Origin of the sequence: Prevotella sp. E9-3, assembly GCF_022024015.1 — a bacterium.
GTDB lineage: Bacteria > Bacteroidota > Bacteroidia > Bacteroidales > Bacteroidaceae > Prevotella.
In genome coordinates, this window is the sequence record NZ_CP091786.1 from 1,960,827 (window position 1) to 2,076,169 (window position 115,343).

The window sequence follows — 115,343 nt, forward strand, 5'->3', positions numbered from 1 at the left end:
TATAACATATTTCGTTTCTGCATTAAACTTATCTATTCTTGCTTGATATGAGGGATCTATTGTGTTACTCTTTCCACGACGTTTTATACCTTTCATGACATCGTCATATATCATGCTTATATATTCAGATTTATCTTGCGTTAAAACAAATGGAAGAATATCCTTTATAAATACAGGGAACAAATCTATATACTGTGAATTTCTGAAACTGAAGACATTAAATAGAAATTTATGATTTATAAAAACACATTGTCCGTTTAAATCTCGCAAAGGAGAAATAGGCTGTGTTACCGACTCCTTGTACCCTTGGATCGAGACACCATAAGTGACATCACTACCTGCAAATTCTATTTCGACTTTTGCATTAAACTTTTTCTTGTTTTGATTTAAAATGCTTTCTGGATGATTAATATCAAAATAGATAGGATTTTTATCTTTACATTGACTTTGCAGTAAAGAATGCAATGCATAATAGATAGAAGATTTTCCACTTCCGTTCTCACCATACATCAAAAGATTTTTTCCTTCCAATTCAAGGGTAAAATTATCAGGAAAGGCTTTAAAACCATCTATCGTTATTTTAGAAATTGCAGCCATATTAACTTTGAATTATGTTTTTAAGATATTCAGGACTCCGCGATACAAACAGGTTCAGTCTTGTGCGGACTTCATTATCAGTTTTATACAATATATCAAATACGGATGCTATTGTTTCTGTTTCTTTTGTCGCATGTTCCAAAGGCTTTATAATTCTATATAAATAATCAATAATATTGATTTGTCTTTCAATCATATGTTCCTTAAAGAATAATTCATAGACACAACCATCAATAATATTTTCAAAACAGTCACCAATAAACTGGTTGCTTATCACATTATCGACAGCAGGTGAATGGGGATTTCTAAGATATACCATATAATCATAAAGAATTGATAATAATGTCTGTTCAGTTTCTGTGGCTTTTGGAATATATAATTTCCTCACATTGACAGGTTTTACTTCTGCGAAAGTACGTCCTTCCTCTTGAGTTAGTTTTCTATACAAATAGTTTGTCAACTTTGAATTTAATGCTGATGAAATATACTTATACTGATATTCATTAGTATTCTTCTTGAAAACAAGAATACTATTCAAAACAAAGAAGCCATTTTCATCAAAAACACATCGAATCCTATCAGAAGTTTGACGCATTATTATTTTGGATTCCGTGAAAAGTTGTTCATATCGAGGCCAGTGAAGACACCACCAAGGCAATATTCCTTTCTTTGTTTCTCTCTTTTTTGACAACTGCTCTTCAAAAGGTTTTAAATAATTAAAAATATTTGAATATGATGGAATGTTTGCTTGCTTTGTTGAATAAATAAGTACATGATTTGTATTTTCAATAGAGTATTTATCGATTTCTGCACCGACTAACACTTTATGAATCGGCTGAGTTTCCAGATTCATGCTGTCAGCGGTTTCCTTTTGTAATCTAAATATTTTATCTCCGCCTGTTGATATTCCACTAGCCATTTCTTCAGCTATAGAATCAATCGTAATTCCATTCTCTTTAATAGCATTAAGAATGTCAATCTCTGAATTAGACATTCCTATAACCAATGCTGGAACAGTCTGAAGTTTCTCAACTTTTATATTATCAATACTTTCATCCCATTCTATCTTCTTAACATTATAATCTCTATAATCTGAATAAGCGATGCTATAGTCCTTTGTTTTCTTTGCCTTTCCAACAAAAATACATGTAGGAACATCTGCATTCTCAAAAGTATTATCTCCCAAATTGATTGCTCGAATTAACATATTCTCTAAAGAAAGTAGCTCTCTCGTCTTTTCATTCTCATTTTGAAAAAATATATTGTTCGGAACTATGTAGGAAACAATAGCAGCACCTGACTTTGCACAAAGCCTGAATGCCAAAGATGTGAAATAGCAGAATGTTTCTGGGGAACGCATATGAACATCAGCAAACTTCTCCTTATAAATTTCTTTCTCCAGATCAGATAGTTTTGCTCCATAAGGAGGATTACCTATGATAATATCGAATCCACGGAATACACCTTCATCATTTAGTAAAGCAGGAAATTCAAACCGCCATTCAAATGCGTGTTCAAATTGCTTGTTGTTCTCAATTTCTTCTCGTTGCTTTTCTAAGGCTTTGAGTTCTTTTTGGAGAGCCTTGATTTTCTTCTCATTATCTTTCTTCTTACTCCCAAACAAGTCTTCCATTTGTAGGTTAGCAATGGTTCCACGAACTTTGGCAATCTTACCTTTCTCTTTGTCACTGAGTTCGGTCTTGAAGGCGTGTTTGATGTCCTCAATCTTTTGGCGGAAATCATCTTTCTGGGCATGGTCGGAAATGTCCGTGTAGTCATATACCCACTGGCGATAGTCATCCAAGGTGTAGTGAGTGCCGTTCTTTTGATTGTAGTCCTTCAGCACATTCTGGAATGGGGCATCGAGGGCAAAGCGATATAGCAACGAGTCACCACACATGATTTTATAATCAAGGTTCGGCAATGGCTGCGGCTCGTTCTCGTCAACAACCAGTGCCAGCCAAAAACGAAGACGGGCTATATCTACGGCTCCCTTCTCTATATCTACGCCATAAATGTTGTTCTGAATGATCTCACGTTTTACCTTAGCGTATGAGAAATCTTCATTCTTTCCAATGAAGCCATACAACAGATGGCGGCAATCGAACAGAACATTCAGCACTCCCATAGGGAAGGCGCCAGAACCAATTGCTGGGTCACAAACCTTTACTACATACAGGGCTTTGTTGACCAGTCTCGCATTCTCTTTGTTTTGCAGAATCGGCTCCACCGCTCTTTGCTTGATGAGGGAGTCGATAGCGGTATGCAACTCATCAGGCGTATTGCTTTTCAGATACTGGGCAACACTCTCTTTGCTCATGTATTGCACAATCTCCTTCGGGGTATAGAATGCACCTTTGTCTTTGTTATCCTCCAACAAGTTCTCGAAGATATGGCCAAGCATTTCTGGGTCGATGCCGATTTCGGAATCCTCTGGATCGTTCTCGTCGATGGTGAAGTTATACATGGCGAAGAAATCCATGAGTTCCTTGAAATAGTCATAGGGGAAATCAATGTCTTTCTTGTCTAATTCGTCCTTGTCAAAAAGTCCACCATTCAGATACGGAATCTTGATATTCTCACCAAGCCGCGAATCGGCAAGATCATTGTCACGACGTTCATTTAGCGTATTGAAAAACAACGGTTCAAGGACATCGCTCAACAAGCGGTCGTTGCCCTCATAACTCTCTATTAAGTGGTTCAGATAGAATTTATCTCCACCGTTCCAGCCTTGCTGATTGGCAGGTACGCCCATCCAGCCCTTCTTCTGCAAGAACTGAAGGAATACCAGACGGCCCATGAGTTTCTTCACATAGTCGCGGTTCTCTTTTGTGTCGTCATTGATATGCTTGAGGAACTTCACATAACGCTCCTTGTATCCATGGAAGAAGTCCTTGTTCAGACGCTCCACTGAGAAGGCATCCTTGATGTTCTCAAACGAAATACCATTACGCTGCAAGACATCGAAACGCCCAACAGGAGTATTGTAATAGTTGTCGCTTTCACCAAAGACGTAAGTAAAACGTTTTGCAGCAGTATTCTCGCCCTTAATGTCACAGACAAAAGACAAACGCCAGACAGAGCCACTATCAAAGACAACAAGAGCAGCGTCAAACTCGCCCCAATTTGGATTGATGAATGACTTAACAAGATTACGCAAACCAACACGTTTGCGGGCTACATTGCCGTGCTGTATCTGATAATAGAACAGACCGATGCGGTAGTTGTCTGTGGTGTCAATGGCACCAAGATAGTAACCCTCTTCATCGTCAGGTGTATCGTCTATATGTTCACGTTCTGCTTTCAGTTCTGTTGCATGGAAATAATGCCGTAGCATATTTTGCCATCCTTCTTGATTGAACGGCTGCTGAAATATCTGTCGTAGGTTGTCTTTGCTATATGTCATGATGGAATGCTGTTAAATAAATGTTTCGGAAATAATGATTTGTGGGTCACAGACTTTGGGTAAAGCCTTTTCTTGCATTTCATTACTCATCGTCTGGTACTCATCAATGAGTTCAGCCAAAGTACGTTTCAGTTTGGCTTCGTCTTCCTTGATTTGCGCTTTGTCGCCCTTGTAGGGTTTAGAGAAATCACGCAAACGGCGAGGCAACTGGGTATATATACCTTTATTAATATAGTCGGTGAGAATATGGCATTGTACCTTTGTCGTATTGTCAGAGATGACTTGCGTAATTCTGCGCAAGAAGTTAAGGGCTGTTTTCGAAATGTTATCGAGGTCTGTGCGATTGATGGAAGCATCGTCTGCCGCCTCTACATATTCCTTTGTGTATTTGCCCAAAGCGCGATTTACGTGTTCGTAATTCTTGCTGTCTGGCATGAATGGAGCGGCTTGCTCTTCTGGTTTTGCCTTCAGATACTTGATAGCCTCCAAGAAATCAATTGGCTTAACAGCTTTATCGGTAGCCAGATAAAACTCCGTCTTCACGTCGGACGATACGTAAATGATGGACTTATCAGTATGTTTACCTGTGTTACGAGCCACACGACTCTTCAAAGGCAACTGTTTAACCTTGTCGTATAGTTCTCGATTGTTGTGATAGACATCACGCAGTTCACGAATCAAAGCCAGCTTCTCGTCCATCGAATCCTTCACATTGCTGTCGAACATCTTGAACTGCTTTACGATTTCCTCCTTGGAATAGATCTGCACATCCTCGCCAAAAGCAGAATGGAAACCCTGCAACTTAATAAGGGCATTTTCGTAAAGTTGGATTTGCTCATTGCCTTGTGGGGATGGATAGAACATATAATTATAGATAAACTCAGCCACAGAGCCAATACGATTCACACGACCGATGCGCTGCATCAATCGGGAAGCATTCCATGGAGAATCATAGTTGACAATGATATGGGAACGATGCAAATTGACACCTTCCGCCAAAACATCAGAAGTAAGAATAATATTGTACTGGTCTTTCTGCACCTCGCTATTAGCATCGAAATTCTCTTTGATGATGTTTGCCTTCTTGTCGCGGTTGTCAGCAGTAATCGTCAATACGTCTGTTCTGCCTAACTCATTCTCTAATCTGTCCTTCAGATAGTTCAGGGTATCTACACTTTCTGAAAATACCACCAACTTTCCTGATACGTTTCGATTATCAAAGAATTCAGTTTCCAGTTTCTTTCTGAACAAGTCAAACTTTTGATCATCATGCTCTTTCTGCCAATCAGCATTGAGTGCTTCCAAGACCTCCTTGTCATGACGAAGCATCTCAATGAAATCCGGCTCAAAATCGTCAGACTTATACAGGATATCGCTTTCTTGATAGCCTTTCTTCATCGCCAGTTCAATAATCTGATCCAGTTCCATACCTTTTGCCTGCAACTCTTTCACATTCAACTCTGGTGCAATGATGACCTTGTTTTCGGCAAACATCTTTAACATGTCGTTGGTGATACGAAGCAAGGTGGCCAACGAAAGTTTGAAAGCATGGAAACTACTTTCCAGACGCTTCACCATGTGAACACGATAGATACCTGCCAGCGTCTGACCAACATGAACCGCATTGCGATACTTAGCCCGGAACTCTGGCTTCAGAAATTCAACTGCACGATAGCGTGCATAATGCAGATGAGGGTCAAACTTGTCGTCAGACAGAACATTCAGCGTGTAGAAGAAGCGCCTGCTGGTGTCAGCATCCATCATATATTCCAATGAGATAGGCGGCTGAGGCTTGGGGAAGATAATACCTTGTGCCTGCAAGTCTTTCTTGTATTCTGGGTCGTTCTCAATATTGTGGCGTGTACGACGAACCGTCACCTTGTCAATCACTTTCTCACGAATGGCCTCATAAATCTTGTCAACGTCGGCTGTAACGTCGCGAGTTTCGCGCTCCTTCATCAAGATTCTATAAGCCTTAATGTATTCTGCAAAGAATCCTTTTAGATTGGGTATGCCGTCAATTGTGCAATTCTGACTGTCTTGGAATAACAAAAGTAGATTAAGCAGGTCGTCAGGGCGGTTATTCAATGGCGTGGCGGAAAGCAGCATCACTTTCTTACGTTGGTTCTTTAATAAGCCGGCATTGACGCAATCTGCCTTACAAATCTTTTGCAATTCGTCGTATTTTCCTGCCCCATCATTACGGAAGCCATGTGCTTCATCGACGATAATCAAGTCGAACTCTTCCTTCGCCTTGTATTGCTCCTTTCCCTCTAACACACTAGATAGTTTACCATTGGTAATGAATTGCGCTTTACGGGATATACCAAATAACTTAAAGGTGTTTTCCCAGTTCTCACGCAAGGCAGGAGGAAATACCACCAGAATGCTGGTGTTCTTACCGTTCGCCTCTATGAATCGTTTAGCTATCATGGTAGCAATCATCGTCTTGCCAAGACCTACCACATCAGCAAGGAACAGACCGTTATGGCGCATGAGCATTTGGAAACCTTGAATCACGGCATCCGTCTGATATTTCAGTTCCATCACGCCATTGGGCAACTGAATGGAGAAATCATCCTCAATCTGATCACCAAAAGTATCAATGAGCACTTTCAAATAGATTTCGTATGGTGTAGGCTGATAACCTAAGTAGGTCTTTTGCTTGATACTTTCAACATCATCGATAGTCAGTGTGATGGCCTCCTCCCATAGCTTCTTAAACTCAGAATGGCAATAGTCAACATCATCAAAGTCCTTCATAGCCACATTCAGCTCATAACGCTCTGCCCTTGACGTGCCAAGTCCAGCGTCAGAAATATTAGAAGAGCCCATGATTACCCAGCCATCACTGTTCTCGTTATGATTTTGCGGAAGGTAAAGATAGAACTTTGCATGGAGATTCTTTGTCGCATGAATCTTCATTTGGAGCCTGCCATCAACTAAGTCCTGGCACATCTGCAAAATACCTTCTTCAACCTCTGGAGCATACCGGGCATTGATAATATCCTGGCGGAACTCTTCGTCATAGACCATTTTTGCCTTTTCCTCATTTTCTAACATCAGCATAGCCTTATTGTGGCGACGGAAGATATCATCGATATTGATGCCAACTAAAATCTTTATTTCCTCGACATCATTCAATTCTTTTCGCAATTTGAAATAGCCGGAAGAACGAAAGAACCCGACTACAGCTAGAAATCGGTCAAAATTGGCCATATTACATGCAATACCTTTGAGTTTTTCAAAGAGCGTATTGCCTGAATTGTTATTAAAGAATTTACTGCTCATATTATCTCTCTTTACTTATTAGTTCCTGAACAGAGACACCGAGGCATTCTGCTATTTGGAATAAGGTTTCAAGACTGGGCTGGCTTGTATTGGTACACCATTTGGAAACTGTTGCTTCATCTTTGCCCAGTTGCTCTGCCAGCCATCTGTTGGTTCGTTTCGTCTCTGCCAGCACCACTTTGAGTCGATTCATGTCTTTTGCCATATCATATATTATATTATGGCTACAAAGATAAAAAATAATTCTAAATATTGGAACTTTTTCTCAAAAAACATCATTAAGAATCAAAGAGTTTTGCGTTTTAGGCAAAATATAACAGTAGGACTTGCTGTCAGATGTTTATTACAATGGAATTCTTAAAAATATAAATTCGGCAATAAAACGAATCTATTGACGAATTTATATGAAGGGTATGAGAGGGTTACGCACTTTTACGACGATAGACAGGTTGACCAGCCAGTTCCAAGGCCAACTTCTTGTCCACAATAATTTTGCGACCAATCTGGGTGATGGCTTTCTTGATTCTTCCACTCTTCTTGATACGGTTGGCTGTTGGCAAGCTGCAATGGAATATCTCCGCTATGCCTGCAATTCCATACGCATACTTGTCTTCATCGTCCTCAACCTTTTCTTCTACTGTGGCTTGGTTGGCCACCTTCATGAGTTGGAGGAACTCCGTTCCACTCATTTCTCCAATTGTCTTTTCTAACAATTCGTTTGATATTTGCTCCATAATTATAATAATGTGTTTGATAAGTTGATTGTGCTACGAAATATTAAAGGAACAAATTAAAGTAACTCGTAACGACAGTGCAAAGTTACTGCAAAAATCTCAAATAACCTCAGAAGCTGTTGAATTTCTGCATCGCTTTGGCCTTGATGTCGTCGGCAATGTCGATATAAGGTTTCATTGCCTTGTAGTCGCTATGGCCAGTCCATTTCATGACTACTTGAGCAGGGATGCCCAATGCCAAAGCACTACAGATGAATGTTCTTCTGCCAGCATGAGTACCTATCAGTTCGTATTTGGGTTTGACAATATCGATTCGTTCATTTCCCTTATAGAAGGTCTGGCGTATAGGCTCGTCAATCTTTGCCAGTTTGCAGAGCTCATGCAGATAGGTGTTCATCTTCTGATTGCTGACTACAGGTAAGACTTTGAATTCTTCGAAGTCTGCATTTTTACATTTCTCCAGAATGGCCTTACTATACTTGTTAAGCTCGATGGTCAGACTATCTGTTGTCTTTATTGTTGTAATCTCAATGTGGTCATCCTTTACGTCGCTCTTACGAAGGTTATAGACATCAGAGTCTCTGAGGCCTGTATAGCAGCAGAATAGGAACACGTCACGGACACGATCCAAATGACTTTCGTCTGCAGGAATCTTACACTCCACCAACTTCGTTATTTCATCACGAGTGAGGAAGATCACTTTCTTTTGTGTACTCTTCAACTTGGGTTTAAATGTCTCAAAGTCACGGTTATCGTTATAGCCCCTTTGATAACTCCAGCGCAGGAACCACTTCAAAAACGACATCTGCTTGCCGATGGTGCTGTTTTTCATGTTCTTTTTTAGACGGAGGTATTCAACGTAAGCCAATAGACCATCGTCATCGAAGAAATCAAAGGTAAGCACTTTCCTGAACTCCTTCAAATGGTTCTCCATTGCATGGAATTTCTCATAGGTGGCTTCCGTCCAATCATTTTGTCTGCCGTTGACTTTAATAAATTCTCTGAAAGCATCCCAGAATACGTTTTTCTTGACTGTTGTCACCTGTTTGTCATAGTCAGCGTATGAACCATTTTCGTCATCTTTTTGACTGATCCGTTCATTGAAGTCTGTTTTGAGTTGTTCACGGATAGGCATTTCTTCCATGAATTCGTACTTGTGGAACACTTTGATGATTACTGCTTTCAGATAATCAAGGTAGTCGTTGATCTCGCTCGCTGTCTGCATAGCTTGGTTCATACCTGTAGCCCGCTGATTTGCCTTGTCCCACTTGTCTGCATCGACTCTGATGCCCGTCACGAACTCGATTCTTAGATTGTTATAATAAACGCGCATACGAGAAGTGGCAGATTTTCCCGAACGATTTCTTTTTCTCCATTTTTTGTTTACCTTTGCACCGATATTCGGGTGTGAAATGAATACTTTTTCTTATGAGCATAGCGTTTAATATTTAAAAAACACACCCAAAATTACACCCAATTTCTGAAACACGCAAATATACCGCAAGACATTTTAACACATTGAAAAATGTCTTGGAATCCTTTATTAATAGGCTATTTAAAGCAGTGCCTGTGGCTCCTGATTATCCATGATGAACCATGGAGGGTTCGATTTTTTCCTCACTCTCCGCACAGTCAATAGGAAGGTAAAAGCCTTCCTATTTTTTTTTGCGGCATCCCTATATAATATAAAATAGGTGTAACCATAAGGATGGCGCCTCTTACTTATTTCTATCTACACCTGTATAAACATGTGTACTATTAACCAAAACCCGAAAAACAGAAAAAAAATTTTAAAAACAGATTTTTCGGCAGATTTTAAGCGGAGCGCCCCAATATTCTCGTATCTTCGTTACATTTAACTTTAATTGTCACATTCCAAATATTTATGCATCTTTGAAATGCATATTTATGTCACGAACTCTCGTGAGAATCGCACGAAAATCACCAACTCCTACTTTGGACTTCTACACGCGAATTATGAGCAAGTTGCAAAAATTTTGCAACCTATTAAGAATCAATAGATTACATTATTTACAGCCAAAAAAGCGTCAATTTTTTATTCAATAATCCCAAATATAGGCTGCAATAGAAGTTCTATTATACCATAACTGCATTCATCCTATACTGCAACAGACATTCAGTTATGATGCAATTGAAGTTAGGTTTCGGCATAATAGACAGTACGTTTCGGTATAAGATGCATTCAGTTGCGGTATAATAGACTTTTTACTGCACTAAAGGCCGTCTTTGGGTAGCCTCGCCGTTCTAGTTTGCGATTTTTATTTGTCAAAATTTTCGAAAACAAAAATGAATGAATATGTAATTAATGGTGAAAAAAAGTTTCTTCTTTTCCACCAGCAGCATAGCAGCAAAATCGTTTCGCGTAGTGGTTTTTAGTTTTAACCTCTCTAATAATTCTTCTGAAATATGGTTCAGTTTCAGAAATTGTTTGTATCTTTGTAGCAAGTATTTTCCGATTGCTGTAAACAGCACGTGCTTCGGCACGAATCCCTGAGCGCAAGGTGGGGTACGATTTTTGAGGGTTAAACAATAGCATCAGCTATTTATTCAGAGTATCGTGAAACCTCGGAAATTTCAACGATGAAATGCTTTGGGTAAGTCAGCGGATGCCCGTGCATATAGCGCGAGCATGACTTATATCTTAGCATTTCAGGTACATCCGAGGACCTCACGATACAAGAGAAGAGCCATGTTTCGCGCTTCTTTTGTGTTTTGAGGTCTTTGGTGTTTACCTGTATGCAAGCCTGAAGATGTAGTTTTGGTGCACTAAAACTATATCAAGAACAATGGCAACGATGCAAGAACGTGCAGAACTGCACAAGACAATATGGAAGATAGCCAACGACCTGCGTGGCAGTGTGGATGGCTGGGAGTTTAAGGCTTATGTGCTAGGCTCTATCTTCTACCGTTTTATCTCAGAAAACATCTGTGACTATATCCATCAACTAATGACGGATGCAGGCCAGCCTGATTTCGATTATACCAAAATCGACGATGCGATGGCCGAGAATATCCGCCAGAAGATGGTGGAGGAGAAAGGCTATTTCATCAAGCCCTCGCAGCTGTTCCAAAATGTGGTGGCACGTTGCGAAAAGGATGAGAATCTGAACGAAACCCTTTCTGTAGTCTTTCGCAGTATTGAATCCTCTGCTGTTGGCACCCCATCTGAAGATGACCTTCGTGGACTGTTCAGTGACTTCACTGTAGATAGTCAAGCCCTCAGCATGAAGACCAATGATTGGCGCCATTTGATTCGTGACTATGTGCACAAGGTAACTGAGCGCCCAGAACTGCAGGAAAACGAAGTCTTCAGATATGTGATGGCAGGATAAGTATAAAAGAAATAATATCATTGCATGAGTAAGTTAAATAGTAATAATCATATCGGTGAATTATTCCTTATTTGAGGATTTAGATATAATTTTGCACCCTCAACCGCAACATATTCATGTTGGCAGGGGAATAAGATTCACAGATGGAACAACCAACAACTTCAATTTTTCAACGCCCGGTATGGGTGGTTATATTTGCCCTGACGGCAGCAATAGCCTGGGGATGGGCTTTTCCTCTAATCAAGGTGGGCTTTAACGCTTTTGGCATCACTGCTGATATGACGGGAAGCAAGATGCTCTTTGCAGGCATTCGCTTTGCGTGTGCAGGTTTGATTGTTCTCTCTGTAGCCCAGACTAATGGGCGTTCATTTCAGGTCAGCTCCAAGAGCAACTGGTGGTTTATCCTGGCTTTTGCACTGATGAACACTACCCTACACTATTTCTTTTTCTACATCGGTATGTCGCATAGCGAAGGCTCTCGGGCGGCCATTCTCAATTCGTTGAGTACCTTCCTCGTGGTATTGCTGGCCTGCGCCTTTTTCAAGAGTGACAAGCTGACCTCAAGGAAAATTCTTGGTTGCGCCATAGGGTTCGGCGGTATCATGGCCTTGAACTTGGGCGGTTCGGACAGTGGACAGTTTCATTGGATGGGCGACGGTATGATCATTCTCAATGCTATCTGTGGAGCCTGTTCGAACTTGATGACTCGTGGGCTGAGCAAGCGTGTAGATGTCTTTGTGGGAACTGGGTATAGTCTTACTTTAGGAGGGGTGCTACTTATTATCCCAGGTTTGGCTTTTGGAGGTTCACTACCTCAAATCAACCTGCTCGGCATTGTCTGTTTGGTACTGCTCATTGCCATCTCGGCCATAGGCTTTGCCCTTTACAACAAGTTGCTCAGTTGTAATCCTGTAGGAAAAGTGGCCATTTACAATTCGTTGATTCCTGTGGTTGGTGCCATCACTTCGTGTCTGTGTCTGGGTGAGACGTTCTACGCCAAATATGCGCTTGCCGGAGGACTTGCCGCCCTCGGCATCTATATTATTAATAAAGGTAAGAGCTGATGACGGCCCACTTCATGCTACATCGTCCGATGCAGTATGCATAATCCTGCGCGTTTCGCGGCGGGCCTCGCGCCAACGGGGGAAATATTTGTCCATCAGGGCATGAAATCGGGAATTGTGACTTGGTTCCAGAAGATGACACAATTCATGAACCACAACATGCTCGACACACCACTCTGGCAACAATAGGACGTAGGTAGAAATACAAATGCTGCGTTCTTTGATATTGCACTGTCCCCAGCGCGAAATGGTAGGTTTGTAATAGACGACACTCGGGTGAACGCCCATTTCCTTGGCATAACGTTCCATCATAGGCTCCACCAAAGCCTTCAAACGATTCAATGCCTCATTAGCCTGAAAAGGAGTGTTTAATGGCAGTTTGTTATAGAACGCAGCCCGCTGATTGAGCTTATCGAGCGTCTTTCTCCTTGCCTCCTCAATCCAGTCTTTATGCTCATTGATGAAGGCCAGCACTTTGTCACGGGATAGGCCAATGGGGGCTGAGACATGCACATCGCCATTCTTGACGATGCGCATTGACAATCGACTTGTACGTCTGTAAGTTACCTTGATTGCCATGTTTGATTAAGCTTCAAGACGGCTCCCAAAGCAACGCTGAAATTCCTGTTCAAAGTTTGGAGTGAGCACTCCCTGTCCAATGGATTGACGAATTTCCTCCATAGACCAGAATCGGCCACCATCCAATTCTTCTGCAGAAGGGCACACAGGACCATCATAAACGGTACTGTTGACATACACCAATTCACGCTCGCGCTGACTGTCGAACACATACTTGCCAACAAAAGTAGGAACAAAATCGGTGATGCCTAATTCCTCACGTACCTCACGCCTTAAAGCCTCAACGGGTGTCTCACCGTAGTCAATATGGCCACCGACGGCAGTATCCCATTTACCTGGCTGGATGTCTTTCCAATCAGGACGTTTCTGCAGATATATATCACCAGAAGAATTGAACACATGCAAATGAACAACCGGATGCAACAATCTTGATCCATTGTGGCATTCACCGCGTGTAGCCTTACCAATCACACTTCCTTCTTCGTCAACAACAGGGAATATCTCTTGTAGATTATCTTTCATATAAATAAAAATCACACTACTTACGGAAGTGCTTATCGAGAAGTTTAACGCCCTCTTCGGTACAGAACCCACGAAGTGAAACCAACACGATATTGTTGATCATCTCTTCCATGGTGAAACGCTGGTACAACTGATGGTTCATGATATATTCGCCAATGGAATTGAACATGATGGCGATGAGTTCCAGATTGGTATCACTTCTGAAATAGCCCTCATCGACACCACGCTTAAGGAAACCGATAAAGCGGTCGTGAGACTTGTCATGATTGGCATTGAGAAATTCGACCACCGAAGGGTATTTATCCAAATCGGCATAAAAGGCAGGAGAGGTAATACGAAATTCTTCGACCTTCATGCAGTAGATATGCATGATGATTTCCATCACATTACTGCTCTCAGTATAGAGTTTTATGAACTCTTCGTTCTTGACTTCATAATACCTCTTGATACCTTCGAAAAGTAATTTCTCCTTGTTATCATAGATTTCATAAAGGGTACGTTTGGAGATACTCAACGCCTTGGCAATATCGTCCATACGCACAGCTTTGATACCTTGCTGTGCAAATGCTGTCATCGCCGTGTTGAGAATCTTGTCGCGCAGCGATTCCATGTAGGGGGTCTTTGTCTTTTCCATATCGTTTTATCCCAATAATATCTGTACTATGCGCTCAGCCGTCCTACCATCCCAACGGTCAGGAAGGGCACTATGTTTCCAGTTGCCTGAAAGCATCAGGCGAAGAGAGTCGGCCAATTTGGTAGCATCGCCATCAACAAGCACGTTGGATCCAATGCTTATAGTCTCCTGATGCTCGGTATAGCTGTTCAGGGTGATACAAGGAACACTATTGAAAGTGGCCTCTTCAGCCACGTTACCGCTATCGGTAATCACGCCCTTAGCATGTGCGGTAAGCCAACCGAACTCAAGATAGGAAAGCGGATCGATAAGCTTTATCTTAGGACAGAGAGAAGCTACGACTTCCCTGGCCAACGGGCGCAAGGGGGCATAAACAGGCATATCACCTGCCTCCTCAACCAATGTGTCGAGTAATGGCTTTAGCGACTCCTTATCGGCCAATAGCGCCTTACGATTAAGAGTAAGTACAAGATATTGTCCTTCCTGAAGAGGTAGGTCAGGCTGGTGCAAGCGTGGAAGATTGAAACGCAGCGTATCCATCAGGATATTGCCAACCATGTATGTTTGAGAGGTATCACCTTGTTCGCGGGAAGCAACACTATTGCTCTTCACTCCGGCAGTAAACAGATAGTCGGAAAGGGCGTCAATGACCAGTCGGTTGATTTCTTTTGGCATCTGAATATCAAATGAACGAGTACCTGCCACAAGATGAGCCAGACGAACACCTTTCTTCTTTGTCACGATAGCGGCAGCCATAGTGGAAGCGAGGTCATCGACCACAATGACTACATCTGTATGATGATGGTCGAGGAAGGCATCGAATTCAGCCATCACACGACTGGTGATCTCGTTCAGACTGGTGCTATCGACACCAAGGAATACGGAAGGACGGGGCATCTGTAAGTCATTGAACAATGAAGACTCGAGAGTAGGATCGTCCTCACGTCCTGTATAGACGAGTTCATACTGTGCTCCTTCGGTTTTTTCTATCGCCCTGATGAGCGGTGCCACCTTCACAAAATTAGGACGGGCACCAGCCACAATACATACGTTCTTATTTGTCATTCTATCTGAAATACGGTTTTACACTTTATAAACAAAATAATCTCCTCCATCACTATTCGCATACTGACGAAGCAAATTCTGAATAAACTCTGCATTCTGACGCACGCGTTCCTCGTTGCCGTCATAACCATTAATAAGCACCACCAGATGCTGAGTAGAGAGCGTCATCTTGGTGCGTTCGTTATCACTGGTAGGCGTACCCACCCCACCCTTGGCATCCCGATATACGGGCAGTCCTGCAATATTGATGAGGCCGCGGCCAATGCCTTCATAAGGTTCGCCTTCACGGCCGACGCCTAAGGTGAGTGTATCGCCTTCGAACTTTGAAGCATCAAAACCGCCGATGCTGTAACCATAGACGATAGAGGCAAGATTCACCAAATCGACAAGGGTGTCAATTTCGTAAAGCTCTTTTCCCTGAAGCATTCTACGAATGAGTTGTTCGCTGGCAGGACGATAGCGTGAGGGATCTTTGCCGCATTTTTTGTAAACACTTCGTGTAGCGGCTATACTGGGAATTTCTTTCAGACTATCTGTGGTGAGTGTAGCCCTGAAATGCTCTTCCCACTGGTGAATCTCGTCCCATAGTTTATCGGAATGGGGTGTATTGACCACCATAGCCTCTACTGCAGCTCCAACAAACTCAGGACAAACAGTCTTTATTTCTTCTGATATTACTATCTTCATCAAAAAATATCCTCTGTTATGGATAAATATATAAACAGTTTACTCTTCAATCATTTTCAGAAACTCTTCTTCACTGATTATAGCTACTCCAAGCTTCTGAGCTTTCTCAAGTTTAGAAGGCCCCATATTATCGCCAGCAAGAATAAAAGAGGTTTTGCCGCTGATAGAGCCAACATTCTTACCACCATTCTGCTCGATGATCAGTTTGTATTCATCGCGTGAATGATGAGCAAAAACGCCACTAATAACGATGCTTTTTCCAGAAAGTCTATCGGAGGTAGCAGCAGTCTGTTCCTCACTAAGAGCCATTTGAAGGCCGAAGTTGCGCAAGCGATTAACGATACTTAGATTTTCTTCGTTGTGGAAATAGGCAATAATACTCTTGGCCATCACCTCGCCTACTCCTTCTACTTCCTCAAGTTCCTGTAAGCCTGCGTTCATTAAGGCATCAATATTCTTGAAATGACGAGCCAGAAGACGGGCTGTTGTCTCACCCACGAATCGAATACCTAAAGCAAAAACTACGCGCTCGAAAGGTACTTGAAGAGACTTCTGAATACCGTTAACAATGCGCTGCGCTGACTTTGTGCGACTGCCGTCGCCATTAATCTGCTGAACATCTATGGTGTACAAATCGGCAACATTCTTCACCAACCCTCGACGATAATATTCATCGACAGTCTCAGGCCCTAAGGAGTCAATATTCATGGCCTTACGGGCAATAAAATGCTCGATACGGCCTTTTATCTGAGGAGGACAACCTGCATCATTAGGACAATACCATGCTGATTCTCCCTCGTAGCGTACTAATCGGGAGCCACACTCAGGACAACGTTGGATAAACTGAACAGGCTGGGCAATAATTGGGCGCTCATCAATATTCACGCCAACTATCTTGGGAATAATCTCACCGCCCTTTTCCACATAAACCATATCTCCTATATGAAGGTCGAACGAGCGGATAAAGTCTTCATTGTTAAGTGTGGCGCGCTTCACGGTTGTTCCGGCCAATTGAACAGGCTCCATGTTGGCAACAGGAGTAACGGCTCCTGTACGCCCCACTTGATAAGTAACCTCAAGCAGGCGGGTACATTCACGCTCAGCCTTGAACTTATAGGCTATGGCCCAACGGGGACTCTTTGCCGTAAAGCCTAAAGCACGCTGCTGGCGAAGACTATTTACTTTCAACACAATACCGTCAGTAGCCACGGGAAGGTTCTTGCGTTCGGTATCCCAATAATTGATAAAATCGAGAATTTCTTCTACCGACTTCACTTTGCGCATACCCTCACTGATTTTGAATCCCCAGGAACGGGCTGCTTCCAAATTTTCGAAATGGCCATCAGCTGGCAGCTCACTACCAAGGAGATAATAAAGATAAGCATCTAACTGGCGTGAAGCCACTACTCTTGAATCGAGGCTTTTGAGTGTTCCGCTGGCAGCATTACGTGGATTGGCAAAAAGTGGTTCCTCGGCAGCCTCACGCTCCTTGTTCAATCGTTCAAATACGCTCCAAGGCATCAATATCTCGCCTCTGATTTCAAACTCATCAGGATAACCTTCACCTGGCAATACCAAAGGAATAGACTGAATGGTCTTCACATTGGCAGTTACATCATCACCATGAACACCATCACCACGGGTTACGGCTTGCGTCAACCGGCCGTTAACATAAGTGAGGGAAATAGACAAGCCATCATATTTCATCTCACAACACACCTCGAACTCTTCACCAGCCAGTCCTTTCTTTACACTCGAATACCATTCGCGAACATCCTGTTCGCTGTACGTATTGGCTAAAGAAAGCATAGGATAACGATGGGTAACTTGCTGAAATTCACCATTCAAGTCGCTACCGACACGCTGAGTAGGAGAATTAGGATCAGCCATCTCAGGATGACGAGCTTCCAAGTCCTGAAGTTCATGCATTAAAAAGTCAAATTGCTGATCATCAATGGTTGGCTGATTAAGCACGTAATAGCGATAATTATGCTCGTGCAGTTCCTTGCGCAGCTGGGCTATACGTTGCTGTTCATCGAGAGTATTCATCTTACTTTTTGAGTATTTTATGCAAAGGTAAGTTTTTTTTTAGAAATAGAACTATGTTTTCTTGAAATTTATTGTACCTTTGCACCATGTTAGAAATTTTAATAGACGCATGAAACAACTGTTTTTAGCATTATTATTGACCCTTCCCCTGACGGTTGTAGCACAAGACAACTCTTGGGAACAGACAGACGAAACAAAGCCGTATAAAGAGAATGCCAACCCAAAATATCTGGCAGGTGCCGTACCTGAGGTTGACGGAAAAGTAATTTTCTCAAAAACAATCAAAGCACCAGGCAAGTCAAAGAAACAAATATACGAAGCGCTATCAGGCTATTTCAACAAAATGACCCAAGAATCAAACCAGTTGGAACAGAGCCGTATCACTCTTACAGACACTGTAAACTTTGAACAACTGGTAGGAACATACCAAGAGTGGCTGGTATTCAAGAACAAGCCCCTTGTACTGGATCGTACCCGCTTGTTCTACAATCTGATAGCAAACATTAAGGATGGCGAGGCAACAATTGAGATGACTCGTATTTATTACATCTACGACGAAGAGCGCGAAGCCACTACCTATAAGGCTGAGGAATGGATTAACGACCGCTATGGTCTGAACAAGAAAAAGACCAAGACCGCACGTGTGAGTGGAAAGTTCCGTCGTAAAACCATTGACCGCAAAGACTATCTGTTCGGAAAGATTGAACAACTGCTGAACAAATAAAGTCTTATCATTTTTTTTGACTAACGAGGATTACCCACAGCTATGTATATTGAGAAAGACGATGCTTCGAATAACGAGCTTTGGCGCCGGTTTCATCATCGTGACAACGGAATTGACAACGATGATGATCGTCAATCAGACCGTTTCTACAAACTTAGACAGATACTAAATCTCGTATTCCTGATTATGTCGGTTGTAGGCATTGTCATGTGGTTCTATGGTTCAAGAGATATGGGTATCTACGTACTCATCATAGGTACGATATTCAAATTTGCCGAACTATCTCTGAGAATCATAAAATTTTAATCAAACGGATGAAGAAACTCCTATCTGCAACCTTGTTGTTTACAGTTCTTTCCGTTAGCGGACAATCGCTGACTGGAATGGATGAATATGGAAATATGAACCAGTTCGATGAACAGGGTAATAATTCTTTCAATCCACACAACAACGATACTACCAAGAAAAGTAAAACGGTGCCAAAGGGCATTTATGTTTGGTCGGTTGACAGAAAATTAGGAAACATCTTGAAAGCTGATGTTGACACCCTACCACATCTTTACCCACAGGCAACACTGGGTACAGGAAAGTATGGTGAATACAACACTTTGGGGTCTAACTACACATCGCGACTCTCACGAATATTCATCAATCGTGCTCAGACCGATCAGTTTATCTTTACTCAATTCTATGATCAGGTACAGAAAAGTCCCGATCAGTTTCACTTCACCAACACCCTATCGCCCATTACTAATCTGAGCTACAACAGTTGTGGCGATAAGACCAACGGTGAAGACCGAATTGATGCCAAGTTTGCAGTAAATGCGGGGAAACGCATTGGAATAGGCTTTGACATTGACTACGACTATGCACGTGGCTATTTCCAGAATCAGACAATATCGCACTTTCTAGCTACGCTTTACGGTTCATATCTTGGCGATAAATACCAATTGCATTTCCTTTATTCACGACGCCATCAGAAAGCCACTGAGAATGGAGGAATAACCAATGATGACTACATTACGCATCCAGAATTGTACACAGAGTCGTATAGCGACAATGAGATTCCGGTGATTCTGGCATCCAATTGGAACCGCAACGATTCGCATCATCTGTTTCTGACACATCGCTATAATGTCGGATTCTATCGGAATGTTCCAATGACGGAAGAGGAGATTGAAGCCAAGAAAAAAGCTGACAAGGAACGACAAATAGCTGAATCACAGAAGAAGAAACTTTCGCCGAAAGGACGCGATGAAAGCAAAACGGTTGAAACGCCTAAGGGTCGTCCTGCTGATGCAAAGATTATGGGCAGTGAACCTGTTGCTTTGGCAAAAACCGACAGTATATCAAACGACACCACACGCATTAAGGTTGACTCAAAAGCAATGGCCGATAGTCTGCTGGCTGCAGCACCCGTTGATTCTACCTTACTCTTTATGAAAAAAGAGTTTGTGCCTGTGACTAGTTTTATTCACACTTTTGACTTTGAAAACTATGACCGTATCTATCAGGCCTACGAAACGCCTGCCAACTATTACGCCAATACATACTACAACAAGTTGCAGGACAGAGGCTATGGCGGCGATTCAATCTACGACCAGACTAAATATCAAATGATACGCAATACGGTTGGTATTGGCTTGTTGGAAGGTTTCAACAAATGGGCAAAAGCCGGTGTTCAGGTGTTTGCCACACACGAGTTGCGCAAATTCGACATGCCTCAGATTAATGCCGGTGGAATGGGATACATGGAGCGTTGGTCAGAACACAATGTCAGCGTTGGTGGTAGATTGGCAAAAACACAGGGCAAGACTCTCCACTACAACCTATCTGGAGAGACGTGGTTAATAGGCGAAGACCTCGGACAATTGAAACTGGACTTCTCTACCGACCTAAACTTTGCTATTTGGGGTGATTCTGTTCATCTGGCAGCAAAAGCATATCTGTACCGTCTGAACCCAACGTTCTATGAGCGCCACTACCATTCAAAACATTTCTGGTGGGACAAATCACTGGAAAAGACCCATCGCATGCGTGTAGAAGGACTCTTCTCATACGAAAAGACAAATACTGCGCTACGTGTAGCCATTGAGGAGGTTCAGAACTACACCTATTTTGGCATCAGTTACGATCGTACGACATCGGATTTAACAAATATGACCGCTGGCATTCATCAGGCCTCTGAGGTACTGCATGTACTGACGGCACAGATGGATCAGAAATTGGCTTTAGGACCGTTGCATTGGGATAACATCCTGACCTATCAGGCAACATCCGACAAGGCCATACTGCCATTGCCAATGCTAAACGTGTTTTCAAACCTCTATTTAAAATTTGTTTATTCAAAGGTGTTGACTGTTGAACTGGGTGGAAGTGCCACTTACTTCACATCATACGATGCGCCAGATTATCTGCCACAGCTCAATCAGTTTGCAGTACAGGAGAACAGCAACAGCAGAATTGAATTAGGAAATTTCCCCATTATTGACGTATATGCCAATCTTCATCTGAAACACGCACGTTTCTTTGTGATGATGCATGATGTGGCCTACAAGAACTTTAATCGCAGTACTTTCCTTGTGCCCCATTATTCATTAAACCACCAAGTGATGAAAATAGGTGTCTCCTGGAATTTCTTTAACTAAGAGAGAATAATCTAGGCCAAGGATTCAAGTTTCACGTCTTTGAGAGACTTCAGGTAATTGCCTCGTAGCTCAAGCACTCGTTTCCAATCGGCCGAAAGTAGTTCTCCAACCGGCAAATCGATTTTCCATTTCCCTTGAGCTTCAATGCGGTCAACGAGAGTTCCAACACTTAAATTAGACAAGTTTTCGGCAGGAATGTAACGTGACTGTTCACCTTTCTCGTCAGATGATATTTCGATAATCATTGAAGCCTCTACAAGCTTGAATGTGAGATCGTTTACAATACGAATAGGAATATTGGTTTTTTCTCTTAATTCCTCAATGGTATATGGTTTCTTCCCTTCTTCGAACCGTTTGCAAATATGGGCCATCAGCATGATGGAAAGCATGAGGCGATAACGATGACTGATATCGCTGGTCTTAGTATCGTAATCGTAATAGTCAAGGTTCTGACTGATGTATGACAGTTCTGCACCAAACAAACATATGGTCCAGGAAATCTGAATCCATAGCATGAACAACGGAAGCGCAGCAAACGATCCGTAAATGGCATTGTAACTGGTCATCCATATCTGGGAGTTGATGTAGAAGAACTGCAACCATTGCATCGCAATACCCGAAAGGATGCCTGGCACAATGGCGTTTTTCATCCTAACATGCGTATTCGGCATAAATACATATAGAGCAATGAACAAAGCAGTCATCAGCAGATATGGTGACACTTTGATGAAGAATCTTAATACAGGTCCCAACAACATAAAATCAGAAAGAGACGATGTCAGCGTTACCATATAGATACTTAGACCTGAAGAAAGCACAATCAGAATGGGGAACATGAAAAACATGGCCAGATAGTCGGTAAAAGTACGAAATATGCTACGCTGCTTCTTTACCTGCCATATCTCATTAAAAGTGGTTTCGACATTGCTTACAAGCATCAATACCGTGTAAAGCATAAAGACCAAACCTACACCAAGGAAGATACCACTCTTGGTATGAACAAGATAACTATTTACAAAACCAATAATCACCTCGGCTGCCTGCGGTTGAGATCCTAAAGCATCACGGAACCACACCTCTATATATTTATTATAGCCAAACCCACGCGCTATGGCAAACACCACAGCCATAATAGGAACGATAGCCAACAATGTGGAATAGGTGAGCGCAGAGGCTTGATTCAGTACTCTCTTAGTGGTAAAAAAGCGAATGGCAAGAAACAGGATTTTCACAATCTCGAAAAACACGCGCTTATAAGCCGGAAGTTGGTCGGAATCAATTCTCCACAAATCTTCTTGAAAAAAAAGAATGATGCGTCTATAGTTCATGATCATTTTAGGTTCGAAGTAATCAATAAAAAGAAAGCACTGCTCCTATAAGCCGGGTTCTGTTCTGACAATAAAGCCAGCGCCTGTCATTTATCTACTACATACGTTGCCGTATGTCTCTAGCGTTCTACCCTCCACCGTACATACGTTTGGACGGGCAACCCTCCATTTGCCCGAAGGCAAAAACGATGGTATACATGAACTTGCAGCCTCCAGATGGAACAGCGCGACGATCACCCGCCGCCTGGTAGTCTCTTACACTACCTTCTCACCCTTACCCCACCCGCTTGGTTCTCCTTGCGGAGCCTAAGAAGGCTTAATGAGGCGGTTATTTTCTTCTTCCATATCCAGCTGTCGCCAACTGCTTCTACTTTCAGAAGTGGAGCACCCTATGCTGCCCGGACTTTCCTCTCGTCTCTCCTTTCAGAAAGGCCAGCGACAAGCCGGAACAGTGCTTTCTAATGTGCAAAGGTACAAAATAATTCTTACACCGACAATTCCATTGGTTAATTTTAACCGGATAGTAAAAAATTTAATTCATTAAATGAATGTAAAATTCGTAAAGCATGCCGCAAACAGAACTTAAACCATCTTTTTGAATTGTTAAAATGCAAGAAAAATAATGCCAAATTGGCAGGTTTCAAACTTTTGACAATATATTTGCATCATTGCATTTAATTAAAAACAGATTATTAACAAACAACAATGCGAATATGAAAAAAATATCTAATTATGTAGTACCCGCCCTGAGCGTGGTAGCCATTGCATTCTCAGTAGCAGCCTTCAACAATACATGTGCTGCCACCCCTTCAGAAACGTCAGTAACCCACATGAGCGCAGCTCCTGCAGCCCAACCGGTAGATTTAACTTATGCAGCCGACAAGGCACTGCCGACAGTTGTATATATAAAGAACACGCAGAACTCAAAGATGCAAACTGTTGAGTATAGCGATCCATTCGAAGATTTTTTCAGCGATCCTTTTGGCGGATTCTTCGGACGTGGGAACAGCGGCAAGCAGAAGCGTCAGGTTCAAACTCCCAAACGTGTAGCTGCCGGTTCAGGTGTCATTATTTCAACTGATGGTTATATTGTAACCAACAACCACGTGGTTGACGGAGCCGACGAATTGACAGTAACATTGAACGACAATTCTGAATACTCTGCCCGAATCATCGGTGCCGACAAGACCACCGACCTGGCACTCATCAAGATTGACGGCAAGAACCTGCCTGCTATCGTAGTGGCCAACAGCGACAACGTAAAGGTGGGCGAATGGGTACTGGCTGTAGGCAATCCTCTCGGACTTAACAATACAGTTACAGCCGGTATCGTTTCAGCCAAAGCTCGTACAATGGGCGAAGGCGTATCGTCAATGATTCAGACTGATGCCGCCATCAACCAAGGAAACTCTGGTGGCGCACTTGTAAACACCAATGGCGAACTGATTGGTATTAACGCCATGATTTACTCACAAACCGGATCAAACATAGGCTATGGTTTCGCTATTCCTACTACCATCATGAATAAAGTGGTAGAAGACCTGAAGAAATACGGAAACGTACAACGAGCTATGATTGGCATTAAAGGAAGTGATGTGAATGCCTACGTAGATAGTGAAAAAGAGAAAGGTAACGAGGTTGATCTTGGCACAATGGAGGGAATCTATGTAGCAGAAGTAGTTGAAGACGGTGCTGCAGAAGATGCCGGGTTGAAGACTGGCGACGTGATTACACATATCGACGGACAGAAAATCACTAAGTTTGGCGAGCTTTCAGGCGTCATTGCACAAAAGCGTCCTGGCGACAAGATTACTGTAACTTACCTCCGCGATAAGAAAAAGAAGACCGTTACCCTTACGCTGAAAAATGAACAGGGCAACACAAAGGTTGTAAAGAATGCCAATACCGATGTACTGGGAGCAGATTTCCGTCCTGTTACCAAACAGCAGAAAGAACAACTGGAAATCAACTACGGACTTGAAGTGCTGAAGGTAAATGGTGGCAAGATGAAAGAAGCTGGTGTAACTAAAGGCTTTATCATCCTCAAAGTCAACGGAGAACCTATGCGCACATTCGAAGATCTCGAACAGGCTGTTAAAGAAGCTAACCAGTCGAAGGAACAAATGCTCGTAGTAAACGGTATTTTCCCAACTGGAAAGCGTGCAGGATTTGTGGTTTACCTGCAAAACGAATAATTTTAGTCAATTTATTTGGCTGATTCGTGAAAATGCGTTAACTTTGCACTTACGCATTTTTAAACCATACTAACCATGAGACAACTGAAGATTACCAGATCTATCACTAACCGTGAAAGTGAAGCACTTGACAAGTATCTGCAAGAGATAAGTCGAGAAGAATTGGTGAGTGTTGAAGAAGAGGTAGAACTTGCACAGCGCATCCGAAAGGGTGACCGCAAAGCATTGGAAAGGCTCACAAGAGCCAATCTAAGATTCGTTGTCTCAGTGGCAAAACAGTATCAAAACCAAGGTCTAAGTTTACCAGACCTTATCAACGAAGGCAATGTTGGCCTCATAAAAGCAGCCGAGAAGTTCGACGAGACACGTGGCTTTAAATTCATATCATATGCCGTGTGGTGGATTCGTCAGAGCATTCTACAGGCACTTGCCGAGCAGAGTCGCATCGTTCGCCTGCCTTTGAACCAAGTAGGAGCGGTAGGAAAGATAAACCGCATTCTGAACAAGTTCGAGCAGGAGAACGAGCGACGTCCTTCGGTAGATGAGATATCCGAGCACATCGACCTGCCGAAAGAGAAAATTGACGAGGCGATGAGCGTTAACGGCCACTCAGTATCGGTTGATGCCCCCTTCACCAACGACGAGAATTCCTTACTCGACGTAATGGTGAACGACGACTCACCTATGGCCGACAAACAATTGGTACGGGAATCGTTAAGGACAGAAATAAATACTGCCCTGAAAGTGCTCAACGAACGAGAGCGCAATATTATCGAGGCATATTTTGGTATTAACCAGCCCGAGTTGACCCTTGAAGAGATCGGCGCAAAATTTGACCTTACCCGCGAGCGCGTACGCCAAATTAAGGAAAAGGCGATACGACGTCTGCGCGACAATCGGAAGAATGCGTCGCTGAAGAGTTATTTAGGACAATGAAACAATTAACAAAAATACTTCTGGTCGCTTTCCTGCTGACCATAACAACCATCGGAAAAGCCTCAGCTAAAGAGGTGATGGTGCCTAAAATGTATATGTATGCCTTTGCTGCATCATTTACAGATTCTATCGTATATATGACCAACGTGATGGAAGTTGACTCAGTATGGATTCAATCCAAGAGCAAATTTCTCATTGGCAGGGATTCATACTCACGTCAGTTCCGCGATTTCTTGAATGAAGAGAAAAAAATGCCAAACCGTACCTGTGTGGTATTCTTCAACAAGAGCAAAAGCAAAGCAGAAAAGAAGTATCTAAAATTGCGAAAACTATATACGCAATCAAAGAATGGCCAAGCACAATATGATGTTCGTATCTTGAACAATGATGAATTCAAATTCCGCCCGTTTGATATCAACGCATATATTCAGGCCGAACAAGACAGAATTCAGCAAGCCAAAGACCAGTCTAAGCTGGCTGCACAACAAAAGAAGTTAGCGAAACAAGCAAAACGAGAGGCAAGAAAAGCTCGCAAAGAAGCCAAAAGCGAGCGTAAAAACGCACAGTAGAAAGACACAAGTGAAGGAATATAATTTCACCATAGGCGGTCACGGAATACGCATTCAGTTTACAGACAATACTGAGAGCGACATTACGTTGCTGCCTTCTTTTATGCCTTTTACGTGCAAGGAGGATAAGAACGAAGAGACACTCTTCACACTTACCGTTGATGACACGCTACGTCCTGAACCCCAAAAGACACTCATCAGGAATTTTGACACCGGTAACGGCGACACCGCCGTTTATCTGTTGTCTGATGGAGGATATCAATATATTATTCGTGATATTCACGGAAGAAGTTGTTGTTTACTCATTTGTCACAACGAGTTCAGGAACTGCAAATGTGCCTTAAACGGCAACTGGACAATGCGTTCGTTTGGACTAAACGATGCACTTATGCTCGTTTATGCTTTTGCCGGAGCATATCAAAAAACGCTCTTAATTCATGCTTCCTGTATCAGTTATAAGGGGAAAGCATTTCCTTTTCATGCAAAAAGCGGAACAGGAAAGAGTACTCATACATCGCTCTGGATGAAATACATCGAGGAAGTTGAGCTTATGAACGATGACAACCCTATAGTACGCATTGAAGCTGATGGTCAACCCTATATATATGGTTCACCGTGGAGCGGAAAGACACCTTGCTACCGCAATGTTAAAGTTCGGTTAGGCGCCTTAACACGCATTGAACGGGCAAACGACAATCATTTAGAACGAGAGCCGGTAGTACAGGCTTTTGCATCATTACTGCCTGCATGCTCGTCAATGAAGTGGGATTCGACGCTTTACAATCACCTGTGTAACACGTTATCTGACCTCATCGCCTCAGTACCCGTATGCACCATGTATTGCAAGCCAGACGAAGAGGCTGCACGAGTTAGCTGCCAAAGGCTAACAGAATTGACTCAGAAAGCAAATTAAAATGCCCAAGAACATCATACGATTGCCTAATGAAGAGTTCCTGAGTTTTGTGGTCAGCGAACTTGAATCATTCAAAGGAAAAACAGTCACGTTGCCTTTGAGAGGTCGAAGCATGCGACCTTTTCTGCAAGACGGGCGAGACAAAGCACTTCTTATTGCAGCAAACAATCCAAAAGTTGGCGATGCAGTTCTTGCAGAAATCTGGAAAGGTAAATACGTGCTTCACCGCATCATAAAGATCGAAGGCGATAATGTGACACTTCGTGGAGACGGAAACCTTTCAAATGAATATTGCAAACTGAAAGACGTAAAAGCGAATGTAATTGGTTTTTACCGTAAAGGAAGAAATAAATTGGATTCCACCAATGGATGGAAATGGAAAGCGTATTCCTGGTTATGGATGCGGCTCTACCCTATTCGCCGCTACCTTCTTTTCCTATTACATCCACACATTCCACAACGATTCAAGCGTAAATAACTTAAGCTTTCAAACTACTGATGCAGTTAGTAAATGAATGCATTAATAAAAGAAAATTGAATTCATAAAAAAACACCCTATAACGACTAACATTATGAAAACAAAAAAAGGATTCCGCTTGCGTACTATCTGTAGCGAGCATATTATAACAGCTGAAGGAATAGAGAACATAGACTTTAGTCGTATTATCAATATGAACGAGTCATCAGCCTACCTATGGAAAAACATAGAAGGCAAAGAGTTCACGGAAGAACAGTTGGTATCGCTTCTGACAGATGAATATGAAGTAGATGAAGAAACAGCAAGGAATGACGTAAAGCAACTTGTTGCCAAATGGAAAGAAGCTGGAATCGTTGAATAACATGAACGACGCCAAAATCATTAACGATCCTGTATTCGGATTTATCAAAATACCTCGCGGGCTACTCTACGATATAGTGCGTCACCCACTGATGCAACGATTAAATAGAATAAACCAGTTAGGACTGGCCTCTGTAGTATATCCTGGTGCCCGTCATACGCGCTTTCAACATTCACTGGGTGCTTTTCATCTGATGAGCGAAGCGATTCTGTCCTTACAGCAAAAAGGCCAGTTTATATTTGATAGTGAAGCGGAAGCCGTAGAAGCAGCCATTCTAATGCATGACATAGGACATGGACCTTTCTCGCATGTATTGGAGAATACACTTATCAGCGGAATATCACATGAAGACATCTCGCTCATGATGATGGAACAGATTAATCGTGACATGGGCGGACGTCTGAATTTGGCAATTTCCATATTCAAAGATGAGTATCCGAAGCGTTTTCTGCATCAGTTAATCTCATCACAACTGGATATGGACAGATTGGACTACCTAAGGCGTGACTCGTTCTTTACGGGAGTAACTGAGGGGAACATCGGATCTGCACGAATCATCAAGATGCTGAATGTAGTCGATGACAGACTGGTGGTTGAACAGAAAGGAATCTATTCACTTGAAAACTACCTAACTACCCGCCGTCTAATGTATTGGCAAGTATATCTACACAAAACAGCTGTCGGGTATGAAAAAGTTTTGGTAAACATGCTTACTCGCGCAAAAGAACTTGTCCATAACGGGATGGAAGTCTTTGCATCGCCAGCACTTAGCTACTTCTTGAAGAACGATGTAGATAGAAAATGGTTTGCTGAGCATGAAGAGGCATTAGAGATGTACGAAGAATTGGATGATAGCGACCTGTGGAGTGCAATGAAAGCGTGGAAACACAGTCCAGACCGCATTCTTTCCATACTGGCAACAGACATGTTGGACCGGAAAATTTTCAAAGTTGAAGTACACGATGACCCTGTGAGCCAAGAAACTATAGAACAGCTTCAAAAGAAAATAGCAGAATCGGTAGGTATTGACATAAAAGATGCTCACTATCTGATGAGTCTGAACAGAATACAGAAAGACATGTATTCCATAGACGATGACTCCATCGATATCCTATACAAGGACGGTACTATTAAAGACATATCAGAAGCCTCAGAAATATTGAACGTAGCCCTACTTTCAAAAAAAATCAGAAAATATTATCTTTGTTATCAAAGATTTTGATTTTTTTTGTACCTTTGCACAAAATTATTGCAATAACAATAAAATCGAATGGAATTCACAGCAAAACAAATAGCTGAATTAATTGGAGGTCGTGTAGAAGGCAATGAAAATGCAGCCGTAAACACATTTGCCAAGATTGAAGAAGGTCAGGCAGGAGCCATTTCGTTCCTATCTAATCCCAAATACACCCATTATCTTTATAGTACAGAATCGACTATTGTCTTGGTAAACGAAGATCTCGAGCTAGAACAAGAGGTCAGTGCCACTTTGATTCGTGTAAAAAATGCCTATGAGGCAGTTGCCCGTTTGTTGCAGTTATATGAATCTATGAAGCCAAAGAAAACTGGTATTGACCCACTTGCATTCGTTTCGCCTAAGGCAAAAATTGGTGAGAATGTATATATCGGAGCTTTTGCATGCATTGGCGATGGCGCAGAAATAGGTGACGGAACACAGATTTACCCACACGCGGTCATAGGCGATGGCGTAAAAGTAGGAACCGGCTGTCTTTTCTATCCAAATGTAACTATCTATCAGGGATGCCGATTGGGGAACAACATTACCATTCATGCAGGAAGCGTCATTGGTGCCGACGGATTCGGTTTCGCTCCCAATGTGGAAGGATATGATAAAATTCCTCAAATAGGCATTGTCGTAATCGAAGATAATGTTGAGATAGGCGCAAACACCTGTATTGACCGTTCAACAATGGGTCAAACCGTTATTCATAAAGGTGTAAAACTTGATAATCTGATTCAAGTTGCCCACAATGTAGAAATTGGTGAGAATACTGTTATGTCAGCACAAGTAGGTATTGCAGGTTCAACCAAGGTAGGCTCATGGTGCATGTTTGGCGGTCAGGTGGGATTGGCAGGTCACATAACCATAGGAGACCATGTAAATTTAGGTGCTCAGAGTGGTGTTCCTGGTAGCATTAAGCCCAATCAGACACTTATTGGCACCCCCCCAATGGAACCAACACCTTTCTTTAAGTCTCAAGCTATTTTCCGTCGTTTGCCCGACATGTATAAGGAACTGAACGCCTTGAGAAAGGAAATAGAAGAATTGAAAAATCACAAATCTTAAATCATACAATTAGAAACAAGTAAATCCGTATTTAATTCATGAACGATATGATGAAACAAAAGACGCTGAAAGGCAGCTTTTCTCTCTGCGGAAAAGGTCTGCACACGGGATTGAGCTTAACTGTAACATTCAATCCCGCGCCCGAGAATCACGGATATAAAATACAACGTATTGATATTGAAGGTATGCCAATTATTGATGCTGTAGCTGAAAATGTGGTTGACACACAGCGTGGTACAGTATTGGGAAAAGGCGACATACGAGTTTCAACAGTTGAACACGGACTTTCTGCACTTTACGCTTTAGGCGTTGATAACTGCCTCATTCAGGTTAATGGTCCTGAGTTTCCTATCTTGGACGGCTCAGCTATTCTTTACGTGAACAAGATACAGGAAATTGGTATTGAAGAACAGAATGCGCCAAAGGACTATTACACCATTCGTAAGAAGATTGAAATTAAGGACGAACAGACAGGTTCATGTATTACCATCCTGCCTGACGATGCCTTTACTATAACAGCGATGTGCTCTTTTGAAAGCAAGTTTATCAACTCGCAGTTTGCAACACTCGACGACCCACAGCTCTACTCTACTGAGATAGCTAGTGCACGCACCTTTGTATTTGTGCGCGATATTGAGCCTCTGTTGCAAGCAAACCTGATTAAGGGCGGTGATCTTGATAACGCAATCGTTATCTATGAACGTCAGACAACTCAGGAACGTCTTGACATGCTTGCTGATATGCTTCATGTTGAGCATCGTGATGCCAACGATTTGGGCTACATTCAGCACAAGCCATTACAATGGGAAAACGAGTGTACACGACACAAGCTACTCGACATTATCGGAGATATGGCTCTTATTGGAAAACCCATCAAAGGTCGTATCATTGCTACTCGTCCTGGTCATACTATCAATAATAAGTTTGCACGTCAGATGCGTTCTGAGATTCGCAAACACGAAATTCAGGCACCATTCTATGATCCAAATGACGAGCCAATTATGGATGTTAACCGAATCCGTGAATTACTGCCCCATCGCTACCCCATGCAGTTGGTGGACAAGGTAATTAGTCTTGGTTCTACAAGTATCGTGGGCGTGAAGAATATCACCTCAAATGAGCCGTTCTTCCAGGGACACTTCCCACAGGAACCTGTTATGCCAGGTGTCCTTCAGATTGAAGCGATGGCTCAATGTGGTGGCCTGCTTGTACTGAACACACTTGACGAACCAGAGCGCTATTCTACTTACTTCATGAAGATAGATGGTGTGAAATTCCGTCAAAAAGTTGTACCTGGTGATACACTAATCTTCAAGGTCGATTTGTTGGCTCCATTACGCCACGGAATCTCAACGATGAAAGGCTATGCATTTGTGGGCGACAAAGTTGTATCTGAAGCTACTTTTGCAGCTCAAATTGTAAAAAACAAATAAGTCAACAATTTTATGTTGAAAAATAATCATTAGAAATTTAAAGCTCATGAATACGATTCACCCTTTAGCCGTAGTTGCCCCAGAAGCCAAACTCGGTGACAACAATATTATCGGTCCATTCTGTGTGATCAACAAAGATGTGGTGATTGGCAATAACAACAAATTTATCAATAGCGTTACCGTTCATGATGGTGCTCGTATCGGCAACAATAACGAGTTTTTCCCAGGTGCAAGTATCGCAACTAAACCACAGGACCTGAAATTCAAAGGTGAAATAACAACAGCTGAAATTGGAGACAACAACTCTATCAGAGAGAATGTCACGATAAGTAGAGGAACTGCCTCAAAAGGAAAGACAGTTGTAGGATCGGGCAATCTGCTGATGGAAAACATGCATGTGGCGCACGACTGTGTTATTGGTAATGGTTGTATCATAGGCAACTCTACTAAATTTGCTGGTGAAGTTGTGGTAGATGATAATGCTATTATCTCTGCAGAAGTACTTGTTCATCAGTTTAATAATATTGGTGGTTATGTCATGATTCAAGGAGGTACCCGTACGAGTCAGGACATTCCTCCTTATGTAATAGCAGGTAAAGAGCCTGTTCGTTTTGCTGGTGTAAACCTTATTGGCCTGCGCCGTAGAGGATTCTCAAACGAGGTGATTGATGCTATTCATGACACATATAGAATTATCTATGCAAGCAGCGTACTGAAAGAAGGTATTGCTGAAGCTCGTGCTAAATATCCTGAGTCAAAAGAAGTGGAATACATCTGCAGTTTTGTAGAGAATTCAAAACGTGGCATCATTAGATAATAAAGACATCGTCCTACAAAAAGGAGTCATAAAACAGAAGATTGAAGACTTTAATCGTTGTCACAGGCCCAACGGCTGTCGGTAAGACTGATTTATGTCTTAATTTGGCAAGTCAATTCAATATCCCGATTATCAATGCTGATTCAAGACAGATATATCGAGAGATGAAAATAGGAACGGCCGCACCTACCGAAGAACAATTGCGGCAGGTGCGGCATTACTTTGTGGCAACACAAAGCATAAAGGATTACTTTAGTGCTTCTATCTACGAGCAGCAGGTAATGACTCTTCTTGAAGAGTTATTCAAAGATAGCGATTACGCATTGATGACTGGTGGAAGCATGATGTATATAGATGCTGTATGTAATGGTATTGACGATATTCCAACAGTAGATGATAATACACGCGAAGAGTTAAAACGACGTTTGGCAGATGAAGGACTTGAAGCGCTTTGCAATCAACTACACGAACTTGATCCTGAACATTGGGCAATTGTTGACAGATTAAACCCTAGACGAGTTGTTCATGCATTAGAGATTTGTATAATGACTGGAAAAACTTACACATCGTTTCGTAAGAACGAAAGGAAAAAACGTCCGTTCCACATTATTAAGATTGCATTAAATAGAGACCGGAATGAACTCTATGAACGCATAAACCATCGGGTGGACTTAATGATGAAGCATGGGCTTATGGAAGAAGCAAGAGCTCTTTATCCTTTACGCGAACTTAATGCACTTAACACTGTGGGATACAAAGAGATGTTCGCATATTTTGATAGTGTTTGGACATTAGATGAAGCTATAGAACGACTGAAAGGAAATACTCGACGTTATGCACGCAAACAGTTAACATGGTTTAAGCGCGATCCAGAAGTTAAATGGTTCTCACCTGATCAAAAAGAAGAGATTATTGAATACATCAAACAATCATCGATTGTAGACAATACTACTTGTTAAAACTTAAAGAAAGATTATGAACGAAATGGATGGATACTTCAAATTGATGGGATCTCAGATTAAAAGGATATGGAATGAGTATCTCCATGTCTACATACTAATTATTTGGAATTCCTTTCTATGGTTTTTCAAAGGGCGTCCTTGGTATATAAAGATTGTATCAGGACTACTTTCATGTATCCTTGCTTTCTTTCTATATCTGATTGCTGTTGACAACAATTTCCTTTGGCTCTTTGGAAAGTCGCCAAGCATGCAAACAGTGAAAAACACTCGTCCGGCACAGGCTTCCGAAATCTATAGTGCCGACAGTGTACTAATCGGTAAGTTTTTCAGCGAAAACCGTACTCCTGTGACTTACAATGAAGTGAACCCCATTTTCTGGAAAGCTCTTATCGATACGGAAGACGAACGTTTCTATCATCACTTCGGAATCGATTTCCAGGCATTCTTTGCCGCATTAAAAGATTATGCAATACATCATGATGCTCGTGGTGCATCAACAATTACTCAACAGTTGGCTAAAAATCTATTTCGCACACGTTCAGAATACTCTACGGGTTTGTTGGGAAACGTACCAGGCCTGAAGATGCTTATTCTTAAGAGTAAGGAATGGATAACAGCGGTAAAGTTGGAAATTAACTTCACAAAAGAAGAAATACTTACGATGTATGCCAACACTGTTGACTTTGGTTCTAACTCGTTTGGCATAAAAACAGCTTGCAGAACATATTTTGGTATTGCTCCAAAAGACCTCACACCAGATCAGGCAGCAATACTTGTAGGAATGCTGAAGGCTACCACATACTATAATCCTCGCTTAAACCCAAATAACAGCAAAAAACGCAGAAATGTAGTATTGGATCTGATGCTGAAGCATGGTGATATTACTGCAGAGCAATGCGACTCGCTGAAAAAGAAAGATATAGACCTCGACTATAGCGTTGAGAGTGCATACGATGGACAGGCAACCTATTTCCGTGAAGAGATTGCCACCTATTTACATGATTGGTGCAAAGAAAATGATGTTGACTTATACACGTCTGGACTAAAAATCTATACCACTATTGACACACGTATGCAAAAGTATGCTGAGGAAGCAGCTTGGACTCAAATGGAACAACTCCAGAAACGGTTCAATGATCACTGGAGGGGAATGAATCCATGGCAGGACGAACGCCATCAAGAAATCCCGAATTTCATTGAGAACATAGCCAAACGTCTGCCCGTTTACAAATATCTACAGCGCAGGTTCCCTAATGATCCTGATTCTGTTGACTTCTATCTGAACCAACCTCATCCGGTAAAGTTGTTTAGCTATGACGGAACGTATGAAACAGAAATGTCAACACTCGACTCCATTCGCTATATGGAACATTTTATGCATTGTGGATTTGTAGCGATGGAAACAAATACTGGTCATGTAAAAGCTTGGGTAGGAGATATCGATTTCAAAACATGGAAATACGACAAAGTTACAGCTATGCGGCAGCCTGGTTCTACCTTTAAACTGTTCGTTTATACTGAAGCTATGAACAAAGGATTAACTCCTTGTGACACACGTATGGATTCATACTTTGGCATGAAGGTATATGATGAAGTTCAGAAAAAAGAAGTTATCTGGGCTCCAACAAATGCTAATGGCTATTTTAGTAATATGGATATGCCACTGAAATCAGCTTTTGCTCAAAGCATCAATTCAGTAGCAGTTAAGATTGGACAGGAAGTAGGAATTGACAATGTTGTAAATACCGCACATGCAATGGGCATCAAAAGTAAGCTTGACCCTACACCTTCACTTGCTCTTGGTGCTAGCGATGTGAATCTACTCGAGCTAGTCAATTCGTATACAACAATAGTAAATGATGGAGTGTTCCATGAGCCTATACTTGTTACCAAAATAGAAGATCGTGATGGTAATACCATATACACTGCGAAGTCGGAAGAACGTCAAGCAGTCCCTTACCGTTCAGCATTTCTCATGCAACAAATGCTAATGGCAGGTATGCGCGAACGTGGAGGAACAAGTATGAATATGTGGACGTTTGTACGCAATTTCAATGATACAGAATTTGGTGGTAAAACAGGTACATCTAATAACCATTCAGATGCATGGTTCGTAGGTGTCTGCCCTAAATTGGTTTGTGGTGCATGGGTAGGTGGGGAATATCGAGCAATCCATTTCCGCACAGGTCAGCTAGGACAAGGTTCGCGAACGGCTCTTCCTATCTGTGGCGCTTTTTATGAGAAAGTGCTCTCAGATGTAAAATTCCAGAAATACCATGGTAAGTTTGAGAAATCGAAGGATGTAACTATCACGCCGAGCATGTATCAGTGTGAAGGCGTTTATTTCGATCCCAATGATAGTATCAACACAGACAGTTTGGGAAACTGGGATACAAATTATGACGGTAATAATCTATTGAATAGTGATTCAATTCAGTAATATATCATTGTTTACAAATATCACATATACAATAGCTTCCATACATATAACATGGAACTGGACTTAGACAACAAAGAGTGGCAAGATGCTCTACAAATTGTCAACTATACTCGTCGCTCACTTTTTCTTACAGGAAAAGCTGGTACGGGTAAATCGACATTTCTCCGATATGTAGCGCAGAATACAAAGAAAAAAAATGTGATTCTTGCTCCTACTGGTATCGCCGCAATCAATGCTGGCGGTGCTACTCTCCATAGTTTCTTTCGACTCCCTTTTCATCCATTATTACCAAACGATACACAGTACGATCGAAGACACATCCGAGAAACATTAAAATACACAAATGCGCAAAAGAAACTTCTTCGTGAGGTTGAACTGATTATTATCGACGAAATCTCGATGGTAAGAGCCGACATCATTGATTTTATTGATAAAGTACTACGCATCTATACTCGTAACTATGAACCTTTCGGTGGAAAGCAACTCCTTCTGGTGGGTGATATTTACCAGTTGGAACCTGTCCTAAAAGAAGAAGACAAACGGTTACTCTCACCATTTTACTCATCTGCATATTTTTTCAACGCCAAAGTTTGGCAGCAAATGCAATTGGTAAGTATAGAACTTCGGAAAGTCTATCGACAAAAAGATGAGCATTTTATAAAGATTCTCGATCGTATCCGTGAAAACAACGCCACTACTCAAGACCTGAACGACCTTAATAGTCGTGTTGTTATAAATTCGCAAGAAGACTCGAAAAGAAATGTTTCATTGGAGACCACTACAAACCCTCTTCGCATCATCTTAGCAGCACGCCGCGATGTAGTTGACTATACCAACGAACAACGATTAAAAGAACTGCCTGGACTTCCGTCGGTTTTCTTCGGAAATATAAAAGGAGACTTTCCTGAGTCATCACTCCCTACGCCAATGGAACTTCAGTTAAAAGTAGGAGCCCAAATCATTTTCATTAAAAACGACAAAGAAAAAAGATGGGTAAATGGCACACTTGGAACTATAAGTGAAATAGATGAACCAGAAGGTGTCGTCACCATAATGACAGAAGAAGGCAATGAACTATTTGTTGAACGTGAAGTATGGGAAAATATGCGCTATACGTTCAATGAGAAAGTACAAAAAATTGAAGAAGAGTTGCTTGGAACTTACACACAGTTTCCCATCCGACTTGCATGGGCCATCACAGTACACAAGAGCCAAGGTCTCACATTCAATCAAGTTTCTATCGACTTCACTGGTGGAGTATTTGCTGGAGGGCAAACTTATGTTGCCCTTTCAAGATGCACGTCACTTAAAGGTATCTCGCTAAAAGAACCTATCAGACAGAAAGACATTTTCGTTAGAAGCGAAGTCGTTCATTTTGCCCGACGTTATAATGATCAAAACATCATTGAACGCGCCATGCAAGAAGGCAAAGCCGACCATCAATACCATGATGCTATTATAGCATTTAACAAGGGAGATTATAAATCTTTTCTCGATTATTTCTTTTTAGCCATTCATAGCAGATATGATATTGAAAAGCCATTAGCACGTAGATTCATTCAACATAAATTAGGTATCATAAATAAACAAAAAGCAGAAATCGAAGCATTACGTAAAGAAAAACTTGGTCGTGACAAAATCTTAAAACGATTGGCCGCAGAATATACATTATTAGGAAAAGAGTGCGAACAAGAGCAAATGAAAGATGCTGCGATAAGAAATTACCAAAAAGCGCTTGAATTATACCCAGAAGCTAATGATGCAAAACGCAGATTGAAAAAACTTCAAGAATAATCTATTTCTTTATTTTTGTTATAAAAATAGATACAAATCAAGTAATTGTGTACCCACACAACAATTATAATTAAAAAAAATCAAAGAAAAGTTTGCAAAATACAAAACTTTTCCATACCTTTGCCAACGTTATCCTGAAAACAATCTTTTTACCTTAAAAGAACTAATACCTATTGAAGATGGAAGCGATTGTCTGTGAAGACCGTCGCTTTTGTGTTTTTTTACCTTTTATGTTTGGTGCTTTTACCAAATTGATGTACCTTTGCACCACTTTATATAATTAAAGATTTTTACAAAAGAATAATTAAATAAAAAAAATACATTATGCTTACACTGAAACTCATTACCGAGGAAACAGAACGCGTTATTCGTGGCTTGGAGAAAAAGCATTTCTCTAACGCCAAAGCGGCCATCGATGAAGTTTTGTCTGTTGACAAGAAGCGTCGTGAGGCTCAACAGGAACTCGACAGAAACCTTTCTGAAGCCAAGAAAATGGCAGCTCAGATTGGAGGATTGATGAAAGAAGGAAAGAAAGCGGAAGCTGACGCTATCAAAGAACAGGTTTCAAAGATGAAAGAAACCAATAAGCAACTGGAAGATACTATGAACCAGGCTCAGGAGGAAATGACTCGTCTTCTCTGCCAGATTCCAAACATACCATACGATGAGGTACCAGAAGGTGCTGCCGCTGAGGACAACCATGTGGTAAAAAGTAACTTGAAAGAATGCACTGCCAATGATACTGTTGGCAATTGGGACGTGAATCCAAAGCTTGGTATTGCCAATCCCTTGCCCCATTGGGAACTCGCAAAAAAGTACAACCTCATCGACTTCGACCTTGGTGTAAAGATTACAGGTGCAGGATTCCCAGTATATATAGGTAAAGGCGCTCGTTTACAGCGTGCCCTCATCAATTTCTTCCTCGATGAGGCTCGCAAGAGTGGTTATACCGAGATTATGCCTCCAACAGTAGTAAATGCAGCTTCTGGCTATGGCACAGGTCAGCTTCCAGATAAGGAAGGTCAGATGTATCACTGCGAAGTTGACGATTTCTATCTCATCCCCACAGCTGAGGTTCCTGTTACCAACATTTATCGCGATGTCATCCTAGACGAAAAGGACCTGCCTATTAAGAATTGTGCTTACACAGAATGCTTCCGCCGCGAGGCTGGCTCTTATGGCAAAGATGTTCGTGGTTTGAACCGTTTGCATGAGTTCTCAAAGATTGAGATTGTACGCATTGACAAGCCCGAACACTCAAAGGAGAGTCACAAAGAGATGCTGGAACACGTAGAAGGATTACTAAAGAAATTGGAACTCCCCTACCGTATTCTGTTGCTCTGCGGTGGAGATCAGTCGTTTACATCTTCTATCTGCTATGACTTCGAGGTATATTCAGAAGCTCAGGGACGCTGGCTCGAGGTATCAAGTGTATCAAACTTCGACACCTATCAGGCCAACCGTTTGAAGTGCCGCTATCGTAATGCTGAGACAAAGAAAACTGAACTCTGCCACACATTGAATGGTTCTGCATTGGCTCTACCACGTATCGTTGCAGCCCTGCTCGAGAACAACCAGACAGAGAATGGTATCAAGATTCCAGCAGCACTTGTACCCTACATGGGATGCGATATCATCGATTAACGTTCAATTATATGTAGAATATTATTCAATTATTATACCGAAACAACAAAGATGCAAGCATAACAATCTGCTTGCATCTTTTTTTTGTAAAAAAGTATGGATAATTATAAACATTTTGTTATCTTTGCAGCCAATTAGCAAACAATCTGAACACAACAAACAAAGATTATGAACAAAATCGTCAGAAAAGAGCAATTCTCTGAGAAGGTTTTTCTTTTCGAAATAGAAGCTCCATTAATTGCTAACAGTCGTAAAGCAGGCAACTTCGTAATCGTTCGCGTAGGCAAGAAAGGTGAGCGCATGCCACTGACCATTGCAGGCGCAGACATTAACAAGGGTACCATCACACTGGTTGTGCAGATGGTTGGACTCTCATCTAAAAAACTCTGTGCCTTGAATGTAGGCGATTATGTGACGGATGTGGTTGGTCCTCTTGGCAATCCAACAAAAATAGAGAACTATGGAACTGTGGTTTGTGCTGGTGGCGGTCTTGGCGTAGCTCCTATGCTACCTATCATCCAAGCACTCAAGGATGCCGGCAACCGTGTACTCTCCGTAATGGCAGGTCGCTCTAAGGACCTGATTATTCTTGAAGACAAGGTACGTGAAAGTTCTGACGAGGTTATTATTATGACCGATGACGGCAGTTACGGTGAGAAAGGTGTAGTAACTGTTGGTATCGAGAAATTTATCGAACAGGAGCATGTCGATAAAATCTTCGCCATTGGTCCTCCTATCATGATGAAGTTCTCTAACCTTACCGCCCAGAAGCATGGCATACCATGCGAGGTATCACTCAACACCATTATGGTTGACGGTACAGGTATGTGTGGTGCATGCCGACTCACCATTGGTGGCAAAACAAAGTTTGTCTGCATCGACGGTCCTGAATTCGATGGTGCATTGGTTGATTGGGATGAGATGTTTAAGCGTATGGGCACCTTCAAACGCGAAGAGCAGGAAGAACTGGCCCACTACGAGGAACATTTAGACTCAATTGACAATGGAGAATTGACAGTTGACAATTCTGGTTCAACCATCTCAATGGATGCCGATCCTACTAACGATAGCATTGAAGTGCTTACCGATCGTGATGCTGAGTGGCGTAAGGAGTTACGTGCTTCGATGAAGCCTAAGGAGCGTACTCAAATTGAGCGCGTTATTATGCCCGAACTTGATCCTGTTTATCGTGCCACAACTCGTACTGAGGAGGTAAACATCGGCCTCACGAAAGAAATGGCAATGACTGAGGCAAAACGCTGTCTTGACTGCGCTAAACCAAGCTGCGTTGAGGGTTGTCCTGTCAACATCAATATTCCATCGTTCGTAAAGAACATTGAGCGTGGCCAGTTCCTGGCAGCTGCTAAGGTGCTGAAGAACACCTCTGCCCTTCCCGCTGTCTGCGGTCGTGTTTGTCCTCAGGAGAAGCAATGTGAGAGCAAGTGTATCCACCTGAAGATGAATGAGCCAGCTGTAGCTATCGGCTATCTGGAGCGTTTTGCTGCCGATTTTGAGCGCGAGAGTGGTAACATCTCTCTGCCTGAGATTGCTCCTGCCAATGGTATCAAAATTGCCGTTGTAGGTTCAGGTCCTGCAGGTCTTTCGTTCGCGGGCGACATGGTCAAAAAAGGGTATGATGTTTACGTATTCGAAGCACTCCATGAGATTGGCGGTGTGCTGAAATACGGTATTCCTGAGTTCCGCTTGCCTAACAAGATTGTGGATGTGGAAATCGAGAACCTTGCTAAGATGGGGGTACACTTCCAGACAGACGTTATTGTGGGTAAGACTATCAGTGTTGAGACTCTTGAGCAACAGGGCTTCAAGGGAATCTTCGTAGGCTCTGGTGCCGGCCTGCCAAACTTCATGAACATCCCTGGCGAAAACAGCATCAACATCATGTCATCGAACGAGTATCTGACACGTGTGAACCTGATGGATGCAGCTAACCCCAAGACCGATACACCGCTGAACCCCGCCAAGAGTGTACTCGTGGTAGGTGGTGGAAACACAGCTATGGACTCTTGCCGTACGGCTAAACGTTTGGGTGCTGATGTTACACTGGTTTATCGCCGTTCAGAGGTTGAGATGCCAGCCCGTCTCGAGGAGGTTAAGCATGCTAAGGAAGAGGGCATCAAGTTCCTCACCCTGCATAATCCTATCGAGTATATTGCCGATGAGAATGGTGCCGTCAAGCAGGCAGTTCTGCAGGTAATGGAGTTGGGCGAACCTGACGCATCAGGTCGTCGCAGTCCGGTTCCCGTTGAAGGTAAGACTGTTACGCTTGATGTCGATCAGGTAATCGTTGCTGTTGGCGTATCACCCAACCCACTGGTTCCCAAGTCTATCGAGGGCTTGGAGTTGGGACGAAAGAACACCATTGCTGTCTCCGAAGAGATGCAATCAAGCCGCAAGGAAATCTTTGCAGGTGGCGACATTGTTCGTGGTGGCGCTACGGTAATCCTTGCTATGGGCGACGGCCGCCGTGCTGCTCAGAACATGGATAATTTCCTTCAGTCAAAATAGTTCAATCTGTTGCTATGTCACGGCAACACCCCCAATAATTATGAACGGACTTTATACTATCATACTGCTCATACTAAGTAACGTTTTCATGACGCTTGCTTGGTATGGGCATTTAAAACTTCAGGAGTCGGGCACATCCAGCAACTGGCCCCTTTTTGGCGTTATTGTTTTCTCATGGGGCATTGCCTTTTTTGAATACTGCTGCCAAGTACCAGCCAACCGCTTTGGCTTCATTGAGAATGGAGGTCCCTTTAATCTCATCCAGCTCAAAGTTATTCAGGAATGTATCTCGTTGGCCGTATTCTGTATCATTGCCAACATCATGTTTCAGGGAACCCATCTTCATTGGAACCACATTTTAGCTTTCCTACTCATCATCTGCGCTGTCTATTTGGTATTCATGAAGTAGAAGTATATGGCTGGCATCACCCAAGAGAAAGAAGAAAGGAGATTGTGGAAGAAACTGAACGAACGCTTCGTGAAGGCTTTCGCTACGTATCACCTCCTTGCCGATAACGACTACATATTAGTAGCTCTTTCTGGTGGCAAGGATTCTTTGTGCTTATTGGAACTATTGGCCAAACGTTCAAAAATCCATCATCCACACTTCAAAGTAGAAGCTATTCATGTTAGAATGGAGAATATTCATTATGAAACTTCAACCGACTATTTACAGCATTTTTGCAATGAGTTAGACATACCGCTCCACATTTGCACCACACGTTTCGAAGTAGGAGGTAACAGTATTCATTCGGGGCGTGATTCTCGCCGACAGAAATCGCCATGCTTTCTGTGTTCATGGTATCGTCGAAAAGAAATATTCAACCTGGCCCAAAAACTGGGTTGCAACAAGATTGCCCTTGGCCATCATCAAGACGATATCATCAAAACAACATTTATGAACCTGACTTTCCAGGGACGTTTTGGTACAATGCCTGCTTTGCTTAGAATGAAAAAAATGCCATTAAGTATCATTCGACCGTTATGCATGATACCAGAAGCCGAGATAGCACATTATGCCGAACTACGTGGATATGAAAAACAAATAAAGTTATGCCCTTACGAACACGATAGTCAGCGCTCCGGTATAAATGCTCTTATACAACAAGCCGAAGCAATGAACCCCGAGGTTCGCTATTCTATTTGGAATGCATTGAATACAGAGGGAAAATTAGTAGAAGAAGATTAAAATCTTGTTCGTGAATCATTAAACAACAAAAAATTATCCTTCTACATAGTATTAAAAACATTTAATAATTCATTACCATCATTGCGAATTTTCATACATTTTCTTAACTTTGTAATTTATAAATGCAAGAAAACAATGAAAAGTAAACTAATATTATTTATCTGTCTTTTGCTGATATTCCCCACAACCATTAATGCAGCAAAAAGAAAAAAAGTTATACGGCCTAAGACACCAGTTGTTGTCGAAGACCCGCGGTTTACATCAATGTTGGGTTCAACAGCTCGTATTGTAATTGCCGATAGTACTGTAACTGATAGTACAAAGTTCATGACTGCCATTCAGGTCAACAAAGAAGAAGGCAGAATTGCCACATATCAAGATTTTTTTCGCAAGCCTGGAGTTGGTATGGTTTATGTGAACGAATTAGGGAATAAATGTATCTATTCAAAATTTGACAAAGAATTAGGATACAAATATCTATTCCAAAGTGATTTACTATCAGACGGATGGACAGAAGGAGAACCTCTTGCAGGAATTAACGATGATGGACAATTATTTGATCTTGATTATCCCTACTTAATGCCAGATGGCATCACTCTATACTTCGCCGCTAAAAGTAGTGAAGGACTTGGTGGGTATGATATATACCGTACACGTTTTGATAATGATGAAGGCAAATATCTGGCACCGGAAAATTTAGGATTACCCTTCAATTCAGATGCAGATGATTATTCCTATGTTATTGATGAACAAAACCAGTTGGCATATTTCGCTTCAAACCGCCGTCAACCTAAAGGTAAAACTTGCGTCTATTGCTTTATACCAACAGAAACGAGACAAGTTGTCACAAATAGCGACGAAACGGTTGTTCGTTCACTTGCTCGCATAGACCGTATTGCCGATACCTGGACAGACAAAAGAGAAGTAACCGCAGCTCTGCAGCGTAAGCAGAACATTTATGCCGCAGTTCGTTCACAGTCTGAAAACAATGGTAAAAATCCAAGATTCCAATTTGTCATCAACGACCAGAAGACATATACAAATATGTCAGATTTTCGTATTCCTGCCAACCGTCAACGCATAAAAGAACTTCTCTCAATGCAAAAACAGCGTGACGATATTATGTTTGTTCTTGATAAAACGCGCAGCTACTATGAAGAGGCGACTCAAAGTGAACGAATGTCTCTGAAAAATGATATTTTAGAAAGCGAACAACAATTGGAGGCTATCGAACGAAAAATTCATCAGTTGGAGAAAACCATTCGAAATACCGAGAATTGACCCTAAATTTATATACTAATATGAATCACAAACAGTTTCCCGAGTCCGAACTCATCATCAATGCAGATGGTTCTTGTTTCCATCTGCATCTCAAGCCAGAACAGTTGGCCGATAAAGTAATACTCGTGGGTGACCCTGCCCGTGTAAATACTGTTGCAGCCCACTTCGACACCAAGGAATGCGAGGTAAGCAGCCGCGAATTCCACACCATCACCGGCACATATAAGGGTAAGCGCATCACCGTGCAGAGCCACGGCATCGGATGCGATAACATCGACATCGTAGTAAACGAGCTCGATACACTTGCCAATATCGATTACACTACACGAAAGGAGAAAGTCAACCATCGCACACTTACAATGGTACGCATTGGCACTTGTGGAGGTTTGCAACCATTCACACCGACTGGATGTTTTGTAGCATCTGTAAAAAGTATCGGTTTCGATGGTCTTCTCAACTATTATGCTGGCCGCAATCATGTTTGCGATTTAAAAATGGAAGAAGCTTTCAAGCAGCACATGCATTGGGATCCCATAAAAGGAGCCCCATATGTAGCAGTGGCCGATGCCAATCTTATCAGTCAAATCGCTCAAGACGATATGGTGCGTGGCTACACCGTGGCTTGCGGTGGTTTCTACGGTCCACAGGGGCGTCAGCTTCGTGCCGATATTGCCGACCCACGACAGAACGAGAAAATAGAAAGTTTTGAGTATGAAGGCATGCGTGTTTGCAACTTTGAAATGGAGTCAAGCGCCCTTGCCGGCCTTGCCTCTCTACTTGGTCATCGAGCCATGACATGCTGTATGGTTATTGCCAACCGATATGCCCAAAAGATGAATACAGAATACAAAAATTCTATAGACACACTAATCCAAAAAGTATTAGATAGAATTTAATCATATATAAACGGATAACCAAATAATGACTTCATTTGAAAGCGATTACAACAACGGGGCACACAGTTTAGTGCTCCGTAGTCTTATTGAAACCAACAACACAAAAAGTTCTTCTTACGGTTCTGACGTATGGAGTGAGCAGGCCCGTGAAAAAATTCGTCAAGCCTGTCAAACACCCGATGCTGACATTTTTTTCCTTGTTGGCGGCACTCAAACCAATACTACCGTCATCGATGGTGTTCTTACCGGCTATGAGGGTGTCATTGCCGTAGAGTCAGGACATATCAACGTTCACGAATCTGGAGCAGTAGAGGCCTTTGGCCATAAAGTCATCACCCTACCTGCTCACGATGGCAAAATGACTGCCGAAGACCTTCGTGCCTTTCATGATCGGTTCTATGCCGATTCATCCTACGAGCATATGGTTATTCCCGGTATTGTTTATATCACAATGCCTACCGAGCTGGGCACCATCTACAAAGCATCTGAAATTGAGTCCATATACAACCTCTGTCAAGAGTACGAAATTCCCCTATTTATCGACGGTGCCCGTCTGGGATATGGATTGATGGCAGAAGGCTGCGACTTCGACCTACCTTGGTTGGCTCACCACTGTGACGTGTTCTATATTGGTGGTACAAAACAGGGCGCACTTTGTGGTGAGGCTGTCGTTTTCCCGCGTCACAATGCACCACGCCATTTCTTCAACATTATCAAACAGCATGGTGCCCTTCTGGCCAAAAGCCGACTGGCTGGAGTTCAGTTCGATGCACTCTTTACAAACAATTTGTATTTCGAATTGTCCAAACATGCCATTCAGAAAGCCATGCAGCTGCGCCAACTATTCATTACAGCGGGGATCCCGATAAAGGAATCCCCCACTAACCAGCAGTTTGTTGTACTTTCAAACGACCAAAAGCAGCAACTAATGTCTCACGTACTTTTCGAAACATGGGAACCCGTCGATGCCAATCATACACTCTGCCGTTTCGTCACAAGTTGGGCAACCACCGACGAAGACATGAAAACGCTTGAGGATGCCCTCCATTCACTACAATAGTACTAAAATCAATACAATAATGAACACCCCCAATCCTTCCCTACCTTCCCCCCTCCTAACGGAGGGATTGGGGGAGGTTTCCACAATCTGCGCTCTTGCCACAGCCACTGGTGGCGCTATCGGAATTATCAGAATCTCAGGCCCTCAAATGTTTGATATTCTTTCTCGTGTATTTAGCAAGAACATCAGTGATGCACAACCTAACACCATCCATTATGGACACATCAAAGATGGCACAGATATCATAGACGAAGTTCTCGTAAGCATATTCCGTGCCCCTCATAGTTATACTGGCGAAAATTGTGCAGAAATATCATGTCACGGATCTAGTTATATTTTAAACAAGGTCTTAGCCCTACTGATAGAAAACGGTTGTCAGCAGGCAGGTCCAGGTGAATTCACCCTACGAGCCTACCTCAACGGAAAGATGGATCTCTCGCAGGCCGAAGCCGTTGCCGACCTGATAGCCTCAAACAATATGGCCACCCACCATATTGCCATGAGCCAACTGCGTGGGCACTTCTCTTCTAAGCTTGCCCAACTGCGCGAGCAACTGCTGAAGCTCACCTCACTACTTGAACTCGAGTTAGATTTTTCTGACCACGAAGACCTTGAGTTTGCCGACCGCAAGGAGTTGCAAGAACTCACCTATACTATCGACAATCACATCACCCATCTGGCGGATACATTCCAAACAGGCAATGCCCTGAAAAATGGTATTCCCGTAGCCATTGTTGGTGCCCCCAACGTAGGCAAAAGCACCTTACTAAATGCCCTGCTTGGCGAAGAGCGTGCTATTGTAAGCGATATCCAAGGAACCACTCGCGATGCCATTGAAGATACGATCCAGTTGGGAGGCGTTACCTTCCGCTTCATTGACACCGCCGGCATCCGTCATACCGATGACAAGATTGAAAGCCTTGGTATAGAACGTTCCAAAGACGCTGCTCAAAGAGCACGCATCATCCTGCTGATGACAGAACCAGGCGTTCCCTACCCCGATATAGTGACACGTGACGATCAAACTGTCATACACATCGAAAATAAGACCGACACGTTCCAAGCAAAATTCGGAATAGGACTCGAAAGCCTCAAACAGCAGCTTATAGCTGCTGCTCCTAAAACTTCAGAAACAGATGTCATCATCACCAATGCTCGCCATTACGACGCTCTCGTTCGAGCACACGAAGCTATCCAACGCGTCATCGACGGTCTCGAAATGCAAATAAGTGGAGACCTTTTGAGTGAAGATCTACGTCAAGCTCTTGACTCCCTAGCCGAAATCACCGGTGGTCAAATTACCCCCAACGAAGTATTAGGAAATATCTTCAAAAATTTCTGCGTGGGAAAATAGATTAACTATTCTTTTTATAGCTCTGTACTGCCCAACAACCCATCAGCGTACCGATGCCAGCAAGGGCTAAGACCTGATGGGCAGTTTCGTGCAGCCCACCACCACGGATAAAGACGGTGCGGATGGCATCGATGAAGTAGTGCATGGGGTTGATATAGGTGGTAAGATAGGCCCACTGAGGCATAGAGCGTGTGGGGGTGAAAAGTCCCGAAAGCAGCATGATGCTCACCACAAAGAACCACATGACGAACATGGCCTGCTGCATGGTGTCGGAGTAGTTGGACACGATGAGTCCGAAAGAAGAGAAGAATAGCGCCAGCAGCATAGCAAGCACGTAGATGAGCCACACGGGACCAGCAGGTGTGATGCCATAAACGAACCACGCCAACAACAAGCACACGGTGATGACAAACAGCGCAATGAGCCAGTATGGGATAAGTTTGGCGAGGATGAACGACCACTTGGAAACGGGCGTAACGTTGATCTGTTCGATGGTGCCTGCCTCTTTCTCGCCAACGATGTTGAGTGTGGGCAGAAAGCCCGTCATCAGCATCATCACAATGGCAAAGAGGGCGGGAATCATGTAGAGTTTGTAGTTCTGACCCTTGTTGTAGAGGAGAAGAGACCCACCCCCAGCCCTCCCTGTGAGGGAGGGAGCAGATACCTGCTGCCCTTGAGAGTAACCACTCCCCTCCATTACAGGGAGGGGCTGGGGGGTGGGTCTTATTATCTGACTCAGATAGGCGCTGCCCATTGAGCCTTTGGTGCCGTTGACGGCATTGGCTGCAATGAGATACTTGCCACCGCGAATCTCGAGGATGACATCGGCCCTACCCTTCTCAATGTCCTTCATCGCTTCAGCGTAGGTGGCCTTCTGTCCACCGAAGATGAAATAATTAGAGGCAGCAATCTGCTGTACCAATCGCTGCGACTCCACGGTGTGGTCTATGTCAACCACATCCACCACAATGTTCTTCACTTCCATCTGCATCACCCACGGCATGACGCACATGATGACGATGGGGAACATGATGATGAGTTTGGGCAGAAACACATTGCGGCGTATCTGCAGGAACTCCTTTTGTATGAGATACTTAATCATAATTGAGAATTGACAATTGACAATTGATAATTATTATCACTTCAGTCTTACATCAAACTTCTTCAAGGCGATGGCAAGCAGCACCACCGTCATACCTGTCAGCACAGCTACCTCGCGAGCCACTTCGCCAATGCCCACACCCATGATCATCAGCTTGCGCATGGCCTCGATATAGTAGCGGGGCGGAACCACCGCAGCCAGCCACTGAAGCACTTGCGGCATCGACTCTACTGGAAACAGCATGCCCGACAGCATCACCACAGGCATGAGCAGTACCATAGCCGATAGTAGCAGGGCTACAAGTTGTGTCTGTGCCACGTTGGAGATGAGCAGTCCCAGCGAGAGCGCCAACAGAATATAGAGGGTGCTCACAGCCAGAATCCAGAACAGCGAACCAGCAAGGGGCACTCCCAGCACGAAACGCGCCATCAGGAGGATGGTGATGAGGATGGCGAAGGCCAGCACCAGATAGGGCACCGCCTTGGCAATGATTACCATCAGGGGCTTAACGGGTGATACTAACAGTATCTCCATCGTACCTTTCTCTTTCTCGCGGACAATCGATATCGAGGTCATCATGGCACAGATGAGCATCAGCAGCATACCCATGATGGCAGGCACGAAGTTGTAGGCCGACTTCATCTGCGGATTGTAGAGGAGTCTCACCCCCAGCCCCGGCCTCACCCCTAACCCCTCTCCGAAGAGAGAGGGGAACTTGAAGGGCGAGGGGAGTGAATAGTGTTTGCCGTCAACTGGCTGAGACAGTATGCTTTGGGCGTATGTAGTCCATTGCTGAGCCATATTGGGGTCGCTACCGTCAACCATGATTTGCCACTGAAGGTTACTACTCCCCTCGCCCTTCAAGTTCCCCTCGCCCCTTGGAGAGGGGTTAGGGGTGAGGCCGGGGCTGGGGGTGAGGCTCATATCAGCCTTCTGACTGCGGATGAGCCGTTCGGCCTCCTGTGGGGTGTTCACAGTCTGCGTGATGACAAAATATTCCGATTGTGCCAGTCGTTCTACGGCCTGCTGCGTACGGGGCGACATCTCAGAGGTGACCACCACCGTGCGCACATTCTTCACATCGGTGGTGATGGCGAAGCCGAAGAGCAGCATCATTACCACAGGCATGCCGAAGAGGATGAGCATCGTACGCTTGTCGCGCAGAATATGCTTGGCTTCCTTGATTACAAATGCTATAAACTGTTTCATTTCATTATCCATTAACCATTAATCAGAGAATCGGGTGGCCTGACGGGCCAGATAGGTAAACACATGGTCCATGTCGGGTTGGTGGAAACGCTGTTTCAGTTCATCGGGTGTGCCGAGTGCGCTGATTTTGCCGTCCACCATGATAGAGATGCGGTCGCAATATTCTGCCTCGTCCATATAGTGGGTAGTCACAAAGACGGTGATGCCGCGACGGGCAGCGTCATAGATGAGTTCCCAGAACTGGCGGCGTGTGGCAGGATCGACACCACCCGTCGGTTCGTCGAGGAACACCACGCCCGGCTCGTGGAAGATAGAGACGGAGAAGGCCAGCTTCTGTTTCCAACCCAATGGCAGCGAGCCAACGAGGTCGTTCTTGTGCTCCGTGAACTGCAGGCGTTCCATGAGTTCATCGGTCTTGCGGCGAATCTCATCGTCCTTCATGCCGTAGATGCCGGCAAAAAGACGGATATTCTCGGCAACGGTGAGGTCTTCGTAGAGCGAGAACCGCTGCGACATATAGCCTATATGCTTCTTGATCTGTTCGTACTCCGTGCGTATGTCGTAGCCTACCACCCTGCCAGTTCCGCTGGTTGGCTGGTTCAGACCTGTCAGCATATGCATCGCCGTCGTCTTACCTGCACCGTTGGCACCCAGAAATCCGAATATCTCGCCCCTTTTTACACTGAACGAGATGTCGTCAACTGCATGGAAATCGCCAAAGGCTTTCACCAGATGCTCCACCTCAATGACATTCTCACTTGAACCTTGAACCTTGAACCTTGAACCATCCTCAATGCCTGGCGGGTTAAAGATACTGGCGAACTGTGTGAGGATATCATCTGGAGTGCCAATGCCGCGCACCTTTCCCTGGTCAAGAAAAGCCACACGCGCGCAACAGCGCACCTCATCAAGATAAGGCGTTGAAGCCACAATGGTAATTCCACTTTCCTTCAGCGTCAACAACATCTCCCACAACTCCTTACGGCTCACAGGATCAACACCTGTAGTGGGCTCGTCGAGGAAGAGCACACTGGGTTGGTGTACCAATGCACACGAGAGCGCCAACTTCTGCTTCATACCGCCCGAGAGTGCTCCTGCCTTGCGGTCTTTGAAGCGTTCTATCTGCGAATATATGGCTTTGATACTATCGTAACCTTCATCAACAGTCGTTCCGAAAAGCGTGGCAAAGAAGTTCAGGTTCTCCTCGATAGTGAGATCTTGGTATAGCGAGAACTTGCCAGGCATATAGCCCACCCGACAGCGCACCTCGCACATCTGCTTCACCACATCGTAGCCATCTACCGCCGCCGTACCTGTATCGGGCAGTAATAGCGAACAGAGAATGCGAAACATCGATGTCTTGCCGGCACCATCGGGACCTATCAGTCCGAACACCTCGCCCTTGCCAACAGCAAACGACACATCGCTGAGTGCCTGAATTGGAGCCTCACCCCCAGCCCCGGCCTCACCCCTAACCCCTCTCCAAAGGGCGAGGGGAACTTGAAGAGAGAGGGGAGTAGTTACTTTTTTACCGTAACTTTTGCTGACGTTTTTAACAATGATTGCTTCATTCATCGCTATCTATTTTCGAAGGAATTGTCTATTTACTCCCCTCGCCCTTCAAGTTCCCCTCGCCCCTTGGAGAGGGGTTAGGGGTGAGGCCGGGGTCGGGGGTGAGGCCCTTTACCTCGCCGTACATACCAATCTTCACGAATCCGTCATTTTTGATAGCCACCTTGACGGCATACACCAGATCGGCACGCTCATCGTCTGTGAGAATAGTCTTGGGTGTAAACTCCGAACGAGACGATATCCAGCTGATCGTACCTGCATACTCCTTGCGCTGGTTGTCGCCATAGTCGGCAAACACCTTTACCTGTTGACCTATCTTAATGTGCTGCAGCTGGGCTGAAGTGACGTAGGCACGCAGGTGCATCGACTCGGTATCAGCTATCTTGAACAACGGCTTGCCCACACTTACAAACTCGCCACGCTCCACATATTTCTCGAGTACGGTCCCCTTGGTGGGCGTCAGAATGTGACACTTGCGGAGCATATCCTGCAACTGCGTCTTCTGCACATCGGCAGCAGCTGTCTGTTTGTCGAGGGCTTGTGTGCTGGTGCTCAGCGATGATATCTGCGCATCCAATTGTTTCTGCAGTACCTTCACCTGACTCGAGGCATCGTCGAGCATCTTCGAGGGGGCAGCCCCGTCGGCCACCAGTTCGCGGTAGCGCTGCTCGTCCTGCTGGGCCTTAGCCAACTGCTGGCGTGTGGCAGCTATCTGGCGTTCCATATCGGGTTTCTGACTCTGATACACCGCTTTGGTAGCGTCCATCTGCTGAATCTTCAGCCACGTCTGAGTGGTGTCTATGAGTCCCACCTCTCGGGCTGCCTCCATCATGTCGCCCTCGTTCACGTCAAACGACAGCAATGCCCCACTCTGTTCAGCAAACACGGTCGTCTCGGTAGCCTCGAACGTGCCCGTTGCATCGTAATCTTTCTCGTTGTTTCCGCAGGCTGTCATCATCAGCGCCAAGCACACAAAAGCCTCACCCCCAGCCCCTCTCCAATGTGAGAGGGGAGTAAATAGACTTGTAAATGATTTCATATCTAAATATTGTTTTTTATGATTAATAGTAAGAGTAACTACTCCCCTCGCCCTTCAAGTTCCCCTCGCCCCTTGGAGAGGGGTTAGGGGTGAGGCCGGGGTCGGGGGTGAGGCCCCCTGTCGTAATTTTATTGTCGTATATCTCTTTCAGCATTTCAATCTCGTGTACTGACTGTTGCACACAGGAAGCATGCTCCTGATTAATTTCGCGCACCAGGTCGTTCGCATCGATGATGCCGTGTGCCAGCTTCGACTCTGCCGCTTTTCTCACAGCCTGTCGCAGCGATATAATCTCTCCGTCTTGAGTCATCAGCTTCTGATAGCGTGCTATGTTCTCGTGCTGCTGAATCTGTTCCAGGTTGTTATTGAAGAGGAATACCTCCCTGTTGTTTTCTGTCATATCACGCTGCAACTGCAGTTTTGCCTTGTCGTTCTTGCGAGTATAGAGGGCACCGATGTTCCACGTAACCCGTGCACCGACGATGCCGTTCAAGCTCCATTTGTGGCGCATCATATCCTCAAACATATTCAGGCCCGGATAACCGTAGAAGCCCTGAGCAAACACGCCTACCTTCGGCATCAGCGCAGCGTTGAGTGCTTTCTCCTGAGCATTCAGCACGCCTATCTGTGCATCCAGCGCCTTCAGTTCCGGACGACGGTTTTCCGCTGTCAGCCCTCCGCCTTCTGCCTTCACTTGCGGTTTTTGTATGTTATTAATTTCTATGCCGCAGAATGTACTCAGCATGCGCTGTAACATCTGCTTCTGCGATGCCAGCTCAGTACCCTTCTGCACCGCATTCAGTCGCTCTGCCTTCACACTCTGCAGGTCGCTCTCAGCTGCTGTGCCCCGTTTGGTCATCGACTCCAGTTTGCGTTCGTTGCCTGCCAGCAGTGTCTGCAAGTCGGTGTTCAACTTGATCTGTTCGTCAATCAGCAACAGCCCGAAAAACATCTCGTTCACTCGCCTGCGAACATTATAAATATTGACTTCATTCTGTGCTGCCTGCACCTTGCCCTGTTCACGGGCTATGCGTTTCTGACTGCCGATGACGCCTCCGTCATAGATGGTCTGCTGCACATCGATGCCCACACGGTACTGATCCTTCGTCAGTCCCTTCATGTCAATGCCCATACCGCCCATCATCGTCTTCATCTCGTCAGGCCAAGCCGTCACATCACTCTGATACGTGGCTTGTGCCGATGCTGACACCTGCGGCAGCCAACCCTTCTGGATATTGGCAACAGTCAGCTGTGTGGTCTTCTCGATGAGTCCATACTGCTGTATCAGCGGATAATTCTTCTCTGCTGCCTGCTGACACTCGTCCAGCGTCTGTCCCAATGCCAGCATCGGCAGCATCGTCAAAGCTAAAAACAATTTCTTCATATCATCTTTTGTCATTGAATTCCAGATGCAAAAGTACGATGTTTTTTTCATCGTGGTGTTATCTGTAAGAATGGGGAAATGTTCTTTTTGTTCGATTTATACATAAACAGAGCATTGTTTCGCAGAAAATGATTATCTTTGCCAACAAAAAAGGACTGATTATGAACAGACAACCGCAACTGATGGACGTCACACGAATGCGTGACATCCTGACACCACACCTCTCGCAAATTCGCGAGCATATATTCATGAATAGTGAACTGGCAATGGTTCGTGGCGACAGCACGGTGTTCAGTCTGCTGATGCGCCAAAAGCCACCTTTTACCATCAATGATCACCGTTTGGGCATCGTCATAAGCGGCGAGGCTGACATCAACTTCAACCTGCAAGACCGCCACCTCACGAGTGGCACACTCGTCTATATCGGTCCGGGCACCATCATCCACCCCAAGCGTCTGTCGCCTGACCTCCGCATCTTCGGAATGGGACTTTTTTCTAACTTCCCCATGCCCTTTGCACAGGGACAGATGCCGTCGGCCTTCAACGGGCAGGTGCGCGACTTCCAGTTACTTGTCAGCGAAGAGAATATCGCTACTGCCAGACATATTCTGGACACCATTTGGCAAATGGTTCATGCCTCCGACGACTATCATCGTCCCACCGTCACAGCCCTCGTAGCAGCCCAGATGCACCACTACAACCAGCTGTTCCAGCAGCAGATCGACCAACAGGCCAGCAGTCGTTCGCGCGAGCAGACCATCTTCGATCGCTTCCTCCAACTGGTTACCCAACACTGTGCCGAACATCACCAAATAGGCTACTATGCCGACCGCATGTGCCTCACTGAGCGCTACCTGAGCACCATTATCCGCCAAACAAGCGGCACCACCGCCAAAGACTGGATTGACCGTGCCCTCATCACACGTATCAAAATAGAACTGCGCCACACGGATAAACCTGCAGCACAGATTGCCGATGAGATGCATTTTGCCAATCCCTCATTCTTCTCAAAATACTTCCGTCGCCTCACCGGCATGACTCCCGGCGAGTATAAATCTATCAGTTGAGTAACTTTTGTATTATAGCTTTATTATGCACTTTTTTGTAATAAATGTTTGGAGTATTAGGATATTATATGCATTTTTGCACAAAATTTCACTGATAATATAATTTGCAAAATGAAATATAAGATACAGTAGTGACACATACCGCCCCATCTTTCTGTGAACTACAGAACAAAGATGGATTACTGCAATGGGCAATATATGACAACAGTCTGTTAGATGATGTACAGAAGGAACGTGAGACAACAGATGCAATCTATACCAAATTGAGAGCAGAGACCATAACACTTACACATTGGTATTACGGTCACTTTCACCAAAGCTGGCATTCATCTATTGATGGAGTCCTATTCAAGATGTTAGACATCATGGAACTATCTGAAATTACCCCTTGACTAAATCAAGTTTTACGAAAGAAAAATGAAAATCATAGACGATAATCTGATTAATGGCGTGGCAGAGCAAGCCAAGCAATCCCCACGACTGAGGATGAACTATAACTTCCATGAAAGTCTCGATGATAAGTGTCATCGTTTTCTTAATTGTCTTGAGCCAGGCACATTTATACCAGTGCACCATCATCCTACCAAAGCCGAGACATTTGTGATTATCAAAGGTAAGGTCAAGGTAACGACCTACAACGACAATGGTGAAGTGCTGGAGTCTTGTATCATCAGTCACGATAGCGGCACGTATGGTGTTGACATTCCTAAAAACGTATGGCATGGTTTGGAATGTCTGGAACCAAGCGTCCTGCTGGAATGCAAGGAGGGTCCGTTTATTGAACATGAGGTAGATGGCATATTGGAGATAAAAAAATAAAGTACAGGCTATAGATGAAAAAGATATTATTCCTGCATGGTTTCTTTGCCAGCGGTCAGTGCGTACCTGCTGTGGCACTGAGAGAGGCATTTGAAGGGCGTGTAGAGGTGCTTACTCCCGACTTGTCAATACATCCGAAGATGGCACTGGAAGAAATCCGAAACATCTGTGACAGAGAGCATCCCGACTTGTTGGTTGGTAACAGTTGCGGTTCGTTCTATGCCCAGATGCTGGCGCCCATCGTTGGCATCCCTGCCCTGCTTGGCAACCCACATTTTCGGATGACGACATTTCTGAAGGAACGCATCGGTTCGCATGAATACAAAGCACCACGCAAGGACGGCAACCAGCAATTTGTTATCGATGAATCCCTGATACAGGAGTTTGCAGAGTTGGAAACCGTTCAATTCCGCTATTGCAACCCCTACTACAAAGACAAAGTATGGGGATTGTTCGGTGAACAGGACACTCTTGCTCACTTCGAGCCACTGTTTTTGGAGCATTACAACCATTCATTCCACTTTCCTGGTGCTCACACTCCAACGGCAGAAGAAGTAGGCACATGGTATATTCCAATGATAGAGAAGATGCTGATGCAATATCCACTTCCAGAGGATGGAATTCGCTACTTTCAGCATTTCAAAGGAGGCAATTATCGCTACATTCGCACAGCTTTCGACTCAGAAACTAAGGAGCGAATGGTCATCTACCAAGCCTTGTATGGAGAAAAGCAGTATTGGGTACGTCCAGAGAAGATGTTTTTCGAGAATATTGAGCGTAACGGACGTACCTTTGCACGATTTAGAGAAATTGAAGAATAAAATAAAAAAATATGACAATACAAGAATTTCGTGATTACATGGCATCGGGCAAGCCCGTCGTTGGCGGTGGTGATGTCCACATGATGTTTCATCAACTATCACAGGAGGCTCTGAAGATTACGGCAGAAATTAACGGCAAGTATCATACTCCAGAGCAGTTGCATGATTTGCTGGAGCAGCTTTGGGGGCGTGAGGTTCCCAAGACGGTAGGCATGTTTCCTCCATTCCATACCGACTGCGGAAAGAACACCATCGTTGGTGAACGAGTCTTCATCAACATGGGCTGCAAGTTCCAAGACCAAGGCGGCATCATCATTGACGAAGGTGCACTCATTGGTCACAACGTCGTGCTGGCAACCATCAACCACGACCTCAATCCAGCCAATCGTCAGAGTATGAGCTATGCACCTATCCACATTGGTAAGAACGTATGGATTGGAGCCAATGCCACTGTGCTTGCAGGTGTGACTATCGGCGATGGAGCAGTTATAGCTGCTGGTGCTGTGGTGACAAAGAATGTAGAACCGAATACGATTGTTGGTGGCGTTCCAGCCAAGGTGATAAAAAAGATAGAGATAAAAAACAGATAAATAGGAATTTATGGAAAATAGCAAAATACAATTTTTGAAGAAAAGTTACCTGCTGTTTATGGCTATGCTCGCTTTCACTCTGATAGTCCATGCACAGACAGCAAATGATAACCCTCGCGAACGCCTATGGCAAACGTTTCTCACACCGCCCGACAGCATCCGCGTAGGATGCTACTATTATTGGGTGAACGAACAGGTGGATCCTAAAGGTGTTGTTGCCGACTTGGAGTGGATGAAGGAGAACGGCATTACCTTGGCATTCCTTGCCACCGACATTCGCAACCGAACGACATCGGATAATCCTTGGGAGGGGCAGGCTTTCGGCAAAAACAAATTTCAGAGCCGCCTGTGGTGGAAGAATCTGCGTACGGCACTGAAAACAGCCGGTCGGCTGGGCATCGAGATGGGCTTGTTCAACTGTCCAGGATGGAGTCAGTCTGGTGGGCCATGGGTGAAGCCCGAGGAAGCTATGCGCAACTGGACGTCCCATGGCATAGAAGTCTGTAAGACCAAAGAGGGCACCGACGTAATGTGCTCTCCCTGTTCGCCCGATGCACAGGGGCTGGAGGTAGACAAACTCTCGAAGGTGCACGTGCAGAAACACTTCGAGGCATTCATTGGTGAGATTCTGCGCCGTATCCCTCAGAAGGACCGCCCCACGCTGACCACCGTTGTTGTGGACAGTTGGGAACGTGGCAAGCAGAACTATACCGATTCTATCTTCTCAAAGTTCCGTCAGCGATACGGGTATGAACTTGACTATACCAATCCCGATTGTAAGAAGGACCTTGACAGGCTCATTGCCGACCTGGTAGCTTCAGAGTATATGGGCGGACTGACAGAGAAAGCCCATCAGTACGGACTGCGCACATGGTGCGAGCCCTATGCCCACAGTCCCTTCCCTGCCAACAGCATCACCTACGGCAGCGCTGCCGACGAAGTGGCAGCAGAGTTTTGGGTGGGTGACCGCAAGTTCCGCCAGAAAGAGGTAGATGCAGCTCTCGGTTCCGCACGTCGCAGTGGCAAGAACAGAGTATGGGCTGAGAGTTTCACCGATGGTTGGCCTGAACTGGCCAAGGACGACTGGAGCTTTGAGAAGCTAAAGCCCATAGCTGACCGCTATTTCCACGCTGGAATAAACGCCAGCATCCTTCATGTAATGATTTCTCAGCCGGGCGATGACAGCAAACCCGCTGTGCGCCCTTGGTTCGGCACCTACTTCGACCGTCGCAGCCAGCATGCATCCGACCTGAAGCCACTTGTTACCTATCTTCGCCGCTGCAACTTCATGCTGCAGTTGGGCAAGCCGTTGGATGGTGCTAACGACTGTCGCATCTTATCCGATGGTACCGTCATCTGCTTTACTGATGATTCTCTGTTTGAGGTCACCTTCCCCGACGGACACCAGGAGTTGTGGAATCCGATGCAAGGGATTACGACAACAGGGATGGAATAGAATGTGAATTCCAATTTAACGAATTGACACAAATATGGATTTCAAAAATAAAATTATTGCTGTCCGCTAAAACTTTTTAATCCACATAAAAATTAAGGTCGGTATCCTCGCTTGGATTCCGACCTTTTTGTTATTTTTGTTTTTGCGACAAAACATCAATAACATGAACAAAGGTACTTTATCGGACAGCCGATGTATGGTCAGTTGATTTCTTTGCTTGACAGGTCAAAAATTATCATTTTGTCGCTTTTCAACTTTTAGCGGACAGCAATAGTTTAATTTAAATCTCCCTATATATAAAGCGGAATAAACTAAACCTATTTTTCACTAATTATTTCATATTGTATTTGTTAAGGAATCTAGCAATCTCTGGATAGAAATCGTTAAGCGTAGAATACTGTTCACGATGGGTAGCATAATAGCGTAGAGCAGAAACAACATCAAGCACCCAGGGGAAGCCATTTTGCATCGTTTCTATGTTTAGCATATTCATGGCAAACTGATTAAAGCCATTCTCGTAGAAATAGACAATGACAGCAGCTCTAACAAGACTTTCGTTGATGACGATGTGCCAGTCATCATAGTGCTGCTTCTCCATAACTGATTGTGAGGATTGGAATAGTTTTTTTCCCACTTCTTGCATAGCTTTTTCATTTTTTTCCAAAAGCGGATTGACAAAGGAGTGATTGAACTCATGGAGTGGAAGGCTAGTATCGAACAGCAGACGACCAGTTCGAGGATTCAGATTGTAGCCACAGACAGCGAATACCTCACGTGGCTGACCAGGCAGTTGTCGGGAAGCACCATTGTTGGTTGATCCATAGGTAAAGCCTATGATTATTCTGAATTGCTCTGTAGGTGCAGCACCATTATAGAATTTCCCATACCAATCAGTATGAATATATGGTATGACATTGGTATCGTATTGTTTCAAAAAGTCACTATAGAAATTCTGATGTTGCTCAAAGAACTCATGAAAGCGTGAATCTGCATAGAATTTGTTAAGACGCTTCACGAAGTCGTCAAGGTCAACATTCTGCCAGCCACCAGTGAGTTCGGCACGATTGCCGACAAGCTTTACTTTACCTTTTTCTATTTCCAGATGAACCGCCATATTCGTCACCCGTTCGTAGGCAATGCCATTTTTGTCACGTAGCTCCTTATAGTAAGCGACAGTCGGATGCTCACGGTATTGTGCAAACCATGCTTCAGTATCTTTAGAATACTGGCCGGCAAGGTCTTTGCTGAATTCTTGAAACCCCGCAGTACGCGAAAGGATTCCCATCAGTTCTACAGTCTCAGATACTTCCGATTTAATATGTCCAGACGCAAAAATTGAAAGCAGAGAGAACAGAATAGTAACAAAAGTTTTCTTTTGCATATTATTATACATTTTTGATAACGTTTGATCAATTAAATGCCGGGATTCAAGAGAGATTGTATATCGTTAGTATACTCAGCATCTTACATCACTTAATGTGTCACAAACACTCTCCAACTACCGTCCTTTTCTCCACTTTCAACATACTTCTTCTGAATCAGCTGGTCAAGGAGTTTTTGAATAGCGGCAATACTGATGCCTGTTATCATGCTGCAAAGATATAAAATATTTTAAATGGTTGTAACATTACAACCTTTCTTAACACAATTCACTCTTTTTTTTTGAAACATCACAAAAAATACATTAAAAACAACCTTTTATCTGAACATAACAGAGACTATAACACTATTTAAAAAAAGCAATATTTGAATTGCCATCCAAAAAAGAGAGACTAAAGCAAGGTTTATTTGGGCAAGGCTCGGTTTAGTTTAGTTTAATCCCATATATAATATCCATAACCTAAACTAAACCTTATATCTTCCTGCTATAATATATATGCTACGCAGAAGGGACAAAATGTTGGGGGAAATCGGCGTGAAAGCTTAGCTTGTACACATCGACAGCCAACGTGCATTACTCATCAAACTTGCTTGCCCCTCTCACTGTATGGCGCAAAGCACTGAGAAGCTGTTGTGACTCCTGAACCAAATTCAGAAATACTGTCATGCTTTCAATATTGAGTTGCTTTGCTTGAATGTCGTGAATGATAGTACGTCGATAATCGGAAAGCTGTGATTGTAGTTTATCTGCATCACCACGTATCAACGCCATTGTTTCGGCTTGGCAGGCCCGGTTAATGAGTTGTAATATCTCATTGCGCATCTGTATAAACTCCTGGATATATTTGCTTGGCACCGGACTAAAGTTATTGCCAACATGCTCTAAACATGGCTCGCCCATACGTTTCAAACCATATACCATTTGTGCAAGCGAGTTGATGGTCAGAAAGTACCATGTGCCCTTTTCTATACTCAACACAGGGTCTATTCGCCGTTGAGCTATTATTTGTTTGCGTCGCTGACGTTTTATATCCTTTCGCTGGTTTTCGGTTATCGCTGTTGTACGTTTTAGCGTGCGATAATCCTCATAAAAGAATGCATCGGTCATCGACTTATAAGTCTCTGCAATCAATTGTAGATGGTTTGTGATGGTTATTGCCACATGTTGTCGAAGCAGTACCCAACATTCTGTTTTATCGCTACTACGAACAATCCTATCAAACAATTCGTCGGCCTCACTGGTCTTGTTGATGTTTCTATAGCGCAGGTGGCTTCGAATAAGCAAGAAGATGGCTATTGCAATGGCGGCTGCCATTGCCACAAACGATCCAAAGAACAGGACTATGCAGACGAGGAAGCACGACATGAACGCCACACCTGCCGTGACGAACCAACCTCCTATGACCGATAGTACGCCAGTGATACGGAACACAGCACTTTCGCGACTCCATGCTCGGTCTGCCAGCGAAGTACCCATAGCCACCATAAAGGTGACATAGGTGGTGGATAGCGGCAGTTTAAGCGATGTACCCAATGCCACCAGCGCCCCAGCAAGCACCAGATTGACTGTTGCACGAATCTCATCGAAGGCGGCTCCCCGTTTCAACACAGCAGCATCGGCATTAAAACGTGAGTCAATCCAACGCGCTACCCCACTCGGCACTAATGCTGTCAGGCCGCTAGCTATACTTCTCGACATGCGCACCAACGTCCGTGCTACGCCACTCGAACCGAACATCTCGTCGCCCTCATCCTGTCGCGAGAGGTCAACCGAGGTCTTCACAACGTTCTGCGCCTTCTTCGAAAATACTAGTGCGAGCACCATCACCACACCAGCAGCAATGAGATACGGGGCGGGCGTATGAGCACTATCCATCAGCGAGCGCATCATAAAGTTCTGTGCTTCGCCGTTACCGTTGGCCATGTAGTCCTGATAAGCCTCAAGTCCAGTAAGTGGCACGCCCACAAAGTTCACAAGATCGTTGCCAGCAAAAGCCATTGCCAGAGCGAAGGTGCCCAACAGAACAACGCACTTTAGTACGGGCAACTTCATAGCGCTCATCAGCGTCATAAATAATGAGAAAACGATAGTGCCTCCGCCAATAATCAACCATGTATTCTGACTAACCATTTCTTTCAACTCAGGCGTCATCAACGTGCTACCCTTCAATCCGTTGATCAGCAGGAACCAAACAATGACCGTCACAGATAGTCCGCCAAAGATACCAATCTTCAGCGACGATGCAACCAAACTTCCCATCTTGCCAGACTGATCTGTCGTTCTCCCGTTCACACGGTAGGTAAAAGTGAAAACAATGCGTGCCACCCACTGTACCAGCATGCCGAGGACAAACGCAATGGCAACACTAAGGAAAATGCCAAGAATAACCGAAATGGCTTTCTCCGTGTTCAACAAATCACCTAATGAAAGCAACGTACCGTCAGCTGCCGTTGCTCCATAGAGTATCTGTAACAGGGCGATGGCAAAGGCTCCGCCCAGCAGTTCGAAAACCATCGAGACGGTGGTGGATGTCGGCATTCCGAGCGTATTGAACATGTCGAGCAGCACCACGTCGGTCACCATGACAGCCAGGAATACACACATCACGTCGTAGAACGAGAAATACTGTGGTGTCATGATGCCGTGTCGTGCCACATCCATCATGCCATTGCTTAGTGTTGCCCCTGCAAACACACCAACAGCAGCTATCGTCACCACCGTTCTGTACCTTGCCACCTTGGCACCGATGGCAGAGTTCAGAAAGTTTACTGCGTCATTGCTTACGCCAACCACAAGGTCGAACACCGCAAGTACAATCAGAAATATAACTATTCCAAGAAATAAAGTATTCATATATGCGCGTTATAAGTTGTAAATGTATTCCGTAGTAAGTATATGGAGCATCTTGTCCAGACTGTCTGTTGATTTCTTCAGGTTTAGCATATAGCCGATGTTGACGGAATGGTGCAGACTGAAGCGATGTCCTGTACCGACTGTCAGCCGAATCTCGTCTATTGTGAATCCTTCTCCCATGTTGTTGAACATCTCGGCAGATGTGAAAGGCTCCCATTTCGACTGTGCCATTGCCATCACAGCCTTAATACGGCTGCGCAGATGATGCTCGTGCTGAGCATCAATGTCATGTCTCGCCATCCGGTAGGTGTATTGGTATCTTTCCCTTAGCGATAAATGAAGCCAACCATTGACAGATATAGAGGGTACTACATCCGCCATGAAGCGATGGTGCAGTAAAGAAACGGTTTCGCCACCTGTCGTTTGATTTTTAATGTGGAACTCGTAAGCGGCACCTAACTTGAAATGCCGATGAATCCTATACATGCTGTGGATGTCCAGTTTCCATCGGTCAATATACTCGCGCCTATGTTTTGTACGCAATTCCGTGCCGATGCCTGCGTTCCAGTCAGCACTGATTTTCTTTTCCATACCGGCACTATACCAAACACCAAAATCATGCGTCGTTTGCGCCTTAGACAGCGCAACAAATACAAATGTCAGGAACACTGCGAGGATGATGTATCTCACCAAATTGACAATCTTGATGATTCTTTCAGCTTTTTCTTTATCCATACTTCTGTGTCAACTGAGGAATCTGTTCAAGCCCTCTGTTGACGCTGCAAAAGTACAGACAGGATGTTACAAACGTGTTGCAAGGGTAATAAAGAATTATTGCAACCTCACAATGTCATGAGATTGCAATAACAATGAAACGGCATTGTCACTAATACCGAACATCTGGCACAGGCAAGTGCCATACGAAAATCGACAAGCAAAGTCTCAATGCCTTGCTTGCCGATTTATCTGTCCATTGGCATATCTGTTTTATTGCTACGCCTTAATATTTTATCTCTCAGAAGATGGCCGCAATACGGCGAATCTGCTTTAGCTTCTCCATAAACGAGGCATCGCGCTCGGCCATCAGCATGTCGTATTCGTTCTGCATAGCCAGCAGAGGGGCGGCATCCACACCGAGAGCTGCCTCCATCATCATGGCCAGTTCGGGACTAAGCGACCGTTTGCCGTTAAGCATCTCGTTGAAGGCTGAATAGGAGATACCTATCTCCTTTGCCAGTCCGCGTTGCGAAATGCCACGATATTCCAGTTCATCCTTCAACACCTCGCCAGGATGGGTGGGCTGATAGGGCTTCAGATTATTTGCTATCATCTGCGGTTTTACTCCTTCAAGTGTGGTCATATCTCGTCCTCCTTCTACTTATAATGGTTTGACAATTCTGTAATGTTACATATAGTGGCAATCTGCTTGCCAGCTTCCATGCTTTCAGTGAACTCAATGCGGTATTGATCGTTGACACGAACGGAGGATACCCCCTCTTTATCGCCATGCAGTTTCTCGTAGTGCAAGGAGCCGTACTTAGCCAGCCCTAAAACATTTTCCTGCTGTTTCATCAGGTTGACCACTTTTACATACTTGCTGACTATCTGAGGCTGAAAGCGGTGTTTCTTATCACTCGCCTTGCCCTCCGTATAGAGTTCCTGTAGGTATGTCTGCTCGAATGTAACTATCATACGGCTGCAAAGGTACAAAAAGTTTTGGGTGTTCGCAAATATAAGAACAATTATTTGCTGAAGATTAATATTAAGTATGCCTTGGGGGGGAATTTACATATACCGTTTCATTTCCTCTCCCTCAACTCCTGCATACAACTCCAACAGACTCTTGGCAGGACTTGACTGAATTTTGGGAATCAGGACTTCTTCAACTTGGAAGAAGCCTACCTCTGCCCTCATGTGTATCTCAATTTTCAAGGGACGTTCATTCCCCCGTCCTATTTTAACCTTTTCGATAGCGTTTGCAGAATACTTGTGGATATCGCCTTCAGTCGGTTTTGACGGTATTTCCAAAGGAATGCGGGCACGTCCTTTGGTCATGTCACAACCGTCTGCAATAAGAATGATACCAGCCTCAACGGAATGGATAGGATGTGTAGCCATGTGTCCGATGATGCCCTCTATTGCGATGGAACATTAGTATGAACATTTAACGCATTTTATCGTAGTTTTACCCTAACCAATTAATACAAAATGCAGATTTTTACCAAAATGTTTGTTATATCAAATAAAATCATCTACTTTTACACCGAAATGTTATAGCGATAAAATTTATAGCCATAAAATTATTTGAAGAAATTCAATGATAGAGTACGCGAAATGAACGAGCTTATGGAATTGCAACGCCAGGCGTACAACGATTATTCACAATTTGTGATAGTTAGAATGAAAGAAAGAACCCGATTATCAAAAAAGACAACCAATGACACTACAAGAAGCTATTGAAGCCCGACATAGTGTAAGGGCCTACAAAAATAAACCTTTGGCTGATGATGCAGTCAAGATACTGGAAGAGCAGATTGCTATTCTGAATCGTGAAGGACAACTCCATATGCAGTTAATCCTTAACGAACCTAAGGCATTCCAAGGTACTTTGGCTAAATATGGAAAGTTCCGTAATGCCAACAACTATATTGTCATGGCAGGGAAAAAAGCTGAAGATCTTGATGAACGCATAGGTTACTATGGTGAGCATCTGGTGTTGTTGGCTCAGACACTTGGATTAAACACTTGTTGGGTAGGCCTCTCTTACTCGAAGGTGCCAGGAACGTATGAGCTTGGCGAAGATGAGAAGATTGCTTGTTACATTGCTATCGGCTATGGTGAGACACAAGGTGTCAGCCATAAAATCAAGACCGTCGAGCAAATAAGCCACTCGGCCGTAAAGACACCTGGTTCGTCCAAGGATGCCAGTGACATCACTCCGTCATGGTTTAAGAAGGGGGTTGAAGCTGCTTTGCTTGCTCCTACAGCAGTGAACCAACAGAAGTTCTCGTTTGAGTACATCGGAGTAAAGAATGATCGACATCAAATAAGAGCCAAGAAGGGATTTTCGATAATTGGTTATAATAAGATTGATTTAGGCATTGCCAAATATCACTTTGAGATTGGTGCAGAAGAAGTCAACTTTGATTGGGTATGAATATTGAAGAGGTTAGAGAGTACACATTATCACTTCCAGGAGTGACCGAAGACCAAGCGTTTGGTGAAGACATCCTAAACTTTCGCTTGGAAGGAAAGATATTTGTCTGCCTATGGTTAGGTGGTGGCAGATATGATATGAAGGACGGAGAATCAAGAATCGCCTTGAAGTTATCTCCAGACAGGAATATCGAACTTAGGGAACGTTTCTCAGCTGTAACACCAGCCTATCATTGGAACAAGACGCACTGGAGCGACGTTTATTACGAAGAGATGGACGAAGCGTTAGTAAAGGGCTTAATAAAAGAGTCCTATCAGCTCATAGCATCGAAACTCCCAAAGGCCATTCGGTCAAAGTATTTATCTGCATCAAATTAAATGCGATGTCATAACAGGTGGTGCACAAGGCATAGATCGGCGCCTTGCCGCATATGTTAAAATTGTCCACTTATTTTGGTCAATTATTCGATTATTTTGACAAATCAAAATCGCAAACTAGAATAAAAATGCTTCTTTTTACTCCTTAAAAGTGACTTTGGACTTACTTCTAGAACCATGTTTTTGAGTAAAAATGAATTGATTAAGACACTTTTTGACATCATATTTTCACATTTTTCTCAATGTTTAAACGCAAATAAAAAAGCCATATCGGAATAGAACGGTGACATACATAGCATCTTAACGGGATTTGCAGTACCTTTCAATAAGAATTGCAGAATAATCTAACGGTGATTGCAGTATAATCTAACTAAAGTTTCCCACTTGCATATAAATCGTACTTAAGGCCTTAAAACACAAGGAAAAAAGAAGGAATGTCCAAAAGTTTTTGTATCTTTGTAGTGCAAATAAATCATTGATACATAAACAATTAAACATTCCTTATATGTTTGCAAAATTAAACAAAATCGGTGAGTTGACCAAGATATTGAGTGTTAAAAGTGAGACTAGTGACGCAATAATGCACTTCATGAGGTGTTTTGGCATAGGCAGAATCCTCTCCAAACACTCTTTGGACAAAATGCGCGGGCGAGATATGGCAGAGCAGATTCTGGCCATGATGGTTTTCCGTATTCTTGGTGAGACAATAGGCTCCTTGTCACTAACAAAGTTCCATGGTGTTCTTGAGGTCGGCAAAAATTGCTTCTACCGTCTGTTGGCTCGTTCGGAAATGAACTGGCAGATTCTGCAGCTATCTATGGCACGGCGTTTTCAAAGCATAGTACGCAAAGAAAATGCAGAGGAGACCGAAGCGCCAAAATGCTATATTGTTGATGACACAACTGTGACCAAAACCGGGCTACACTTCGAGGGGCTTAGTCGAGTGTTTGACCATGTCCTTGGCAAGTGTGTACTCGGTTACAAGCTGCTCCTGCTCGCGTTCTTCGATGGACGCAGTACATATACAGTAGACTTATCTATGCATCGGGAAGCAGGAAAGAAAGAAGACTTCAGCCTCTCAAAGAAAGAACGTTCCATGCAGTTCCACAAAGAGCGTAGCGAAAGCAATCCTGACTATGAGCGTTTTAAGGAACTGGATGCCAAGAAGAATGACAACGTAGCCAAAATGATAGAGAGGGCTTATAAGTTTGGCATTTGTGCTGCTTATGCACTGATGGACACGTGGTTTGTGAAGCCTCCATTGGTTTGCGCTATAAGGAAGATAGCAGGTGGAGCGATACATGTCGTAGGCCGTCTTGCCATGGGAAAGGACAAGTATGCAGTCGGCTCACGCAGATACAATGTTCATGAGCTTATATCCTTGCACGAGCGTGAGGCTGTTGTGTGCCGCAAGTATAAGTGCATGTATTTCGAGCAACGGGTGATGATGGGGGATACATGTGTGAAGATATTCTTCATCAGAGTCGGACGGAATAAGAATTGGGACGCTATTGTCACGACGGACACCCACATGAAGTTTGTGGAAGCCTTTGAGATATACCAAATACGCTGGAATATAGAAGTGCTGATAAAGGAGTGCCGGCAATATCTTGGACTTGGCTCATACCAGGGTACAGATTTCGACGAGCAAATTGCCGACTGCACGCTCTGTCTTATGACGCACATGGTGCTGACATTGGGCCAGCGGTTCAACCAGTATGAAGCACTTGGAGAGTTGTTCCGTGAGACAAGACGAGAATTGTTTGAGCTCACTCAATGGCGCCGTACACTGGAGATCATCAAGAATCTGCTTAACGTGTTGGCAGTAAAACTCTGCATCAATGTGGCTGATACCATGGAGAATTTGATGGAAGGTACACAGACTGTTGATGAGCTTGAAGCAATCCTACTTGCTTTGTCACCATTAGATGCTGTAGCAGACTATTGATATAGAGCATTAACTTACGTTTGCAAAATGTTAATGAATTGTTTATCTGTAAATTACAAGATACAATCATTTGAAAAAGCCTATAAAATGGCAAGTGGGAAACTTTAGTAATCTAACGGTGATTGCAACATAAAATAACGGTGTTTCCTGCATAATTTAATGGTGATTGTATGCCTATTTGGCGTAAAAGTTCAGCTATTTTGTTCATTTTTGTGTATTTTGCTTTAGTTACCCTTCGTCAAAACTCGAAAATTTTCGACCAGCATTACACTTGGTGATTTTCGTGAGAATTATGAGCGTATTGAAATGTTAAAACACGGATGGCGGAATAACAGAAAAAGAGAACAAAAACTTCAAAACACAGGTTATACTTCTCTATGTTTTCTATGCCATCATCCTTGAATTTACATTTTTATTTGTATTTTTGCAACGACAATAAAAAACTCATGTAATTATATATTGACAAAAATGGTGGTACCGCCATTTTGAAATCTAAACGAAATGAATAAAGTCAGAATCACGGCTATCCGACAAACGGTCTATCCAGACCTGATGGCGAAATATGAAAACCCGATCCAACACGCATGCGATGTGAAAGAAGGACAGCAGTGGATTTCTGTTGATGGCCAACGACCAGATGGAATGTGTCCGTCAGCATGGGGGTCCATGCGAGAGTTTGTGGAATCACTTGCCAAGGGCGAAGGAAACTTTTTTGCAGAGCGAAGCGTTTCCACTGACGGATCTTACGTTTATCACGATGGTTGGATGAAGAACCCCATGAGTGCGATGATCAGTTGTAACGATGGTTTCCGTCCGTTCAGTTTTTATATTGAAGTAATTGAATAATAGTATATTTGACATGATAGATGCCACAGGGGCTGGCTACAAGAGAGACCCCGTATGCGAAATGTAGAGGCAGGTAACTATAGGCAAAAATGCCGTTATCGCAGCAAAATCCACTAATAATAAAATAAGTATAGAAGGAGAGCATGTAATCTTTCGCATGCCCTGAATTAATAACGAGACAACAGATGAAAACAGAAATAAACCCAAACGAGACAAGCAGATGCGAAGCATTCAAATGGTGGATATCATCCACGCAACCGATGGTAACGTTCGTAAGGACTTTCAACGTAGGCAGACTGCGAAAAGCCAGCAAGCGCATGGGCATTAAATTCAACGCATTGTTGTGTTGGTGCATCTGCAAGGCAGCAAGCACGATAGACGAATTCTACCTTTTGCCAGAAGACGGCAAATTGTACCGCTACGACAAGTTGGCTGTCAACGTGATAGTACAAAACAAGAAAGGCAGCATCAGCATGTGCGACATCCCCTACTCTGATGACATACGGACTTTTGACGCCGACTACCAACGACTAACAGCACTTGCTATAGAGAAGTGCGAGATACTGTCATTAGACGGCTATATGGTCATAGGCACTTCGGCATTGCCACATACCGAACTGGACGTTGTTGTGAACCAATACTCAGGCACGCTGAACAATCCATTTGCCGTTTGGGGAAGGTATCGCAGAAGTCTGTTCAAGACCACGCTACCCATTAGTTTCCAGTTTCACCACGTCCAGATGGACGGCTTACAAGTTGGGCATTTTCTGAATAATCTACAGGTAGAAATCAACCGATTGTAGATAAAAAAGTACGCTTTCCATTTATCAACAAGAGGGAGTATCACACATGACACGCTCTCTTGTTTAACATTTCCCCACAAACTCGCTGGGAGTAAGACCCGTGATGCGTTTGAACAGACGGGTGAAATGGTGAGGGAAATCAAAACCGAGGAGGCGGGAGGTCTCGCTGATGTTATGCCCTTGCATCAGCAGGCTTTTCGCCTGATTTATTATATATTTATGTATGTAGCCAATAGCCGTTCCGCCTGTAGCCTTATGGACGATGTCACCAAAATAACGAGGCGAATAGGCTAGTTGGGAGGAACACCATGCAACAGTAGGCAAGCCTTGCGACAGTTGACGGTTCTCTCGGAAATAGGTTTGCAGCAGATTGTGGAAGCGCTTCAGCAAGTCGGTCTCTCCTTTATCCTCTTCCGACAGTTGGCGTTGGTAGATGCGGTTGCAGTATTCCAGTATCAGGTGCAGATAGCCAAGCAGCACATTTCTCAAAGACGGGGAGTCCTCGTGTGTCTGCAACTCTTGTCGCATCTGGGTCACCAGTTGCGTGATACAGAGCCATTCGTCGGGCTCCATGCACAGCGAACCATCAAAGAAATACGAGAAGAACTGATAGCGGTCTATCTGGCGTTCCAGTTCAGTGCCGTTCAACAGTTCGGGCGACCACAGCAGCACCCAACCACATAACGAGATGCGTTCGCCGTTGTCCTCCAGTCCACCGATCTGTCCTGGTTCCACTGCAATGATAGAACCATCGCTCACCTGCCATTTCCGCATGCCGTATGAGAGATTACGGGGGAACTGCCGCTGAATGAACAGCCCATACACGCCATAGTTGTTCAGACTGTGACGGAAGGGTGCCAGCTCGTCGTAATGGATGATGCTAATTAATGGGTGCAACACTGGTGCATCCACAAAACGAGCGTAGTCGTTAGGAGTTTCAACCTTCAGAATATTCTTCATATCGGTGGCAAATGTACGCAAAATAGTCTAATAATGGTAGAAAATTAATAGTTTTTTAGCGCTTTCTGCGAAATTGGTATATAATCAGCCAATTTGTGTAATACCTATATTATATATTGTTCGTATCTTTGCAGTCGTAATGAGACTCGATTATGACAAACTTAAAAAAAGAAAGGAGAGATGCGACAGATTCTATTATTTTTAGCCGCCATGCTGTTCTGCAGCTGTTCTGCAGACAACGAAGCGAAAGCAGAAGCACCTACTATGAATAAAATTTATATCACTATCGATGGACAAACGCAAAGCGCGACACTTGTGGATAATGATGCCACACGCGAGTTGGTTGCTGCACTTCAGAACGCACCCATAACAGTGACTCTCAACGACAACGATTTTGAGATATGGGGTTCTTTAGGCAAATCGCTGACAACGAAAAACGAGCAGATGACAGCCCTACCCGGAGACATCGTTCTTTATAACGGCAGCAACATATGCATCTTCTACGAGTCAAACTCTTGGAGCTATACTCGTTTAGGACATATCGACGGACTGTCAGAAAATGAGCTTCGCACATTCCTCAAAGCAGGCGAAAGCAACATCAGTGTTACCCTGTCGCTTGCACTGTCCACAGGCATCAATACAGTTAAGAGTGAAAAGTTAAAAGATAAAAAATGCTATACTCTGCAAGGCACATTAGCTCAGGCTGGACATAAAGGAATCATAATTCAAAACGGTAAAAAGATAATTAGAAAGCAATGAAAAAAGTTATAGTTATTTCCACAAGTCTGCGTCACGGCTCAAACAGCGACATGTTAGCAGACAAGTTCGTTGAAGGAGCAAAGGCTGCCGGAAACAAAGTAGAGAAGATTTCTCTTGTAGGTAAGAATATACAGTTTTGCAAAGGCTGCTTCGGTTGCCAAAAGCTGGGCCGCTGTGTCATCAACGACGATGTGAACGACATCATGGCAAAGGTACTGGAGGCCGATGTAGTATGTTGGGCTACACCTATTTACTATTATGAGATGAGCGGTCAGATGAAGACCCTCATAGACCGCATGAACGGTATGTACGAACAGGATTATCAGTTTCGCGATGTCTATATGCTGTCAACGGCAGCAGAAGACGAGGACGATACTTCAACGAGAGCAGAAGCAGGCCTGAAAGGATGGGTGGATTGCTATCCTAAGTCACGCATGGCTGGCACACTATTCTGTGGAGGCGTGAACGAAGCTCGTGAGATAATGGGTAATCCCAAACTCCAAGAGGCATTTGAATTAGGAGAAAAGGTATAACATAGAAAGTAGAGAAAAATGAAAAGGTCTTTTTTCGCCACGATACTGATATGCAGTATCCTCGTAGCATGTAACAACAAACAAACGACTAATAACGATATGGAACAGAAGTTAGAATTGACGCAGGAGTGGGATAAGGTGTTCCCGCTGAGCGAGAAAGTGAACCACCGCAAGGTGACGTTTGAAACACAATACGGACTGACACTTGCCGCCGACCTCTATATACCAAAAGAAATTAAGGAAGTTAAGAAGCTTCCTGCCATTGCCGTAAGCGGTCCTTTCGGAGCAGTGAAGGAACAGTGCAGCGGACTCTATGCCATGAAGATGGCAGAACGTGGTTTCGTGGCACTGGCTTTCGACCCTTCCTATACGGGTGAGAGCAGCGGTGAACCACGTCGCACAGCTTCGCCAGACATCAATACCGAGGACTTTATGGCTGCTGTCGATTTCCTGTCTAGGCAGGACAATGTTGATGCCGAGCGTATTGGTATCATCGGCATCTGCGGTTGGGGAGGCATCGCCCTGAATGCTGCCGCCGCCGACACGCGCATCAAGGCTACTGTGGCCTCAACGATGTATGACATGACCCGCGTCAGCGGTAACGACTACAATGATGCTTTCGACGATGAGCAGTGGCGCCACAGAAACCGTGAGAACCTTTCGAAGCAGCGCTTGGAGGACCCTAACGCGATGGCAGGCGGCGTACTGGACACCGTGCCCCCACAAGCACCCAACTTCGTGCATGACTACTATGACTATTACAAGACCTCACGCGGCTACCACAAGCGTTCAGGCAATTCAAACGACGGCTGGCGCGTCATCGGTACGCAGGCCTATGCCAACAGCCGTTTCCTGTACTACATCAATGAGATTCGCTCTGCCGTACTCGTGATGCACGGCGCCGACGCCCATTCACGCTACTTTGGCGAGGCAGCCTATCACTATATGGTAGAGGGCCGTGCCGAGGGCTATAAGTTTGTGGGTGAGCCGAACCCCAATCCTGAGAATAAGCAGCTGCTCATCATCCCCGATGCCACCCATTGCGACCTCTACGATGGCGGCTACGAGGAAAAGGAAGGCAAGGGCCAGCCCAAAAACATGATTCCCTGGGACACACTGGCTGAGTTTTTCCTCAAGAACTTAAAGTAATGGCAGTTGCAGAATGAAGCGGGCACCTGTGTTGTAGCTAGTGTCCAACCATATTTTACCCCCTATTCTTCGGGCCAGCGAACGGGCAACGGTAAGGCCGATGCCCGTTCCGTTGTAATACTGGTCGAGCTGAACAAACTCTTCGAATAGAAACAGTTTATTCCAGCACCACCACTTGTGCGGCTCGGGCCATGGCTTCGTAGGCACGCTCACTGGGGTGAAGATGGTCGCCACTGTCATAGCCATCGGCGAAAGCCTTGGGATGCTCATTACTGCGCACGGCGGCATCGAAATCTATACATCCATCGAAAATAGGCGATGTGCGCAGCCATTCATTGAACTGTTGTCGCATGGCTTCGCGCTGCTCGTTGTAGGTGCGCCAACCATAGATGGGCAGCAACGTTCCACTCCACACTTTCAGTCCCATAGCCTTGGCCGGACCTACATAGATATTCTCTACCCCACTCTCCATTTCCTCTACTGTAGGAAGGTCGCTCCATGGGCGGAAGGGGTTCACGTCTGTTCCTACAGGATGAATAATATCGTTGATGCCATGCTGGATGATTACATCGGTAGCTCCAGCCACTTTCATTTCTATAGGAAAGCGTGTGGCCCCTTTCAATCCGTAGGCCTGGTAGGTGATGCAGTCGTACTGTCGTAGTATGCGAGTACCACTCACTGCCCGCCGCACTATAGCCACGTTCGATCCGAAGGCCATCTGGGCCAGATAGTCGGGCCACGACTGTGCGGTGATTGAGTCGCCATAGCACACCACGGCTCTATTTTCTTCTGCAGTAAGCACATCGATGGTGTTCAGGAAATAGAACCAGTTGGTTCGCCGGCTCAGGTCGAGGGGCAGTTCGTCGGCCTCAGCATAGTCGCCATAGGCATAGAATCCCTTGGAGAGCGGGCCAGTGATAAGTGTGCCACTGTTCATCTGAGTGAAATCGGCCAAATAGAAACTGACGTTCACCACATCGCCCATGTTCACAGCATGGGCAATAGCGTCGCTTTCCGTCTCAGTGCCTGGCAGAATGCTCACACTCGTCTTGCCGCCAAAAGTGATTGGTGTATGATTCACGAACACCTTTGTCAAAGTAACGGGTTCGGTGCCTGTAAGATTAGAGAATCGGAACCGCAGCTTACTCCCGTCGAAAGGCATTCTGATGGGATAACGCAAAGTTAGGTTCTTGGCATAGGTGGCCTCCAGACGGTTGGTAATAGAGGTGGCATTTCCCCAACAGGCCACCCACTTGCTATGATCAGTCATAATGTTGCTCTGTAAATAAACTTTATTATTCGGGGTGCAAAGGTACACATTAATCACTTAACGCCCAAAATTTTTATGACAGAAAGGTTTGGCCATTCTTTGATAAATTTTGACTCTTACTTAATTAGATATGTGTTCAGGAGAAATTAATCCTGATCATATATAATCAAGAATCCCTGGCCTGCATAAGCAAGTCAGGGATTTACTATTAGTTTAGAATCGACAGGTCTTATGACACCTCAATGGCCTTGGTCACTTTCTCCTTCGTTTCGGTCTTCGGCATCGTGATGGTCAGGATGCCGTCCTCCACCTTGGCAGAAATCTTATCGCGGACCACATCATCAGGGAGTGTGTAGTTCTGCTCGTAGTTCGAATAACTGAACTCACGGCGCAGATAGTGACGGTGACTGTCCTCATGCTTGTGTTCCTGTTTGTTCTCAATGGCGATGGTGAGGTTGCCCTCGTCGTTGATGCCTATGCGGCAATATTCTTTCTTAATGCCTGGAGCTGCAAGTTCCATCGTGTAGGCCTTATCACTCTCCTTGACATTGACTGCGGGTGCTGTACTATTGGCACGAGGCATCCAATCATTGTTAAAGAAATCCTCAAATACTGTTGGCATCCAACTGTTCTGAAACATTACTGGTAACATAATTAATACCTCCTAATTATATTTTTAGTTTAACTTATTTGTTCTTGATCGCCTCGGCTTTCGCTCTGGCTTTCACCTACAAATAAGCAAAGTATATGCCCATTCGAAAAAACACGAGTGACCTTGTCAAGATGGCAAGGATTTTAAACTCGATTAAACGATGCTGACAATTCCTTAAACTCAATTAAACATGACTGACATTTCTTTGAACTCCCTTAAACATTAATCAGAAAGAATGTCAGTTCCTCAGGTCCAGAACTCTTTCTCTCCCGTCTGCAATAATCCTGAACACCACAATGTTCTGTTTCCAAGCCATATTCTTTCTGAAACGCGCTTTTGTTAGGGCAAAAATACATAATTCTGCCCGAATTTTCGTACATTTGCAGCAAAATAATATGATCTGAAGACGAATGGTACAACAAATTGAGATTATGCTGAATCCTAAGCGGCGCGGTTTCCACTTGGTTACAAGTGAGATTCTGAGTCAGTTACCTAAACTTCCAAAGACGGGTATCGTGAATATCTTCACGAAACATACTAGTTGCGGTCTGAGCATTAATGAGAATGCAGACCCTGATGTACGTGTGGACATGGAAACAATCTTCAATCGCCTGGTGCCAGAGAACCGCCCAGAATACGAGCATACCTTGGAGGGTGCCGACGATATGCCCGCACATGCAAAATCCACGTTAAGCGGTGTTAGCATCACAATCCCCATCACCGAAGGACACTTGAATCTCGGTACCTGGCAGGGCATCTACTTCTGCGAGTACCGCAACTACGGCGGTTCCAGAGAGATAGTAGTAACAATCATCGGAGAATGAAACATAAAGGAATCATCTGCGGCATATTAGCGGCTGTCTGTTATGGTACAAACCCGTTCGGAGCATTACCACTTTACGAGGAAGGCGTAAACACGGCTTCCGTTCTTTTTTATCGCTTCTTTATGGCAGTACTGATGCTGGCCACCATGATGATGGTTCAGCGTAAATCATTCAGTGTCACAAAGAGCGAACTGAAGGTTCTTGGATCTCTCGGAGCTCTTTTTGCCGCCTCCAGCATCACGTATTATCAGAGTTTCCACTTCATGGATGCCGGCATCGCGTCAACCCTTCTGTTCGTTTACCCTGTGATGGTGGCTGTCATCATGGCCTCGTTTTTTCGGGAGAAAGTTACACTTTCTACCGTTACTTCCATCATCCTTGCCTTAGTTGGTATTGGTCTGTTATACAAAGGAGATGCAGGTGTCTCACTTAGCACGATGGGAGTACTACTGGTGATGATTTCGTCACTGACCTATGCCGTCTATATCGTGATAGTTAACCAATCGAAGCTCCGCATGTCATCTTTGAAACTCACATTCTATGTATTGCTGATTTGTATGCTGTGTCTGCTGACCTATTCGTTCACCTCGCCCAACTTGCACCTGATGCTTCCGCCATCGCCACGTGCATGGTTCTTTGCCTGTTGGCTGGGATTGGTGCCAACGGTTCTTTCACTAGTATTAATGACTATTGCTGTTCATGAGGTTGGAGCTACACCTACGGCTATCATGGGAGCATTGGAACCATTAACAGCAGTAGCCATCGGTGTGACGGTATTTGACGAATCACTCACCTTTAGACTTACTGTTGGAATTGTACTAATCCTTTCTGCTGTAATACTGATAGTGATGGGTAAGAATTTTCATTTGCTTACCCTCAAACATGCAATGGTTTCTATCGTAAGAAAAACCTGGCGATGGAAGTCTTAAAATATATGTACCCCCTGGCACCTATAAAAATGGAAATGACACTCCGTGAACTCATAAACTCAGTTGATGCAGAGCAATATAGCGACTCCCCGCTATTCCTGCAGCTCACCCAGACCAAACCCGAATATGGCGCGAGCCGACATATTCAGGTGGCCGAGTCCGATGGTAACATCATCGTTACGGGCGTTCACGTCGGTTCTCTGGGCGACATCCTCACCTACAGTATTGATGTTGACCCGAACCTGAACGTCTCCAAGACACAACTGCTGGAAGCTATCCAAAGGTAGAACATTTATGATAGGCGGTAGAACATTTGGTAGAACAACCATCATTAGTTAGTTACTTGTAATTCCTGATAGCTCTATTAATACCCAGCCAGGCTGCGTGGTTCAACATTGTTTCTAACGTGACAGAACTATCGAAGAATTAGTTAGTTAGCAGTATCATAACCGCTATTTAACACAAAATCGACGAACCTTTCAAGTTCGTCGATTCTAATTATTGTACACCCGCAGGGGTTCGAACCCTGGACACCCTGATTAAGAGTCAGGTGCTCTACCAACTGAGCTACGGGTGCATCTTTTTGGTTTTGCGGGTGCAAAGGTAGACATTTATTCTGATTCTACCAAATATTAAACTTACTTTTTATCAAAAAACATCACTATTTTTATAAATCAGCCTACCAAGCGTCGATTCATAGTTATTTTCGATGACAACAATGTTTACGTAACTGGTTTGAGCTGGTGATAAGAAAATAAAAGTCCCTTAATATATAAAAGGTGGCGGTTCACCAAAGAATTGAGCTATCACTTTTTTATGAACAAATCAAAGGAAAATTTTGGCGCATTCAGATATTTTGATTACTTTTGCATTCGCAAACAAAAACAGGAGCGTAGCTCAGTTGGTTCAGAGCGCTTCAGTCACATTGAAGAGGTCATCGGTTCGAGCCCGATCGTTCCTACAAAAAGCAGAATTGGAATAATAAGAACTGTGAGGTGAAGGCCTATTCTTATTATTCCAATTTTCATTAAAAACGGGTACAGAAAGGGTTTAAACATGACACAACAGAAAGACAAGCTATGGAACAGTAACTACTGGAAGGTGATGACAGCCAATTTTTCCATGCACTTTGCCTTCTATGTACTTGCGCCACTATTGCCACTCTATTTGAGCGAAGGCTACGGTGCCACGAAAGATATGATTGGTCTGGTTCTTTCAGGTTATTCTATTACAGCCCTTTTGGTACGTCCGTTCAGTGGATATGTAGTAGATAGTTTTCCGCGAAAAACGGTATTGCTCATCAGTCTGTTTATTTATTTCATTTGTTTCGGAGGCTATTTATTGGCCAGTTCGCTATTGCTCTTTGCCATAGTAAGAACACTTCACGGAGCACCCTTTGGGGCATCGAGCGTGGCTAACAGTACAATGGCCATAGACGTGCTGCCATCTAGCAGGCGAACAGAGGGCATAGGCTACTACGGACTGAGCAACAACCTGGCAACGGCCATTGCACCTACCATCGGCATTTTCATCTACCGATATACACACAACTTCGATATATTGTTCTGGCTGGCCTTTGTTGTGGCAGGACTTGGCTTTGCCGTCAATACCACCCTTCAAACCACCAACCGACAACCCATGCCCGGCAAAAAAGCACTATCGATGGACCGATTCTTCCTGCTGAAAGGATGGATGATAGGACTGAACATAGCATTCTTCGGCGTGTGCTATGGGGTACTGAGCAACTATCTGGCCATCTACGGAAAGGAAACAATGGGTATCACCAGCGGAACAGGCACCTACTTCATGCTACTGGCCATAGGACTAATGTTGTCAAGAGTGATAGGCGGACGAAAGCTGAGACAGGGACGACTGACATACAATGCTGCCGAAGGCGTGCTGATTTCCACACTGGGATATACACTCTTTGTGGCCTGTCCGAATATGATCGGATACTACGGATCGGCCATGCTCATAGGACTGGGCAACGGACACATGTGGCCCGCTTTCCAGAACATGATCATAGCAATGGCCAAGAACAACGAGAGAGGAACAGCAAACTCGACCATACTTACGTGTTGGGATCTGGGAATGGGACTCGGCATATTCGTGGGAGGAATGATAGTAGAATATATTGGATATGCAGCCGTATTCTGGTGGGTGGCAGCCATGCAGGCACTGGGGGCAGCACTATTCTTCATTGCCACCAGACAGGTGTATCTAAAAGGGAAAAGGGAAAATTAATTTTGCTCTTTTCTATTTTATTTGTACTTTTGCACAGACAATCACTAACTGAAAGATACAAAACATGAATATTGTAGAAAGATTTCTGAACTATACAAAGTTCGATACGCAATCGGCCGAGGAAAGCGAGACCGTGCCCAGTACTGCCAAACAATTGGTGTTTGCAAAATACTTGAAAGAGGAACTGGAGAAAGAAGGACTGGAAGATGTGGAGATGGACGACAAAGGATATATCTATGCCACACTACCTGCCAACATCAAGGAGAATGTGCCTACTATCGGTTTCATCTCTCACTACGACACAAGTCCCGACTGCTCGGGTGCCAACATTAAGCCACGCATAGTTGAGAATTACGATGGGGCCGACATTCAGCTTTCTGAAGGAATAACCATGACCACAAAGAAATTTCCCGAACTGTTGCTGCACAAAGGCGAAGACCTGATAGTGACAGACGGTACCACCCTGTTGGGCGCCGACGACAAAGCAGGAATAGCAGAAATAGTCCAGGCAATGGTTTTCCTGAAAGAGCACAAGGAAATAAAACACGGAAAAATACGCATTGGCTTCAATCCTGACGAAGAGATTGGAATGGGAGCCCACCATTTCAATGTAGAGAAATTCGGTTGCCAGTGGGCATACACAATGGATGGTGGCGATATCGGAGAATTGGAATTTGAGAATTTCAATGCTGCATCGGCCAAGATAACCATCAAGGGAGTGAGTGTTCATCCGGGATATGCAAAAAACAAGATGGTGAACGCAAACCGACTGGCAGTGGAATTTGCCGCTATGCTGCCTGCCGACGAAACGCCCGAGACTACCGAAGGCTATCAGGGCTTTTACCACCTGATAGGAATGCAGACAAATACCGAACTGGGAAAACTGAGCTACATCATCCGTGATCACGACCGTGAGAAATTCGAACAACGCAAGCGGTTCATCAAACAGTGTGCTGAAGCAATGAACGAGAAATACGGCGATGGAACTGTGATAGCAGATGTGAGCGACCAGTACTACAACATGAAGGAGAAAATAGACCCACAGATGCATGTCATCGACCTGGTACTGCATGCCATGCAGGAGGTGGGGGTATCGCCAAAGGTGAAACCCATTCGCGGTGGTACAGATGGTGCCCAGCTGTCATTCAAGGGACTCCCCTGCCCCAACATCTTTGCCGGCGGACTGAACTTCCATGGCCCCTACGAGTTTGTTCCCATACAGTCGATGGAGAAAGCCATGAACGTCATAGTGAAGATATGCGAACTGACCGCCGGCTATAACGACTGACGCACCCTATTGATTACTTATACTGATTTACAATAATGGCTGAACTACCTGCCCTCATACAAGACCTGGCACTCATACTTATAGTTGCCAGCATAGTGACTATTATCTTCAAACGACTGAAACAGCCGTTGGTACTGGGCTATATCATGGCAGGCTTTCTGGTGTCACCCCACATGCCCTACACAGCATCGGTGGTAGATATGTCTAACATTCACCTTTGGGCAGATATCGGCGTGATGTTCCTCCTGTTTTCACTCGGACTCGATTTTTCGTTCAAGAAAATCCTGAAAATGGGAGCATCCCCCATCATATCGACCATGAGCATCATCTTCTCGATGTCGCTGCTCGGGGTGTTCGTCGGACATGCGTTCGGATGGTCAAAAATGGACTGCATCTTCTTGGGTGGTATGCTCGCCATGAGTTCGACAACCATTATCTATAAGGCATTTGACGATTTAGGGCTCCGACAGCAGCAGTTCACAGGACTGGTGATGTCGGTACTCATTTTGGAAGATATCCTCGCCATCGTGATGATGGTGATGCTAAGTGCTATAGCCAGCGGTAAGAATCCTGACGGCGGACAAATGCTGGGCTCTATAGCCAAGATTGGATTCTTCCTGGTGCTTTGGCTGGTGGTAGGCATCTTTGCCGTTCCACTTTTCCTGCGCAAAGTTAGAAAACTAATCAATTCTGAAGTGCTGCTCATCGTATCGCTGGGACTGTGTTGCGCCATGGCGGTATTCTCTACAAAGGTAGGATTCTCATCGGCCTTCGGTGCATTCATCATGGGTAGTATATTGGCTGAAACCGTTGAGGCAGAACGCATTGAGAAACTGGTGGAACCGGTAAAGAATCTGTTTGGTGCCATCTTCTTCGTATCAGTAGGTATGCTGGTCGATCCCATCATTCTTATCAACTATGCCCTGCCCATATTCGTGCTGGTGATGACCATCCTTATAGGACAAAGCACACTGGGCTCAATATCTTTTATGCTGGGAGGCGAGAGTTTAAAGAGTGCCATGCGTTGTGGTTTTTCAATGGCACAGATAGGTGAGTTCTCGTTCATCATTGCATCGCTGGGCCTTTCGTTGGGTGTAATTAGTGATTTCCTGTATCCTGTGGTAGTGGCAGTTTCCGTAATCACCACTTTTCTCACCCCGTACATGATTCGTTTTGCCACACCTGCCTACAATTCTTTAGAGCGAAAGCTTCCCCAAGGGGTCATCAAGACGCTGAATCATCTGTCGATGTTCCATCCCAACACCAAGGAACAGAACAAATGGAAGAGTCTGCTGACACAGATGGGCATCAACATTTTTGTATATAGTATTCTCTCATCGGCAGCTACTACACTGATTTTTATGTTCTTCCAGCCCCTGATGCAACAACTTTTGCCAACTTCGTGGTATGCGAATGCAATTACAGGTGTAGCTACAGTTTTGGTGATTTCGCCGTTCCTACGTGCAATGGTGGTAAAGAAAAACCGAAGCGAAGAATGGAAGACTCTGTGGAAGGAGAGCAACAAGAACCGATTGCCCCTACTCTTTACCGTACTGGTGCGCTTTGTCATAGCAATGGCATATGTGTTCTACGTATGCAACCACTTGTTCAATTTTGCCCCGGCCATTATGGCTTCGGTAGGCTTTGTGGCTGTGATGCTGATGGTATTCTCACGTCGAATCAAGCGGAATAGTATTCTATTGGAGCGGCTGTTCATCAACAACCTGCGCTCGCGCGATATCGAGGCTCAGGTGCATGGAAAGAAACGCCCACTATACGAAGGACGCCTTTTGGATCGTGATATTCATATCACAGACATTGAGATTCCCGGAAACTCACGCTGGATGGGACAAACACTACGCCAGCTCAATCTGGGCAAGAAATACGGGGTTCATGTAAGTAGTATTCTACGTGGAGGATTTAGACTGAATATTCCAGATGGAGACTATGTCATCTTCCCATTCGACCGATTGCAGGTGATTGGTAGTGACGAGCAACTGGCTAAACTCAGTTCAGCCATCGAATCGGAAGTGCTTGGCGAGGATTTGGAACTGGAAAAGCGAGAAATGAAACTCCACCAACTTATCATCGGCAGTGACAGTCCTTTTATCGGAAAGACACTTCAGGAGAGCGATATCCGACGCCGCTTCAGCATCATGGTCGTAGGGCTGGAAGAAGGAAAGGAGAACCTTTCTCCCTTCCATCCCAATCGCCGATTCCAAGAGGGAGATATCATCTGGGTGGTTGGCGAACAGGAATCTATCGATGCCCTGCTCGCGATATAGAAGCTACGCACCCAAATTAGAAACGATGTTATCGGTTTAGAAACGACCGCCTCCGAAACCGCCTCCACCAAAGCCTCCGCGTCCGCCACGGAAACCTCCGTTACGATTTCCACGTACGCCACGCTCTCCTTCTGGACCACCCTCCGGACCACGACGCATAGCTTGACGCATCTCCTTTGTTCCAAAAAGATTCAGGCGATAGGTGGCACGAAGCATGACATAGCTGTTGATAGAATTGTACCAGTTGTCGGTACGGCTCATCGCACTGATAGAGCGTGAGAAATTAGACTGATTACCCAGAATGTCATAGAACTCTAATCGGACAGACAGTGGCTTTCCTTTTAGGAAACTTTGAGAGATCTGTGCATTCCAGATAAGTTCATTGGTATTGGCAGAAGCGTCACTATAACCACGTCGGCTCGACATATTGAGCGAAGTAGTGAACTGCATGCCCCAGGGTGCCTGTAAGGTGGTATTGAAACCATAGTTGAAAGCCCAAGTAGAGAGATTGGAATTGGGCTGCAAGGCGTTATACACATAATTATAACGCACACCACCATTGATCTCGAACTCCATCCAGTCGTTGCGGTAGCTTCCACCAAGACGCTCACCAATAGTAGTCTGCTTGGTGGTCATCTTACTGATATTACCATCACGAAGTAAGTCGATATAGCCAACATTATTGCTATAGTTCACATCGGTAGAAGTGTTTACATTGAAATAGCCTGTTGTGTCAATAGCTGTATTGAAAGTAAAGTTTCCACCTACATTCCAATTACCATTGATATTTTCTGGATGAGACTCACGTCCACCTGTCACTGGATCGTATTTCACCATATTGGCCACAGAATTAGAAGTGGTCGAGAAATTCAGATTGGCAAAGACAAAACGCTGATGACGCTCATAATAATTATTGAATCGCCAGTTGAAACGCTGGGTGAACGAAGGTTTCAAACCAGGATTACCCGATGTGATATTCAAAGGGTCGCTATTATCGGTAATCGGTAAAAGATCTGTCATTGAAGGCTGACTGGTTGAACCACGATACTCGAAACGCATCTGTCCGCGGTCAGAAATTTTCCAACGGAAATTGGCTGTTGGACTCCAGTTCACTACATCGCGATCAGTCTTTATATCATTGCCCATATAACGGTATGAGAACTGAGTGTGCTGAGGAATAATCTGTACACCGACATTGAAGTTATAGGCCTTACGGATGACACGCAGCATCACCTCACCAGTATGGATATAATTCTTGTATTGAGAGAATCTACTTAAAGAGTCGTCAATGAATTCAGTATAATTATGACCGTCTAACGCGCCAAAAATACCATCCCACTCTCTGTAATCGGGATATAATCCTGACATATCATAACGTTGTGCAGGATTGTTCATGCTCCAGAAATCGTAGGTAGAACGATCGCTTTCTGTGAAGCGATACTGAAAATTATAGCTAAACTGCAAGAAAGTGGCAGGGAGAATAGGCTCGCTGTAAGTGATACGTGCATTATAGTCATAATTCTTGGTCGGAGTTACATTATATCGGTTGCGCTGATATGTTGAATCACCTGTTGCCAACTGATAAAGATCTACTAAACTGCGCGAGAAAGATTCTGATGCGCCCTCATTATAGTTTCCACCCATCCGAAGGGTTATATTTCGACCGCCACCACCAAGCTTACGGTTCAGTTGGAGTGTTCCGCCCAAACGCTTGGAGTCACTATATGAAAGACTTCCGTTCTGTCGCTGGTTGACCACCAAAGCAGAATCAACACCCAACAGCTGACTGGCCATATAAGCGATATTGTCGGTAGATGACACATAATTGTAAGGATCGTCGCTGAACGTACCCGATGCACTACTTGAAGTACCATCGTTGGTATTGAAACTCCATGATGGACGAAAACTAATGTTCCAAAGCGTGTCGGGCATCCACTCTACTCGCATCTGAGCATTCCACGAATTGGAACGCGAGTAGTTCTGGTTCACTGACTCGGAGAATGAACCAGTACGCGACACGAAATTTTCCGTAGAACGACGGCTCCACGCATCACCATCGCCATGATTCCAGCGCACAGAACCATCCCATTTCAGTTTGTTCTTCTCTTCATAGTTGAAGTTCAATGCACCCATCTTCGAGGCCTGCAAGCCATTACGGCCACCGCCGCCAAAACGGCCACCGCCGCCTCCGCCACCAAAGCCCATATCATTGACATTGTTGGCACTGGCAAAGCCCATGACACGCCAATTGTCTTTCATCATAGCAGCCATTGCACGTGAGCTATAACGCTCGTTGGTACCGATGCCTGCATCAATATTTGCAAACATGCCGCGATTCATGCCACGCTTCAGTCCGAAGTCAAGCACGGTCTGGTCGTTTCCATCGTCAATACCAGTCACACGGCTAAGGTCACTCTTTTCATCATAGGTCTTGATACGGTCAACGATAGAAGTAGGCAAGTTTTTGATAGCCGTCTTCGTATCGCCAGTCATGAATTCCTTACCATCTACAAGAATCTTCTGAACAGTCTTACCATTTATCTTAATAGAGCCATCGTCACCCACCTCAGCGCCAGGCAGTTTTTTCACCAGTTCTTCAACAACAGAACCTTCAGGTGTCTTGTAAGCTGTAGCATTATATATTAAGGTGTCTTCCTTTGAATATACCTTAGCCACATTTTTTACCACTTCAACCTCCTTCAGCATTTTCGTATCAGGAGCAATAGTAAGTGTGCCTACATTCACAGGCTTACCTTCTACGTTCACTGCGTGGTACAGGTCTTTATATCCAATATAAGTGATTTTAAGTATGAAACGACCATTACTGGGGGCTGTTAAAGAAAACAGTCCTTCCATATTGGTTAATGCATTGGCCACCAATGAACTGTCAGCCTTCAACAAAGCAACGGTACCCTGAATCACAGACTCTTTCTGTTCGCTATCAATCACTTTACCCGTAATAGTGCGCTGGGCTTGCGCCGAGAAGATGGTTACCAAAGCAACCGTAAGAAGTAAAAAACGCTTCATACCTATTTTAAATGTTATATCTTTGTTTGGTTTCTGCTCATTATGACGCCAAAACGCAGGAAAAGTTTAACTCAAAGCAATAAAAAAAGAGAAATAATGTCATTTTTTTGTATCTTTGCACAATCAAGGAATATTATCACAAATAGCGCAATCAAGCAAACAAATATGAAAACTGAACAGCCGTTTTGTTTACAGGTAGCAATTGTAGGCGGTGGAGCCGCAGGCTTTTTTACCGCTATCCGATTAAAAGAAATCATGGGCAGCCATGTTCGGGTAACTATATTGGAAAGTGGTGAACGTGTGCTGAGGAAAGTTGAAATATCTGGTGGTGGAAGATGCAACTGTACCAATTCATTTGCACTTGTTACCGACTTGCAGCAAGTTTACCCTCGTGGCCACAGACTCATGAAACGACTGATGAAAGGATTCTCACAGAAGGATGCCTACGAGTGGTTTGAACAGCATGGAGTGAAATTAACCACCCAGGAGGATGAGTGTGTTTTTCCACAAACTCAGGACTCGCACACCATTATTAATATGTTCCTACACGAAGCCCAACGATTGGGAATAGAGATAAAAACAAAACAGAAAATAACATCCTTAGACACACTGAAGGACTTCGACTGTATAGTAATTGCAATTGGAGGTAATCCTCGCGAAGAAAGTATCAAATGGCTTCAGCACGAGATAGTTACACCAATTCCATCACTTTTTACTTTCACTATTAATGACCTACAACTCCATGAACTAATGGGTACAGTAGCTGAGCATGCAACAGCAATGCTACCTGGCACAAAAATGCGCAGCGAAGGTCCTTTGCTTGTCACACACTGGGGAATGAGTGGTCCATGTATTTTGCGTTTATCCAACTATGCAGCTCGCCTGCTTGCAGAGCACAACTATCAAATGTCATTAAGCATTAATTGGACAAGTCATACAGAAGCCGAGATGCATAACGAACTACTCGACATCACTATACGCAACACTCAAAAAATGGTGATGACCATAAAGCCATTCGATATTACCCAAAGGCTATGGAGCTATCTGGTGCAAAAAAGCTTAGGCAACGAGCGCTGTAACTGCCGATGGGGAGAATTGTCAAAAAAAGAATTAAACCGACTAACGAACAATCTCATCAACGACACCTACCAAATAGCGGGCCGTGCCCCATTCAAGGATGAGTTTGTTACTTGTGGTGGCATTTCACTTTCGGCCATTGACGCATCTACCCTTGAAAGCAAGAGCATACCAGGGCTTTATTTCACAGGAGAGATTCTAGACATTGATGGGGTAACAGGAGGTTTCAATTTCCAAGCAGCCTGGACTACAGCCAATACCGTAGCAGAGGCTATCAGCAGAAAAATTCAATAAAAATCGCTCATTTTTCAGAAAATCTTTTCGTTGGATGATTTTTTTATTATACCTTTGCAGGAAACTTGTTGACTAAGAAACATAAACTATAAAATATTCAATACATTATGTCACAAATCAAAGGACAGATTTCTCAGATCATTGGTCCTGTTATCGATGTTTATTTCGATACCAAAGGAATGGATGCTGAGAAAGTGTTGCCGAAAATTCACGAAGCACTCCGCATAGACCGCGGACAAGGTAAAGAACTTATTGTCGAAGTGCAGCAACACATCGGAGAGGATACCGTTCGTTGCGTTGCTATGGACAACACCGACGGACTTCAGCGCGGTCTTGAGGCCGAACCTCTTGGCTCGCCTATTGTGATGCCTGCTGGAGATCAGATTAAGGGACGCATGCTAAATGTAATAGGACAGCCTATTGACGGTATGAAACAACTTAATATGGAAGGTGCCTACCCTATTCACCGTGAAGCTCCTCAATTTGAAGAACTCTCTACCAAGAAAGAAATTCTTTCCACAGGTATCAAAGTGATTGACCTTCTTGAACCCTATATGAAAGGTGGTAAGATCGGTCTGTTCGGTGGAGCAGGTGTAGGAAAGACGGTGCTCATCATGGAGTTGATCAACAACATTGCCAAAGGGCACAATGGTTTCTCTGTATTTGCAGGTGTTGGCGAACGCACTCGTGAAGGCAACGACTTGATTCGAGAAATGATTGAGAGCGGTGTTATTCGCTATGGCGAAAAATTCCGTAAGGCTATGGATGAAGGCAAATGGGACCTTTCACTTGTTGACCCCGAAGAGCTGAAGAAGAGTCAGGCCACATTGGTATATGGACAGATGAATGAACCACCCGGTGCACGTGCATCAGTAGCTCTTTCGGGTCTGACTGTTGCTGAAGGATTCCGCGATGCAGGCGGCAAGGATGGAGGAGCTGCCGATATTTTGTTCTTTATCGACAACATCTTCCGTTTCACACAGGCTGGTTCTGAAGTATCTGCACTACTCGGCCGTATGCCTTCAGCTGTAGGTTATCAGCCTACTTTGGCATCGGAGATGGGTGCTATGCAGGAACGAATCACCTCTACAAAGAAAGGTTCAATTACTTCTGTACAAGCCGTATATGTACCTGCTGATGACTTGACTGACCCTGCTCCTGCCACAACCTTCACGCACTTGGACGCAACAACGGTATTGGATCGTAAGATTGCCGAGTTGGGTATCTACCCTGCCGTTGACCCTCTGGGTTCAACATCACGAATTCTCGACCCTCTAATTGTAGGTAAAGACCACTATGAGTGTGCTCAGCGCGTGAAAGAGATTCTGCAGCGCTACAAGGAGTTACAGGACATTATTGCCATTTTGGGTATGGACGAACTCTCAGATGAAGACAAGCTGACAGTGAACCGCGCACGCCGTGTACAGCGATTCCTTTCACAACCATTCTCTGTGGCCGAACAGTTCACAGGTCTGCCTGGCGTAATGGTTCCCATCGAAGATACGATCAAAGGTTTCAATGCCATTCTTGATGGTGAAGTTGACGATCTTCCTGAACAGGCATTCCTCAATGTAGGAACGATTGAAGATGCAAAAGCCAAGGCTAAGAAACTGCTGGAGGCTGCTAAGGGTTAATTGACAATTAAGAATTGATAATTGACAATTATGTTAAAACTGAAGATTGTTTCTCCAGAAAAGATTGAGTTCGAAGGCGAGATTGAGAGTGTACTTGTACCAGGTAGTCTCGGTCAGTTTGAGATTCTCATCAACCACGCACCTATTATATCATCGCTTGAGAAAGGCAAGGTAGTTTATACTTTACCTGGAGGCGAGAAAAAACTTCTTGATATCTGTGGCGGTTTTGTTGAGGTACAGAAAAATGTAGTAAGTCTCTGTGTAGAATTAAAAGATTAACATGAATCAAAGTGAATTAAAAAGCAAGGCAGGCTTTTATGTTTCGCAAGTGATTATCCTTTCGATGCTGATATGGTTTGCCTTTAAGATTTGGGGTGGAGAGTCTGTACAGACACCATCCACTATCGGCTGTTTTTTCACGATGTCATATTATTCTATTGATGGATGGTTATGGTATTGGGTGGCTTCTCGCCATCAAGACTTCATGTCATCATTCTATACAGGTACCGCAGGATGTCGTTTTCTGCTGGCGTTAATCATTTGTGCTATCTATTATATGATTGTCGGTAGCTCAGCAATGCTGACATTCCTGATGGTATTTTTTACTTACTATCTGGTGCTTATGATACACCATAGTATCATCTTTGTGAGAATATCCAATCGTTTATAACGAGTAAAAAGTCAACGTATTAGATGAAAGAATTAAAGTCAATATGTCTCTTGCTGATGATGGCAATGATACCTCTGACCATGTCGGCTGGTGAGGAGCAAGAAGAGGAGACTCTGAACATTTCGGAGATTGTACTTGAGCACCTCTCAGACTCCTACGAGTGGCACATTGCTACCTATGAAGGAAAACATATCGGTTTCCCCTTGCCCATCATCATTAGGAGTTCACAGACTGGTGAGTGGCATTTCTGTACGGAGCATACTCTACCCGAGGGATTCTTTTTCAATTCTGAAGCCCACGGCAAGATCTACGAACAGATGCCTGACGGCAATATCGAGCGTCCTCTGGATTTGAGCATTACCCGTAATGTTTTTCAAATTTGGATAGTGGTAGCCGTACTATTGGTTGTATTCCTCAGTTGTGCTCGCTGGTATAAGAAGCGCGACAAGACAAGCGATGCACCTGGCGGTTTTGTAGGTGCTATAGAGATGCTAGTAATGATGATCAACGATGATGTCATCAAAGAATCCATCGGCGAGAAACATTATAAGCCCTATGCTCCTTATCTGCTTACGGTGTTCTTCTTTATCCTTGTTACAAACCTCTTAGGGCTGCTTCCTATTTTCCCTGGTGGTTCTAATGTAACGGGTAATATCAATATCACATTCTTCTTGGCCTTCTGTACATTCTTGGCTATCAATCTGTTTGGTAACAAAGAGTATTGGAAAGATATCTTCTGGCCCAATGTGCCCATTTTCCTGAAGGCTATTCCTCTGATGCCTGTCATCGAACTTTTTGGCGTATTCACCAAGCCTTTTGCATTGATGATTCGTCTCTTTGCCAACATGATGGCAGGCCATGCAATGATTTTAAGTTTTAGCTGTGTGATCTTCTTAGGATGGACATTGGGTGTAGGCATGGGTATTGGCTTGAACCTGTTCAGCATTTTGATGCTGTTGTTCATGAATGCTCTTGAGTTGCTTGTAGCTTTTGTCCAGGCCTACGTGTTCACCATGTTGAGCGCCGTGTTCATTGGTTTGGCTCATCAGGAACATCATGAAGAATAAAACTCATGTGAGATAAGTCAATTAACAAATTGAAAATACATTTATAATATTAATAACCTAAAAAAAAAAGAATTATGATTACATCTATGTTATTAGCCGCTGAAGGCCTGGCACAACTGGGTTGCGGTTTGGGAGCTGGTATTGCAGTTATTGGTGCAGGTCTTGGTATTGGTAAGATTGGTGGTAGCGCCGTTGACGCTATTGCTCGCCAGCCGGAAGCTTCTGGTAAGATTTTCTCTCAGATGATTCTTACTTCTGCTTTCGTAGAGGGTTGTGCCCTTTTCGCTATCGCAGCTTGCGCATTCCTTATTAAATAATAAAGAGATTTAGCAAATGGATTTCACTCAATTACCATCAATTCTCACACCTGATCTGGGACTTCTATTCTGGATGTTGCTGGCGTTCTTGGTGGTCTTTGGTGTTCTTGCTAAGTTTGGTTTCCCTGCCATCACAAAGATGGTTGAGGAACGTAAGCAGTACATAGACGAGAGTCTTCGCAAGGCACATGAAGCCTCCGAACGGCTTGAGAACATCAAGCAGGAAGGCGAGGCCATCCTTCAACAAGCACGCGAGCAACAGGCTCAGATACTGAAAGAGGCTGCAGAGACTCGCGAGAGCATTGTTGAGACTGCACAGCAGAAAGCACGCGAGGAAGGTGCTCGACTGATCAGCGAGGCTAAGGCCGAGATTGAGCAGGAAAAGCATGCTGCTATTGCCGATATCCGGAAGCAGGTAGCTGAACTGAGCGTTGACATTGCTGAGAAGATTCTCAAACAGAACCTCAAGGACAGTAAGGACCAAATGCGTCTCATCGACAAGATGCTGGATGAGGTTTCTTCTATAAAATAATAATTGGCATTATAGATATGAACACAGGAGTAATATCGGTTCGCTATGCAAGGGCTCTTCTGAAGAGTGCTATCGACACAAAGTCAGAGGAGCTCGTATATAGGGATATGACCTTATTGGCCAAGAACTATATTGACGTTCCTCAACTCAGACAAACGATAGACAATCCTATGCTCGAGGCTGAGAAAAAACAGATGCTCCTTGTCACTGCTTGTGGCGGTGAAGAAGCATCTTCCCTCACGAAGGCTTTCATCAGTCTAGTACTGAAAGAAGGCCGCGAGAGCATGATTCAGTTTATGGCCAATTCTTACGTTACTTTGTATCGTAAACAGAAGAACGTCATTCGCGGAAAGTTGACCACCGCTGTACAGTTATCTCCCGAAACGGAGCAGCGCATGAAGAGCATGGTGGAAAACCGAACTAACGGTCGTGTTGAATTTGAATCTGAAGTAAACCCGGACATTATTGGCGGATTCATTATGGAATACGACACCTACAGAATGGATGCCAGTGTCAAGACAAGACTGAACACCATTCTTAATACGTTAAAGAAATAACGAAATTAATAATTATGTCAGATAAGATTAAACCAAGTGAAGTCAGTCAGGTTCTGCTCGAACAACTGAAAGGTATCTCAGACGGAGCTCAGTTTGACGAAGTGGGCACTGTACTTCAGGTTTCTGATGGTGTGGCACGCATCTACGGATTGCGCAATGCTGAAGCCAATGAGTTGCTCGAGTTTGAAAACGGCACGATGGCTATCGTAATGAACCTGGAGGAAGACAACGTAGGTTGTGTGCTTCTTGGTACCACATCGGGCATTAAGGAAGGTATGGTAGTAAAGCGCACACGCCGTATTGCCAGCATCCGCGTGAACGACAATATGCTCGGTCGTGTTATCAACCCATTGGGACAGGCTATTGATGGTAAAGGCGAAATCGACCTTACTGCTTCATTCGAGATGCCACTCGACCGCAAGGCTCCTGGCGTTATCTATCGCCAGCCTGTGAAAGAACCGCTGCAAACAGGTTTGAAGGCAGTCGATTCAATGATTCCTATTGGTCGAGGACAGCGTGAGCTCATTATCGGTGACCGTCAGACAGGTAAGACAGCTATTGCCGTTGACACCATCATCAATCAGAAGAGTTTCTACGAGGCAGGGAAGCCTGTTTACTGCATCTATGTAGCCATTGGTCAGAAAGCCTCTACCGTAGCCGCTCTTGTTCAGACACTAAAGGAGCATGGTGCTATGCCCTACACTATTGTGGTGGCTGCCACAGCTGCAGATCCTGCAGCAATGCAGTATTATGCGCCATTTGCCGGAGCTGCCATTGGAGAATATTTCCGTGATCGTGGTCTTCCTGCCCTTGTAGTATATGACGACCTGTCAAAACAGGCAGTTGCCTATCGTGAAGTATCGCTGATTCTGCGTCGTCCTTCTGGACGTGAGGCCTACCCTGGCGATGTGTTCTATTTGCACTCTCGACTATTGGAGCGTGCAGCCAAGATTAACGAGCAACAGGAGGTGGCTGAACAGATGAACGACCTTCCTGAGTGCATGAAGGGACATGTGCGTGGTGGTGGTTCACTTACCGCTCTTCCTATCATCGAGACACAGGCTGGCGACGTATCGGCTTATATCCCAACGAATGTGATCTCTATTACAGATGGTCAGATATTCCTTGAGAGCGACCTCTTCAATCAGGGCTTCCGTCCGGCAATCAACGTAGGTATCTCAGTATCGCGTGTGGGTGGTTCGGCACAGATTAAATCTATGAAGAAAGTGGCTGGTACGCTGAAGATTGACCAGGCTCAGTATCGTGAGTTGGAAGCTTTCTCAAAGTTCTCAAGCGATATGGATGCCGTAACAGCTATGACACTCGACCGTGGTCGTAAGAACAATCAGTTGCTGATTCAGCCTCAGTATAGTCCAATGCCCGTAGGTGAACAAATTGCTATTCTCTATTGTGGCGTTCATGGCTTGATGCGTGAGGTTCCTATTGATAAGGTTCGTGAGTGTCAGAATCAGTTTCTCGACAAATTGCGTTCTTCTAACCCAGAGGTTATTGAGACGCTGACAAGTGGAAAGATTGACGACGAGACAACAGGTAAGATTGAGAAGGTGATGGCTGACATCGCCGGCACTTACAAGTAAAGAGAAGCATAGTCTTTTACCTCTCTTACTTCTAAAACTCAAATGATATGCCAAGTCTGAAAGAAATTAAAGGCAGAATCGCCTCAGTAAACTCGACAAGAAAGATAACGTCTGCCATGAAAATGGTGGCCTCGTCAAAGTTGCACCATGCTCAAGTAGCAATTCAAAACATGTTGCCCTATGAGACTATGCTGGAACACATATTGAAATCGTTCCTTGCAGCTGAAGCCGAAGCTCAGACGATATACGATCAGGAGCGTCCTGTGAAGCGTGTGGCATTGGTTGTCTTCTCATCAAACTCTTCTCTTTGTGGTGGTTTTAATGCCAACATTATCAAGAAGATGCAACATACAGCAGCAGCTTTTATCGATACACTGGGAGCTGAGAATGTTGAAATCTATCCTATTGGCCGAAAGGTAACTGAAAAAGCTCAGAAATTAGGCTATATAGTAAAGGGAGAGCGAAACGCAATGGTTGATCATCCTAACGTTCAGAACTGCATAGATTTGGCTATGGAGTTAGGTAATCGCTTCGCAAAAGGTGAGCTGGATCGAGTGGAACTGATTTATCATCACTTCAAAAGCGCTGGTTCTCAGATTCTCACTCAGAAGACTTTCCTTCCAATCGATATTGAAAGCGAATTAGAACGTGACCACGAACGTGATTTGACCAGTAATGTTGTAACTCGCGAAGCTCAGGAATATCTGAAGCAAAAGAAAAAGAAGAATGAGCAGAAAGAGCAGAAAGCAGTTCCATTGAACGATAATTTCATAGTAGAGCCAAGTATGAATGCTGTACTTTCAGTACTGATGCCTAAACTGGCCCATCTAATGATTTATACTGCCCTTTTGGATAGCATTGCCTCTGAGCACGCAGCACGTATGGTTGCCATGCAGACAGCTACTGACAATGCTGATGAACTTCTTCGCCAGTTGAACCTCCAATACAATAAGAGTCGTCAACAAGCTATTACAAGCGAATTGCTTGACATTGTAGGCGGATCAGTAAACAACTAAGCGAACAATAAGAATACTCATTAACTACTGAGCATTCAATCAACGAACAAAATAAAAAAATCCTGTAAGTTATTTGACTTACAGGATTTTTTATGATGTTTAAATTACCTTCGTAATATTATCAATTATCCACCAAAGTTATCGTACATGATGCTCTCTGGCTCTACGCCAAGCGAGTCAAGCATAGAAACGACAGCCTTCGACATAGGACCAGGACCACACATATAGTACTCAATATCCTCAGGAGCATCATGATCCTTCAAGTATGTCGCGTACATCACATTGTGCACAAAACCAGGAGTGTACTTCACGCCTGCAGCATCTGCAGCAGGATCAGGACGGTCAAGTGCAAGATGGAAATGGAAGTTGGGATACTCCTTCTCCAGTCCCAGGAAGTCTTCAAGATAGAACACCTCATTCAATGCACGAGCACCATAGAAATAGTGCATCTCACGATCAGTAGTATGAAGTGTCTTCGTCATGTGCATAATCTGTGCGCGAAGTGGAGCCATACCAGCACCACCGCCAACCCAAATCATCTCCTTCTTTGAGTCGAAGTGAGGATGGAAATCTCCATAAGGGCCGCTCATGATTACCTTGTCACCGGGTTTCAGCGAGAAGATATAAGAAGAAGCAATACCAGGATTTACCTCCATGAATCCACTACGGTCTGCTTTAAAGGGAGGAGTTGCAATACGAACGGTAAGCATAAACACATCACCCTCTGCAGGATAGTTAGCCATAGAGTAAGCACGAATGGTAGGCTCTGGATTCTTACACTTCAATGGGAACAGTCCGAACTTTTCCCATGCAGGCAGATACTCGTCGCCAATCAGACTCTTGTCGAAGTCCTTGTCGTAGTCAATGCAGTCGAATGCGGGAATCTTAATCTGAGCATATGAACCAGGCAAGAAATCCATGTGAGCACCAGCAGGCAACTGCACTTTGAATTCCTTGATGAAGGTAGCCACGTTTTTGTTGCTGATAACGGTACACTCGTACTCTTTCACGCCGAGGATAGACTCATCGACATGTATCTTCAAGTCACCTTTCACTTTGCACTGACAGCCCAAACGCCAACCAGCCTTAATTTCTTTACGAGAGAAGTGTGGCTTCTCAGAGTCAAGAATTTCGCCACCACCTTCAAGCACCTGTACCTTACACTGTCCGCAGCTTGCTTTACCGCCACAAGCAGAAGGAAGGAAAATGCCATTCTCGTTGAGTGTTGACATGAGTGAGTTACCCTGAGGCACGTTAATGGTATTCTGACCATTAATCTCAATATTCACATTACCGCTGGGTGAGAGATATTTCTTTGCTACCAGCAGGATAACAACCAAGAGAAGTATTACGATGAGGAATACTCCTATGCTATATGCTATAAACTGAGCCATAATTTCAATTCTTCAATTCTAAAATATTAAATAATTATATGTTCAGTCCAGAGAAGCACATCATAGCCATAGCCATAAGGCCTACTACAATAAATGTAATTCCAAGGCCCTGAAGTGGACGAGGCACATCGCCGTACTGCATTTTCTCACGGATAGCTCCAAGTGAAACGATTGCGAGTGTCCAGCCGATACCTGATCCGAATCCATAAACCAAAGCATCCCACACTGAAGTGATGGCCTGTGTATTTTCTGGGTCCATGAGTATGCGCTGCTGCATAAAGAGTGATGCACCCATGATAGCACAGTTCACGGCAATCAGAGGCAGGAAGATACCCAATGCTGCATAAAGTGAGGGTGAGTATTTCTCTACAGTCATCTCTACGAGCTGCACCATACCGGCAATGACGCCAATGAACAGTATGAACGAGAGATAGCTCAGATCTACGCCTTCAACGAGACAGTCAGGACCTAACACCTTTGTCTGCAACAAGTAGTTCACAGGTACTGTTACTGTGAGCACGAAGGTTACAGCCAAACCCAATCCCATTGATGTTTTCACCGTCTTCGATACAGCCAAGTATGAACACATACCGAGGAAGAAGGCAAATATCATATTGTCGACAAAAATCGACCTGAAGAATAGACTAATTACGTGTTCCATATTTTATTTCTCCTTATAAAAATAAGCACGATGAACCCAAATAACAATACCAACAAGAATCAGGGCCATAGCAGGCATGGTCATCATACCATTGTTGATGTAACCCATATCATAGCAGGCATCAGGAATAATCTGGAAACCAAGCAGAGAGCCACGGCCCAGCAATTCACGTACAGCACCTACAATGACCAGAATCATTGCATAGCCAAGACCATTACCCACACCATCAAGGAATGAAGGCCAAGGTTTGTTCATCATAGCGAAAGCCTCAAGACGTCCCATGAGGATACAGTTGGTAATAATCAGACCTACGTAAACGCTGAGTTCAACACTCACATCATATACATAAGCCTTCAGAATCTGCGACACGATGGTTACCAATGCTGCCACCACTACCAACTGCACCACAATACGAATACGGTTAGGAATGGTATTACGCAGAATAGAGATAATCGTGTTTGAGAATGCGGTGATCACTGTTACAGCGAGACCCATCACGATGGCCGGTTTCAACTGTGAGGTTACAGCCAAAGCCGAACAGATGCCAAGTACCTGGCCCAAAATGGGATGATCAGCATTCAATGGTTTCAGGAAAACCTCTCTATTTTGTTTACTAAATAAACTCATAATCCAATTAGTAATTAAAAATTAATTATTAGTAATTATGATTACTCTTTTACGATAGTAGAATCTACACACTCTGCTACGGCTGCTGAATCAACTGTCTCTTTCTGAGAAGCAATAACTTCATTCAGTCTGCCGACAACATAGTTTTCAACGTTCTTCAGTCCTTCTTTCAGCATTGCATCAACGCCGTTTGAAGTTAGTGTAGCACCCGTCACGCAGTCAACCTGTGTAGCAGGATCCTCTACTTTCTTAACTACCGAGAGAACAACATTATTATCGTCGTCCCAGATGCGCTTACCAATGAATTTCTCCTGCCAAGCCTGAGAATCCTTGATTTCTGCACCCAAACCGGCTGTTTCTCCTTCATGATTGAAGTAGGCACCATACACCTTTCCTTCATTATCAACAGCCATATAGCCGCTGATACCACCCCAAAGGCCCATACCTTTCAGACTTGCCACAAGGATTTCGTTTCCGTCAATTTCGCACTCGTAGAATTTCTGTCCATTCAGTTCTTTCTCTTCCTTCACTACTTCGGCATATTTGGCTTCGGCTTCAGCACCATCCAAATTGCGAATATTGAGTGAATAGAGTATCTGTTTCTTAATATCGAGTGCCACGTTTGCATCCTGCATAGGCTTCAGTGCCTTAAAGATGAAGGCCAACAGGAATGCAACGACAACTACAAGAATCGCACTATATATAATAATGTACGAATTTGAATTTGTATTTAGCTTGCTCATAATTATCAATTCTCTATTTACAATTTAAATTAAGAGTTGCTACCTCTCTTCATACGTTTCGAGATGTTACGCTCTACTACGAAGTGGTCGATAGTGGGAGCAAACATGTTCATGAGCAGGATTGCCAGCATCATGCCTTCAGGATAACCTGGGTTCATCACACGAATCACAACTGCCATAACACCAATCAGGAAACCATAAATCCACTTACCTGTTTCTGTACGACAAGAGGTTACAGGATCAGTAGCCATGAACACAGCACCAAAGCAGAATCCGCCCAGCACAATATGTTCATACCATGTGATAGGAGTCATACCAAGACTCTCAAAGCAGCAGGCCATCAGTCCACCACCTACGAATACACTCAGCATGGTCTTCCAAGAAGCAATACCTGTCCACAACAACAGCAGGGCACCCAGTGCGATAGCCACTACTGAAGTTTCACCGATTGAACCTGGAATAAAACCAAGAATCATATCGTTCAGAGAAGCCGTTACTTCTGTTCCTGCACCAATCTGACCGAGTGGTGTAGCTGCAGTAAATCCGTCGGGCAATGTATTGCCGAAACCAAGAATGCTTTCATTGGCTACCCAAACCTGATCGCCACTCATCTTTGTAGGATAAGCGAAGAAAAGGAAAGCGCGGCAAAGCAGTGCTGGGTTGAAGATATTCATACCAGTGCCGCCAAATATTTCCTTACCAATGATCACTGCAAAAGCTACTGCAATAGCCAGAATCCACAAGGGGCAGTTTACAGGAACAATCAATGGAATAAGAATACCACTAACGAGGAATCCCTCCTGAATTTCCTCGCCCTTCCACTGAGCCCATGCAAATTCTATGCCCAGACCTACAATGTAAGAAACGAGAATTTTTGGCAGTACAGCCAGGAAACCAAACACGAAGAGGTCCATGAATGTTGCTGTGGCCAGTGTGCCAGCAGCCAGTGCATTCTGATAACCCACATTGTACATACCAAACAGCATGGCAGGCATCAATGCGAGCACTACCATACTCATGATACGCTTCGAGTCAATAGCGTCGTGAATGTGAACGCCCGTCTTCGCCGTGTCATTAGGCACGTAGAGGAAGGTCTCGAAGCCATCGAACAACGAACGGAAGGCATGCAACTTTCCACCCTCCTCGAAGTTCGGCTTTATCTTGTTGAGATAATTTCTTAATGCGCTCATAATTGTTTATGCGTTTTCTTTGCGTAAAATGTTAAGTCCCTCTCTTACAATTCGCTGCAGCTCCAGCTTAGAGCTATCCACGAACTCAGCGAGTGCGAAATCCTCAGGTGCCACCTCGTAAATACCAAGCTGCTCCTGACGGTCAATATCGCCAGTGATGATAGCCTTGATGAGGTATTCGCCATAGATATCCATTGGCAACACCTTGTCATACTCACCACTCATAATCATGTGGCGTGCACCACCCTTGATACGTGCATCAGCCTCAAACTCTTTCTTTCCACAGAGCCATGAGAAGTAGCTGCGGTTCACTGAGAACTGCTTAAAGCGAGGCATTATCCAGCCCAGCATCTCATCGGCATCCGAACCTTCAGGAATTACGGTAATTTCTGATGAATGGGCACCTAGGAAACCATCCTTTGTAGTCTGACGTCCAGTGAGCACGTTACCATTAATTATACGTACGCTGTGTGAAGCATCATAGCTGTTTGACAGCAGTGTAGAGAGTTCTTCACCCACCAGCATATCTACATGCACAGGCTTCTGAACCTCGCTACCGCAAAGAGCAACCGTGCGGCGCAAATCCACTCTACCCGTGTTGAAAAGACGACCGATGAACAGTACTACGGTTGGATCGCCAATGGTCCAAACCACTTCGCCTTTGTTTACTGGCGACACATGGTTCACCTGTACGCCAACGTTGCCTGCAGGACATGAGCCATTGAACTCGTTCACTTCAACATTCTGAAGATTGCTCAGTGAAGAATTCTTGCCAACGCCCACGTAGGTCTTAGCAATCTTCGACAGAGCCGTCAAACCAGTCTGGAAGTCCTGTTCCTGACCTTTTACCTCATACTCAAAGTCGCAAGCCAATGGCTTATCGCGCAGAGCAGACACAAAAATTGCCTTAGGCTTCGTTTCAGGATTGGTAGAAACGGCATAAGGCAACTGATTGATGTAGCCGAACAAGCCTGCTTCGAGAAGAGCATCGACAACAGCGTTGCCATCGAGTTTCGAAACATCCTTTTTGCCGAATTCTACATACTGCTGTGTGGCATCGGCTTCAACCTTCACACAGAGCACCTTACGACGTTCGCCACGCTCTACGGATGTTACCTTACCGCTTACGGGTGAGGCAAAGCGAACCTGCGGATACTGCTTGTTAACAAACAAAGCATCGCCTGCCTTGACAATATCGCCCTCATGTACAAGAACTTTTGGAGTAACACCTTCGAAATCATCGGGTACTAAAGCATAGCGCCCATTAGATTTCAGCTGGATTTTTTGCTCCTCAGCTTTACCTTTCAGACGAATATCAAGGCCTTTACGCAAATTGAAAACTTGTTTAATTGCCATATAATAAGTTTAAAAGTGGATTCAACGCGTGCAAAATTACTAAATTTTGATTGAAGACCGACAAATTCCGTTTGAAAAATACGGAGGTCACAAGAAATTATCGTACTTTTGCAATCCAAAATATACAGATGCAAATGCATTTGTCAAGTCTAAATATCAGTTTGAAGGTAGTTAAACATTTTTTTAGTGGTGTGATATGGGGTTTTATCGCCTTATATTTCATTTTGATGACCCTTATTTACCTACCTCCTTTTCAACAGTGGATGGGCTCAAAGGCCTCTCGTGCCATCGGTGACGCATTAGGCACGAGTGTATCGGTAGGTTCTATCCAGTTAGGTCTTCCTAATCGTATTATTATAGACAATGTAACCATCTTGGATCAGCAGCAGAAAAAGATGCTGCGCATAGGCCGACTATCCACCAAGTTGCAGTGGCTTCCACTGGTTGAAGGACGAATCGTCATCTCGTCGGCTCAGCTTTTTGGCGCCCATATCAATATCTACAAAACCGACTCACTCCAGCCTTCCAACATGCAGTTTATGCTGGATGCCCTTTCATCGAACGACACCACCAGTCATTCGGCTATCGACCTGCGCATCAATTCGCTCATTGTCCGTCATTCCAATGTGCGCTACAATTTGGAATACATGCCCAAAACAGACCGTTTCGACCTCAACCACCTTGCATTCAACGATGTCAGTTCTCATATTCTACTGAACGAACTGTCTGACGACTCACTAAACGTCAGGGTGAAACGACTCACGTTCAACGAAGAGAGCGGGCTGAAGGTAAACAGCGTTTCTTTCTCTCTGACGGCTGGAAAGCGAGAGGGTATGTTGAAGGATTTCACCCTTCAGATGCCCCACTCTATGCTGTATATCGATTCGCTCACAGCGGCCTACAATTCCGAGAAGCTGAATGAAACCCTTCGCTATCGTGCCAGCAACTTGAATGCCGATGTAAGGTTGAGCGATCTAAAGTGCTTTTTACCCAACCTGGCCAATTATTCTGACGTGCTGAGTCTGACCACCACTTTTGAGGGTACCACTAAATATATTAATGTGCCTCACCTCGAAATAAACGGCACTGGACGCAGTTTAGTGCTCAATGCGCATGGTTGGGTGTTCGGACTCGACGAGAGTCATCCCACATGGAAGGCCGAGATAGCCCGTTTCTCACTTGACGAGAGCGTATTACAGAAACTCAAAAGCGATATTTCTTCCCTACCCTCACAGTTGGCAAATATAGGCAATGTCCAACTTTCAGGTTCTTTCGAAGGAAACGAGTTTGGCGACATCAGTGCCCATAGTGCCATTCTTGCCGATATTGGAAACCTCGACGTGAATATGAAAATGGCCGGAGGTAAGGTATTCTCCGGTTCGCTCAACACAAAGGGCATAGACCTGAAACGCCTGCTATCAAACGACCACCTCGGAACTTTGGCCACTAATATCCAGCTCAGCGGCACCACCTCGGCCATGAAGGCCAATGGCTTGATCAGTAAGTTGGAATACAACGACTACACCTATACTAATATACGCGTGGACGGCAACTATGCCGGCCGTTCAGCCAGCGGCACTATAGCCATTGACGATTCTAACGCCCAGCTCACCCTCGAAGGTTTGTGGAAGGATGACGGCCAACGCACAGCCCTTCAACTGAATGGTACGGTGAATAAATTATCGCCTCAACAACTCAACTTGTCTGACAATTGGGGCGATGCCACTTTCAGTCTGCAACTGACTGCCGATATCAGCGCCACCAATATCAACGATGTGGAGGGCAATATCGACCTGCATCATTTTGTGATGAACGATTCTACGGGTTTCTTCCGCATCGACAGCGTTATGCTACAGTCAGGCTTTAACAATGGCCAACATTACCTGAAGCTGAGCGGCGATTTGGGTGAAGGAAGCCTGAACGGTCAGTTCAATTTGAACACCCTCCCCCAAAGCTTTGTCAGTTTCCTTGCTTCACAACTCCCCTCTATCCCCGGGCTTCCAAAAGTAAAGGAACGACTGAACAACAATTTTGATGTAAATCTGCACATTACGAGCAGCGAGTGGATAAGACGAATCCTGAATATTCCCCTCCTCCTTGAAGAACCCCTCAGTCTGCAGGGAAATATCAACGATGCCACCCACACTTTCTGTCTTGACGGAAGCGTACCCGCTTTTTTCTACGACGAAGCATTCTACGAAGGGGCCAAACTGCACATCACTACCGAGAACGACTCCATTTTGTGCAATGTCAATGTAGTGAAACACATGGACCACGACCTGAAGATGGACCTTGCACTGAAAGCTGCCGCCAGCAACAACAATATCAGCACCAGTTTTTCGTGGAACAACCATACCGTTGGCATCAAGGCCACACAGGGCGAACTGAATGCCACCACACAGCTCTACACCAACGACGAAGGCTATCCAGAAGCACATATCCGAACCCATTCATCCCACCTTTCCATGGGCGACACTCAATGGGACATCATGCCCAGCGACATTATCTATGCCGACAACAGGATTCTTGTTGACCATTTCGAGATTCAGCATCAAGAACAACACCTGCTCATTGATGGCATAGCCTCGAAAAGCGCCAAAGACACATTGGTAGTCGATATGAAAGACCTTGATGTGAGCTATGTGCTCGACCTGCTCAATTTCCATCCTGTTGAATTTGCAGGTTTTGTTACCGGTCGTGCCTGTGTTTCCCAACTGTTCGACCAGCCCAAAGCTATGGCCGATATCAACGTGAGCAGTTTCCGCTTTGAAGGAGGACGAATGGGTACCCTTCATGCCCAAGCCGAATGGAATGCCGACCAGCAGCAGATAGATATTCACGCTCTGGCTGACGACGGTCCTGACTCAAAAACACATATCAACGGTTATGTATCACCCGTGAGAAGTGATATCGAGCTGGTGATTAAAGGCGAAGGCACCCATATTGATTTCCTCCAACAATACACCAGAAGTTTCCTGAGCAACGTGGGCGGACAGGCCTATGGTGAAGTGAGACTGGTGGGTCCCTTGGGCGCAATGGATCTGTTGGGAACGCTGGTTGTCGATGGACAGGCCACCGTCATTCCCCTTGGCACCACCTATACGCTGAAGAAAGATACCGTTCGGCTTGTCCACAACGACATCCTGCTCAATAGGGCCAACATCAATGATATAAACAATGATGTGGCCTACCTCAGCGGAGGCATTCACCACGAGCACCTGTCAAACCTCACTTTCGACCTCGACATAGAGACCTCTCGTCTTTTGGCCTACGATTTCAAGGAATTGGGCAACGATACGTTTTGCGGAACCGTTGAAGCCAGCGGACGTGTTGACCTTCACGGACGTCCTGGCGAGGTAGTCATTAACTGCAATGCCACCCCACTCCGCTCTACGGTGTTCACCTACAACGCTTCCCTCTCCAACGAGGTGAGCCAGCAAGATTTCATTACTTGGCGAAACAAGCATCAACTTGCTAACATTCCTGTCACGCAGACCAAGAGTGAAGAGAAACCACGCGATATACCTACCGACATCTACATCAACTTCCTGATCAATGCCAACCCGAATGCCACCGTCAAACTGCTCATGGATGCCACTACGGGCGACTATATCACCCTCTACGGTTCGGGCGTGCTTCGAGCCAGTTACCACAACAAAGGCGTTTTCCAGATGTTTGGCACCTATACAGTCGATCATGGCACCTATGGCATCACGATCCAGAACATCATCAAGAAAAACTTTGTGTTCCAGGAAGGCAGCACACTCATATTTGGCGGCAACCCCATGGAGGCCAATCTGCAACTGCAAGCCGTATATACCGTCAACGGCGTGTCGTTGTCCGATCTGAACATCGGCAATTCTTTTGCCAGCAATACCGTGCGTGTAAACTGTCTGATGAACATCACCGGACAGGCAGGCTCACCACGCATAGATTTCGATTTCGACCTGCCTACCGTCAATAGCGACGAAAAACAAATGGTACGCTCTGTCATAGCCAGCGAACAGGAAATAAACCAGCAAGTGCTCTACCTTCTTGGCATAGGCCGCTTCTATTCTCAAAGAACCCAAGAGGCCAACAATGCCGAAACGCAGGAATATGGACAGACGCAACTGGCCATGCAGTCGTTCCTTTCAGGCACCCTCTCTTCGCAAATCAACACCCTCATATCACAAGTAGTAAAGAATGACGACTGGAACTTTGGCGCCAATATCTCTACCGGCAATGAGGGGTGGCACAATGCTGAATATGAAGGACTCATCAGTGGACGTATGCTGAACAATCGACTTCTGATCAACGGACAGTTTGGCTATCGCGACAATGCCACACAGGCCACCTCCTCATTCATTGGCGACTTTGACATTCGCTATATTCTTACTCCAAACGGAAATCTTTCGCTGAAGATGTATAACCAAACGAACGACCGATACTTTACCCGTTCGTCACTAAACACTCAGGGAATTGGACTCATTATCAAGAAAGACTTCAATGGACTGAACGACTTGTTTACCCGCAGAAAGAAATAGTGAAGCAAACAAAAAGCCTTTCATCTCTCACAGACAAAAGGCGTAATTACAATATTGAATAAAAAAATATTACGTGAGCGGAATACGGGACTCGAACCCGCGACCCTCGGCTTGGGAAGCCAATGCTCTACCAACTGAGCTAATTCCGCAACCGAGAGCCGACACCCGGACTCGAACCGGGGACCTACGCATTACGAATGCGTTGCTCTACCAACTGAGCCATGTCGGCTTTTTTGCTTTAAGCGGATGCAAAGGTAAGTATATTTTTTGTTTTCCACAAATTTTAGTCTCGATTTTTTAGTCTCCTATTCCATATTTACAGCCAATAACATTCATTCACTAACAAAACAATCATCTTTCAATCAATTATTTGTACATTTGCGGTCAGAAACTTAATATTTACATTTATCAAGACACTTATACACTCATGAAAGTATTATTAATCAATGGCAGTCCCCGAGAGAATGGAAACACCTTTCAAGCACTCAGCGAGGTATCCAATACACTGAACGAAGAAGGTATCGAAACCCAGATTATCAGCATTGGCAAAAAAGCAGTACAGGGTTGTATAGCCTGTGGCATGTGTGGCCGCTTAGGTCGCTGTACGTTCAAAGACGACCTGTACTCCAAAATATGGAGCGAAGTGAAAAATGGTATCGACGGGCTTATCGTCGGTTCACCAGTCTATTACGGAGGCCCCAATGGTTCGCTATGCGCCCTACTCGACCGTGTGTTCTATTCACTCTCTGCCGACATGAAATATCTGCCAGGCGCCAGCGTTGTAGTATGCCGCCGAGGAGGTGCATCGGCAGCCTTCGACCGCCTGAACAAATATTTCACCATGAACAGTATGCCTTTGGTCACTTCGCAGTACTGGAATATGGTCTATGGTCAGACTCCAGGACAGGCTGTACAAGACGAGGAGGGCATGCAAACCATGCGCACTCTGGCCCGCAACATGGCTTGGATGATTAAGCATCTCAATGCCCGTGAAGAGGGTCACCCTGCCGAAGAACAGCGTGTTTGGACCAACTTCATTCGATAAGGAGTACCCCATGAAAATTCTTGTTGTTGACGACGAGCAGGATATCTGCGAGATACTGCAATATAACCTGGAGACCGAAGGTTTTGAGGTGATGACAGTCAATTCGGCAGAAGAGGCGCTTGAGCTTCCTCTGTGTGAGTTTTCACTGATTCTTCTGGATGTGATGATGGGCGAGATGTCTGGTTTTCAGATGGCGAGACGACTGAAGGAAAGTCCAGAAACGGCGCAGATACCCATTATCTTCATCACGGCACTTGACAGTGATGACCATCTGGTGAAGGGATTGAATATCGGAGCCGACGACTATATCGTCAAACCACTTAGCATGAAGGAGGTGAAGGCCAGAGTCAAGGCTGTACTCCGACGGACGGCTCATACAGTGCCACAACAGGCAGACACATCTACTTCCGCTTCTGACAACAAGATTTGCTATGAAGGCATCACGCTCGACCTGAATGCGAAGACCGCCGCCATCGATGGTGAGGAACTGGTATGCTCGAAATTGGAGTTCGAACTGTTGTCGTTCTTCCTCCAGCATCCCGGCAAAGTATTTTCACGGGAAGACCTTCTGAAATATTGCTGGCCACAGGACGTGCTGGTGCTCGACCGCACGGTGGACGTGAGCATCACCCGACTGCGCAAGAAGATTGGCCGCTACGGCAAACAAATCAAAACACGAGTGGGCTATGGCTACTATTTTGCAGAGTAAATCCTTTCAGCGTAATCTGCTGTTCAGTATCGGCGGCGTCTTTCTGCTCTTTGCCGTCTGTTTCAGTTTTTATCAGTATCAACGCGAGAAAGAGTACAAGATTGACATCCTGCACTCGCGACTGCAGATGTACAACTACGAGATGGTGCAGACGCTGGGTGAGGACAGTCTGACCAACGACCATCTGTTTCGCGACTATGTGGAGCGGCACAGCATGAAAGGGCTTCGTGTCTCTATTATAGATAAGGAGGGCCAGGTCGTTCTCGACAGCTACGAACCACAAACAGACTCGCTGGGCAACCACCTGCAGCGAACCGAAATCCAACAGGCACTACACGATGGCAACGGCTATGACATCAAGCGCCTGTCACAATCTACCCACGAAACTTACTTCTATTCCGCCACCCGTTTTGGCAATGTCATCGTACGTGCCGCCGTACCCTACTCTGCCGAGCTGACGCGCTCGCTTCAGGCCGACAACACCTACATCTACTTTGCCGTTGCCCTGACCCTGCTGCTGGGCATCGCGCTCTACTACATCACCCACCGCATCAGCCGCCATATCGGTTATCTGCGCGCATTCGCCGTCAAGGCTGAAAGGCTATGGGTAGGCGAACAGGGTTCGGAAATGGAGGGCGAAGAACTGGAACATGAACTGAAGCAGCGCCTGCCCAATGACGAATTGGGCGACATCAGTCACACCATCATCATGCTCTACTGGAAACTGCGCCATTCTGAGAAAGACAAAGTGCGCATCAAGCGACAACTCACTCAGAATGCCGCCCACGAGCTGAAGACTCCTGCCGCCAGCATCCACGGCTATTTGGAGAGCATTCTTGACAATCCAGACATGCCCGAGGACAAAAAAAAACATTTTCTGGAGCGTTGCTATGCCCAGAGCGAGCGTATGAGTAAACTGCTACAGGACATGAGCGCGCTCACCAAACTGGACGAGATGGATGACAAGCACGCGCGTGAAGATTACCACCCGGTGAATGTCTTGCAGATCATTCAGAGTGCCTTGGACGATACTGCCCTGCAACTCCACGACAAGGGCATCACCCCTTCGCTCCGACTGCCGCAGCATCTGGAAGTGCTCGGCGATGCCAGTCTGCTTTACAGCATCTTCCGCAACCTCATCGACAATGCCATAGCATACGCCACAGGTGCCTCACGTCTCGACATCGTTTGCAAAGAGACAGAGTGCGAAGGCCGCCATTTTTTCGAGTTCCTAATCAGCGACAATGGCCCTGGCGTTGCCCCCGAGCACTTTGACCACCTCTTCGAACGCTTCTACCGTATCGACAAAGGGCGCTCGCGCAAACTCGGCGGCACGGGCCTCGGCCTTGCCATCGTAAAAAATGCAGTTGCTGCCCACGGAGGAACAGTAACTGCACTCTCTACGCCCGGTGGCGGACTCACCATCCGCTTTACCCTTGCGCGTTTCTAAACCTGTCCATTTCTTGGTCTGTCTTCAAAGTCGTTGTTCAGTCCTTTGCCGGCCTGAACCACGTTCATCACGTAGTCTGCCAGACGTTCACATTCGGAAATAAAATCGACATAGAACACGCCGAGCTGATAACTGTAGAGACCTGCATTCACATCGTGCAGATTCTGATTGCGCAGCTGCTTGCGGTAGTTATTGATTTCGTGTTCAATGTTGATGGATTTCGTAATGTTGGTTCTTGGTGCTGTCAGGTCTATGCACTTCATCATTTCCTGCAACGAGTCATTCACGAGGCCGAGCATCGTATGCATGTGTTGAGTCTGTTCTGGCGTAAAGGCGTCCTGACAGTGCATACGGTGACGGTTCAGCGTGCGACCGAGGTTATACACCGAGTCGCCTATAGACTCCAGTTCCGTAATCTGGCGCAGCATTTTCTGAATCTGAGCCTTCGAGGCATCCGACAGTCGGCCCTCACTCACTTTGTTCAGATAGGCAGCAATTTCCATTTCCATTGCATCGGTGATATTCTCGTATTTCCCAATGCGCGAAAAGAGTTTGTTGAACTCCGCCTCATCTTCCGTCTGCATCAGTTCTGGAACAAAGCCGAACATCCGCTGGCAGCGCTCTGCGAAATGGTGGACTTCCTTCTGCGCCTCCATGATGCTCAACTCTGCCGTAGAGAGCAGACCGCCAGAGATGAACTTCAGACGATAGTCCTCGTCCTGAGCCTTCATTGGCAGCACCTTACATACCAGCATCTCTATTTGATGAACGAAGCCGATGAGTAGCAGTGTGTTAATGACGTTGAAGGCAGTGTGGAAAGCCGACAGTTTGAAGAGGTCGTTACCCCCACCCATAAGGTTTTCTACCACCCAACTGACAGCATCGCAGGCGGGATAGAACACGATGAGAAACACCACTACGCCAAAAACATTGAAGAACATGTGAGCCAATGCAGCGCGACGTGCTTGTGTGTTGGCAGTCAGCGAAGCCATAAATGCCGTGATGGTGGTACCGATATTCTGTCCCATAGCCAGTGCCGCAGCCTGTTCAAACCCGAATCCGGGGATGTTCATGCCGAAGAGCATCAGCGTGATGGCCATCGTGGCTGCTGAAGCCTGAACGATCATCGTCACCAGTGCCCCCACGATAACAAAGAGAATAATAGTGAGAAACGAGTCCTGCGGCACGTGGGCCAGCATTCCCGCCACCATGTCGCCGATGTTCATCGCAGTGGCAGCCTCTTGTAGGAACGATAGACCCATGAACAGGAACGAGAAGCCAAAGATGAACTCACCGATGCTCTTACGATTGCCCTTACTACTGAAAATCAATGGCATTCCAATGGCAAGCAGAGGGATGGAAAAGGCTGCAATATTCACCTTGAAGCCAACAGCCGAGATAATCCATGCTGTAACAGTTGTACCAATGTTGGCGCCCATGATAACACCTATCGACTGACCCAGTGTCATCAGTCCGGCGTTCACAAAACTCACCACCATCACCGTTGTGGCGCTCGACGACTGGATGAGTGCCGTAATGAGCACGCCCGTCAGCACACCCATCACACGGTTCTTCGTCATTGCCGCCAAAATACTGCGCAGGCGATCACCTGCAAACTTCTCAAGGCCCTCCGACATCGTCTTCATTCCGAAGAGAAACAATGCCAGCGAACCTACGAGAGAAAAAATGTTGATAAAAAATTCCATTACCTTCGTCAATATAAATAATGCGACAAAGGTAATGGAATTTTGTTACGCAAGCGTTACATTGATGTTACAATCCTGTTACAACATTACATACTTTCCTTCAGAATCTCTGTCACGTCCTCCTTCGTCAGATTCAGATAACCAGCAGGATAGACGACAGTGGTCTCGGTAATGCCGGGAATCATATCGGCGGTAGCACCTATTTCGCTGATGGTCAAGGGCAGGCCAATCTCCAGCATCCAGTCTTTCAGGGCTTGCAAGCCAGCTTCGGCTATCTGCTCGTCGGTCATTCCATCACCACTGATGTTCCACACATTCTTGGCAAAGCGAACAAATTTAGGCAGACCGTTCTGCATGGCGCGGCGATAGTAGGCCATTGAGACTGAGGCCAGTGCATAGCCGTGAGGAGCGTGCGTCCAGGCACCTACGCTGTGACCAATCATGTGAACCATCCAGTCTTCTTTTTTGCCCAGTCCGATGAGGGTGTTCAGCGCCCAAGTGGCTGTCCACATGATGTTCGAGCGTGCCTCGTAGTCCTGAGGATTCTTTACAGCGATGCGGCTGCTGTGGATGACAGAACGCATCAGTCCTTCAGAGAGGTAGTCGCTGGTGTTGTCATCGAAGTCCGAGAAGTACTGCTCCATGATGTGGTTCATGATGTCGTAGATACCCGCCTTCATCTGGTTCTCGGGTACGGTCATCGTGAACTTCGGATTGAGGATAGAGAACTTAGGCATCAGACGGCTGTCGAACACGTGACCCACCTTGAAGGTATGCTCTGCATCGGTAATCACCGTGCCTGCATTCATCTCCGAACCAGTGCCAGCCATCGTCAGGATGCAGCCCACAGGCAGCAGTCTCTGGTCCTTAGCGGGATTTTCCTGCTTCAGCCAGAACTTGTCCCAGTAGTCGCCTTCATAATAGACAGATGCAGCCACGGCCTTCGAGTAGTCGCACACGCTACCGCCACCGAGGGCAAGAATCAGATCCACCTCGTTCTCGCGGGCTATCTTCACACCCTCGTTCAGTTTCTCCAGTGTAGGATTAGTCATCACGCCAGGGTTCTCGACGATGGTCTTGCCAGCCTCCTTCAAGATAGCCACCACCTGGTCGTAGATGCCGTTGCGCTTAACGCTACCGCTACCATAGTTCAACAGAACCACTGGACCATATCCTTTCAGTTCGTCCTTGAGGAAGTTCAGGGACTCATCACCAAAATACAATTTAGTGGGATTGTAATAAGAAAAATTTCCTAACATAGTTGTATGTCAATTTAATTTTTTGGTTAACTATTTCAGTTGCAAATGTACATATTCTTTTTTAATTATCCTTAGTCCTTTATGAGTTTCTTAGATTCTTTATAGTTCATAAAAATTTAAATCTCTTACGATACGACATTTAGAACAATCTGGACTTTGATTGTCAACGGAAAACCATCCCAACGGGCCTAAACTTGCATATCCATACCATTTATTTTTCGAAAATCAAGACAAATAAAAAATGCAAACTAGAACGACGAGGCTACCCAAAGACGACCTTTAGTGCAGTAAAAAGTCTATTATACCGCAACTGAATGCATCTTATACCGAAACGTACTGTCTATTATACCGAAACCTAACTTCAATTGCATCATAACTGAACGTCAATTGCAGTATAGAATAAATGCAGTTATGGTATAATAGAAGTTCTATTGCAGCCTTTTTTCAGGGGTTATTAAAGAAAAAGAGGTACCTTTTGGGGTACTAAAATCGTAAACATCTGTCGTTCAGAGCGTTGCGAACCATTCGCAACATACTCATAATTCGCACAGAGAAGTCCGAAATAGGAGTTGGTGATTTTCGTGCGATTCTCACGCGTCTTAACGTTATAAATATGCACTCCAAAAATGAATATATATACCAAAGCGAGAGTATTCAGGCTTTAGGAACAGTTCTCATTTAGAACAATTCATATCAGCAACATAAAAAATCGATTATACAAAGTACAATATAGCATTCTTTTATTATCTTTGTAGCCGAATTTATAAATATCACAAATGCGTATATTAGCCTTTTTCGTTTGTATAACCATGATGTTGTCGTGCGGAAACAATGAAGGTTGGGATTAAACTTAAATTGAACCTATAGATATTCTATAATTATGTTAGGCGCAATTATTGGAGACATAGTCGGCTCGATCTATGAGTTTGACAATATCAAAACTAAGGACTTTCCATTTTTTGATAATAGAATGGAATATACGGACGATAGCATTCTTACGATTGCTACCGCAGACTGGTTGATGAATGGTGGTGAGTCTGGCAGCTACTACCTGAAGTACGCAACGGACTATCCATACCCTATGGGCAGCTATGGCACCATGTTTGTACAGTGGGTACACCGCTCAAAACGTGGTTTCATGGAGCCATACGACAGTTGTGGTAACGGCTCAGCCATGCGTATAGGACCAGTGGGATGGGCATTTACTTCAGAGAAACAAACCCTGGACGCAGCAAAAAAATCTGCCGAGTGTACGCACAATCATCCAGAAGGAATTAAAGGAGCCCAGGCTGTGGCTCTTTGTATCTATCTGGCACGTCAAGGAATATCTGTGTCAGAGATAAAAGGCAGGATTGAAACTGATTTTGGCTATGACCTGTCGTTAAGCGTCGAAGAAATCCGGCCACGCTACTCTTGGCAGGGTCTGGATGGCATAATCTCTGGTGGAACCTGTCAGGGAAGTGTGCCACAAGCAATTACATGCGCTTTGGAGGCAACAGACTTTGAGGATGCCATCCGAAACGCTATCAGTATAGGCGGCGACTCTGACACGATTGGCTGTATTACTGGATCAATTGCGGAAGCCTTGTATGGTATTCCTACAGACATACGAAGCAAAGGGATGAACTATCTACCCACTGCGCTTCGGAACACAGTGGAAGAGTTTGAGAGTAAGTATGGTTCAAAATAAAGAATGACAATATGGAATATACATATAAATATCCACGTCCTGCTGTTACTGCCGACTGTATAGTGATGACCAACGAACCACAGCCAAAGGTTCTGCTCATCCAAAGGGGTGCAGCCCCATTTAAAGGAGCATGGGCATTCCCTGGCGGGTTCATGAATATGGACGAAACGACGGAACAATGTGCCATCCGTGAACTGGAAGAAGAGACGGGGCTGAAGGTGACCACCGTTCATCAGGTTGGAGCATACTCAAAAGTTGATCGCGACCCACGAGGTCGTACCATCACCGTGGCATACCTCGCCATCATTGATTCCCCACAGGAAGTCCATGGCCAAGATGATGCCGCAAAAGCAGAATGGTTCCCGATAAACGAGCTTCCAACTCTCGCTTTTGACCATGCAGAGATTATGGCAGATGCGATAAGAAAAATGCATTTGCTAATGGAGTAGTAGAGAAAAGGATGGGCTAAAATAATTATTTGTCTCACCTCTGCCACTGTTTGGCGTACCCTATTTATACTTTTGCAGAAAAGACAAAGAAATATGGACAACGACAGAGGACAAAGTTTGATTACTAAATACGTCTGGGTGATAGAGACCATCTATCGCAAGCGTAAGATCTCGTTCAAGGAACTGAACGAGCTATGGCTTCGCGATGACATTAGCAGAGGTGTGGATATCCCCAAACGTACCTTCGACAACTGGCGTTATGTTATCTGGGATATGTTTGGCATCAACATCGCCAATGAAGGGCGTGGCGAGTACCGTTACTACATCGAGAATGAAGAGGATATTAGCAAGAACGGACTCCGTTCCTGGCTTTACAACACTTTCTGTGTGAGCAATGCCTTGGCAAACAGCCAGAGCATTAAAGATCGTATTATTTTGGAATACGTACCATCTGGTCAGGACTACCTTCAGCCCATCATTGAGGCCATGAAGGAAAACCGTGTGCTAAACATGACTTATCACAGTTATTGGAAGGATGAGGAGAACAACTTCGATGTTCAGCCGTATTGTGTAAAACTGTTCCGGCAGCGTTGGTACATGGTGGCTCGTAGCACTTATTCCTATTATTATGAGAAAGGGCCACGTATCTATTCCCTTGATCGTATCAAATATCTTCATGCAACAGACGAGACTTTTGAAATGCCAAAGAACTGGACGGCAGAGGATTTCTTTGACGGCTGCTTTGGAATCATTGCAGAACAGTCTGTCAAAATCCAACCTGTTAAGTTAAAAGTATCAGCAGGACAGGCCAACTACATCCGTGATTTGAAGATGCACGAGTCGCAGGAAGAGATAGAGCGCAATGAAGAGTATAGCATCTTTACCTTTAATCTCCGTCCAGAGTTCGATTTCCAGCAGGAACTGCTTTGGAATGGTGAAGACATGGAGGTACTTGAACCCTACTGGCTCCGCAAAGAGATTGCCAGTAAGATTAAGAGAATGTGGAACAAATATAGTGCAAGCGAGAACAAAGACAAACTTGTTTGATCTTTGTCGAGTGTAGCCTATATTATCAAAATACAAAGATGACAAATAATGAAAGATTTTGCAGCTATAGATTTTGAAACGGCTAACAATGAGCGTAGCTCTGTTTGTTCTGTTGGTATCGTCATTGTACGAAATGGTGAGATTGTAGATACGTTCTATTCTCTCATCCAGCCAGAGCCGAACTATTATAACTATTGGTGTTCTCAGGTGCATGGACTCTGCCAGGATGATACTGAGGATGCACCAGTATTCCCGAAAGTATGGGCGCAAATAGAACCTCTAATAGAGGGTTTACCGCTTGTCGCTCATAATAAACCTTTTGACGAAGGGTGTCTGAAGGCTGTGTTTCGAGTATATCAGATGGATTACCCAGATTACGAGTTTTACGACACTCTTTGTGTTTCACGACGAGTGCTCCCTGATTTAGAAAATCACCAACTTCATACTGTAGCTGCCGCCTGTGGTTATGAGTTGGAAAACCATCATCACGCACTTGCTGATGCAGAGGCATGTGCTTGGATAGCAAGAGAAATATTGTAATAAGCATA

Annotated in this window: 100 protein-coding genes, 4 tRNA genes and 1 other RNA gene (1 of these 105 only partly in view); 64 read left to right on the plus strand and 41 right to left on the minus strand. The window is 44.7% G+C overall.

The features are described from left to right. The 6 genes from L6475_RS07200 to L6475_RS07225 form a co-directional block, all read right to left on the minus strand. Nucleotides 1–597 carry the start of an AAA family ATPase gene (locus tag L6475_RS07200; protein ID WP_237818569.1) on the minus strand. It extends 1,335 nt beyond the left edge of the window, so only the first 597 of its 1,932 coding nucleotides appear in the window; the start codon lies at nt 595–597; the stop codon falls past the left edge of the window. 1 nt (nt 598) lies between these two features. Continuing rightward, complete coding sequence (locus tag L6475_RS07205; protein ID WP_237818571.1) at nt 599–4,003, minus strand: N-6 DNA methylase; 3,405 nt, start codon at nt 4,001–4,003, stop codon at nt 599–601. Nucleotides 4,004–4,015: 12 nt separating this feature from the next. Beyond that, nucleotides 4,016–7,294: a helicase-related protein gene (locus L6475_RS07210; protein WP_237818573.1), complete on the minus strand. Its 3,279-nt coding sequence runs from the start codon at nt 7,292–7,294 to the stop codon at nt 4,016–4,018. Between the two features lies 1 nt (nt 7,295). After that, a complete protein-coding gene (locus L6475_RS07215; RefSeq protein ID WP_237818575.1) occupies nt 7,296–7,499 on the minus strand; it encodes a helix-turn-helix transcriptional regulator in 204 nt (67 codons plus the stop codon). Between the two features lie 217 nt (nt 7,500–7,716). After that, nucleotides 7,717–8,028, minus strand: coding sequence for a DUF3853 family protein (locus L6475_RS07220; RefSeq protein ID WP_237818577.1), 312 nt, complete (start codon nt 8,026–8,028; stop codon nt 7,717–7,719). A 109-nt stretch (nt 8,029–8,137) separates the two neighbouring features. Beyond that, the gene (locus L6475_RS07225; RefSeq protein ID WP_370641679.1) at nt 8,138–9,442 is read right to left on the minus strand and encodes a phage integrase SAM-like domain-containing protein; all 1,305 of its coding nucleotides are present in this window, start codon (nt 9,440–9,442) and stop codon (nt 8,138–8,140) included. Nucleotides 9,443–10,835: 1,393 nt separating this feature from the next. Here L6475_RS07225 and L6475_RS07230 point away from each other — a divergent pair. Both L6475_RS07230 and L6475_RS07235 read left to right on the plus strand, forming a co-directional pair. Continuing rightward, nucleotides 10,836–11,381 (plus strand): type I restriction-modification system subunit M N-terminal domain-containing protein, encoded by a 546-nt coding sequence (locus L6475_RS07230; protein WP_237818579.1) that lies wholly within the window; start codon nt 10,836–10,838, stop codon nt 11,379–11,381. Between the two features lie 143 nt (nt 11,382–11,524). Next, on the plus strand, nt 11,525–12,445 hold the full coding sequence (locus L6475_RS07235; protein WP_237818581.1) for a DMT family transporter: 921 nt from the start codon (nt 11,525–11,527) through the stop codon (nt 12,443–12,445). A 12-nt stretch (nt 12,446–12,457) separates the two neighbouring features. On the opposite strand, the gene L6475_RS07240 is transcribed toward L6475_RS07235, so the two are convergent. From L6475_RS07240 to ligA, 6 genes are read right to left on the minus strand one after another with little or no spacing between them, the layout of a single operon-like run. After that, the gene (locus L6475_RS07240; RefSeq protein WP_237818583.1) at nt 12,458–13,024 is read right to left on the minus strand and encodes a M48 family metallopeptidase; all 567 of its coding nucleotides are present in this window, start codon (nt 13,022–13,024) and stop codon (nt 12,458–12,460) included. Between the two features lie 6 nt (nt 13,025–13,030). Continuing rightward, nucleotides 13,031–13,546 (minus strand): NUDIX domain-containing protein, encoded by a 516-nt coding sequence (locus L6475_RS07245; protein ID WP_237818585.1) that lies wholly within the window; start codon nt 13,544–13,546, stop codon nt 13,031–13,033. 16 nt (nt 13,547–13,562) lie between these two features. Next, nucleotides 13,563–14,180 (minus strand): TetR/AcrR family transcriptional regulator, encoded by a 618-nt coding sequence (locus L6475_RS07250; protein WP_237818587.1) that lies wholly within the window; start codon nt 14,178–14,180, stop codon nt 13,563–13,565. Between the two features lie 6 nt (nt 14,181–14,186). After that, nucleotides 14,187–15,245 carry a UDP-N-acetyl glucosamine 2-epimerase gene (locus L6475_RS07255; RefSeq protein WP_237818589.1) on the minus strand — a complete coding sequence of 353 codons (1,059 nt, stop codon included), beginning with the start codon at nt 15,243–15,245 and terminating at the stop codon, nt 14,187–14,189. 18 nt (nt 15,246–15,263) lie between these two features. After that, on the minus strand, nt 15,264–15,932 hold the full coding sequence (locus L6475_RS07260; protein ID WP_237818591.1) for a B3/4 domain-containing protein: 669 nt from the start codon (nt 15,930–15,932) through the stop codon (nt 15,264–15,266). Between the two features lie 39 nt (nt 15,933–15,971). Next, the gene (ligA, locus tag L6475_RS07265) at nt 15,972–17,981 is read right to left on the minus strand and encodes an NAD-dependent DNA ligase LigA (protein WP_237818593.1); all 2,010 of its coding nucleotides are present in this window, start codon (nt 17,979–17,981) and stop codon (nt 15,972–15,974) included. A gap of 109 nt (nt 17,982–18,090) precedes the next feature. On the opposite strand from ligA, the gene L6475_RS07270 reads away from it, so the two are divergent. Genes L6475_RS07270 through L6475_RS07280 form a run of 3 tightly spaced genes read left to right on the plus strand, consistent with a single transcriptional unit; the run spans nt 18,091 to nt 21,353 of the window. After that, nucleotides 18,091–18,705 (plus strand): DUF4468 domain-containing protein, encoded by a 615-nt coding sequence (locus L6475_RS07270; RefSeq protein ID WP_237818595.1) that lies wholly within the window; start codon nt 18,091–18,093, stop codon nt 18,703–18,705. 42 nt (nt 18,706–18,747) lie between these two features. Next, nucleotides 18,748–19,011: a hypothetical protein gene (locus L6475_RS07275; protein WP_237818597.1), complete on the plus strand. Its 264-nt coding sequence runs from the start codon at nt 18,748–18,750 to the stop codon at nt 19,009–19,011. Nucleotides 19,012–19,019: 8 nt separating this feature from the next. Further along, nucleotides 19,020–21,353, plus strand: coding sequence for a putative porin (locus tag L6475_RS07280; RefSeq protein ID WP_237818599.1), 2,334 nt, complete (start codon nt 19,020–19,022; stop codon nt 21,351–21,353). A gap of 11 nt (nt 21,354–21,364) precedes the next feature. Here the strand turns inward: L6475_RS07280 and L6475_RS07285 are convergent, their stop codons facing one another. Continuing rightward, nucleotides 21,365–22,681 (minus strand): YihY/virulence factor BrkB family protein, encoded by a 1,317-nt coding sequence (locus L6475_RS07285; protein ID WP_237818601.1) that lies wholly within the window; start codon nt 22,679–22,681, stop codon nt 21,365–21,367. 32 nt (nt 22,682–22,713) lie between these two features. Beyond that, nucleotides 22,714–23,136, minus strand: an RNA gene (gene rnpB / locus L6475_RS07290) — RNase P RNA component class A. Nucleotides 23,137–23,394: 258 nt separating this feature from the next. On the opposite strand from rnpB, the gene L6475_RS07295 reads away from it, so the two are divergent. The 21 genes from L6475_RS07295 to mnmE all read left to right on the plus strand — a co-directional run bounded on the left by L6475_RS07295 (nt 23,395) and on the right by mnmE (nt 47,837). Next, nucleotides 23,395–24,876, plus strand: a complete 1,482-nt coding sequence (locus L6475_RS07295; protein WP_237818603.1) for a Do family serine endopeptidase — start codon at nt 23,395–23,397, stop codon at nt 24,874–24,876. A gap of 75 nt (nt 24,877–24,951) precedes the next feature. Continuing rightward, nucleotides 24,952–25,812, plus strand: coding sequence for an RNA polymerase sigma factor RpoD/SigA (locus L6475_RS07300; protein ID WP_237818605.1), 861 nt, complete (start codon nt 24,952–24,954; stop codon nt 25,810–25,812). Continuing rightward, entirely contained in the window at nt 25,809–26,381 is a 573-nt protein-coding gene (locus tag L6475_RS07305; RefSeq protein ID WP_237818607.1) for a hypothetical protein, read from the plus strand. Before L6475_RS07300 ends, L6475_RS07305 begins: the two co-directional genes overlap by 4 nt. 10 nt (nt 26,382–26,391) lie before the next feature. Next, complete coding sequence (locus L6475_RS07310) at nt 26,392–27,294, plus strand: hypothetical protein (RefSeq protein WP_237818609.1); 903 nt, start codon at nt 26,392–26,394, stop codon at nt 27,292–27,294. Nucleotide 27,295: 1 nt separating this feature from the next. Further along, a complete protein-coding gene (locus L6475_RS07315) occupies nt 27,296–27,772 on the plus strand; it encodes a S24/S26 family peptidase (protein ID WP_237818611.1) in 477 nt (158 codons plus the stop codon). A 94-nt stretch (nt 27,773–27,866) separates the two neighbouring features. Next, nucleotides 27,867–28,133, plus strand: coding sequence for a PqqD family protein (locus tag L6475_RS07320; protein WP_237818612.1), 267 nt, complete (start codon nt 27,867–27,869; stop codon nt 28,131–28,133). Nucleotide 28,134: 1 nt separating this feature from the next. After that, nucleotides 28,135–29,355: an HD domain-containing protein gene (locus L6475_RS07325; RefSeq protein ID WP_237818614.1), complete on the plus strand. Its 1,221-nt coding sequence runs from the start codon at nt 28,135–28,137 to the stop codon at nt 29,353–29,355. Nucleotides 29,356–29,403: 48 nt separating this feature from the next. After that, nucleotides 29,404–30,441 (plus strand): UDP-3-O-(3-hydroxymyristoyl)glucosamine N-acyltransferase, encoded by a 1,038-nt coding sequence (gene lpxD, locus L6475_RS07330; RefSeq protein ID WP_237818616.1) that lies wholly within the window; start codon nt 29,404–29,406, stop codon nt 30,439–30,441. Nucleotides 30,442–30,488: 47 nt separating this feature from the next. Further along, nucleotides 30,489–31,874: a bifunctional UDP-3-O-[3-hydroxymyristoyl] N-acetylglucosamine deacetylase/3-hydroxyacyl-ACP dehydratase gene (locus L6475_RS07335; RefSeq protein ID WP_237818618.1), complete on the plus strand. Its 1,386-nt coding sequence runs from the start codon at nt 30,489–30,491 to the stop codon at nt 31,872–31,874. A gap of 46 nt (nt 31,875–31,920) precedes the next feature. After that, nucleotides 31,921–32,691, plus strand: coding sequence for an acyl-ACP--UDP-N-acetylglucosamine O-acyltransferase (gene lpxA / locus L6475_RS07340; protein WP_237818620.1), 771 nt, complete (start codon nt 31,921–31,923; stop codon nt 32,689–32,691). Nucleotides 32,692–32,732: 41 nt separating this feature from the next. Then, a complete protein-coding gene (gene miaA / locus L6475_RS07345; protein WP_237818622.1) occupies nt 32,733–33,650 on the plus strand; it encodes a tRNA (adenosine(37)-N6)-dimethylallyltransferase MiaA in 918 nt (305 codons plus the stop codon). Nucleotides 33,651–33,666: 16 nt separating this feature from the next. Beyond that, nucleotides 33,667–36,093 (plus strand): transglycosylase domain-containing protein, encoded by a 2,427-nt coding sequence (locus tag L6475_RS07350; protein WP_237818624.1) that lies wholly within the window; start codon nt 33,667–33,669, stop codon nt 36,091–36,093. A 51-nt stretch (nt 36,094–36,144) separates the two neighbouring features. Next, nucleotides 36,145–37,887, plus strand: a complete 1,743-nt coding sequence (locus L6475_RS07355; protein ID WP_237818625.1) for an ATP-dependent RecD-like DNA helicase — start codon at nt 36,145–36,147, stop codon at nt 37,885–37,887. Between the two features lie 324 nt (nt 37,888–38,211). Continuing rightward, nucleotides 38,212–39,531, plus strand: a complete 1,320-nt coding sequence (serS, locus tag L6475_RS07360) for a serine--tRNA ligase (protein WP_237818627.1) — start codon at nt 38,212–38,214, stop codon at nt 39,529–39,531. 168 nt (nt 39,532–39,699) lie between these two features. Next, a complete protein-coding gene (locus tag L6475_RS07365) occupies nt 39,700–42,057 on the plus strand; it encodes a bifunctional dihydroorotate dehydrogenase B NAD binding subunit/NADPH-dependent glutamate synthase (RefSeq protein WP_237818629.1) in 2,358 nt (785 codons plus the stop codon). A 40-nt stretch (nt 42,058–42,097) separates the two neighbouring features. Then, nucleotides 42,098–42,466, plus strand: a complete 369-nt coding sequence (locus L6475_RS07370; RefSeq protein ID WP_237818631.1) for a DMT family protein — start codon at nt 42,098–42,100, stop codon at nt 42,464–42,466. Between the two features lie 6 nt (nt 42,467–42,472). Continuing rightward, nucleotides 42,473–43,246, plus strand: coding sequence for a tRNA 2-thiocytidine biosynthesis TtcA family protein (locus L6475_RS07375; protein ID WP_237818633.1), 774 nt, complete (start codon nt 42,473–42,475; stop codon nt 43,244–43,246). Nucleotides 43,247–43,381: 135 nt separating this feature from the next. Beyond that, nucleotides 43,382–44,527, plus strand: a complete 1,146-nt coding sequence (locus L6475_RS07380; protein ID WP_237818635.1) for a hypothetical protein — start codon at nt 43,382–43,384, stop codon at nt 44,525–44,527. A gap of 20 nt (nt 44,528–44,547) precedes the next feature. Then, nucleotides 44,548–45,423 (plus strand): nucleoside phosphorylase, encoded by an 876-nt coding sequence (locus tag L6475_RS07385; RefSeq protein ID WP_237818637.1) that lies wholly within the window; start codon nt 44,548–44,550, stop codon nt 45,421–45,423. Between the two features lie 25 nt (nt 45,424–45,448). Further along, nucleotides 45,449–46,483 (plus strand): low specificity L-threonine aldolase, encoded by a 1,035-nt coding sequence (locus L6475_RS07390; protein WP_237818639.1) that lies wholly within the window; start codon nt 45,449–45,451, stop codon nt 46,481–46,483. Nucleotides 46,484–46,502: 19 nt separating this feature from the next. After that, entirely contained in the window at nt 46,503–47,837 is a 1,335-nt protein-coding gene (gene mnmE / locus L6475_RS07395) for a tRNA uridine-5-carboxymethylaminomethyl(34) synthesis GTPase MnmE (RefSeq protein ID WP_237818641.1), read from the plus strand. A gap of 1 nt (nt 47,838) precedes the next feature. On the opposite strand, the gene L6475_RS07400 is transcribed toward mnmE, so the two are convergent. The 5 genes from L6475_RS07400 to L6475_RS07420 all read right to left on the minus strand — a co-directional run bounded on the left by L6475_RS07400 (nt 47,839) and on the right by L6475_RS07420 (nt 54,143). Then, the gene (locus L6475_RS07400) at nt 47,839–48,942 is read right to left on the minus strand and encodes an ABC transporter permease (RefSeq protein ID WP_237824075.1); all 1,104 of its coding nucleotides are present in this window, start codon (nt 48,940–48,942) and stop codon (nt 47,839–47,841) included. A 33-nt stretch (nt 48,943–48,975) separates the two neighbouring features. Then, a complete protein-coding gene (locus L6475_RS07405) occupies nt 48,976–50,148 on the minus strand; it encodes an ABC transporter permease (protein ID WP_237818643.1) in 1,173 nt (390 codons plus the stop codon). Nucleotides 50,149–50,166: 18 nt separating this feature from the next. Next, nucleotides 50,167–51,723, minus strand: coding sequence for an ATP-binding cassette domain-containing protein (locus L6475_RS07410; RefSeq protein ID WP_237818645.1), 1,557 nt, complete (start codon nt 51,721–51,723; stop codon nt 50,167–50,169). 25 nt (nt 51,724–51,748) lie between these two features. Continuing rightward, the gene (locus L6475_RS07415; RefSeq protein WP_237824078.1) at nt 51,749–52,678 is read right to left on the minus strand and encodes an HlyD family secretion protein; all 930 of its coding nucleotides are present in this window, start codon (nt 52,676–52,678) and stop codon (nt 51,749–51,751) included. 103 nt (nt 52,679–52,781) lie between these two features. Continuing rightward, nucleotides 52,782–54,143, minus strand: coding sequence for a TolC family protein (locus L6475_RS07420; protein WP_237818647.1), 1,362 nt, complete (start codon nt 54,141–54,143; stop codon nt 52,782–52,784). Nucleotides 54,144–54,304: 161 nt separating this feature from the next. Here L6475_RS07420 and L6475_RS07425 point away from each other — a divergent pair, with 161 nt between their 5' ends. From L6475_RS07425 to L6475_RS07445, 5 genes are all read left to right on the plus strand, one after another. After that, nucleotides 54,305–55,210, plus strand: coding sequence for a helix-turn-helix transcriptional regulator (locus L6475_RS07425; protein ID WP_237818649.1), 906 nt, complete (start codon nt 54,305–54,307; stop codon nt 55,208–55,210). A gap of 417 nt (nt 55,211–55,627) precedes the next feature. After that, nucleotides 55,628–56,029: a WbuC family cupin fold metalloprotein gene (locus tag L6475_RS07430; protein WP_237818651.1), complete on the plus strand. Its 402-nt coding sequence runs from the start codon at nt 55,628–55,630 to the stop codon at nt 56,027–56,029. Between the two features lie 14 nt (nt 56,030–56,043). Continuing rightward, entirely contained in the window at nt 56,044–56,850 is an 807-nt protein-coding gene (locus tag L6475_RS07435) for a YqiA/YcfP family alpha/beta fold hydrolase (protein ID WP_237818653.1), read from the plus strand. Nucleotides 56,851–56,861: 11 nt separating this feature from the next. Continuing rightward, the gene (locus tag L6475_RS07440) at nt 56,862–57,440 is read left to right on the plus strand and encodes a DapH/DapD/GlmU-related protein (RefSeq protein ID WP_237818656.1); all 579 of its coding nucleotides are present in this window, start codon (nt 56,862–56,864) and stop codon (nt 57,438–57,440) included. Between the two features lie 34 nt (nt 57,441–57,474). Next, nucleotides 57,475–58,896, plus strand: a complete 1,422-nt coding sequence (locus L6475_RS07445) for a glycosyl hydrolase (protein WP_237818657.1) — start codon at nt 57,475–57,477, stop codon at nt 58,894–58,896. Between the two features lie 331 nt (nt 58,897–59,227). Here the strand turns inward: L6475_RS07445 and L6475_RS07450 are convergent, their stop codons facing one another. From L6475_RS07450 to L6475_RS07475, 6 genes are all read right to left on the minus strand, one after another. After that, entirely contained in the window at nt 59,228–60,277 is a 1,050-nt protein-coding gene (locus tag L6475_RS07450; RefSeq protein WP_237818659.1) for a DUF4932 domain-containing protein, read from the minus strand. A 573-nt stretch (nt 60,278–60,850) separates the two neighbouring features. Beyond that, a complete protein-coding gene (locus tag L6475_RS07455) occupies nt 60,851–63,130 on the minus strand; it encodes an inorganic phosphate transporter (protein ID WP_237818661.1) in 2,280 nt (759 codons plus the stop codon). A gap of 9 nt (nt 63,131–63,139) precedes the next feature. Further along, nucleotides 63,140–63,865, minus strand: coding sequence for a DUF2490 domain-containing protein (locus L6475_RS07460; RefSeq protein WP_237818663.1), 726 nt, complete (start codon nt 63,863–63,865; stop codon nt 63,140–63,142). A 280-nt stretch (nt 63,866–64,145) separates the two neighbouring features. After that, the gene (locus L6475_RS07465; protein WP_237818665.1) at nt 64,146–64,490 is read right to left on the minus strand and encodes a HigA family addiction module antitoxin; all 345 of its coding nucleotides are present in this window, start codon (nt 64,488–64,490) and stop codon (nt 64,146–64,148) included. Nucleotides 64,491–64,504: 14 nt separating this feature from the next. Then, nucleotides 64,505–64,822: a type II toxin-antitoxin system RelE/ParE family toxin gene (locus L6475_RS07470; RefSeq protein WP_237818667.1), complete on the minus strand. Its 318-nt coding sequence runs from the start codon at nt 64,820–64,822 to the stop codon at nt 64,505–64,507. Nucleotides 64,823–64,915: 93 nt separating this feature from the next. Further along, complete coding sequence (locus L6475_RS07475; protein WP_237818669.1) at nt 64,916–65,248, minus strand: hypothetical protein; 333 nt, start codon at nt 65,246–65,248, stop codon at nt 64,916–64,918. A 319-nt stretch (nt 65,249–65,567) separates the two neighbouring features. Between L6475_RS07475 and L6475_RS07480 the strand changes: the two genes are divergently transcribed. The 5 genes from L6475_RS07480 (at nt 65,568) to L6475_RS07500 (ending at nt 70,261) form a co-directional block, all read left to right on the plus strand. After that, nucleotides 65,568–66,287, plus strand: coding sequence for a nitroreductase family protein (locus tag L6475_RS07480; RefSeq protein WP_237818670.1), 720 nt, complete (start codon nt 65,568–65,570; stop codon nt 66,285–66,287). Next, nucleotides 66,284–66,664 (plus strand): MmcQ/YjbR family DNA-binding protein, encoded by a 381-nt coding sequence (locus tag L6475_RS07485; RefSeq protein WP_237818673.1) that lies wholly within the window; start codon nt 66,284–66,286, stop codon nt 66,662–66,664. The genes L6475_RS07480 and L6475_RS07485 overlap by 4 nt, the downstream gene beginning before the upstream one ends. A 655-nt stretch (nt 66,665–67,319) precedes the next feature. Then, a complete protein-coding gene (locus tag L6475_RS07490) occupies nt 67,320–68,612 on the plus strand; it encodes a transposase (RefSeq protein WP_237818676.1) in 1,293 nt (430 codons plus the stop codon). A gap of 501 nt (nt 68,613–69,113) precedes the next feature. Next, a complete protein-coding gene (locus tag L6475_RS07495) occupies nt 69,114–69,458 on the plus strand; it encodes a TIGR04076 family protein (RefSeq protein WP_237818678.1) in 345 nt (114 codons plus the stop codon). A gap of 185 nt (nt 69,459–69,643) precedes the next feature. Further along, nucleotides 69,644–70,261: a CatA-like O-acetyltransferase, family 2 gene (locus L6475_RS07500; protein ID WP_237818679.1), complete on the plus strand. Its 618-nt coding sequence runs from the start codon at nt 69,644–69,646 to the stop codon at nt 70,259–70,261. Between the two features lie 63 nt (nt 70,262–70,324). Here the strand turns inward: L6475_RS07500 and L6475_RS07505 are convergent, their stop codons facing one another. After that, nucleotides 70,325–71,221 carry a helix-turn-helix domain-containing protein gene (locus L6475_RS07505; protein ID WP_237818681.1) on the minus strand — a complete coding sequence of 299 codons (897 nt, stop codon included), beginning with the start codon at nt 71,219–71,221 and terminating at the stop codon, nt 70,325–70,327. A gap of 264 nt (nt 71,222–71,485) precedes the next feature. On the opposite strand from L6475_RS07505, the gene L6475_RS07510 reads away from it, so the two are divergent. Genes L6475_RS07510 through L6475_RS07520 form a run of 3 tightly spaced genes read left to right on the plus strand, consistent with a single transcriptional unit; the run spans nt 71,486 to nt 73,662 of the window. Next, nucleotides 71,486–71,980, plus strand: coding sequence for a cyclophilin-like fold protein (locus tag L6475_RS07510; protein WP_237818683.1), 495 nt, complete (start codon nt 71,486–71,488; stop codon nt 71,978–71,980). Then, nucleotides 71,977–72,513 (plus strand): flavodoxin family protein, encoded by a 537-nt coding sequence (locus L6475_RS07515; protein ID WP_028911694.1) that lies wholly within the window; start codon nt 71,977–71,979, stop codon nt 72,511–72,513. The genes L6475_RS07510 and L6475_RS07515 overlap by 4 nt, the downstream gene beginning before the upstream one ends. A gap of 18 nt (nt 72,514–72,531) precedes the next feature. Beyond that, complete coding sequence (locus tag L6475_RS07520; RefSeq protein ID WP_370641580.1) at nt 72,532–73,662, plus strand: alpha/beta hydrolase; 1,131 nt, start codon at nt 72,532–72,534, stop codon at nt 73,660–73,662. Here the strand turns inward: L6475_RS07520 and L6475_RS07525 are convergent. The 3 genes from L6475_RS07525 to L6475_RS07535 form a co-directional block, all read right to left on the minus strand. After that, complete coding sequence (locus L6475_RS07525; protein WP_237818687.1) at nt 73,654–73,902, minus strand: HAMP domain-containing sensor histidine kinase; 249 nt, start codon at nt 73,900–73,902, stop codon at nt 73,654–73,656. The genes L6475_RS07520 and L6475_RS07525 overlap by 9 nt on opposite strands. Then, on the minus strand, nt 73,820–74,932 hold the full coding sequence (locus L6475_RS07530; protein ID WP_237818689.1) for an SGNH/GDSL hydrolase family protein: 1,113 nt from the start codon (nt 74,930–74,932) through the stop codon (nt 73,820–73,822). The genes L6475_RS07525 and L6475_RS07530 overlap by 83 nt, the downstream gene beginning before the upstream one ends. Nucleotides 74,933–75,161: 229 nt before the next feature. Next, the gene (locus L6475_RS07535; protein WP_237818691.1) at nt 75,162–75,572 is read right to left on the minus strand and encodes an Hsp20/alpha crystallin family protein; all 411 of its coding nucleotides are present in this window, start codon (nt 75,570–75,572) and stop codon (nt 75,162–75,164) included. Between the two features lie 422 nt (nt 75,573–75,994). Here L6475_RS07535 and L6475_RS07540 point away from each other — a divergent pair, with 422 nt between their 5' ends. The 3 genes from L6475_RS07540 to L6475_RS07550 are packed head-to-tail and all read left to right on the plus strand — an operon-like array spanning nt 75,995 to nt 77,624. Then, nucleotides 75,995–76,408: a secondary thiamine-phosphate synthase enzyme YjbQ gene (locus tag L6475_RS07540; protein WP_237818694.1), complete on the plus strand. Its 414-nt coding sequence runs from the start codon at nt 75,995–75,997 to the stop codon at nt 76,406–76,408. After that, nucleotides 76,405–77,337 (plus strand): DMT family transporter, encoded by a 933-nt coding sequence (locus tag L6475_RS07545; RefSeq protein ID WP_237818696.1) that lies wholly within the window; start codon nt 76,405–76,407, stop codon nt 77,335–77,337. Before L6475_RS07540 ends, L6475_RS07545 begins: the two co-directional genes overlap by 4 nt. A 29-nt stretch (nt 77,338–77,366) precedes the next feature. After that, nucleotides 77,367–77,624: a hypothetical protein gene (locus L6475_RS07550; protein ID WP_237818698.1), complete on the plus strand. Its 258-nt coding sequence runs from the start codon at nt 77,367–77,369 to the stop codon at nt 77,622–77,624. A gap of 217 nt (nt 77,625–77,841) precedes the next feature. Here L6475_RS07550 and L6475_RS07555 read toward each other — a convergent pair. Further along, a tRNA-Lys gene (locus L6475_RS07555) sits at nt 77,842–77,914 on the minus strand. Nucleotides 77,915–78,223: 309 nt separating this feature from the next. Here L6475_RS07555 and L6475_RS07560 point away from each other — a divergent pair. From L6475_RS07560 to L6475_RS07575, 4 genes are all read left to right on the plus strand, one after another. Then, nucleotides 78,224–78,298: transfer RNA gene (locus L6475_RS07560), tRNA-Val, on the plus strand. Nucleotides 78,299–78,393: 95 nt separating this feature from the next. Next, entirely contained in the window at nt 78,394–79,581 is a 1,188-nt protein-coding gene (locus tag L6475_RS07565) for an MFS transporter (RefSeq protein WP_237818700.1), read from the plus strand. 64 nt (nt 79,582–79,645) lie between these two features. Next, nucleotides 79,646–80,869 carry a peptidase T gene (gene pepT / locus L6475_RS07570; RefSeq protein WP_237818702.1) on the plus strand — a complete coding sequence of 408 codons (1,224 nt, stop codon included), beginning with the start codon at nt 79,646–79,648 and terminating at the stop codon, nt 80,867–80,869. A gap of 35 nt (nt 80,870–80,904) precedes the next feature. Further along, nucleotides 80,905–83,154 carry a cation:proton antiporter gene (locus L6475_RS07575; RefSeq protein WP_237818704.1) on the plus strand — a complete coding sequence of 750 codons (2,250 nt, stop codon included), beginning with the start codon at nt 80,905–80,907 and terminating at the stop codon, nt 83,152–83,154. A 36-nt stretch (nt 83,155–83,190) separates the two neighbouring features. On the opposite strand, the gene L6475_RS07580 is transcribed toward L6475_RS07575, so the two are convergent. Continuing rightward, complete coding sequence (locus L6475_RS07580) at nt 83,191–86,181, minus strand: outer membrane beta-barrel protein (protein WP_237818705.1); 2,991 nt, start codon at nt 86,179–86,181, stop codon at nt 83,191–83,193. A gap of 165 nt (nt 86,182–86,346) precedes the next feature. Between L6475_RS07580 and L6475_RS07585 the strand changes: the two genes are divergently transcribed. The 10 genes from L6475_RS07585 to L6475_RS07630 all read left to right on the plus strand — a co-directional run bounded on the left by L6475_RS07585 (nt 86,347) and on the right by L6475_RS07630 (nt 94,943). Then, complete coding sequence (locus L6475_RS07585) at nt 86,347–87,552, plus strand: aminoacetone oxidase family FAD-binding enzyme (RefSeq protein WP_237818707.1); 1,206 nt, start codon at nt 86,347–86,349, stop codon at nt 87,550–87,552. 107 nt (nt 87,553–87,659) lie between these two features. Then, nucleotides 87,660–89,186, plus strand: a complete 1,527-nt coding sequence (gene atpD, locus L6475_RS07590) for a F0F1 ATP synthase subunit beta (RefSeq protein ID WP_237818709.1) — start codon at nt 87,660–87,662, stop codon at nt 89,184–89,186. Between the two features lie 30 nt (nt 89,187–89,216). Then, the gene (atpC, locus tag L6475_RS07595) at nt 89,217–89,465 is read left to right on the plus strand and encodes an ATP synthase F1 subunit epsilon (RefSeq protein WP_237818711.1); all 249 of its coding nucleotides are present in this window, start codon (nt 89,217–89,219) and stop codon (nt 89,463–89,465) included. Between the two features lies 1 nt (nt 89,466). Next, on the plus strand, nt 89,467–89,856 hold the full coding sequence (locus L6475_RS07600; RefSeq protein ID WP_237818713.1) for a hypothetical protein: 390 nt from the start codon (nt 89,467–89,469) through the stop codon (nt 89,854–89,856). Nucleotides 89,857–89,879: 23 nt separating this feature from the next. Next, complete coding sequence (gene atpB, locus L6475_RS07605; RefSeq protein ID WP_237818715.1) at nt 89,880–90,923, plus strand: F0F1 ATP synthase subunit A; 1,044 nt, start codon at nt 89,880–89,882, stop codon at nt 90,921–90,923. Between the two features lie 74 nt (nt 90,924–90,997). After that, complete coding sequence (gene atpE / locus L6475_RS07610; RefSeq protein WP_237818717.1) at nt 90,998–91,240, plus strand: ATP synthase F0 subunit C; 243 nt, start codon at nt 90,998–91,000, stop codon at nt 91,238–91,240. 16 nt (nt 91,241–91,256) lie between these two features. Continuing rightward, entirely contained in the window at nt 91,257–91,772 is a 516-nt protein-coding gene (gene atpF, locus L6475_RS07615) for a F0F1 ATP synthase subunit B (RefSeq protein ID WP_237818719.1), read from the plus strand. A gap of 17 nt (nt 91,773–91,789) precedes the next feature. After that, the gene (locus L6475_RS07620) at nt 91,790–92,329 is read left to right on the plus strand and encodes a F0F1 ATP synthase subunit delta (protein WP_237818721.1); all 540 of its coding nucleotides are present in this window, start codon (nt 91,790–91,792) and stop codon (nt 92,327–92,329) included. Nucleotides 92,330–92,343: 14 nt separating this feature from the next. Beyond that, nucleotides 92,344–93,927, plus strand: coding sequence for a F0F1 ATP synthase subunit alpha (gene atpA / locus L6475_RS07625; protein WP_237818723.1), 1,584 nt, complete (start codon nt 92,344–92,346; stop codon nt 93,925–93,927). Nucleotides 93,928–93,974: 47 nt separating this feature from the next. Beyond that, nucleotides 93,975–94,943 carry a F0F1 ATP synthase subunit gamma gene (locus tag L6475_RS07630; RefSeq protein WP_237818725.1) on the plus strand — a complete coding sequence of 323 codons (969 nt, stop codon included), beginning with the start codon at nt 93,975–93,977 and terminating at the stop codon, nt 94,941–94,943. 125 nt (nt 94,944–95,068) lie between these two features. On the opposite strand, the gene nqrF is transcribed toward L6475_RS07630, so the two are convergent. From nqrF to L6475_RS07660, 6 genes are read right to left on the minus strand one after another with little or no spacing between them, the layout of a single operon-like run. Further along, nucleotides 95,069–96,337 carry an NADH:ubiquinone reductase (Na(+)-transporting) subunit F gene (nqrF, locus tag L6475_RS07635; protein ID WP_237818727.1) on the minus strand — a complete coding sequence of 423 codons (1,269 nt, stop codon included), beginning with the start codon at nt 96,335–96,337 and terminating at the stop codon, nt 95,069–95,071. A gap of 34 nt (nt 96,338–96,371) precedes the next feature. Next, nucleotides 96,372–96,998 (minus strand): NADH:ubiquinone reductase (Na(+)-transporting) subunit E, encoded by a 627-nt coding sequence (gene nqrE / locus L6475_RS07640; protein ID WP_237818729.1) that lies wholly within the window; start codon nt 96,996–96,998, stop codon nt 96,372–96,374. Nucleotides 96,999–97,001: 3 nt separating this feature from the next. After that, nucleotides 97,002–97,625 (minus strand): NADH:ubiquinone reductase (Na(+)-transporting) subunit D, encoded by a 624-nt coding sequence (locus tag L6475_RS07645; protein WP_237818731.1) that lies wholly within the window; start codon nt 97,623–97,625, stop codon nt 97,002–97,004. Nucleotides 97,626–97,666: 41 nt separating this feature from the next. Beyond that, nucleotides 97,667–98,368: an FMN-binding protein gene (locus tag L6475_RS07650; RefSeq protein WP_237818733.1), complete on the minus strand. Its 702-nt coding sequence runs from the start codon at nt 98,366–98,368 to the stop codon at nt 97,667–97,669. A gap of 29 nt (nt 98,369–98,397) precedes the next feature. Continuing rightward, complete coding sequence (locus L6475_RS07655; protein ID WP_237818735.1) at nt 98,398–99,558, minus strand: NADH:ubiquinone reductase (Na(+)-transporting) subunit B; 1,161 nt, start codon at nt 99,556–99,558, stop codon at nt 98,398–98,400. Nucleotides 99,559–99,564: 6 nt separating this feature from the next. Then, nucleotides 99,565–100,908: a Na(+)-translocating NADH-quinone reductase subunit A gene (locus L6475_RS07660; RefSeq protein ID WP_370641680.1), complete on the minus strand. Its 1,344-nt coding sequence runs from the start codon at nt 100,906–100,908 to the stop codon at nt 99,565–99,567. 233 nt (nt 100,909–101,141) lie between these two features. On the opposite strand from L6475_RS07660, the gene L6475_RS07665 reads away from it, so the two are divergent. Continuing rightward, nucleotides 101,142–105,440: a translocation/assembly module TamB domain-containing protein gene (locus L6475_RS07665; RefSeq protein ID WP_237824081.1), complete on the plus strand. Its 4,299-nt coding sequence runs from the start codon at nt 101,142–101,144 to the stop codon at nt 105,438–105,440. Nucleotides 105,441–105,516: 76 nt separating this feature from the next. Here L6475_RS07665 and L6475_RS07670 read toward each other — a convergent pair. Further along, nucleotides 105,517–105,589: transfer RNA gene (locus L6475_RS07670), tRNA-Gly, on the minus strand. A gap of 7 nt (nt 105,590–105,596) precedes the next feature. Then, nucleotides 105,597–105,669, minus strand: a tRNA-Thr gene (locus L6475_RS07675). A gap of 198 nt (nt 105,670–105,867) precedes the next feature. Here L6475_RS07675 and L6475_RS07680 point away from each other — a divergent pair. The 3 genes from L6475_RS07680 to L6475_RS07690 are packed head-to-tail and all read left to right on the plus strand — an operon-like array spanning nt 105,868 to nt 108,644. Next, entirely contained in the window at nt 105,868–106,485 is a 618-nt protein-coding gene (locus tag L6475_RS07680) for a flavodoxin family protein (protein ID WP_237818739.1), read from the plus strand. 10 nt (nt 106,486–106,495) lie between these two features. Beyond that, a complete protein-coding gene (locus L6475_RS07685; RefSeq protein WP_237824083.1) occupies nt 106,496–107,194 on the plus strand; it encodes a response regulator in 699 nt (232 codons plus the stop codon). Continuing rightward, nucleotides 107,172–108,644 (plus strand): cell wall metabolism sensor histidine kinase WalK, encoded by a 1,473-nt coding sequence (locus L6475_RS07690; protein ID WP_237818741.1) that lies wholly within the window; start codon nt 107,172–107,174, stop codon nt 108,642–108,644. The genes L6475_RS07685 and L6475_RS07690 overlap by 23 nt, the downstream gene beginning before the upstream one ends. Here L6475_RS07690 and L6475_RS07695 read toward each other — a convergent pair. Together L6475_RS07695 and L6475_RS07700 are read right to left on the minus strand one after the other, a co-directional pair. Further along, nucleotides 108,641–110,350 carry a Na/Pi cotransporter family protein gene (locus L6475_RS07695; RefSeq protein WP_237818743.1) on the minus strand — a complete coding sequence of 570 codons (1,710 nt, stop codon included), beginning with the start codon at nt 110,348–110,350 and terminating at the stop codon, nt 108,641–108,643. The genes L6475_RS07690 and L6475_RS07695 overlap by 4 nt on opposite strands. 86 nt (nt 110,351–110,436) lie before the next feature. Then, nucleotides 110,437–111,609 (minus strand): iron-containing alcohol dehydrogenase, encoded by a 1,173-nt coding sequence (locus L6475_RS07700; protein ID WP_237818745.1) that lies wholly within the window; start codon nt 111,607–111,609, stop codon nt 110,437–110,439. A gap of 880 nt (nt 111,610–112,489) precedes the next feature. Here L6475_RS07700 and L6475_RS07705 point away from each other — a divergent pair. From L6475_RS07705 to L6475_RS07720, 4 genes are all read left to right on the plus strand, one after another. Continuing rightward, nucleotides 112,490–113,299, plus strand: coding sequence for an ADP-ribosylglycohydrolase family protein (locus tag L6475_RS07705; RefSeq protein WP_237818747.1), 810 nt, complete (start codon nt 112,490–112,492; stop codon nt 113,297–113,299). Between the two features lie 11 nt (nt 113,300–113,310). Next, nucleotides 113,311–113,748, plus strand: coding sequence for an NUDIX hydrolase (locus L6475_RS07710; RefSeq protein ID WP_237818749.1), 438 nt, complete (start codon nt 113,311–113,313; stop codon nt 113,746–113,748). A 93-nt stretch (nt 113,749–113,841) separates the two neighbouring features. Next, on the plus strand, nt 113,842–114,795 hold the full coding sequence (locus tag L6475_RS07715; protein ID WP_237818751.1) for a YafY family protein: 954 nt from the start codon (nt 113,842–113,844) through the stop codon (nt 114,793–114,795). Nucleotides 114,796–114,843: 48 nt separating this feature from the next. After that, nucleotides 114,844–115,335 carry a 3'-5' exonuclease gene (locus L6475_RS07720; RefSeq protein ID WP_237818753.1) on the plus strand — a complete coding sequence of 164 codons (492 nt, stop codon included), beginning with the start codon at nt 114,844–114,846 and terminating at the stop codon, nt 115,333–115,335. Nucleotides 115,336–115,343 lie beyond the last annotated feature (8 nt).

Coding starts and splice junctions, on each gene's coding strand:
- L6475_RS07205 (WP_237818571.1), bottom strand. CDS start 4,003: ATGACATATAGCAAAGACAACCTACGACAGATATTTCAGCAGCCGTTC.
- L6475_RS07210 (WP_237818573.1), bottom strand. CDS start 7,294: ATGAGCAGTAAATTCTTTAATAACAATTCAGGCAATACGCTCTTTGAA.
- L6475_RS07215 (WP_237818575.1), bottom strand. CDS start 7,499: ATGGCAAAAGACATGAATCGACTCAAAGTGGTGCTGGCAGAGACGAAA.
- L6475_RS07220 (WP_237818577.1), bottom strand. CDS start 8,028: ATGGAGCAAATATCAAACGAATTGTTAGAAAAGACAATTGGAGAAATG.
- L6475_RS07230 (WP_237818579.1), top strand. CDS start 10,836: ATGGCAACGATGCAAGAACGTGCAGAACTGCACAAGACAATATGGAAG.
- L6475_RS07235 (WP_237818581.1), top strand. CDS start 11,525: ATGGAACAACCAACAACTTCAATTTTTCAACGCCCGGTATGGGTGGTT.
- L6475_RS07240 (WP_237818583.1), bottom strand. CDS start 13,024: ATGGCAATCAAGGTAACTTACAGACGTACAAGTCGATTGTCAATGCGC.
- L6475_RS07245 (WP_237818585.1), bottom strand. CDS start 13,546: ATGAAAGATAATCTACAAGAGATATTCCCTGTTGTTGACGAAGAAGGA.
- L6475_RS07250 (WP_237818587.1), bottom strand. CDS start 14,180: ATGGAAAAGACAAAGACCCCCTACATGGAATCGCTGCGCGACAAGATT.
- L6475_RS07255 (WP_237818589.1), bottom strand. CDS start 15,245: ATGACAAATAAGAACGTATGTATTGTGGCTGGTGCCCGTCCTAATTTT.
- L6475_RS07260 (WP_237818591.1), bottom strand. CDS start 15,932: ATGAAGATAGTAATATCAGAAGAAATAAAGACTGTTTGTCCTGAGTTT.
- ligA (WP_237818593.1), bottom strand. CDS start 17,981: ATGAATACTCTCGATGAACAGCAACGTATAGCCCAGCTGCGCAAGGAA.
- L6475_RS07270 (WP_237818595.1), top strand. CDS start 18,091: ATGAAACAACTGTTTTTAGCATTATTATTGACCCTTCCCCTGACGGTT.
- L6475_RS07275 (WP_237818597.1), top strand. CDS start 18,748: ATGTATATTGAGAAAGACGATGCTTCGAATAACGAGCTTTGGCGCCGG.
- L6475_RS07280 (WP_237818599.1), top strand. CDS start 19,020: ATGAAGAAACTCCTATCTGCAACCTTGTTGTTTACAGTTCTTTCCGTT.
- L6475_RS07285 (WP_237818601.1), bottom strand. CDS start 22,681: ATGAACTATAGACGCATCATTCTTTTTTTTCAAGAAGATTTGTGGAGA.
- L6475_RS07295 (WP_237818603.1), top strand. CDS start 23,395: ATGAAAAAAATATCTAATTATGTAGTACCCGCCCTGAGCGTGGTAGCC.
- L6475_RS07300 (WP_237818605.1), top strand. CDS start 24,952: ATGAGACAACTGAAGATTACCAGATCTATCACTAACCGTGAAAGTGAA.
- L6475_RS07305 (WP_237818607.1), top strand. CDS start 25,809: ATGAAACAATTAACAAAAATACTTCTGGTCGCTTTCCTGCTGACCATA.
- L6475_RS07315 (WP_237818611.1), top strand. CDS start 27,296: ATGCCCAAGAACATCATACGATTGCCTAATGAAGAGTTCCTGAGTTTT.
- L6475_RS07320 (WP_237818612.1), top strand. CDS start 27,867: ATGAAAACAAAAAAAGGATTCCGCTTGCGTACTATCTGTAGCGAGCAT.
- L6475_RS07325 (WP_237818614.1), top strand. CDS start 28,135: ATGAACGACGCCAAAATCATTAACGATCCTGTATTCGGATTTATCAAA.
- lpxD (WP_237818616.1), top strand. CDS start 29,404: ATGGAATTCACAGCAAAACAAATAGCTGAATTAATTGGAGGTCGTGTA.
- L6475_RS07335 (WP_237818618.1), top strand. CDS start 30,489: ATGATGAAACAAAAGACGCTGAAAGGCAGCTTTTCTCTCTGCGGAAAA.
- lpxA (WP_237818620.1), top strand. CDS start 31,921: ATGAATACGATTCACCCTTTAGCCGTAGTTGCCCCAGAAGCCAAACTC.
- L6475_RS07350 (WP_237818624.1), top strand. CDS start 33,667: ATGAACGAAATGGATGGATACTTCAAATTGATGGGATCTCAGATTAAA.
- L6475_RS07355 (WP_237818625.1), top strand. CDS start 36,145: ATGGAACTGGACTTAGACAACAAAGAGTGGCAAGATGCTCTACAAATT.
- serS (WP_237818627.1), top strand. CDS start 38,212: ATGCTTACACTGAAACTCATTACCGAGGAAACAGAACGCGTTATTCGT.
- L6475_RS07365 (WP_237818629.1), top strand. CDS start 39,700: ATGAACAAAATCGTCAGAAAAGAGCAATTCTCTGAGAAGGTTTTTCTT.
- L6475_RS07370 (WP_237818631.1), top strand. CDS start 42,098: ATGAACGGACTTTATACTATCATACTGCTCATACTAAGTAACGTTTTC.
- L6475_RS07375 (WP_237818633.1), top strand. CDS start 42,473: ATGGCTGGCATCACCCAAGAGAAAGAAGAAAGGAGATTGTGGAAGAAA.
- L6475_RS07380 (WP_237818635.1), top strand. CDS start 43,382: ATGAAAAGTAAACTAATATTATTTATCTGTCTTTTGCTGATATTCCCC.
- L6475_RS07385 (WP_237818637.1), top strand. CDS start 44,548: ATGAATCACAAACAGTTTCCCGAGTCCGAACTCATCATCAATGCAGAT.
- L6475_RS07390 (WP_237818639.1), top strand. CDS start 45,449: ATGACTTCATTTGAAAGCGATTACAACAACGGGGCACACAGTTTAGTG.
- mnmE (WP_237818641.1), top strand. CDS start 46,503: ATGAACACCCCCAATCCTTCCCTACCTTCCCCCCTCCTAACGGAGGGA.
- L6475_RS07405 (WP_237818643.1), bottom strand. CDS start 50,148: ATGAAACAGTTTATAGCATTTGTAATCAAGGAAGCCAAGCATATTCTG.
- L6475_RS07410 (WP_237818645.1), bottom strand. CDS start 51,723: ATGAATGAAGCAATCATTGTTAAAAACGTCAGCAAAAGTTACGGTAAA.
- L6475_RS07415 (WP_237824078.1), bottom strand. CDS start 52,678: ATGATGACAGCCTGCGGAAACAACGAGAAAGATTACGATGCAACGGGC.
- L6475_RS07420 (WP_237818647.1), bottom strand. CDS start 54,143: ATGAAGAAATTGTTTTTAGCTTTGACGATGCTGCCGATGCTGGCATTG.
- L6475_RS07425 (WP_237818649.1), top strand. CDS start 54,305: ATGAACAGACAACCGCAACTGATGGACGTCACACGAATGCGTGACATC.
- L6475_RS07430 (WP_237818651.1), top strand. CDS start 55,628: ATGAAAATCATAGACGATAATCTGATTAATGGCGTGGCAGAGCAAGCC.
- L6475_RS07435 (WP_237818653.1), top strand. CDS start 56,044: ATGAAAAAGATATTATTCCTGCATGGTTTCTTTGCCAGCGGTCAGTGC.
- L6475_RS07440 (WP_237818656.1), top strand. CDS start 56,862: ATGACAATACAAGAATTTCGTGATTACATGGCATCGGGCAAGCCCGTC.
- L6475_RS07450 (WP_237818659.1), bottom strand. CDS start 60,277: ATGCAAAAGAAAACTTTTGTTACTATTCTGTTCTCTCTGCTTTCAATT.
- L6475_RS07455 (WP_237818661.1), bottom strand. CDS start 63,130: ATGAATACTTTATTTCTTGGAATAGTTATATTTCTGATTGTACTTGCG.
- L6475_RS07460 (WP_237818663.1), bottom strand. CDS start 63,865: ATGGATAAAGAAAAAGCTGAAAGAATCATCAAGATTGTCAATTTGGTG.
- L6475_RS07465 (WP_237818665.1), bottom strand. CDS start 64,490: ATGACCACACTTGAAGGAGTAAAACCGCAGATGATAGCAAATAATCTG.
- L6475_RS07470 (WP_237818667.1), bottom strand. CDS start 64,822: ATGATAGTTACATTCGAGCAGACATACCTACAGGAACTCTATACGGAG.
- L6475_RS07475 (WP_237818669.1), bottom strand. CDS start 65,248: ATGGCTACACATCCTATCCATTCCGTTGAGGCTGGTATCATTCTTATT.
- L6475_RS07480 (WP_237818670.1), top strand. CDS start 65,568: ATGACACTACAAGAAGCTATTGAAGCCCGACATAGTGTAAGGGCCTAC.
- L6475_RS07485 (WP_237818673.1), top strand. CDS start 66,284: ATGAATATTGAAGAGGTTAGAGAGTACACATTATCACTTCCAGGAGTG.
- L6475_RS07490 (WP_237818676.1), top strand. CDS start 67,320: ATGGCAGAGCAGATTCTGGCCATGATGGTTTTCCGTATTCTTGGTGAG.
- L6475_RS07495 (WP_237818678.1), top strand. CDS start 69,114: ATGAATAAAGTCAGAATCACGGCTATCCGACAAACGGTCTATCCAGAC.
- L6475_RS07500 (WP_237818679.1), top strand. CDS start 69,644: ATGAAAACAGAAATAAACCCAAACGAGACAAGCAGATGCGAAGCATTC.
- L6475_RS07505 (WP_237818681.1), bottom strand. CDS start 71,221: ATGAAGAATATTCTGAAGGTTGAAACTCCTAACGACTACGCTCGTTTT.
- L6475_RS07510 (WP_237818683.1), top strand. CDS start 71,486: ATGAATAAAATTTATATCACTATCGATGGACAAACGCAAAGCGCGACA.
- L6475_RS07515 (WP_028911694.1), top strand. CDS start 71,977: ATGAAAAAAGTTATAGTTATTTCCACAAGTCTGCGTCACGGCTCAAAC.
- L6475_RS07520 (WP_370641580.1), top strand. CDS start 72,532: ATGAAAAGGTCTTTTTTCGCCACGATACTGATATGCAGTATCCTCGTA.
- L6475_RS07525 (WP_237818687.1), bottom strand. CDS start 73,902: ATGACAGTGGCGACCATCTTCACCCCAGTGAGCGTGCCTACGAAGCCA.
- L6475_RS07530 (WP_237818689.1), bottom strand. CDS start 74,932: ATGACTGATCATAGCAAGTGGGTGGCCTGTTGGGGAAATGCCACCTCT.
- L6475_RS07535 (WP_237818691.1), bottom strand. CDS start 75,572: ATGTTTCAGAACAGTTGGATGCCAACAGTATTTGAGGATTTCTTTAAC.
- L6475_RS07540 (WP_237818694.1), top strand. CDS start 75,995: ATGGTACAACAAATTGAGATTATGCTGAATCCTAAGCGGCGCGGTTTC.
- L6475_RS07545 (WP_237818696.1), top strand. CDS start 76,405: ATGAAACATAAAGGAATCATCTGCGGCATATTAGCGGCTGTCTGTTAT.
- L6475_RS07550 (WP_237818698.1), top strand. CDS start 77,367: ATGGAAATGACACTCCGTGAACTCATAAACTCAGTTGATGCAGAGCAA.
- L6475_RS07565 (WP_237818700.1), top strand. CDS start 78,394: ATGACACAACAGAAAGACAAGCTATGGAACAGTAACTACTGGAAGGTG.
- pepT (WP_237818702.1), top strand. CDS start 79,646: ATGAATATTGTAGAAAGATTTCTGAACTATACAAAGTTCGATACGCAA.
- L6475_RS07575 (WP_237818704.1), top strand. CDS start 80,905: ATGGCTGAACTACCTGCCCTCATACAAGACCTGGCACTCATACTTATA.
- L6475_RS07580 (WP_237818705.1), bottom strand. CDS start 86,181: ATGAAGCGTTTTTTACTTCTTACGGTTGCTTTGGTAACCATCTTCTCG.
- L6475_RS07585 (WP_237818707.1), top strand. CDS start 86,347: ATGAAAACTGAACAGCCGTTTTGTTTACAGGTAGCAATTGTAGGCGGT.
- atpD (WP_237818709.1), top strand. CDS start 87,660: ATGTCACAAATCAAAGGACAGATTTCTCAGATCATTGGTCCTGTTATC.
- atpC (WP_237818711.1), top strand. CDS start 89,217: ATGTTAAAACTGAAGATTGTTTCTCCAGAAAAGATTGAGTTCGAAGGC.
- L6475_RS07600 (WP_237818713.1), top strand. CDS start 89,467: ATGAATCAAAGTGAATTAAAAAGCAAGGCAGGCTTTTATGTTTCGCAA.
- atpB (WP_237818715.1), top strand. CDS start 89,880: ATGAAAGAATTAAAGTCAATATGTCTCTTGCTGATGATGGCAATGATA.
- atpE (WP_237818717.1), top strand. CDS start 90,998: ATGATTACATCTATGTTATTAGCCGCTGAAGGCCTGGCACAACTGGGT.
- atpF (WP_237818719.1), top strand. CDS start 91,257: ATGGATTTCACTCAATTACCATCAATTCTCACACCTGATCTGGGACTT.
- L6475_RS07620 (WP_237818721.1), top strand. CDS start 91,790: ATGAACACAGGAGTAATATCGGTTCGCTATGCAAGGGCTCTTCTGAAG.
- atpA (WP_237818723.1), top strand. CDS start 92,344: ATGTCAGATAAGATTAAACCAAGTGAAGTCAGTCAGGTTCTGCTCGAA.
- L6475_RS07630 (WP_237818725.1), top strand. CDS start 93,975: ATGCCAAGTCTGAAAGAAATTAAAGGCAGAATCGCCTCAGTAAACTCG.
- nqrF (WP_237818727.1), bottom strand. CDS start 96,337: ATGGCTCAGTTTATAGCATATAGCATAGGAGTATTCCTCATCGTAATA.
- nqrE (WP_237818729.1), bottom strand. CDS start 96,998: ATGGAACACGTAATTAGTCTATTCTTCAGGTCGATTTTTGTCGACAAT.
- L6475_RS07645 (WP_237818731.1), bottom strand. CDS start 97,625: ATGAGTTTATTTAGTAAACAAAATAGAGAGGTTTTCCTGAAACCATTG.
- L6475_RS07650 (WP_237818733.1), bottom strand. CDS start 98,368: ATGAGCAAGCTAAATACAAATTCAAATTCGTACATTATTATATATAGT.
- L6475_RS07655 (WP_237818735.1), bottom strand. CDS start 99,558: ATGAGCGCATTAAGAAATTATCTCAACAAGATAAAGCCGAACTTCGAG.
- L6475_RS07665 (WP_237824081.1), top strand. CDS start 101,142: ATGACCCTTATTTACCTACCTCCTTTTCAACAGTGGATGGGCTCAAAG.
- L6475_RS07680 (WP_237818739.1), top strand. CDS start 105,868: ATGAAAGTATTATTAATCAATGGCAGTCCCCGAGAGAATGGAAACACC.
- L6475_RS07685 (WP_237824083.1), top strand. CDS start 106,496: ATGAAAATTCTTGTTGTTGACGACGAGCAGGATATCTGCGAGATACTG.
- L6475_RS07690 (WP_237818741.1), top strand. CDS start 107,172: ATGGCTACTATTTTGCAGAGTAAATCCTTTCAGCGTAATCTGCTGTTC.
- L6475_RS07695 (WP_237818743.1), bottom strand. CDS start 110,350: ATGGAATTTTTTATCAACATTTTTTCTCTCGTAGGTTCGCTGGCATTG.
- L6475_RS07700 (WP_237818745.1), bottom strand. CDS start 111,609: ATGTTAGGAAATTTTTCTTATTACAATCCCACTAAATTGTATTTTGGT.
- L6475_RS07705 (WP_237818747.1), top strand. CDS start 112,490: ATGTTAGGCGCAATTATTGGAGACATAGTCGGCTCGATCTATGAGTTT.
- L6475_RS07710 (WP_237818749.1), top strand. CDS start 113,311: ATGGAATATACATATAAATATCCACGTCCTGCTGTTACTGCCGACTGT.
- L6475_RS07715 (WP_237818751.1), top strand. CDS start 113,842: ATGGACAACGACAGAGGACAAAGTTTGATTACTAAATACGTCTGGGTG.
- L6475_RS07720 (WP_237818753.1), top strand. CDS start 114,844: ATGAAAGATTTTGCAGCTATAGATTTTGAAACGGCTAACAATGAGCGT.